The following is a 115,343-nucleotide window of genomic DNA, read 5'->3' as shown; positions in this document are numbered from 1 at the left end:
CGTGCCTCGCGCCGAGGGCGGCGTGTACGTGCTCACTCCGCTTTTGCTCGCCGCGGTTTCGCGGAATGGCGAGGTCACGCCGGTGTTCGAGGTCGGCGCGGTGAGCGGGGGCGCCGTCGCGAAATCGATGGCCGTGGACGGCGCGGGGAACGTGTGGATCGGCACGGCCAAGGGATTGCTCCTGCGCGAGCGTTCGGGCGAGGTGACACGGTTCGGGGCCAAGCAGGGGATCAAGAGCGCGGTCGGCGTTGCGATCACGCCGGATGGGCGGGTCTTGGCCGGAGGAAAGGACGGGCTTTTCGTCCGCACGGAGGCGGGAGGGTCGTGGTCGCTCGTCCATCCGGACCTCGAGGGCGAGGACATTCGATCCGTGCATGCCGGCGAGGACGGCACGATATGGGCGACGGGCCTCCGCTACGTGTGGAGGGTTCGTCCGGATGGAACCCTCGACAAGCTGGGCGGCCGGCAGGGCATCGGCAGCCTCCGGCATGTGATTCCGCTCCCGGACGGCTCTGCCTGGGTCATCCCCACCCTCGGGGCCGTCGTTCGCATCGCCGCGACCACCCCGAGCGCGACGCCTTGCCCGATCGCGCAAAACCTGGCCCCCGAGGGGGTTTGGGAGGGGAGCGTCACGAAAAACGGCGCTTCGGTTCTCGTCACGAGCGCAGCGCACGTCCTCCGGATCGAGGAGGGCGCTCCGCCGCGTTGCTTCGTTTTCGAGAATACCTGTGAGGCGCTCTGCGAGGAGAAGATATGGGTCCCCTACGTGTGTCTTTCCCACGAGGGGGATGTGTTCGTCGCGACGGCGATGGGGCTCTCGATCGCACGGGCCGAGGACCTCGCCGCGGCCACGCAGACGACGCCGCTCAATGCGGATCTGCCGCATTTCGCGCATATCGAGCCGATCGGGTTCCAGGCAGGGAGCCGGGAGGCGTCGGGCGGGGAGTTCGTTGATTTCAAGGGCAAGACCGTCGTGCTGACGGGCACGCTGGGGACGATGATGCGCGCCGAGGCCGAGAAGCTGCTCGTGGCGCACGGCGCGGTGCTCTCGGATTCGGTCGGGAAGAAGACCGATTACCTGATTGCCGGGGCCAAGGCCGGGAGCAAGCTGGCGAAGGCCGAGCAGCTCGGCGTGAAGGTGCTCGGGGAGGGCGCGCTCGTCGCCTTGAAAGAGGGGAAGACGGCGCCGGCCGCGAAGGCCGAGGCCAACGAAGCAAAGCCCGCGAAGGCGTCGCCGCGAAGGGATGCGGCCGATCTGGCGCGGCTGTTCCCGCTCTCCGATCAGCCTGGCGCGCCCGTGGAAAACCTCGAGCCTGGCCTCATGCGCAGCGTCGCGGCGTCGAGCGAGGCCATGACGAAGGAGCGGTGGAAGAAGATCCTCGCCAAACACAAAAAATTCCTGGATGCCGGCGGCGCGGGCGGCGTGTTCCATTCGCTGGAGGCGAGTGGCATGGTCCTGGCCGTGTATGCCGGCGCGTCTGGCGGCAAACAGGTCGATCAGGCCAGCTTGCAAAGACATCAGCTCCCGCCCGACTTCGACGCGAAAAAAGCGCACCTGCCCTGGGCGAGCGGTTGCAGCATGATCGCGGAGAAGGTGGACTTCTCCGGCGCGAACCTCTCCCACGGCAATTACACCGATGCGTTCATGGCCGGCGCGCGTTTCGACGGCGCGAACCTCGCGAGATCGGATTTTTCGCGCACGGACTTCACGGGCGCGAGCTTCCGCGACGCGGATCTCTCGGGCGCCGATTTCGAGTGCGCCGATTTGCGGGGCGCGGACTTCACGGGCGCGAAGCTCGTCGGCGCGCGTTTCCCGGGTGCGAAGCTCGACGGCGTGATCGTCTGATTCAGGGCTCGACGAAGAACTTGGGCGCTTCGATTCGCTCACCTTTGCAACGCGGGCAGCGGCTCGGGCGCCCGAGCGCACGCCGATCCTCGAAGACATACCCACAGCCGAGGCAGGTCGCGGGGCTCACGCCGAGGGCGCTGCCCTGCCCGGCGAGCGAGCGGGCGACGTGTTCAAGGTGGGCGAGCACGTCTTTCTCGCGCAGCCCGAGCGTGATGGCGAGCGCGCGCGCCGTGGACCGCCCGGATCGTAATGCTTCGAGCAACGCCTGCCGCGTGGTCTCGGCGTGCTCCTTGGGGACGGGCGGCTCCTTTTCCTTCATGATACGACAATTCTACAGGAAGAGCGCACGGAAGGCACGGACCTCCGGGGGAGGAGCGCCGAGGAAATGCTGAGACGCCGCGATTTCCTGATAGAGTAGGGCCGATGAAGCGCTCGCTCTCCTTCCTCGTCCGGGCTGTGATCGGCGTGGGCCTCGGGTTCGGCTCGGCCGCATGTTCCTCGAACGCCGAGGATCCGCTCGTTTGTGAAGCCGTCACACCGCCCGCGGGCGCGCCGAAGCTGCTCGGGGCCGATTGTGATCCGCTCGTCCCGACGCAATGCGGCTATCCGTTCCCCTCGAACGTGTGGCTCACGGACGACGCGAGCAAACCGACGGGGAAACGCGTGGCCTTCGGGGCGGCGACGCTCCCGGTCGCGGCGGGCCACGGGCCGATGGATCCAGAATGGTGGGCGTCGAGCGACGGGTTTTCCCCGGGGCAACCGGCGCTGACGCACCTGCCCGGCGCGACGATCACGGGATTGCCGACGCAGGACACGATCGATCTCTCGCTTTCGGACGCGTCGCCGACCGTGATCCTGGATGCGGAGACGGGCGAGCGGGTGCCGCATTTCTCGGAGCTCGATCGGAGCCTCGTGGCGGAGGCGGACGAGGAGCGAGCTTTCATGGTGCGGCCGGTCGTACGTCTCGCCGACGCGCGGCGGTACATCGTGGCGATCCGAAACGTGGTGGACGCGAGCGGCAAGCCGATCGCGGCGTCGCCGGCGTTTCAGGCGCTCCGGGACGGGGCGTCGTCGTGTGATCGCTCGGTCGAGGCGCGGCGCGCGCTTTACGACGATATCTTCACGCGGCTGGAGAAGGCGGGGATCTCGCGGAAGGATCTTCAGATCGCGTGGGATTTCACCACGTCGAGCCGCGAGAACAACACGGCCGCGCTCGTGGCGATGCGGGACGACGCGCTCATGAAGGTAGGCGCGGAGGGGCCGGAATATACGGTGACGAGCGAGGAGTTCACGGAGGCGGAAAACCCGCGGATCTGGAAGCGGCTCGTGGGCATGATGAAGGTGCCGCTTTATCTGGAGGCGCCGGGGCCGGGGTCGTCGCTCGTGCGGGGGGACGATGGTTTGCCGAAGCAGAACGGCTTTGCCGAATACGAGTTCGTGGTGCATGTGCCACACGCGGCGAAGCAGGGGCAGAAGCTCGCGCTGATCCAGAATGGTCACGGCCTGCTCGGCTCGAAGTTCGAGGGGGGCGACGGATACCTCGGGGAGCTCGCGAATCGGCACGGATACGTGGCCTTTTCGGTGGATCTCGTGGGTATGGCCAGCGAGGACGTGCCGAGCATCACGGACGCGCTGGTGACGGACGCGGGGGGCTTCCGGAAGAGCGTGGACCGGCAGCACCAGGGCATCCTGAACAGCCTGCTCGCCATGCGAATGATGTCGGGTCGTTTCGTGAACGAGCCGCTCCTGCAGGTGAACGGCGAGAGCGTGATCGACCCGACGCAGCGATTCTACCGGGGCGACAGCCAGGGCGGGATCTTTGGGACGACGTACATGGCGCTTTCGACGGACGTGACACGTGGTCTCGTGAGCGTGCCGGGAATGCCTTACACGATGCTTTTGGATCGGAGCACCGATTTCGCGCCGTTTTTCCTGTTCCTGAAGGGAGCCTACGGGACGGGCCGGAACATCCAGCTCGTGGAGGGGCTGATGCAGATGTTGTGGGATCGAACGGAGCCGAACGGATTCGCGCCGTACATTCGCGAGAACATGCTGCCGGGGACGCCCGCGCATGAACTCTTGATTCACGTGGCGATCGGGGACTACCAGGTGACGCCGCTCGGCGCGCACATCCTGGCGCGGGCGGTGGGCGCGAAGAACGTGACGCCGGTGAATCGAACGATCTGGGGTGTGGACGAGGCGCCCGCGCCGCTGTCAGGGGCGGCGATCGTGGAGTACGATTTCGGTTTGCCCGAGGCGCCGAAGACGAATACGCCGCCGAAGGGGGATGAGGACCCGCACGGGAAGGTGCGGGGGCTCGACGCGGCTTATTCGCAGAGCCATGAGTTTTTCCGGACGGGGGTGATCAAGGCGTTCTGCGAGGGAGCGTGTGATCCGGAGTGATCAGGGCGGACAAATTCCGCTGGCGCACATGTTATTGTAACATTCGACGGGTTGGATGCAGGGGTCGCCGGGACCTTTGACGCAGGTCTTCTGGCCGTTTTCGTCGGGATCCGCGCAGTGAATGCTCGCACAGTCGCCGTTGACGAGGCAAGGTGACCCCAGCGTGCTCTCACAACTTCCCAACCCCGTGCATGCAAGGTTGTTCGCGTGGAGGCAGGTTTCCCCGTTGCCGTAGGAGAGATCTTCCCCGTACTTCGGAATCGCGTCACACAAGCCCACGCTGCCAATCAGGTTGCATGCCTTGCAGGGCTCGGTGCAGGAGCTGTTGCAGCAGACGCCGTCGACGCAGAAGTTCGAGACGCAGTCGCCGCCTTTGGTGCAGGCTTTCCCTGGCGCGCACTTGGCGCAGTACTGCCCGCCGCAATCGGTGTCCGTCTCGTCGCCGTTCTTTTGGCTGTCGTTGCAGCGAAAGCACGTCTGTGATGGGACGTCGCAGAAACTGCCGGGCGCCGTGCAATCTGCATTCGACATACACTCGACGCATGAACCTGTCCCATCGCAGACTTTTCCGCCGTTCGTCGCGCACGCGGTGCCTTGAAGGTCGAACACCGTGGAAGTGTTGCCCTTGCCGTCACACTGCGAGGTCTGGCAGTCGTTGGGCTGCATCGAGAGAGGTGTCCCGGCAGCCGTGAACGTACGGGTGCAAATCCGAGCGCCGCAGATCCACTGCCCGCACTCGGTTGATTCGCCGCAGTCGTCGGCGTTGATGCAACCTACACACTCCCCTGCGCCATCACAGACGCCAAGCGGGCAGGGGCTCCGCGCCTCCGCTGGTCGTTGCTGGCAGACGTTCGCTTCACACGTCCAGACCGTGCACAGCGGAGGCTCTCCGCAATCGGTTGTCGTGATACATGCGCGACAACCAGCGTCTTCGCAGACCTTTTCGTAGTCGTCGAGGCTGAGGGCGACGCTACATCCGACGATCGTACCGGCGAGGAGAAGGGCCAGCGGGATCCGGATGGAGCGCATCGGGTCACCCTCCAGGGCGAAAGCTCACTGCTTCAGGGGGCGCACACGCCGTTCGTGCAAGTGTTGTTGAAGCATTCAACGGGCTGATTGCACGGGTCGCCAGGTCCCTTGACGCAAGTTTTTTGACCATTGTTGTCAGGATCAGCGCATCGGAGGCTAGCGCAATCCCCATTGCTGGCGCAGTTGGTATTGAGCGCCTGCAAACAGCTTGCCGCAGCGCTGCAAGCTAGTCCAGCAGCGTTCAAACAGGACATCCCGTTCCCGTAGGAGGAATCCTCGCCATATTTTTCGATGGGATTACACTCGCCAACGAAACCAGGCAGATCACACGCGAGGCAGGGACCACTGCAAGGGGAACTGCAACATGCCCCATCGGCGCAATTGGCCGTCGTGCAGTCCCCTCCCGTGTTGCACGACTTGCCTTGCGTGCACTTGGGGCACCTGTTGCCACCGCAATCGCTATCGCTTTCATCGCCGTTCCGGATGCCATCCGTGCACGAGAAGCACGTGTTTGACTTGGGATCGCAATGAATGCCGGCTACTCCACAATCCGCATCCGTATTGCACTCGACGCAGTTCCCCTCGCCGTCGCAGCTCTTCCCATTCCCCACGCTGCAAGGCGTCCCCTGCGCCGCGGGCATGCTCGTCGGCGTCCCGCCCACGCATGACGAGAGCTGACATGCCGTCGACGGCACGTCGCTGTCATCGTTCGCCGACATCTCCTCGCCGTTGCCGTCGCATTGGATCTGCTGGCAATCCCCAGGCACCTGCGCAGGTACCGGCGTGCCCGACGGCGTGAAGGTCAGGTTGCAGACGCCGCTGTTGCAAGCGTACGGCGCGCAATCCGCCGATTCTCCGCATTGGTCCGGGCTCGTGCACCCGCTGCATTGCCCGTTCGCGTTGCATTTCAGCGCGTTGTTCGTGCCGCAGGGGAGGCCCGCCACCTTCACGTGCGCGTTCGGTTGGCCCTCGCAGCCCTCCACCGTGCACGGGTCGCCGTCGTCCGCCGCCAGCTTGCACTCGCCCTTCAGCGCCGTGCTCTCGCCGTTGCGGTCGATGTCCTCCGCCTCGTTCGAGCAGCCAGGGCCGTGCAGCAGGCCAAGCACCGCCATGGGCACGAGCAAAATCCACGTCGCGCGATTCGTTCGCAGCATGTCCCGGTCCTCCATTCCCTCAGAACGAGCCGACCACCATGCCGCCCGTCTGGCCTGCGCCGAGGACCGGGACGACGTTCACACCCATCAGCTTCCGGCCGAGTGGCGTGCGCGGCAGCAAAAACAACCCCAGCGTGCCGATCGCCGCCACGCCGCCAATCACGTACCCCGCGAGCGCGCCGTTTGCGGCTGCGTCCTGCGACGAGAGCGTGTCCTTCAGCTTCGCGCACCCCGCCGCGTTCGGAACGAACCCGCCCGCGCCGCACAGGCCCGACGTCGTCGGCGTGGTCTGCCGCAGGATCATGAGCTGCTGATCCGCCTCGTCACTCTTGCTGTTCGCCATCATCGTCAGGCCCACGCCGAGCCCGAGCCCGATCACCGTCAGGCCCGCGCCGCCGATCATCCCGTACGTGCGCCACTTCGGCGAGGGCAACGGCGGCGGCTTCGGCTCCTCTTTTGGCTTCTTCTCCGGCTCCGGCTTTTCCGGCTCTGCGGCCAGCGGCGCCAGCGCGAACTCCATCTCGCTCTCGGTCGCAGGCGCCACTGCGAGCAGCTCCTTGCCCGGGTCGAAGCCGAACTTCTTCACCTCGATCTCGTGGCTGCCCGGATCGACGAAGACCGGCGCCACGAGCGGCGTGCGGCCCACCGCGCGCCCGTCGACGACCACGTCCGCGCCCTCGACGTTCGCGTGGATGACGAGCGTCCCGAGCTTGAGCTTCGCCTCGTCGAGCAGCTTCTGCGCCGCCTGCTTCTCGATCGCCGTCGCCGACTTCGCCTCGCGCACGAAGAGCTCGAGGTGCTCGGCCGCGTCCCGCGGTTTGCTCGTCTGCAGCTCCGACTGGCCGAGGATCAGGCCGTAAGCGGGATCGGGCTTCAGCTTGAACGCGGCGAGCGCCGCGTCACGCGCCTTGTCCCACTGGAAGGCCTTGTGCGCCTTCTTCGCGTCCTCGAACAGGCGCACCGATTCCTTGTCGGCGTCGGCCGGCGACGGGGCCGGCGTCGGGGTCGCGGGCGCCGCGGCGCCTTTGTCCGGCGTCGCCGGCTTGCCCGGAGCGCCCTGCGCCCACGCGGCCGGCGTGCTGGTCCAAATGCCCGTCACGAGCAGGCCTGCTGCCCACCATCGCCCTCGTCGCATCGTCATCGACCCTGCGCTCCTTGCTTCGGCGCGCATTGGACCAAACAAGAGGCCTTTCCCTCAAGCGTAAAGTTTCGATCCGGACGCGTCCCGTGGCGCCGGGGCAGGGCAGGGCCTGCGCTCATCGTGGTCGCCGAAGGTGGGTCACCCCGCGCGAAAAATCGAGAGGGTCGGAATCGGGTCGTACATCGTTTGGATACAAATGAAAATTGCGCCCCGGACCTGCGCTCGGGCTCGCCTTCGAGCGCGCTCGGCTTCGTCCTGCCGCCGGCCTGACGGGAAACTAGCTCCCGCTGCGGGACCATGTTCCAATGTCCGGATGCGCCGCTCGCTCCCGCTTGCGCTCGCCGGCCTTTTGATCGGCTCGTTCGCCTCGGCCGAGGAGTCGCCCCCGAAGCCCGCGCCTCCGGCCGTCGCGCCCGCCGCGGCCAAGGCGCCCGTGAAGAGGGCCAGGAAGGCGAAGAAAGCGAAGAAGCGTGATCCAAAGGCGCCTGTCGCGAACTCGCCGGGCTTCCAGCTCCTCGCGGGCGGCGTGAGCCGCGTGTCGGTCGAGATCAGCCAGAAAGTCGACATCACCGAGCACAAGGCTGAAGGGCGAATCGCGTACCGCATGAAAGGCGTCTCGGTGCCCACGCGGACGAACCGCTTGCCGCTGGAGACGATGTTTTTTCAGACGCCCGTCAGTCGCGTGCTGCTCGCCGAGCTCGACGACGGCGACGTGGATCTCGTGATCGAGCTCAAGCAACCGAGCACGCCGAGCTACAAGCTCGTCGAGACGGAAGGCGGCGTGACGTTGCAGGTCGATTTCCCGGCGCCCGCCGCGGGCGGCGCGCCGAAGCCGGCCGCGCCGAAGCAAGCACAGGCCGAAGGGGCGATGCGCTGAACCGACGGGCGGTCGCCGCGGCCATCGGGGTCGCCGCGTGGATCTCGAGCGCGCAGGCGCGCGGGCAGGACAACCCCGGCGTGGCGGGCGAGGTCCAGTTTCGCGCCGACGAGGCGCACGCGGATCCCGAGCACGGGAAGGTCGAGCTCCAAGGAGGCGTCGTCGTGACGTACGACCGCTTCCGGCTCACGAGCCAGAAGCTCGTGATCACGCTCGGCCCTTCCGCGGTCGAGATGCGCGGGACGGCGAAGATCACGCATTGTCCGTGCAAAGACTCGCCCGTTTCGCTGGAAGTCTCGGGCGCGCGAGCGACGGGACAGGGGGAGATCGAGCTGCGATGGCCGCGGCTCTACTTCGGGCCCTTGCCGGTCTTCGTGCTGCCGTGGCTCCTCGTTCGGCCTGCGGATCGCGTGGGGCTCTTGCCGCCGCGGTTCGCGATGCGCGGCGACGATGGCGCGCTCCTCGGCGCAGGGGCGCGGTTTCCCTGGCGCGGCGCGGACGGGCGGCTGCGCGCGGTCGAGCTGTTTGCGTCGGGGTACGTGCAGGGAGGCGTGGAGCTCGGCGCGCGGATCGAGGGGCCCACGATGACGGGGCGGTTCACGTGGGATCGGCTCCGGCAGGATCGGTTCGTCGCGGATACACACGGATTCGTCCGGACGGACGCGCGGCCGGACGTGCGGATCGCCTGGGATCTGGATGCGATCCGGGGCGCGCGGGGGCTCGTGGCGACGCCCTCGCTCACGGCGGCAGCACAGCCGTTCGACGTGGGCGCGGCCGGCGTGACGATGCAGGTCTCGCCGGGACGCGGCGTGGGCGCGATCCTCGGGACCGGGCTCGTCGCGCGGGCGCGGCGCGGGGAAGGGCCGATCGTTTGGGGCCCAACGGCGTTCGCCGGGGCCTCGGGCGCGGTGGGGCGACGCGGGAGCTGGGAGGCGAACGCGGCGCTGGCGATGCTTTCAGGGCAAACGAATACGCCGTATGCGCGCGCCGAGGCGGGGATCGAGGTCGCGCCGCGCCTCGGGCCGATCTTCACGCGGGCGCGGCTCGGGACGCGTGCGCGGTTCGCGGGGCCCGAGGGCGCGCCGGTCGCCTGGGACGCCGTGGCCGAGGCGCGGGCGGAGGCGTTTGTCACCCTGGAACAGTCGTTCGGCGGGGCCAAGGACACGGCCCCGCTCGTGCACCGCATCTCGCCGCGGCTCGAAGCGCGTGGCGCGGTCGCGCAGGGCGCGGGGTCGTTTTTCCAGGCGATACGGCCGGATCTCGGGCCCGCGCTCGGGCTCGCGGCGCTCGGCGTGTCGAGCTCGCTCGGGCGAGCGTTCGGCAGCTCCCTCGAAGCCGAGGTCAAGGGCGGGCTCGTCGCGACGAACACGGGGACGAGCGCGGTCGGATGGGCGAGCGCGGAGGGCACGAGCGGGCCCGTGAGCGCGCGGGTCGAGGCGATCGCGAGCAAGGGGAGCGTCGAGCTCCCGGACGAAGCGGGCGACGGCATTTCTGCCCTCGCGGAGCTACGCGTGGGTTTCGAGGACAAGACGACGGTCCTCCTCGACGTGTACGGGCGCGCGGCGGGAAAGGGCGCGCTCGCGCGTTCGCTCGGCGGCGGGCTCCTGCTCGGCGACACGATCGGGCTCGTGGCACCGCGTGGGCTGCTCCTCGGCCTGGGGTATTCGAGGCCGCTCTTTGGCGGCATCACGGGGAACATCCGCGCCGACACCGACCTGTGGACGAGGGCGATCGTCGGTTTGGGCGGCGCGCTTTCGTACCGGCATCCGGACGGGTGCGTGGCGCTCGAGGTCGGCGGGAGTCGCCGCGCGGGGCGGCCAGGCACGGATATCTGGGTGTCGGTCGACCTCGTCCCCCCGCTGCCCGCGCGAGCGGCGTCGCGCTGACTTGCACTCGGGGGATTCGGTTGCGACCATGGAAGCGACGTGCCGAGCGAGACGACGCAGGGGGCGACCAAGGCGCCGAAGGCGCACGTGATAGTGGTCGATGACGAGCCGGCGCTGCGTCGCAGCCTGGCGCGCGTGCTCCTCGCCGAGGGCTTCGACGTGATGACGGCCGAGGACGGCGCCGCCGCGCTCACGCTGCTCTCGACGGCGCGCGCGGTCGACGTGGTGCTGCTCGACGTGATGATGCCCGGCCCGAGCGGCATGGAAGTGCTCGCGCGCATCAAGGAGCAACACCCCGAGGTCGAGGTCGTCATGATGACGGCGTTCGGCGACATCGACACGGCCGTCGCGGCCGTGCGGCAAGGCGCCTACAACTTCCTGACGAAGCCGTTCGGGCCCACGGAGACCGTGGCGCTCGCGCTCATGCAGGCCGCCGAGCACAAGCGGCTCGTCGATCGGACGCGCCTGCTCGAGCAACGCCTCGTGGAGCACGAGCGGTTCGGCGAGCTGATCGGCCGTTCGTCGCGCATGCAGGACGTCTACCGGATCGCGCTCGGCGCGGCGCCGACGACGTCGACGGTGTTGATCCTCGGGGAGAACGGGACGGGCAAGGAGCTCGTCGCGCGCGCGATCCATCAGCACAGCCTGCGGAGCGACCGGCCGCTCCGCGCGATCAACTGCGGCGCGATCCCCGAGACGCTCGTGGAGACCGAGCTCTTCGGCAGCATGCGCGGCGCGTTCACCGGCGCGCAAGACAGGCCGGGGCTCTTCGAGCTCGCCGACAAGGGCACGGTGTTCCTCGACGAGATCGGCGATCTGCCGCTGAGCGCGCAGGCGAAGCTCTTGCGCGCGCTCGCCGAGGGCGAGATCAAGCGCGTGGGCGCGACGGAGCCAAAGACGGTCGACGTGCGCGTGATCGCCGCGACGAACGTGGACCTGAAGGAGCGGATCGCGTCGGGGCGCTTCCGGGAGGATCTTTATTATCGGCTCGCCGTGATCCCCGTCCATTTGCCGCCGCTCCGGCAACGAAAAGAGGACATCCCGCTGCTCGCGTACCACTTCTTGCACAAGTACGCGCGGCGCAGCGGCCGGGACATCAAGCGGATCGGGGTCGAGGCGCTCCGGCTCCTGCGCGAGCAGCCCTGGCCGGGGAACGTGCGGCAGCTCGAGAACGCGATCGAGCACGCGGTGGTGATGACGCGCGGAGACTCGATCCTGCCCTCGGATCTGCCGTTCGGTCGCGACGAGGCGCCCGCGGAGGAGGATGGGGCGCCCGGCGATACGCGGGCGTTCTGGGGCGATACGCTGTCGGAGCTGCCGTTCACGCAGGCGAAGGAGAAGGCGGCGTTCGCGTTCGAGCGCGCCTACGTGGAGCGGCTGCTCAAGCGAACGAGCAACAACGTGAGCGAGGCGGCGCGGCAGGCGGGGATGGATCGCTCGAATTTCCGGCGGCTCATGAAAAAGGTCCGCGCGACCTCGGACGACGGCGCCGGCGACGACGACGAAGGCTAACAACGGTTGCAGCGAGCGGCCCCCTGTGAAAAAGAGCGCGGACATGGCGCAGCGGTCGATCCGGCGATGGTTCCTCGGGGCGGCCCTTTCCCTGGGCCTTCTGGCCTTGCCGGCGCCCGCGGAGGCCGCGGACAAGGTCGTCTACGATCTCGGGAAGATCCTGGAGATCGCCGAGCGAAACCACCCGAACGTGCTCGCGGCCCGGGCGCGGCTCGCGCAGGTGCGCGCGCAACTCGACGAGGCCCACCGCGCGCCGTTCAGCCAGTTCCGCATGACCGGCGGCGTGGGTCTCGCGCCGACGGTGCTCGGCAACAACATGTTCAGCCCGAACACGGACGTGTCGCTGACGAGCAGCCTCGGGCTCGCATGGAGGGCCAGCGTCGACGGGGTCGTGCCGCTCTGGACCTTCGGCAAGATCACGAACCTGTGGGAGGCGGCCGAGGCGAACGTCGAGGTGAACAAGGCGAACGTCGAGAAGGAGCGCGACGCCGTGCGCCTCGACGTGCGCCGGGCCTATTTCGGCCTGCAGCTCGCGCGCGACGGTGCCCTGCTCCTCAAGGACGTGCGCGCGGCGATCGACAAGGCCATCGGCAAGATGAAGGCGTCGATCGAGGAGGACGAGGGCGATCCGATCGAGCTCTTCAAGCTGCAGACGTACACGGCCGAGCTCGAAGTGCGCGAGGCCGAGGTCACGCGGTACACGTCGGTGACGCTCGCGGGGCTCAGGTTTTTCACGGGCATCCCGGAGCTCGACATTCCCGACGTGCCGCTCAAGCCGCCGACCCACAAGCTCGGGCACGTGTCGCGGTACCTGACGGCGGCGCGGCTGCATCGGCCGGAGCTCGCGATGGCGCGGGCCGGCGTGCAAGCGCGGCGCGCGCAGGTCGAGGTGGCGCGGGCGCAGCTCTTCCCCGATATCGGGCTCGGCTTGAACGCGGGGTATGCGCGGGCGCCCGAGGTGGCGAACCAGATCAACCCGTTCGGCTCGGATACGGCGAACTTCTTCTGGTACGGCGCGGCCATCACGTTCCAGTGGAAGCTCGATTTCCTGCCGCAATCGGCCCGCATCAAGTACGCCGAGGCGCAGCTCGAAGAAATGCGCGCGACGGAAAAACTCGCGCTCGGCGGCGCGGGGGTCGAGGTGGAGACGGCCTACGCCGAGGTCGTCGACTGGCAAAGGCGCGTGGACGCGTATTCGAAGGCCGTGTCGTACGCCCGGAAGTGGCTGGTCACGGTGCAGCAAGGCATCGATGTTGGGACGCGCGAGGAGAAAGACGTCCTCGATGCCGCGAAGGCGTTCGCGACGAACCGGTTCAACTTGATGAACGCGACGATGGAGCTCGATCTCGCGATGAGCCGGCTCGCCAAAGCCACCGGCTGGGACGCGATCGCGCCCGACGGCCTTTGAGCAGGGGGCTGAGAAACGCAGCGAGCGCCTCGAAGCTAGGGAGGGCGACGCAGGAATACTTCAGTATTCCGAGGAGCCCGACCGACGATTCGGGGCGCGCAGCAAGTTTATCAGCCCCCTGCTAGCGGACGATGATCCAGAGCAGGATGAGCAGGAGCGCGACGAGGCCACTCGCGCTGCCCACCGCAATGGCGAGCTGCGTGCGCGGCGGGGCGTTTTGCCAGAAATTCACGAGCGCCGCGAGGCCGCCGCCCGCGGGCGGCGGAGGCGCCAGCGTGGGCTGACCGGCCCGCGCCATCCACGGGGGCGGCGCGCCGGGGCCCATGGGCAAGGGGCCCGTCGTGCCGGGGATGTTCACGGCCGGCAGGTTGCTCTGCGAGGTCATGAGCTGGCCCGGCATGGGCGGCGGGCGGAACATGCCCGGCGGCATCCCAGGCTGGCCCATCATGCCAGGAGGCGGCGCCGCGTAGACGCCGGAGCCCGTCGGCGTGGGCGCCCCGAAGCCGCCCGGATTTGGAGGACCAAACTGGCCGAGCGGCGGCAGGTTCTGGAGCTCGGGGAACTGGCTCGTGTCGATCGGCGCCGTCTTCGCGTACTTGTTGCCCGGGCCGAACGTGTTTTTCGCGGCCGCGAAGTCGCCCGGCTTGACAGGCGCCGTCGGCGGGTCGTCGATGTTCTCCGACGGGATCGCGTACTGGCGTTGCCCGCGGCTCGGCTCGACGAGCATGCGCGTCTTCTCGCTGTCGGGCGCGCGTTCAGGCAGTTCGGGTTTGACGTAGAACGTCGTGGGCGTGTCGCGCCGCTCGGCGGGCTCGTCGTCGTCGTCGTGTCCCGGGCTCGACGGCAAGGACGGCGTGAGCTCGTCGATCGGCGGCATGGGGCCGTCGGGCAGCGGGAAGGCTTGGGTCGCTTCGCTGGACGGGATCGACCGCAGGCCCGAGGGCGTCGGCGCACCGCCGAAAGGCCCTGCGTGCGAGGGGCGCGGCGGTTCGGGCGCGGCGGGGCGCGACGGCTCGTTCATCCACGCGGAGAGGGAACGATCGCCGAACGGCGCGAGCTCGCGGCAGAGGTCGAGCACGCTGCCTTGTCGATCGTCGCGGTCGGGCGCGAGCGCGCGCATGATCGCCTTGCCCACGGGCTGCGGCAGATCGGGGCGCAGCCGCGCGATGTCCGTGGGCGGGCCCGAGCAGAGCGCGAAGACGAGGTCGCCGATGGTGTCCGCGTCGTAGGGCTTGCGGCCGGTCAAGCACTCGTAAAGCACGACGCCGAGCGAGTAGAGATCGCTGCGGCCGTCGACGCCCGAGGGGTTCCGGAGCTGCTCCAGGCTCATGTAGTACGGCGTGCCGACCGTGGAGCCCGTGCGCGTGAGCGAGCCGCCGGGGACGGGCGCGTCGCTGGCGATCTTGACGATGCCGAAGTCGAGGAGCTTGACGTCGTAGACGCCGGGGCTCGGGCCCGGGCCGAGGTGAATGTTGTCGGGCTTGAGATCACGGTGGACGATGCCCTGCGTATGCGCCTCGGCGAGGCACTCGCCGACCTGCAGCGCGACGTTGACCGTGAGCTCGAGCGGGAGCTGCCCCGCCTCGTGCAAGAGCTCGCGCAGGCTCTGCCCGGCGAGCAGCTCCATCACGAGGTACGGGCCCTCGGTCGGGCTCATGCCCATGTCGACGATCTTCACCGCGCGCGGGCTCTTCAGCAGGCTCGTCGCGCGCGCCTCTTGTTCGAGGCGCTGGTACGTCGTCGGATCGAGCAGGGACTTGAGGGCCAGGCGCTGGCCGGTGCGGACGTGCTCGACCTCGTGCACGAGGCCGTTGCCGCCGCCTCCGATGAGCCGGAGGACGCGGTAGCGACCGTCGACGATGGTACCGGGACGGAACGCGGGGACGTCGGCCTGTACATCTGCCGGAGCTTGCTCGGGGCGAATGGGGGCCATGGGGATCGCGGCTCGGACGCGAGTCTAGATCAGCTCGTCGCCGAGGGATACTTTCCAGGAGGGGCCGTGCGACGCGGAGGTGTGGGTCCTTGAACACCCGCGACCTTGCCACTACCGTTGCCGCTCACCATGGCGACGACCGAAGCTCTGGCAGCCGGAACGAAAGTCGAAACGTCCGGCTCTCGCTCCCTGGGGGACGTTGGCTTCTACACGGTGCTCGCCCTCTGCGCGGCTGCGTTTCTGATCACGCTCCAGGTGATCTTCTTCAAGGCGCCCGTCGAGTCGACGATGGGCATCGTCCAGAAGATCTTCTACTTCCACGTGCCCATCGCGTACTCGATGTACGTCGGGGCCGCCGTGTGTTTCCTCGGTTCGGCGGGGTACCTCGCCCGCGGGACACGCGGCTGGGACGCACTCGCGCGTGCGGGCGCGGAGTGCGCCGTGGCGATGGGCGTGCTCGTGCTCGTGACCGGGGCGCTCTGGGGCGCGAAGGCCTGGGGCGTGTACTGGACCTGGGATCCGCGGCTCACGACGGCGCTGCTCTCGGTGCTGATTTACGTGGCGTACGTGGTCATGCGGGCGTTCGCGGGCGACGGTGATTCGGAGCGGAAGTTCGCGGCGGCGCTCGGGGTGCTCGGCGCGGCGAACCTGCCGATCATCCACTACTCGGTGCAGAAGTGGGGCGGCAACCACCCGAAGGTGATCACGTCGGGCGGCGGCGGGCTCAAGCATCCGGACATGAAGCTCGCGCTCATGCTCGGGTTCTTGACGTTCACGTTGCTCGCGGTGGTGTTGATCTGGACGCGCGTGCGGATCGAGCTCGCAGCGGCGCGGCTGAGTGAGGCCGAAGAAGAGGCGCTCGAGCTCGGCGTGGGTGAGGAGTAGACGATGTCGGCGGATCAAGCAGGACAACAAGCGCCGGGGACGGCGGGCCAGGGGACGGCCGACGATCGCTCGACGACGTTTCGCGCGGTCGAGGGCGGCAACCAGATGCAGAGCGGCGAGAAGCTGCTCGTCGAGGCGTACGCGGTCATCTGGATCGTGGTCCTCGTGTTCGTCGCGTCGATGTTCCGACGGCAGCGTCGGCTCGACCGGCGGATCGAGACGCTGGAAGCGGCCCTCCAGAAGGCGCGCGCGAAGAGCGGGGGCGACTGACGTGCCGGACTTCGGTCAGATCACGCCTCAGCACGTGATCTACATCCCGAGCGTTCTTCTCCTCGGGCTCGTCGTCGGTTACACCCTGGGCGCGCGCGCCGTGCGCGCGGAACTCGAGAAGCGCAAGCGCAGGATGAAGGAGTAGGAGCCCGTGGTGGATTTCTCGCTGTCCGAAGAGCACAAGGGTCTCATCGAGACCGCCCGCCGGTTCACGAAGGAGCGGATCACCCCGATCGCGGCCGCGTGTGATCACGAGTCGCGCTTCCCGATGGAGGTCTTCAAAGAGGCCTGGGAGATCGGCCTCGTCAACCCGACGGTGCCGGCCGAATACGGCGGGTCGGGCATGGGCGAGCTCGAGAACGCGATCATCACGGAGGAGCTCGCGTACGGGTGCACGGGCATCCAGACGAGCCTGCTCGCGAACGGCCTCGCACTGACGCCGATCAAGCTCGGCGGGAGCGAGGAGCAGAAGAAGAAGTACCTCGGCCTGCTGACGAGCGAGCCGGTGATGGCGAGCTACGCGACGAGCGAGCCCGACGCAGGCAGCGACGTGGCCGGCCTCCAGACGCGCTTCGCGCAGCACGGCGACGACTACGTGTTGAACGGGCAGAAGTGCTGGATCACGAACGCGAGTTACGCGCGGTTCTACGTGATCTTCGCGACGAGCAACACCGAGCTCCGGCACCGGGGCATCGCGGCGTTCATCGTGGATCGCGACACGCCCGGGCTCCGCGTGGGCAAGAAGGAGGACAAACTCGGGCAACGCGCGAGCGACACGGCGCAGATCTTCCTCGAGGACGTGGTCGTGCCGAAGGCAAACCTGCTCGCACCCGAGGGCAAGGGCTTCAAGCTCGCGATGGAGACGTTCAACCAGACACGTCCCGACATCGGCGCGGGCGCGACGGGCCTGATGCGCCGCTGCCTCGACGAGTGCGTGGCGTACGCGAAGGAGCGCAAGACCTTCGGCACGCCGATCGCGAACCACCAGCTCGTGCAGTGGATGATCGCAGAGATGGCCATCCGCGTAGAAGCGACGCGGCTGCTGTACCAGAAGGCCGCCTGGAACCTCGACCACGGCGTGCGAGATCCGATCGTGTCGAGCTTCGCGAAGGCCTACGGCGCCGACAGCGCGATGCAGACGGCCGTGGACGCCGTGCAGGTCTTCGGCGGCAACGGGTACGTGAAGGAGTACCCCGTGGAGAAGCTCATGCGCGACGCAAAGGTCCTCCAGATCTACGAAGGCACGAGCCAGATCCAGCGGATCGTGATCGCCAAGCAGCTCTTCGGAGGCTGAGCCTTCTTGGGCCGCCGCGCCGGGGCTCTGCCCCGGACCCCGCGGGGGCTGTCCGCCCCTCGACCCGGACCAGGCACGGCCTGGACCGGGGATGGAAGAACTGCGCGATGCGCAGTTCTTCCAGCGGGCCGGTGGCAAGACCCTGGAGGTGCGTCTCAAGCGGGCGACGGGCACGTTCCCCGCATCGACTGCGCTTCGCGCAGTCGATGCCCAGAGGTCCAGGGCTGGCCCTGGTCCGGGTCCCGGGGCGGACAGCCCCGGGCGGGGCATGGGGCAGCGCCCCAGCGCGGCGCCCCAACCTGAGATCCATCCTTGGCGCCCGGCCCCATGGGGTCAGCACCGGGCGCGGAATGCCCTGCATCCCCGCGAGATCGTGATCGCTCCCCGCGGATGGCCTCCTGCCGCGCTGCAACCCGGCCCCCGTCCGCGCGCCCGCCGACCTCGGGAGCCGTGAACCGCCGGTCTCCGGGCGCGTCCGCTGCCCTGCGGCGCTGCAGGCGGCCCTCCGCGCTCACCCGCACCTGAAAGGCGGCGCTGCAGCTCGCCAACCTCGCTCTGGAGACACCGACCTGCGGCGCTGCAAGTCTCCCTCCGTGAGGCCGTCTCCCGTTTGACGGCGCCGCAGGTCCCCGAGCGCGCTCTGCGCCCCCCATCTTGCGGCGCCAGAGGGCGCGCCGCGCCGGGGAGCCCGCCTTTTCCCGCTGCCCCCTCTACACGCGCGCGCCGACCGTTGATATCAACGGGGGCTGGCGAAATTTCCTTTTGCGGGAGAAATGGCTTCATGCGGACACGTCGCGCGCATCCTTTGAACCTCAGGGGGCCTTCGGGCGCCGGTAAGCTCCTCGGCACGGGCACCTTGCTGGCCTCCTTCGTCTGCGCGGGAGCCCTCGTGGCGCTCGCGTCCGCGTGTGGTGATGGGAGCAGCAACGGCTCGGGGGGCTCGGGCGCTGGCACGGGCGGCGCCGGCGCGACGGGCGGCGGCCAGGGCGGCGACGGGCTCCAGGACTTCGTGACGAGCGCGTCGAGCAGCTCGTCGAGCTCCTCCGGGACCGGCGGGCAGAATCCCGGGCCGATGTGCGACCCGCCGAACCCGAACGGCGGCACCACCGTGTTCGCCGCCGCGTACGGCGACGCGCAAACGCAGAGTGGCGCGTCCGTCTCGACCGACAAGATGGGCAACATCCTCCTCGCCGGCGCTCTCCAGGGCACGATGAACCTGGGCGGGACCATGCTCACGAGCGGCGGCAAGGAGGACGCGTTCGTCGCGAAGCTCTCCCCGAACGGCCAGGTGCTCTGGGCGAAGCGCTTTGGCGACGGGCAGAACCAGAGCGCGACGGGCATCGGCGCCGACGCCGAGGGCAACGTCTACGTCACGGGCATCTTCATCGGCACCGTCAACTTCGGCGGCACGAACCTCACGAGCGACACGAACTTCTTCCAGGACGTGTTCCTCGTGAAGTTCGCGCCCGACGGCAGCCATGTCTGGAGCAAGAAGTTCGGCGATTCGAACATCCAGTACGCGCGTGCGCTCGCGGTCGACGGCATCGGCAACGTCGTCATCTCGGGCTACTTCCAGCAGCAGGTCGACTTCGGCGGCGGCGTCCTCACCGCGGCGGGCCAGGCCTTCGACGTGTTCGTCGCCAAGTTCAACGCAGCCGGGCAACACCTCTGGAGCAAGAAGTACGGCAACGAGGCCGATCAGTCGGCGAAGAGCCTCGCGGTCGACGGCGCGGGCAACGTGTACGTCGCGGGCGAGGCGTCGGGCGTGATCGATTTCGGCGCCGGGGCGCTCATGGCCCAAGGCAACCCGAGCGCGTTCGTCGCGAAGCTCGATTCGCAGGGCGCGCCGATCTGGGCGAAGCTCAGCGCGGGCGCGGGCAAGGCCTCGGCGAACGCGATTGCCGTGTCGCCTTCGGGCTCGGTGGCCGTGGCCGGGCAGTTCCAGGGCACGTTTGACCTCGGCGGCAAGCCCATGACGAACATCGATGTCGACGATGCGTTCGTCTCGGTGCTCACCTCGTCCGGCGCGCAGACGTACACGCTGCGGTTTGGCGATCCGACCTTCCAGCGCGCCGACGGCGTGGCGTTCGCGCCGAACGGGGACGTGCTGCTCGCGGGCGCCTTCACCGGCTCGATCGATCTCGGCGGCGGGGCCATCCCGAGCGCGGATGGGTTCGACATGTTCCTCGGCCGGTTCGACGCGAAGGACGGCTGCCTCGTCTGGGGCCGCGGGTATGGCGGGCCCCTCGTGCAGTCGCCGCAGTCGCTCGTGTTTGATCCGGTGTCGGGCAACGTGGTGTTGACCGGCAGCTTCGGGGGCACGGTCGATTTTGGTCTCGGCCCGCTGTCCGCGGCCGGCGACGACGCTTTCCTCTTCGCTGTCAAGCCCTGAAACGAAGGCCGTAGGCGCCCCGCGGCCGATGTTCGCGGCGTATTCGTGCTCACGCGTCGCGGCGATGATCGCCGGCTCGACCGTCCGACACATTCGGCGCGCCTGATTCCCTGCGCAATGGGCGGGGAGGGGCGCGCCGGGGCCGTGTCCGGGGCTTGTGGCGCGGCGAGGGCTCTGAGATCCTGACGAACGATACTCGCCTACGTCGAGCCTTCGACGGGAAGGCGTGTGGAGCGGGTGCACCTCGGTGCGCCCTTCGGAGCTACCCATGGCTTTGTTCCGGCAGCCCTCAAAAGGGATCCTCACTTCGTTTGCCGCGCTCGCAGGGATCGCCGCGGCCGCTGCGTTCACCACGCCGGCCGACGCGCAGGAGGCCGCTGCGTGCCTCTCGCAAAACCCTGCGGATTGGCCCACGCCCTCGCGGCCGTACTTCATGATCATCGCGGACACGTCGGGCTCGATGACGACGTGTACGACGCCGCCGGGCAAAGACGTTCAGGATGAGTGCGACGCTAGCAGCCCCCTCTACAAGCTCAATTCCTGCGGCATGATTCCGAGCCGGCTGAACGACGCGAAATGCGCGCTCCGGCAGACGGTCCAGGCGTTCTCCGGCGAGGTGAACTTCGGGCTCGCGACGTACGCGGGCATCATGTCGGGCTGCCCGACCGGCGCCTGCGCGAGCACCTGTGGCCCGCCGAACGGGGCCCAATGCATCGTTGATAATTACGGGTGCACGATCAGCGACTTCACGGGAGCCACCAGCAGTCCTTCCTTGAGCTGCGGGAACCTTCCGAACTGCCCCAGCGGGCTCGGGCCCGTAAGCCCCAACTACCCGGAGGGCACTTGGCGGAACGCCGGCAACATCGTCGTGCCCTTGCCGCAGGATCCCTGGTGGGGGCCGGCCGCGCCCGCGTCGAACGTACCGGAGTTGCTCCAGTGGTTCGATGGCCTCTGTGGCGACAACAGAGAGCTGTTCGCCGACGGTGCGACGCCGATCGCCGGCTCGCTCCGCTCCGTGGCGCAGTACCTGCGCTCGGGCTGGAACCTCAACTGGAGCACCTCGAATTACTGCCAGAGCGGGTTTGGCTTCGGTGCGAATGGCGCCACGCCGCTGAACATCAACGATCGGCCGTGTCGCAGCGTCAACGTGATCCTTTTGACGGACGGTGACGAGACCTGTGAAAAGGTGGGCGCGAACGACGATACGAGCATACCCGTCTCCGTGGCGCAGGATCTCTACCAGACCGGCGTCACGCTCGGGACCGCCCCCAACCAGAAGAACTGGAAAGTCCCGGTCTACGTCATCAACTTCGCGGGCGGCTCGAAGGCCAAGACCGACCTCATCGCGGCGGCCGGCGGCACCGGGTCGTCGTACTCGGTGAACAACGAGGTCGAGCTGGCGAAGGCGCTGGCGACGATCGTCAGCACCGCAGCCAAGCCCGAGGTCTGCAACAACAGCGACGACAACTGCAACGGCTGCACCGACGAGGGCTACAAGCACTACTGCAACAAGGGGGCGGGCAAGACGTGCTGTGCGTGGGCGAACGCCGCGGCGCGCACGGCCTGCCTCAACAGCTACGTGGCATCGATCACGGGCGCGGATCCCGACGGCAACGAGGCGCTCCTGCCGTGTACGACCGACGCGCAGCAGGCCCAGCCGGCGAACTGGCTTTGCTACGACCCCAAAGAGATTTGCGACGAGGCGGACAACAACTGCGACGGCAACGGGGCGAACAAGACGAACCTCGTCGACGAGGGCTTCAACAAGTGCGGCAACCCCGCGCAGTGTCCCACGACCGAGACCTGCGACGGCCAGGACAACGACTGCGACGGCCAGACCGACGAGAACGTCTGCCCGAACTGCGTGCCCTCGCCCGAGGTCTGCGACGGCTGCGACAACGACTGTGACGGCATCGCGGACGACAACATCCCCGCGGTCCCGTGTGGCCTGTCGACCCCGACGAACTGCCAGGGCACGCAGGCGTGCAAGCCCGCGCAGCCCGTGCCGCAGCCGGGCCAATGCGTGGCCGGCGGCGGCCTCGCGGCCTGCCAGAACGACCCGCAGACCGAGACCTGCGACAACATCGACAACGACTGCGACGGCATCGTGGACGACTCCGTCGCGCCGACGGCATGCGTGCCGGTGGGGACGCCGGGCGGCCTCGTCTACGGTGGCACGAGCCAGTGCAAGCAGGGCTTGCGGCCGTGCAACAGCAGCACGTGCACGGGCTTCGTCGGGCCGTCCGCCGAGGTCTGCGACGGCATCGACAACGACTGCGACGGCCAGGTGGACGAGCAAGCGGCAGGCGTGGGCACCTCGTGCGGCGTGGCGCTCGCGCCCTGCACACCCGGCTCACTCGCCTGCGTGAACGGCGCGCTGGTTTGCCAGGGCGGGACGGGGCCGCAGGCCGAGATCTGCGACAACGTCGACAACAACTGCAACGGCATCGTGGACGAGGCGCCGCTCGCCGACGGCCCGGCAGCCGGGCAGAACGGCTGCTGGCAGAACCCCGGCAACTGCTGCGTGTTCAAGAACTTGCAGTGGTGCCCGCCCGCCGGCGGCACTTGCTACGCCAACGGCACGCTGACGTCGCCGTGCAACAAGGGCACGCTCGTCTGCACGAGCGGGGCCTGGGCCTGCCAGGGCCCCGTGGGTCCGCAGACCGAGCAGTGCGACAGCGCGGACAACGATTGCAACGGCCTGATCGACGACGTGCTCGGTACGGGCGATGCCTGCGGCTCCGACGAAGGCGAGTGCATCGCAGGTGTCCAGCAGTGCGGTCCGAACGGCGTGCTGTGCGTCGGCCAGGTCGGTCCCTCGACCGAGATCTGCGACGGCAAGGACAACGACTGCGATGGCGTCATCGACGACAACGTCGGCGGCCTCGGCAAGCCGTGCGGCATCAACCAGCCGCCCTGCTCGCTCGGCCAAACGGCGTGCGTGAACGGCGCGATCGTGTGCCAGGGCGGCATCCAGGCGCAGGCCGAGACCTGCGACGGCGTGGACAACGACTGCGACGGCAAGATCGACGACGCGCCGCTCTTCGACGCGCCCGTCGCCGGCGCGAACGGCTGCTGGGATCTGCCGGGCAACTGCTGCAAGCACGGGAACCTCGAGTGGTGCCCGCCGCCCAACGCGTCGTGCGCCGACAACGGCATGCTCGCGCCGCCTTGCAACAAGGGCTCGCTGGCTTGCCAGGGCGCGCTCGGCTGGGTCTGCGTGAACGCGAAGGGCCCGCAGGCCGAGGCGTGCGACGGCCTCGACAACAACTGCGACGGCACGATCGACGACGGCACGTTCCAGGGGGAAGGCGCGGCCTGCGGTACCGACACGGGCCAGTGCGCGCCTGGCGTCATCGACTGCACGGGCGGCATCCTCGACTGCGTGGGCGACGTGCCCCCGAGCCCCGAGGCGTGCAACGGCCTCGACGACGACTGCGACGGCACGGTCGACAACGGCATCGTCGTCGGCGGCTCGTGCACCCCGCCCTACGACACGACGCTCTACCCGGGCCCGCGCGACAAGGGCGCCTGCCAGCCGGGCACCCTGCAATGCGACGGCATGGGCGGCGAGACGTGCATCAACGGCACCGGCCCGCAGCCCGAGATCTGCGACGGCGTCGACAACGACTGCGACGGCTCGATCGACGAGGCGGGCCCCGCGCCGGATGGCATCGACGGCACGACGAACCCGCTCGACGCGACGCAGACGATCGGCGGCGCTTGTGGCATCGACACGGGCGCTTGCCAGCAGGGCCACTGGGCGTGCCTCAACGGCATCTTCGCTTGCCTCGGCGGCCAGGGTCAGACGGACGAGGCGTGCGACTGCGAGGACAACGACTGCGACGGCACGACCGACGAGCAGGACCCGAACATGCCGCAGATCTGCGCGCCCGGTAACTCGTGCGTGAAGAGCGGCAGCGCGTGCACCTGCGCGACGCCCTGCCAGGGCGGCGAGTTCCCGTGCCCGCCGGGCCAGGCTTGCGAGGAGGTCGTCTCCAGCCAGACCGGCCAGCCGCTCGGCAACTTCTGCATCGCGAACAACTGCGTCGACTGCCCGACGAAGACGGTGAAGGACGCGATGGGCAAGGTGCTCTGCGCGCCCGCGGGCACGCCTGCGGACGCGAACTGCGTCGTGCCTCCGGTCTGCGTCTGCAAGGGCATCGCCGGCTGCAAGGATCCTTGCGACGGCGTGACGTGCGGCGCGGGCGAGGTCTGCTCGAGCTACGGCGCGACCGCGGGCAAGTGCGTGCAGAACAACTGCTACAACGTGCCCTGCGTCGGCTGCGACAAGGCCTGCAACGGCGGCTCCTGCGTGGACAACCCGTGCAAGCCCGACAGCTGCCCGACGGGCCAGGTCTGCAAGCCGAACGAGACGTTCACCGGCGTCACGTGCATCGAGTCGTGCGCGGACAAGAGCTGCGGGACGGGTGAGGTGTGCAAGAACGGCCAGTGCGTCGCGGGCTGTGATCCGGCGTGCGTCGGGACGCAGGTCTGCGATCTGTCGCAATCGCCTCCGGCGTGCGTGGACAGCAAGTGCGCCACGCCGAACTGCCCCGACGGCGCGTACTGCGATCCGTTGACGGGCAACTGCGGCAACGATCCGTGCGAAGGCGTCCTCTGCCCGATGGGCCAGGTCTGCCAGAACGGAGACTGCTTGCAGGGCCAGGGCGGCAGCGGCGGCGCGGGTGGCAGCGGCGGCGCCGGTGGCGCGGGCGGCGCGGGCGGCGGCGGCAACCCGACGTCGACGACGGGCACGGGCGCGGGCGGCGCGCCTGGGGACGACAGCATCTGGGGCCTCGCGACGGGCGGCGGCGGATGCGCATGCGACGTCGGCGCACAGGATCGGAAGGGTGGCTTCGCGCTGGCGCTCGCTGCGCTCGCGCTCGGCATGGCACGCAGGCGGTCTTCCGGGCGCCGCGGCGGTACGGAGGTGTCGCGATGAGCTCGCTCGGCAAGCTCCTCTCGGCCCTCGTGGTCTCGGCGCTCGCGCTCGGGACCGCGGGGTGCACGACGGACGCGTTCTGCTTCGACAAGTGCGCCGGCGACACGCCGACGGGCTCGGGCTCCGGCTCGGGCTCCGGCGGCGCGGGTGGTCAGGGCGGCGAAGGCGGCGACAACTGCTTCCCGTTCTGCGGCACCGACGGCGGCCCGGGCTCGGGAGGCGCTGGCGGCAGCGGCCCATGCGTCCCGACGAACGGCGGCATCGAGAAGTGCGACGGCCTCGACAACGACTGCAACGGCGTGGTCGACGACGGTCCGAACATCAACCTCGAGGCCAAGACGACGTGCGGCACGTGTGACAACAACTGCTTCACGAAGCTGCTCAACAACGATCCCGCGACCATCACCTGCGTGCCGAGCCCGAACCCGGGCACGGTGCCGGGCGAGTGCACGGGCACGTGCGTGTCGGGCTACTACGACCTCGATGGCGACAAGGCCTGCGAGTACTACTGCATCAAGAACACGCAGGACGACGCGTCGTGCAACAACAAGGACGACGACTGCGACGGCGTGAAGGACGAGGACGTCAACCTCTGCACGAGCACGACGGACTGCGGCAAGTGCGGGAACAACTGCGTCGTCATCAACGGCACGTCCGAGTGCGCGACGACCGCGGGCGCCGGCGAGGCGTGCTCCCCGGCGAACACGCAGTGCACGATCAAGCAGTGTGACGTGGGCTGGTACGACCTCGACAACTCCGTCGCGACGGGCTGCGAGTACCAGTGCACCCCGTCGAACGGCGGCGTCGAGAAGTGCGGCGACAGCCTCGACAACGACTGCGACGGCAAGATCGACGAGGCCGACGACCTCTCGATGGATCCGCAGATCGGCAAGAACTGCTTCGGCGATCCGGACGGCATCTGCGGGCTGCTCGCCGCCGCTGGCAAGACGGCGTGTGTCGGAAACAAAGTCGTGTGCGCCGGGCCGAACGTCGTCGTCGAGGGGCAGATCCAGGAGATCTGCAACGGCCTCGACGACGACTGCGACGGCCAGGTCGACGACAGCCCCACGGACGCCGGCAACGCCTGCGGCCAGAGCAACATCTTCCCCTGCCAGTTCGGCAAGCAGCAGTGTCAGAACGGTCAGCTCGTCTGCATGGGCGCGGTGAACCCCTCCGCCGAGCTCTGCAATGGCCAGGACGACAACTGCAACGGGGCGATCGACGACATGCCCGTCGACGTGGGCGCGACGTGCGGTTTGACCGACGTCGGTCCGTGCCAGAAGGGCGTGGAGCAGTGCCAGCCCGGCGGCCAGAAGACCTGCGTCGGTGAGATCGCGCCGAAGACCGAGACGTGCAACGGCCAGGACGACGACTGCAACGGGCTCGTCGACGACGTCGCGGGCACGGGCTCGGCGTGCGGTCAGAGCAGCACGGCGCCTTGCAAGCTCGGCACGCTCCAGTGCGTGGGCATGACGCTCCAGTGCGTCGGGAACACCGACCCGACGGTCGAGACCTGCAACACGGTCGACGACGATTGTGACGGGCAGGTCGACGAAGGCATCCCGAGCCAGCCCTGCGTGCCCGTCGGCGCGCCGCCAAACCTCGTCTATGGCGGCCTGAGCAAGTGCGTGAGGGGCACGCAGGCCTGCGGCGGCGCGTGCACGGGGTACATCGGGCCGAGCACGGAGACGTGCAACAGCCTCGACGACAACTGCGACGGGATCGTCGACAACAACCTGAACCTCGGCGCTTGCAACGTGCCGCCTGCGCCCCCCGCGGGCGCGACGTCGCCTTGCAAGGCGGGCACGTTCGTCTGCGTGGGCGGCGTGCAGACGTGCCAGAACTCGACGGGACCGTCGAGCAGCGTCGACGCCTGCGGCGTGGACTCGAACTGCGACGGCGCGCTGACCGGCCAGCCGAACTTCCAGAACGACGTCGCGAACTGCGGCGCGTGCGGCAACAACTGCTACGCGAACGCAGTCCACGCGATCTGGTCGTGCACGACGGGCATGTGCGCCTTCCAGGGCTGCGAGAACGGCTACTACGATCTCGACGGCAACAAGACCTGCGAATACAGCTGCCAGTACAAGCAGGCGCAGGAGATCTGCAACGGCGAGGACGACGACTGCGACGGGCAGATCGACGAGGGCGTCGTGGCCCCGACGCCGGTGCAGGTCTGCGGTGTGAGCGTCACGGCCACGCGGCCGGAGTGCACGTCGCAGGTCACGGTCGCTTGCTCGCAGGGCGCGTGGAAGTGCACGTTCCCGGCGGGCGTGTGCAACGGGGCGGCCCCGAACTACTGCTCGGGCGCCACCGAGGTCTGCGACAACCTCGACAACGACTGCGACGGCATCCTCAACGAGAACGTGCCGAACTACGGCAAGGCGTGCGCGAGCGACGACGCCGCCCCGGTGCCCGGACACGGCGCCTGCCGCAAGCCCGGCACGTTCGTGTGCAGCGGCGCGAACGCCACGACGTGCAACGCGGTCAAGGCCGACTGCGCGACGTTGCCCGGCGGCTGCACCGAGCTGTGCGACGGCGTGGACAACGACTGCGACGGGCTCATCGACGAGACGTACGTGTCGAAGGGCTCGAATGCAGCGAACTACGTCAAACCCGCGGTCACGCGTATCGCGTCGAGCCTCTGGATGTACAGCTACGAGGCGAGCCGGCCGAACGCCGTGACCGATGTCGCGAACAACGTCATCACGCCCGGCAACGGCAACGGCTACCACACGACGGCGCCTGCGGGCACGACGCTCGACAAGACGCTCGCGTGCTCGGTGCCCAACAAGCTGCCGTGGTTCAACGTCACGCCGGCCGAGGTCGAGCAGACGTGCAGCGCGATGGGTGGGTTCATCTGCCCGACGGCCAACTGGACGACGGCGTGCCTGACGAACCTGACCTGCACCTACGGCTACTACCCGCGCGGCGCGGCGTGCAAATCGACGTACGACGCCACGAAGTTCTGCAACCTCGGCCCCGAGTTCGACTTCAACACGTCGATTCCTGGGGATCAGGACGGCCTGCTCTTCACAGGCTCGACCAGCCTGAAGAACTGCTGGGCGGACTGGTTGAACCTGGAGGGCAACACGGTCGCGACGAACAAGATCTTCGACATCACGGGCAACCTCCGTGAGATCACGAAGAGCGCGACGAACACGTACCCGCTCATGGGCGGCGCGTTCAACACCGGCGACCCCGGCGGCGCGACGTGCTCGTTCCAGTTCTACACGGTCGATCAGAACTTCAAGCTCTTCGACCTCGGCTTCCGCTGCTGCTTCTCGCAGAACCCCGGCTGACGAAACGAATCGAGCGGGCGCCTCTCGCGGCGCCCGCTCGATCCCGCGTTCCCCTCGCGAAGGCGTATCCCTCGCGCCCCCTCCGCGCCTCGTTCAATCCCTGCGATCGTGATTCGAGAGCGCGGCTCCGTCGGCCGCGGGCAGCGTGAAGTGGATTGTGCTCCCACGCCCCACCTCGCTCTGCGCGCCGATATGCCCGCCATGCGCCTCGACGATGCCCTTGGCGACGTAGACCCCGAGGCCCATGCCCTGGCACGCGCGGCGCCCTTCCGGCGGCCTGCGCGAGAACAACATCGGCCGGTCGATCTCGGCGATCCCAGGCCCCGTGTCCGTCACCGAGAAGCGCGCGCCGGAGGGCATGGGCTCGGCGCGGATCGTGATCGACCCGCCCTTCTGCATGAAGCGCGCGGCGTTGCTGACGAGCCGTGAGAGCACCTGCAGCACGCGGGCGCGATCCACGTAGAGCGCCGGCAGGTGCGGAGCGACCTCCTTCACGACCGCGATCGGCCGTTGCGCCGTGGCGAGCGCGGCGGCGAGCGTCGCGGCCTCCACGATCGACGCTGCGTCGTGCACCTCCTGCCCGATCGGCAGCCTGCCCGCGTCGATGTGCGCGGCGTCGACGAGGTCCTCGACGATCTGGTTCATCTCCAGCGCGGCGCGCTTGATCGTCTGGAGCTGACGATCATGCGCCGGATCTCCGCCGAGCTCGCGCGCGAGCAGCGTCGTCGTCACCATCACCACGCCGAGCGGGTTGCGCAGGTCGTGCGAGACGATGGTGAGCAGCTCCGCGCGCTGCGCTTCGGAAGCTTTGGCGCGACGCTCGAGCTCTCGGCATCGACGCTCGAGCTCGGCCACGTAACGCGCGTCTTTGGTTTGCACCGCCGGCATGCGAGCGCGCTTCGTCGCGGGGCGCGTCGTGCTCCGCGAAGGCCCATTTGCCGACTTGCTTGCTTGTTTGCGTTTCCTCGCTTCGGCCACGATCGCCTCTTTGATTGGCAGGGTAACGCGACCTCGTGTGACCGATGCAGTCGGAGATCGCCTCACTCCGCCATCCGTGCTGCGATGTCCGGAAGCATCGCGTCGGGTTTCTCCCGATATGCCGCTCAGGCCTGTCTCCACGGCCCAAGAAGGGCATGATTCCGTGTCGGAGGTTCCGCGCGTGCGGCTATCATCGACCCTTGCTCGCGACGCACGCCGCGCCGCGGGTGAGGGGTCGGCGGCGACGCGCTCCATCGAATGACCGGGGGTTTTACGTCGTGAAGACGACAGACGAAACTGGGCTCGGGCAACAACACGGCGGCCTCTCGCCGCTCGTCCTCGTAGTCGACGACTTCGATGACAACCGCGAGATGTTCACGGAGTTTCTTTCGTTCTCCGGGTTCCGCGTGGCGCAGGCTTCGACGGGGCGGGAGGCGCTGGATCAGGCGTTCTCTCTCTTGCCCGATCTGATCCTCATGGATCTGTCGTTGCCCGAGCTCGACGGACTCGAGGCGACGCGGTTCCTGAAGAACGACGAGCGCACCAAGGGCATCCCGATCGTGGCGCTCACGGGGCACGCGCTCGCGGGGCACTCGAAGGACGCCAAAGAAGCGGGCTGCGACTCGTTCTTGACGAAGCCATGCTTGCCCGACGCGCTGGTGAACGAGATCAAGCGCGTCCTCGGCAAGCGAGCTCGATAGCCGCACGAACCGGCGACGAGCAAAAGGGGGGGAACATGAGAGCGTCCGAGGGCTCACGGGTGGGCGTGCGCGCGGATGGCGTCACGCAAGAGGCGGGCAGCCTCGTCCCAGTCGACTGGCTTGACGAGCACGGCGTCGAACGCGCTGTTCGCGAGCTTGGCGCGCGCGGAGAGATCACGGCGCCCGGTGCACGCGAAGAGCGCCATGCGTTGGGTCGCGGGATCGGAGCGCAGCGCTTCGGCGACGACGAACCCGTCGATGCCGGGCATGCGCAAGTCACACAGGACGGCGTCCGGCACGTCCTGCGTGGCGAGGAAGACGCCGCGCAGGCCGCCTTTCGCCCGCTCGACCTGGAAGCCGTGTGCTTCGAGCGAGGCCTCGGCGATCGCGAGGAAGTCGGGATCGTCGTCGACGATGAGCACCCGCGGGCGAAACGCGCTCGTCTGCTCCATCTCGCTCGCCCCGCCCATCGTCTCCGCCATCCCGCCCCCTCCGACTGCGCGCAGCTCGACGTCCGCGCGACAACGCGCGCGACGAGACGCTTCGCTCCCCCATGTCTTGGACCGGCGCTCGCGATGCGCAATGCGGCGGCGCGGTCTCTGCGATCTTCGTCCTCGCGAGACGCGCGATCCGTCCGGCGGCTCTCTCCGCGATCTCCTCGTTCCTCGGCATCTCCTGCGTGCTACGCAGTGTGCGTCGTGTGCTCGGTCAACGCTTACCGCGCCCGTTCTCGGGCTCTAGAGTGTGCTTCATGAGTGTCGACGAGGTTTTCTTCGACCGCGTGGCCCACGACCTGCGTGGCGAGCTCTCGACGATGCTCGCCGGCGTCCACTACTTGCTCCGGTTCGGCCGTGATCTCGCGCCTCCGACGCGCGAGATGCTCGAGCGGGTGAGCGGCGCCGGCGAGCGGCTCACGCGGATGCTCGCGGAGTTCGACGACGCCGTCTGGTTGCTCGACACCCAGAAGCCGCTCGTGCTCGCGCCGATCCGCTTCGGCGAGCTCATCGACGAGGTGATGTCGCGCATCGAGCCGACCGTGAAGACGCGCGGCGTGAGGCTCGTCCTCGAATCGAACGACGCCGACGCCGCTTCCACGCTCGTCGGCGACGTGGATCTGCTCGCCACGGCGCTCACCTCGGTCGTCGATTTGGCGACCTTGCGCGCGCCTGCGGGCACGGTGCACGTCACGGTCGAGGTCCGGGACGGCGCGCCGATCATACGCGTGCGGGACGAGGGCGACGCCGTGCCCAAGGACGTGCTCGCGCGCCTCTTCGAGCCCTTCGTCGAGCGGGAGATCGTCGCACGCGAGACGCACGGCCGGCGCAAGCTGCGGCTCGGCATCGGCTTGCCGATCGCGCGAGCGATCCTCGAAGCGCACGGCGGCTCGCTCGTCGTGGAGCCGGGCGAGTCGGGGCTCACGCTCCGCGGCGTGGTTTCCTTGCGCAAGGCCTCCGAGATCCCGCCCGAGCCCGAGAAGGCGCGCGCCGGGTAGTCGCTTGCGACGACCAGACGGGCATGCTCCGCTCGCCCGCATGGCACGCGCTGCGGTCTTCTTCCTGGGTGTTGGACTCACGCTCCTCGCGGGCTGCTCCGAGCCTGCCGGGGCCGCACACACATGTAGCGGCGTCGCGCTCGACGGCGCCCTCGTGATGCTCGCGACGAACCTGCAAGCGAGCGGCCTCGGGCGCATCGACGAAGCCGGCTGCTTGACCGAGATCCCGGACATCGCGCTCGGCGTCGATCCGCTGCTCTCGTTCGGCTCCGGCGGGCCGTTCGTGTGCGTGCGTGATCAAGGGCTCGTCCGCCGCGTCGATCCGGATTCGCTCGCGCTCACGCGGACGTGGGTCGGGTTTGGCGAATCCGAGACGACGTTCGACCTCGCGACGGGCGGCAAGGCAGGCGGCCCGCACAACCCGCACGACGCCGACCTCGACGCCGAAGGGAGGTTGTGGGTCGCGCGGTATGAGCAGCCCGGCGTCGCGGTGATCGAGCCGGATGGGAGCTTTGGCGGGACGGTGGATCTCTCGATGTTCGCCGACATCGACGGCCTGCCCGAGGTCGAGGCGCTCCGTGTCGTCGGCGATCGCGTGTTCGTCACCGTGCAGCGCCTCGATCGCCGCACGTGGAAACCCGCGGAGAACGGCGCGCTCGTGGCGATCGACGTGGCCTCGCGCAGCGTCGTCGGCTCCGTCGACCTCGGCGGGAAAAACCCGTTCGGCCGCATGAGGCCGGTCGCATGGGATCCCGCGGGCAGGACCATGGTGCTGGCGATGCCGGGCGATTTTTACGCGATCGACGACGGGTACGCGGCTGCGATCGTGGATCTCGACACCCTCTCCGTGACGGGCATCGCCGAGGAGAGCGCGTTCGAGGGTTCCATCGCCGAAATCGAGCTCGCCGCGCCGGACGAGGCGTATGCGATCATCGCGGGCACAGGGCTCGAGAATGCGACGCGCCTCGTGCGCTTCGATCCGTCCGGAAAAACCGAACCGATCGTCCTGGCCGATACGCGGGAAGGTGGGCAGGGCGGTAACTACGACTACGGGGGCCTCGCGGTGGTGGGGCGCCACGTTTTCTTGGGCGATAAGGCCCACGGCGCGCCTGCGATTCACATCTTCGAGCGCGCGTCGAGCCGCGAGGTCGGCTCCCTCGTGCCGGAGCGCCTTCCGCCCGTGTCGCTCTTGCCCGTGCCCTGAACGTCGTCCCGCGCGTGGGGGCTTGGCGTGGGCGCGCCGCGCTCGACGCCCCGGGCCCCCTTTCGCCCTTGTGCCTCCCGGGCGAACTTCGTTTACCATCGCTCGAAACGCCTTGGCTGACCGAGCCCCTTCATCGATGTTGAGCTCCGCGCTCGCTGAGCGTGGCGTGCCGATGCGTTCCCTCGAAGAGGCGATCGCGCGGCAGGTCGTGCACGGCGGTGACCTCGTGACGAACCTGCTCGAGGTCGGCGGCGCCCGCGAGGAGATGCTCGTGCCGCTGCTCGCCGAGGTGCTCGGCCTCGAAGAGGCGCCCTCGGGCAAGCTCCCGCTGCCGACCGCGCCGGTATTACGCCTCGTGCCCGGGGATCTCGCGATCAGGCACGGCATCTTCCCGCTCGCGCTCACGCGACGTGTCCTCACGATCGCCACCGCCGAGCCCCTCTCGCCCGCCGTCGAAGGGGACCTCGCCTTCGCGCTCGCCGTCGAGATCCGGCAGAGCGTCGCGCCGCTCGTGCGGATCCGCCAGGCGATCGCCGAGGCCTACCAGATCCCGCTCGATCGTCGCTTCCTCCGGCTCGTCGCCAAGCTTGAAAGCCGGCCCGATCCGAGCCCGACGGTGGTGCCGCCGCCGCGGAGCACGGAGCCTCCCCGCGGCACCTTTCGCCCGCCGCCCGAGCGCATCGCGGAGCCTCCCGTCGCCACGCCGCAGCCGCCCACGCAGACGCCGGACACGCTCGTCGCGGGCGCGCCTCCGCCGCTCGCGCCGACGCGCACGAGGCTCTCGGCCACACCGCTGGCTGCGCGCGCCGCGCGCTCGGATCACCCGAAGCCCGTGCCGACCGTCGAGGTCATCGAGCCGAAGCCGGTCGCCGCGCCTGCGCCCGCACCGCGCCCGCTCACCAGCGACGAGATGCCCGAGACGATCGCCGCGCCGCCGGAGCCCGCGCCGATCGCGGACGCGGCCGACGAGGAAGAGGCGCCCGTCTCGCGCCGGCCCGAGCGGCTCGTGCGACGCGAGTCGAACCGCACCCGGACGAGCGCCAGCGTGCTCCGCCGCGCGGTCACCGGCGAGCGCAAGACACGCGTCGTCGAGGGGCCCGAGCGCCGCGCGGCGCGACCTCGCCGCAAGGGCCCGTTCACCGCGGCGATGGCGGAGGAGGAGCTCGGCGAGGCGACCACGACCGACGCGGTCCTCGACATCTTCTTCGCGTTCGCCCACCAGTTTTTCGAGTACACGTCGCTCTTCGTCGTGCACGGCGACGTCGCCGACGGGCGTGACGCCGCGGGCCCCGGCGCGGGCGCGGCGCGGCTCATGTCCCTCGCCGTGCCCCTCGGCCGCCCGAGCCTGCTCGCCCTCGCCCGCGAGCGAAGGGCGCCCGTGATCATGCCGCCCGCCGTCGGCGACCTCGACGTCGAGATCATCTCCGAGCTCGGTCGATCGGGCCGCACCGAAGCCGGCACGCGCGCCGCGGCCGTGCTGGTCCTGCCGATCGTCGTGCGAAACCGAACCGTCGCGTTGCTTTACGGCGACGACGGCGCCGTCGACGTCGAGCTCTCGGCGCTCGGGGACGTCATCGCCATCGCGGGGCTCACCGCCGAGGCAATCGAGCGCGCCATCCTGCGCAAGAAGCGCGGCGGCGGAGCCGTCGACGACGCCCCGGCGAAGCGCGCGCCCAGGCCCGCGCCTCCGCCGCAAGCCCAGGGCGCGGCGCGGCAGGGCGGCCTCGTTGCGCTCGCGCGCGCCTTCGAGCTGCCCGCGCGCCCCGCGGACGCCGCCGATCCTGCACAACTGCCCGCGGCCGAGCCGAAATCCCCGCCGGCGGCCATCTCCTCGATCGCCGTGACCTTGCCGTCCGCCTCGGCGATGGCGCCGGCCGTGCTCCACGCGAGCCCGCCGTCTGCGGCCTTGCCGCGCACGGACGAGACCTCCTTCGCGGGCATCGCTTCGAGCCAGCCGAGCGCCGCGCCCCGGCCCGCCCCCGCGCCCCCGCGCTCCGCGTCTGCGGCCCCTGCGCCCCCGGCCCCGGCTCCGTCGGCCCCGGCGCTCGTGGAGACGCTCCAGAGCCCCACGCCCGCGCCGGACGCCGTCGTCCCCCGCGCCGAGCCCCTCGCCCCGCGCCCGCCCGACTCCGACAGCACCTGGGACCTCTCCAACCGTCGCGGCGGCCCCGCGTCCCGTCGGCGGCGCACGCCCCTCGGCGTCGTCGCCACGGGCCGTCTGCGCCTCGGCCCCACCACACCACCGCCCCCGCCCATCACGGACGTCGCCCGGCTTCCGGAGGCCGGCCCTGCGCCCGCGGCGCCCCCCCCGCGCGCCGCCCGCCGCGCCGTCGCACCGAGCTTCGGCGGCCGCAGCAAGGCCTCCCTGGGCCTCGGCGCGCAGCCCTTGCCCCCGGAGCCGCCGCCGAACGCCATCGCCGCGCCGCCCACACCTCCCGTGCCCCCCGTGCGGCCCGTCGTGCCCACCGCGCCAGCGCCTCCGCCCGACGCCTTCGCGCCCCCGCCCGACGTCCCCCCGACCCCAGCCACGCCCGCGCCGCCCGTGCGCGTCCCGCCCCCAGGCGGCGACAAGTACACGCCGGGCCCGCCGGAGACGCTCCCGGGCCCGCCGCTCGATGGATGGGTCCACCGCTCGGCCACGAACGAGCCCAGCGCGGCTCCGTCCGCCGACTGGAACGTCGCTCCCGTGGGCAGCACGCTTCCGAGCCGCGCACGCGCAGCGGGCGCAGATCCCGTCACCCTCGTGCAGAGGTACCTCGAATCCGGCACGGAGGACGGCGAGGCGCAGAAGGAGATCGTCCGTCTCGGCGAGGCCGCGATGCAGGCCATCATGGCCCGCTTCCCTGGCCCTTTGCGCATCGACCCGCGTGTCCTCTCGCGCGGCGCAGAGCTCCCGCTCGCCTCGCGCAGCGGCCCTCTGCTCGCGCTGCTCGTCGCGATGGGCCGCCCCGCCGTGCCTTTCCTCGAGGTGCGCAGCACAGCCGGCGATCCCGACATCCGGTTCTGGGCGACGCACCTGCTCGGCGAACTCGTCTACCCCGAGAGCGCGCAACCCGTCTTCGTGCGCCTCTTCGACGACACCGCCCCCGTTCGTCGGGTCGCGCGTCGCGCAGCCGCAGCGCTCATCACCGCAGGCCCCGCAATGGAGGCGCTGCTCCTCCCGACACTCGAGCGTCTCGCGCGAAACGCAACCGAACGCGCCGGCCGGCGCCTGCTCGCGATCGAGACCCTCGGCGAGCTCGCGATACCGAGATCAGTCCCCGTGCTCATCGCGACGCTCGGCGAGACGACCGCAGAGCTCGTCGAAGCCGCACACCGCGCGCTCGTACACGTCACGCGGCACGACTTCCGCCGCGACGCCCGCGCGTGGAACGACTGGTGGACCCCAAACGCCACACGCAGCCGCGTCGAGTGGCTCATCGACGCACTCCTCTCCGAATCACCCACGATCCGTCGCGCCGCAGCAGAGGAACTCGCGCCCATCGTCGGCCGAGATCTCGGCTACTACGACGATCTCCCCGAAGACGAACGCGAAGCCACGCAAGTCCGCTACGTCCTCTGGTGGGAGCAAGAAGGCCGCCACAAGAAGCGCAGTTGAGCGCTGCGCCGGGGTTTCACCCCGGGCCCCGTCTGTTCAACGATGGGGCTACGCTCGGCAAGCCGAGCTACGCCCCAAACCCCGGGGTTGTCCACCCCTGGACCCGGACCAGCGCAAGCGCTGGACGCAGGGTCGATGAGCTGCGCGATGCGCAGTTCATCGAACAGCCAGGGTCAAGACCGGCGACGACCCTGCCAACCAACACCGCAACGCTGACGTCTCCACCAGCAACGTGCCGCTGCGTGCGACAACGTCCACGGTCTTGCCACCGGCCTGTGGGAAGAACTGCGCATCGCGCAGTTCTTCCCCAAATGGTCCAGGGCTGGCCCTGGTTCGGGTCGAGGGGCGAACAGCCCCCGCGGGGTCCGGGGCAGCGCCCCGGCGCAACCGCCTGCGGGTAGACAAAAAGCCACGAGGGGGCGGTGAGGCCCCCTCGTGGTGGTTCATCGATCGTCAGGAATGCGGACCGCTCACTTCTTTGCGGCGCCGCTCTCCTTGATGACGAGATCGATCAGCTTCTTGAACTTCGGGAACGGCTGGGCGCCGCTGATGAAGTAGCCCTCCGTCTTGCCTGCGGCTGCGATGTGGAAGCCGGGCGTACCGCTGATGCCGGCCTTGTCGGCCACGGCGCTCTCGCTCTCGATGAACTTCTTGTGCGCCTCGGAGTCGAGGGCGGACTTGAACTTCCCGAGATCGAGACCCTGCTCCTCGGCGTACTTCTCGAGCGTCGTGCGGGCGAAAGCGTCCGGCGTGCCGGCGCCCTTGAAGAGCGCGGTGTGCATCTTCCAGAAGCCCTCGTTGCCCTTCTGCTTCTTGGCCTCCTCGGCTGCGAGGGCGGCGGGCATCGCGCTCTTGTGGAACGGCAGCGGCTTGTGGCGCCACACGATCTTCACCTTGTCGCCGTAGGCCTTCTCGACCTGGGCGACCGTGTCCTCTGCGCGCTTGCAGAAGGGGCACTCGAAGTCGCTGAAGATCTGCATCACGACCTTCGCCTTGTCGCTGCCCTTCCAGGCGGAGTCGGCGGGGGCCACGTCGACCGTCTTCTTCTCGGGCGGCGGCGGCGTCTTGCCGTCCTTGATGATCTCGTTGTAGAGGTCCTTCGCGGCGACGCCCTTCGAGAGAAGGTCCTGCGCCTTCTTGATCTCCTCATCGATGACGGCCTTGAACTTCTCGATCGGCTGCGCGCCGACGAGACGACGGCCGTTGATGAAGAAGTGCGGCGTGCCGCTCGCCTGGAGCTCGTCGGCGAGGTCCTGGTCGGCCGTGATCTCGGCGCCGTACTTCTTGTCGAGGATCGCGGTCTTCACCTTGTCGACGTTCAGGCCGAGCTCCTTGGCGTAGCCGAGGAGATCGTCGTCGGTCAGCTTCTGCTGGTTCTTCCAGAGCAGATCGTAGGCGGCCCAGAAGCCTGCCTCGCCCTTCTGGGCGCGGGCTTCACGCGTGAGCTCCGCGGCCGGCTCGGCGCGCGGGTGCATCGGCAGCGGGTTGTCCTTCCAGACGAGGCGGACCTTGTCGCCGTAGGTCTTGACGACCTCGTCGAGCGTCGGGACCACGCGGCTGCAGAAGGGGCACTGGAAATCGGACCACTCGACGATCGTCACGAGCGCCGTCTCGGGGCCCTTCGCGGGCGACGTGCCGACGGGCACCTTCCAGACGGTCTTGTCCTCTTGCTGCGCCTGGTCGCGGTTTGCCGGCGGAGGCGCCTTCGCCTTGTTCTCCTGCGAGAGCTTGGCGTAGACCTTCTCCGGCTTCGTGCCGGCCTTGATCGCGGCGTCGGCGGCCTTGAGCTGCTCGTCGATGACGGACTTGAACTTGTCGATCGGCTGCGCGCCGCTGAGCAGGATGCCGTTGATGAACGCTGCCGGCGTGCCGGAGACGCCCGCGGCCTTGCCGGCGGCGAGGTCGGCGTCCACCTTCGCGGCGAACTCCTGCTTGTCGTAGGCGGCCTTGAACTTGGCCTTGTCCACGCCTGCTTGCACGGCCCACTGCTCGAAGTTCTCGGGCGTGAGGGCGCGCTGGTTCTGGAACGCCACCTCGTGGAACTTCCAGAAGGCCTCGGGGCCCTTGATGCGGAACACGGTCTCGGCCGCGACGGACGCGGGACGCGCGTTCTTGTGGAAGGGCAGCGGGTTCGACTTCCAGATGATGCGGAGCTTCTGCGGGCCGTACGCCTCGCGGAGCTGCGTCAACGTCGTCTCCACCTTGCTGCAGAAGGGGCACTCGAAGTCGCTGAAGAGCACCAGCGTGACGGGCGCGTTCGGGCTGCCCCACGTGGGATCCTTCGACGAGACGGGGACCGACGCGTCGCTGTGATCCCACGTCCCGCCGGCGACGTACTCCTGCGTCGCTTCGGCGCTGGCCGTGTGGCCACCGGCGCCGCGATCGATGCCCCACATCAGCGCCATCCCTGCCATGAAGCAGAGAAGGAAGCCGACGATGGCGGTTCCTTTGTTCATGTTTCTTCTCTTTCTTTCCAGGCACGGTGCTGCCCGCGTGGCGCTCCTTTCGCGCCGCGAGAGCCGACACCTTGATCGCCCCGACAGGGCGAAAATCCACGATCTCGCGCGTCGTCTTTCGATCGACGCTGCCGTGACACGTGCGGACCGACGGCGCCCCCCTGCCTTCAACCAGAAGGGGCGCAAAGCCGATTCGCGAGTTTTTCCTCTTCGCGTTCCGTCACGAAGGCCGTCGGAGCTCGCCACACGCACGCCATCTGCACGCGCGCGCGATCAAAACGGCCCGTCGTTGTCGCGCGATCCCGCGCGACAACGACCACAACTAGACGCGAGGAGGCCGATCGATCTCTCGGCGAACACCCCGAAGCGGGGCGCCCTCCACCGGCGGGTACGCCGGGAGCTCGACGGCGTATGCCGGTCGGAGATCGAAGGACGCCGAAAGCATGGCGTCCGGTACGGTCGCGAAGAACGACGCGAGGGGGCTCTGTTCGCCGTGGGAGGGACCGAGGGCCGGACCAAACGCCGTCCCGTCACACGAGACCCCCGCGTCGATGCGCGCGTCGGTCTCTGGGTGGATCCGCCCTGGCGCGACCGCCGTGGCGCCGCGCTCGTCACACATCGCCGCGATCTGAGGATCGACCTCGTCGTTTGGCGCTGTGGGCGCGGTGCAGTCCACCTCGTCCTCGCTCTCCGGTTGCGCCACACGCGGCGCATACCCCAGCGACGACGAAGCATCTTCTTCGCAAGCCGGCACGATCGCTGCGTGTGCGCGGAGCGGCACGAGCCACGCCACGGCGAATACCGCCGCGACGGCCAGCGCACGAAGAACCGCGAACCGCAACATCCGACCCATTCATAGCCGACCGGAGGGCCTGCGGCAATTGCCTGCGGTCCTCCACCCAAGTCGCGCCCTCCAGATGCCGAATTATTGGCCCACCTTGTCTTACATTCCTAGCGTGTGGGCATGGCGACTGCCCCCCTCGACATGGATCGCGCCGGCGCGGACGGCGCGGCGCAGGCGACGCGTGCTTCGGAGCTCGCTGCTGGGCACGACGACGAGCGCGCCGGCGCGGGGCCCGGCGAGGAGCTCCCGCGGGTCCTCGGCCGATATCTCTTGCTCCGTCGCATCGCGCGCGGCGGCATGGGCGAGGTCTACCTCGCGTCGACCATGGGCATCGAGGGCGCCGAGCGCCCCGTCGTCGTGAAGGTCATTCGCCGCGATCACGCGAGTGATCCGAGCTTCATCGCGCGCTTCCTCGACGAGGCCCGCGTCCAGGCGCAGCTCCAGCACTCCGGCGTCGCGCAGGTCCTCGAGGCCTCGCTCGACGACGAGACCGGCGAGCCGTACGCGGTCGTCGAGCACGTCGAGGGCAAGAGCCTCGGCGACGTGCGTGGACGCGCGCATGCGCTCGGGTATCGCGTCGGATGGGCCGAGGCCGTCGCGGTCGCCACGATGATCGCCGAGGCCCTCGCGCACGTGCACGAGCGCAAGGATCCTTCGGGCCGCGCGCTCGCGATCGTGCACCGCGACCTCTCCCCGCAGAACGTGATGGTCAGCTACGCGGGCGACGTGAAGATCATCGACTTCGGCACCGCGCGCGGCATGAACCGCCGCTGCCGCACCGTGAGCGGCGTCGTCTTCGCCAAACCCGGCTACGTCGCGCCCGAGGTCGCGAACGGCGACACCGGCGACGCGCGCGTCGACGTCTATGCGCTCGGCGTGATGCTCTGGGAGCTCTGCGCGGGCCGTCGCTTCTTGCAGGGCGACGCGGCCGTGCACATGGCGGCCGTCGCGCGGAACGCGCAGAACCTCCCGCCCATCGCCGCGCAGATCGGCGCGCCGCCCGAGCTCGACACGCTCCTCGCGAAGCTCACGGCCTTTGATCGCGAGGTGCGGTACGGCCTCGCGCGTGTCGCCGCGCGCGACCTCGCCAAGCTCCTCGGCGCGGCGCCTCCCTTGCCCGGCGGCGAGCGCGGCGTGCGCGCGCGGACGCAGTACCTCATGCACTCGCTCTTCCCGAGCGAGCCCGCGAAGAGCCGCCGCGAGTTCGCGCGCCTCGTCACCGCCGCGCGATCCACGTTCGAGGCCGCCCTCGAGGAGAAGGCCCGCCCCGCGGCGCCGCAGGCCCTCCCCGCCGAGGAAGAGGGCCTCTTGCCTGGCACGCGCCTCCGCCTCGTGCGTGAGATCGGCGGCGGCGCGACGAGCGTCGTGCACGAGGCCGAGCACGTCGATCTCGGCCGCCGCGTCGCCGTGAAGATCCTCGCCCCCGAGCACGGCGCCTCGCCCGAGTTCGCCGCGCGCTTCCGCCGCGAAGCCCGCGCCATGTCGCGCCTCTCGCACGAAGGCCTCGTCGACCTCCACGACTTCGGCCGCGCCGCCGACGGTCGCCTCTTCTGCGTCATGGAGCTGCTCGAAGGCGAGACACTCGAAGCGCTGATCGCTCGTGATCGCGAGGTCGACTGGCAACGCGCACTCCGCATCGTGATCCGCGCGCTCGGCGCGCTCGAGGTCGCGCACGCCGCGGGCATCGTTCATCGCGACGTCAAACCCGCGAACGTCTTCTTGACCCAGAACGGGACCGTGAAGGTCCTCGACTTCGGCCTCGCGCATACGCCCGACGACATCGGCGAGGCCGTCCTCGGCGCGCCGGGCGGCGACAACGCGGTCGCGGCCGGCTTCACGCTCTTCGGCACGCCCGAGTACATGGCGCCCGAGCAGGCCGCCGGCGGCCGCGTCGACGGCCGCGCCGACCTCTACGCGCTCGGCTGCGTGCTCTACGAGATGCTCACCGGCGCGCTCCCCTTCGCGGGCGCGAGCGCCGCCGTGATCGTCGACGCGAAGATGAAGGGCAGCCCCGAGCGCCTGCGGGATCGCGCGGCAGGCAAGCGCCTGCCCGAGGCCGTCGACGAGCTCGTCATGCGCGCCCTCTCGCGCCACCCCGGCCTGCGTTTCCAGAGCGCCGCGGAGATGCGCGAAGCCGCGATGCTGGCCCTCGGGGCCCCGGTGCGCGCGCGCCGGCGCCGCAGGACCGCGGGGTTTGCCGCCCTCGCCGCCGCGATGGCGTTCGCGACCGTGCTGCTCGCCGGCAAGGCGAGGGACATCGGCGCGATGATCCCCGTCGCCTGGAAGTCCGCGCCCGCGGCCGCGCCTGCCATCGTGGCCGAACCCGCGCCCGCGGCTGCACCTGCGGCTGATCCCGCGCCCGCCGTCGCTGCCGCGCCCGCGGCCGATCCCGCTTCCGCCCCCGCTTCCGCCGCCGCGCCCGCCGCCGCTCCCGACCCTGCGGCCGCACCCGAGCCCGCCGCCGCGCCCGAGCCGCTTCAGCTCGCCGAGGTGCCGATCTCGGCCGACCCGGAGCCGCCGCCGCCCGCGCGGGCCCGTCCTCGCCCGTCGAACCGCGCCTCCAAGAAGGAGGCCGCGGCGAGCAGCCAGATGGTCGCGGCGGTCGCCCAGACGGACAAGCCGAGCGTCACGCCTGCCTCGGGCGACAAGGCCTCTGCCGGGGCGAACAAGGTCGTCCACGCCGACGACGTCGCGCACGCCGAGCCGACCGAGCCTTCCCACGCCGAGCCAGGCTCCAAGGACAAAGACGAGCAAGCTCGTTTGAGGCGCAAAAAGAAGACCCGCATGGCGTCCAAGGCGGGAGAAGGCGGACAGGGCTCGAAGCCGGCGAACAAGACGAAGTAGCCGCCCGGCTCCCCCGGCTCCGCTCATTTTGCTCGATCGAGCGCCGCCACGTTGTATACCGCGCACACTCGATGGCCCAGATTGCTCCGCCCGCCGTGGGCGAAAACGTGGTCACCTCCGGCCCACCGCACCGGGCCATTCTCAAGCTGGCCCTCCCCACGGTCGGCGCGATGCTCACACAGAGCGTCGTCAACGAGATCGACATCGTCTTCTTCGCCCGGCTGCCCTGTCCGGAGTCGTCGAACGCGCAAGCCGCACTCCTGCCCTCGCTGATCGTCCTCTGGCTCTTCGGCGGCTCGTTGTCCTCCATCTCGGTCGGGACGCAGGCCTTCGTCGGCCGCCGTTTCGCCGAAAAGAACCACGAGGACGCAGGCGCCGTCCTGTTCAACGCGGCGCTCTTCGCGCTCGTCGCAGGCGTCCTCTTCTCCGCGATCGGCTACCTCGCGACGCCGCACATCCTCGGCGCGATCATCAAGGTCGAGGGCGCTCGCACGGCCGCAGACGAGTACCTGCGCTGGCGTCTGCTCGGCGTGACCTCGATGGCGACGACGTTCGCCTTCAAGGCCTTCTTCGACGGCATCGGCAAGACGCACATCCACCTCGTTTCAGCCGTCGTGATGAACGCGCTGAACATCGTGCTCTGCTTCCTGCTCATCTTCGGCAACACCACGCTCGGCATCCAGAAGATGGGCATCGCCGGCGCAGGCATCGCAGGGTTCGTCTCCACGTACGTAGGCCTGGCGATCATGGTCGGCTACGCGCTGCTGCCGCAGTTCCGGAAGCTCTACGCCCCGTTCCGCTTTCAGAACCTCGACCGCGGTCTCACCTGGTCGATCCTGAAGCTGTCGATCCCGAGCGGCGTGGCCACCATCGCCGTCATGACGGGCTTCGCGCTCTTCGCGATGATCGCAGGCAAGCTCGACGAGGTGCACCCGATGGGCGTGGTCTCGGCGATGTGCCCCGGCGGCAAAGCCGAGCCAGTCAACGGAGCCGCAACAACGGTGATCGTCGGCGTCCTCAAGCTGACATTCACCGCCTGTCTCGCCTTCGGCACGTCCACGGCGACGCTCGTCGCGCAGTCACTCGGCGAGCGCAACGGCGACAAAGCCGAGACGTTCGGCTGGACGTCGGTGCGTCTCGGTCTCCTGATCTTTGGCGTGGTGGGTCTCTGCGAGGCGGTCTTCGCCCCGCAAATCCTGGCCTTCGTCTCGCACAGCGACGTGGTGCGCGACGTCGCCCTCGGGCCGATGCGGCTCATGGGCATCTGCACGCCGATCATCGCGATCGGAATGATCCTGACGCAAGCCCTCTTCGGCGCAGGCAACACACGATTCGTGATGCTCGTGGAGCTCGTGCTCCACTTCCTCTGTCTCGTCCCCCTCGCCTGGCTGCTCGGCATCACGCTCGACTTCGGCCTGATGGGAATCTGGACCGCCGGCGTGGTCTACGCCCTGCTCCTCGCAGGCGTGATGGTCTTCAAATTCCGAAGCGGTGACTGGAAGAAGATCGCTCTGTAAGAGGGGCGTTTCGCCGGGGTTTCACCCCGGGCCCGACCAGGGGCTATCCGCCCCTGGACCCGGACCAGCCAGGGGCTGGACCCAGGGTCGATGAACTGCGCGATGCGCAGTTCATCGAACAGGCCAGGTCAAGACCAGCCACGACCCTGCCCACCAAGACGGCAGCGCTCAGCTCAGCGGCCGAACGCGGAGCCGGTCCAGCGGTATCGCACCGGGCTGAGGTTGCTCCAGGGGAGGAGCAGTGGCTCGATGCCACTGTTGGCGGTTGTGTCTTGCGTGAAGGGGTAGGTTGCGGCGGTCCACTCGGTGGCTTTGCCGGAGGCGAGCTCGATCTCCACGCCTTTGCCGGCTTTTACGAAGCGGTGGGCGCCGCTCACCTTTTTCTTGCCGATGGCGCGGCCGATTTCGGCGGCGAACACGCGCTTCAGGCCTTCGCCTTCGATCTTGTAGACGAGCAGCACGTCGCGATCGACGGTGCCGCCGCCTGCCTCGGGGGAGGCATTTGCGTGCAGCGTGCCTTGCACGATGATCTCGGCCTTGCCGTCGCCCGTCAGATCCATCGCGCTGATCTCGGTGATGTCCGTGCCCTTCGTGAACTGCGAGAGCGCGAGGAACGAGTAGCCCGTTCCTCCTTTGAAGCCCTTGCCGAAGATCACGAGGTCCCGATCGTGCAGCAGGATCGTCTCGGCTTGTTTGTCGCCTGAAACATCTGCGGACACGTTGAAGCGCGCCTTGCCTGTCACGCTCCGCTCCTTCTTGTAGAGCGCGTAGACCTGCTCCAGCAGCTCGCCGGCGCTTGGACCCTTGGGCGCCTCGGGCTTCACCGTCTCGCCGGACGGCTTGGACGCGGAGACCGGCGCAGGCGTCGCGGCTTGTGTCGTCTCGCCGGCCTTCGTGAAGGCCTTCCCGTTCCACTTGTACGTTTGGGAGGCGATCGTCTCCCAGGGCAGGAGCACGGGATCCATCGTGTTCTCGCGCGGCTCGTTGTAGGTGCCCGCGTGGAACTCCTTCGCCTTGCCGGGCAGGATCGTGATCGCGACCTTCGCGCCGTCGTTGTCGAAGCGGACCTCGTTCTCCACGGCGCCCTTCTCCGTCACGACCGCGATCTCGTGCTGGAAGAGCGTCGTGGGCACGTCCGACTTGCCGAACTGCAAGACCTGCAGGTACTCGCGGTACTTCTTCGGCGTCCCGAGACGCTTGCGCAGGAGGATCTCCGCTTGCCCGTCGCCCGTCAGATCGCGCGCCTCGAACGAGGGCAACATGCCTGCGGAGACGTCGACGCTGAGATCGTTCCAGTAATACTCGGTGCCTTTGCGGAACGTCGGCCCGAGGACCACGAGGTACCGATCCCACACGAGCACGCGCTCCTTCAGCGTGTCGCCCGCGACGTCTGCGATCAGATTGAACTTGGGCGCGCCGCGGACGTTTTTCTCCTTCAGCAGCCCCTCGGCGAGCGCTTGCTCGCTCTCGATCGACACCGGCGGCAGCGACTCGTACTTCGTCGAGGGTGCGGTGCCGACCGACGACTCGATGGCATTGCCTGCGTCGGCGTCGTGCACGTGGATTGCGCCGCGCAGGCCGACGCGGGTCGTCGCGGCGGGGGGGAAGGCGGTCCAGGGGATCGTCGCTTCGAGCGTCCAGCCGCCGCTGCGCGGGGCCTCGATGACCTTTGCGCCCGTGATGGCCTTGCCGTCCTTGGTCTTGGCCGCGCCGGGGGATTTTCCGGGGTCGCCGGGGTAGAGGAGCACCTCGTGGACGACGCCGCCCGGGAAGCCGAGCGTGAGGGCGACGTGGTCGCCGCCGCCGCCGCGCAGGGCGTCGTCGGTGACGTCGACGGCGACGAAGAGGGTGGTGCCGTCGTAGGAGAGGGCGGCCTTGGCTTCGAGGTCCGTCTTCGACGGCTGGCCCTTCGTGGCGTACGAGAGCGCCATCAGGGAGGGCCACTCCTTGGGGACGCCGTCGAGCTTGATGGACTTGGTCTCGACGAGCGAGGCGCGCACGGCCGACCCATCGGCGGCCGCGGGCGAGGTGGCGAAGAGGGCCCCCGCGAGGACGGCGAGGGCGGTGAGGGCGGAGCCAAGGCGAGCGCGGTGGGGCGTCATGAGCAGGGTATGGACGGGGGCAGGGGACCTTTGTTCACCGGGGTGTGAGGCCCCGCGAAGCCGGTTGTTCCCGCGAAGATACCCGGCCGATGTCCCCCCGGGGAGGCGGTCAATCGTGTGCCCAGGGGGTCGGAACGTTCCGACCGGCGCAGGTCATCGTGACGCGAGGGTGTTTGAACGTTTCGAGACGCGCGCGTCCTCGTGACGCGAGGGTGTTTGAACGTTTCGAGACGCGCGCGTCACCGTGACGCGAGGGTGTTCGAAGGCTTGGAGACCCCCACGTCAGCGTGACGCGAGGGTGTTTGAACGTTTCGAGACGCGCGCGTCACCGTGACGCGAGGGTGTTTGAACGTTTGGAGACCCTCGCGTCAGCGTGGACCGAGGGGGTTTGAAGCTTTGGAGACGCACGAGAGAGCGTGCGGGCGTGGTCGGCGCCGGCTCCGAGGCGAAAAGGGCGGATTCCTCACGGCGTCCCGAAGGCCACGAGCTTCTCGGGGTTCATCATCCAGTAGAGGCGTTCGATGCCCTCGGCGGACGCGTCGATGGACGCGAGCGCGAACGGGACGCCGTCCCGGCGGAGGAGGACGGACGGCTGACCGTTCGTCTCCAGCCACGTGAGGGTGGTGCCCGACCAGAAGCGGGCCGCGCCGCCGGCGATGAGCTTCACGACGCGCTCGCGGCCGTGCACCGGGGCGCGGGCGGCCATCCGCGCCTGTCCGTTGCTGTCCGTGTACGACGCGACGTCGGCCACGAAGAGGCGCTCGAGCGCGGAGAGGTCTCCCGTCTGCGCGGCGGTGAGGAAGTTCTCGAGGAGGCGCCGCTGCTGCTCGACGCCCACCGAGGCCCGACGCTCGCCCGCGAGGTGCTTGCGCGCGCGGGTGACGAGCTGGCGAACGTTCGCCTCGCTGAGCTGGAGGATCCCGGCGATCGCCTCGTGCGGGTAATCGAACACCTCGCGGAGCACGTACGCCGCGCGCTCCGTGGGCGAGAGCTTTTCGAGGAGCACGAGGACGGCCAAGGCGAGGCCTTCCTGCGTCTCGGCGCCGAGCTCCGCGCTCGGGCTCGTGTCGATCGGCTCGGGGAGCCAGGGCCCGACGTACACCTCGCGGCGCACACGGGCAGACTGGGCCACGTTGATCGCCAGGCGCGTGGTGGCCGTCACCAAGAATCCCGTCGGCTCCTGCACGGTCGCCCGGTCGGTCGCCTGCCAGCGGACCCAGGTGTCTTGCACGACGTCCTCTGCCTCGGCCCGGCTGCCGAGGATCCGATACGCAATGCCGAGGAGCCGCGGCCGCAACGCGACGAACGGGTCGGCGGCAGGCTGCGGAGGTTCGGGGATCCGGGGCGCTGTCACTTTTTTTGCGTTGACCTGTCACAGGGCGACGGGCTGTCCGGTCCTCCCCGCAACGGAGCATCCGATCGGGATGCAGGAACCAGGAGGGTCGTCATGAAGGTCGTCGTGTTCGGGGGGAGCGGGCTTATCGGGAAGAAGCTTTGCGGGATCCTTCGCGCGAAGGGGCACGAGGTTACACCCGCGTCGCCGTCGACGGGCGTCGACATCCTGAGCGGCGCCGGCGTCGCGGAGGCCCTGCGCGGCGCCGAGGTCGTCGTCGACGTCGTGAACTCGCCCTCGTTCGAGGCCGAAGCCGTGATGAGCTTCTTCCAGCAGGCGGCCAGCGTGTGCCTGCCCGCCGAGGTTGCCGCGGGCGTTCGCCATCACGTCGCGCTCTCCGTCGTGGGCGCCGACCGCCTGCCGACGAGCGGGTACATGCTCGCGAAGGTGGCGCAGGAGGAGGCGATCCGCGCGGCCGGCGTGCCGTACACGATCGTGCGCGCGACCCAGTTCTTCGAGTTCGTGCCCGCGATCGTCGACGCTGGGACGAAGGGCGATGCGGTCATGCTGACGCCGGCTCTGCTCCAGCCGATCGCGGCCGATGATGTGGCGGCCGCACTGGCGGCCGTCGTGGAAGAGGCACCGAAGAATGGGATGGTCGAGATCGCCGGCCCGGAGGCGGTGGGCTGCGACGAGATCGGCCGCCTTTGGCTCGCGGCGAAGAAGGACCCGCGCAAGGTCGTGACGGACGCCGCAGCTGGGTACTTCGGTGCAGAGCTGGACGATCGTTCGCTGACGCCCGGTCCGGGGGCGCGGCTTGGTGGCCTTCGCTTTGATACGTGGCTTGCGCGGGGGTGAGGGGACGGCAGGGCCAAGGCCGCATACTCCTGAAAACCCACCAAGGTCCTCGCCTCGCGCTAGAAGATCCCCATGAGCCGCCCCGTGTTCGCGGATCCCAAGACCGACTTCGTCTTCCAGCGGATCTTCGGCTCCGAGGAGCACAAGTCCGCTCTGATCGGCTTCCTGAACGACGTGCTCGGCCTTGATCATGCCCACCGCATCACGGACGTCTCGTTCTTGCCGGCCGAGCATCGTCCCAAGGTGAGCGAGCTCAAGTACTCGATCGTCGACGTGAAGTGTGTCGATGCGCGCGGGACGACCTACGTCGTCGAGATGCAGGTGCTCAACGTCGAAGCCTTCGAGAAGCGCGTCGTTTACAACGTCGCGAAGGCCTACACGAACCAGCTCGAAGTGGGGGACGACTACCCCGAGCTCGACGACGTCATCGGCATCAGCATCTGCGACTTCGAGCTGTGGCCGCGCCAGGACGGCGCGTCGGTCCCGATGCTCAGCCGGTGGCGTATGCAGGAGCAGACGAGCGGCGTGCGTGGGCTGCCCGAGCTCCAGTTCGTCTTCCTGGAACTGCCCAAGTACGACACGTCGCGCGAGCCCGAGTCGCTCGTCGAGAAGTGGGCGTACTTCTTCCGCGAGGCGCGCAACCTGACGATGATCCCGCCCTCGCTCCAGCACCCGCCGCTCGTCGCGGCGCTGGAGGCCGCGCGTACGGCGAGCTTCACGCGCGAGGAGTGGGACGCGTACATCGCCTCGGGCATGGCGATCCAGAACGAGCGCGGCGCGCTCACGCTGGCGCGCAGAGAGGGGCTTGAAGAGGGGATTCGTCAGGGCATCATGGCCACGTGCGACGTGCTCGGCATCGAAATGGACGACGAGCGCCGAGCCCGGCTCGCCGCGCTCGACGCAGCCGGGCTCGAAGCGTTGCTCGCGCACCTGCGGCGCGAGCGTCGCTTTCCTTGAATCAGCGGGCGGTCTGCTTGCGGATCGCCCGGTCGATGACCTTGGCGATCTCCACGGCCGGCACCACCAGCGCCGACAGGACGAGCAGGATCATCCACTCGTTCGGCGACATCGCGTAGGTCCGGAACACCGGGCGCAGGCTCGGCACCAGGATCGCGACGAGGTGGATCGCCGCGCTCGCGGCGCACGCGAGCAGGAGCGGGAGGCTCACGAGCGGCTTCGAGGAGAAGGCCGAGAGGACCGGGCTCCGGCAGCTCCACGCGTGGAAGAGCGGCGAGAGCGCGAGCAGCGAGAAGGCGAGGGCCCGCGTCTGGAGGAGCCCCTGCTCGTCCTGCGGCGAGAGCACGTAGAGCGCGACCGCGGCGGCGCCCATGATCCCGCCGACGTAGAGGATCCCGAGGTAGTCGCGGCGGTTCAGCAGGCCCTCGCTCGTGTCGCGCGGCGGCTCGCGCATGAGGTGCGGATCCGGCGGATCGATGCCCAGCGCCAGGGCCGGCAGGCCGTTCGTGACGAGGTTGATCCACAGGATCATGAGCGGCGTCAGCGGCGGCCACTTGCCGAAGAACGACACCACGAACACGGCCACGAGCAGGCCCATGTTCGACGAGAGCAAGAAGAAGATGAACTTCTGGATGTTGCGGTAGATCGCGCGGCCTTCGCGTACCGCCTCGACGATCGTGGCGAAGTTGTCGTCCGCGAGCACGAGGTCGGCGGCCTGCCGCGCGACGTCCGTGCCGCCGAGGCCCATCGCCACGCCGATGTGCGACTCGCGCAGCGCCGGCGCGTCGTTCACGCCGTCGCCCGTCATCGCCACGACGTGCCCCTTCGCCTTGAAGGCCCGCACGATGCGGAGCTTCTGCTCGGCCGTGGTCCGCGCGAAGACGCGCAGGTGCTCCACGCGCTTCGTCAGCTCCTCGTCCGTCATCTTCGCGAGCTCGGAGCCCGTGATCGCCTCGTCACCCTCGTCCCAGAGGCCGATCTCCTTGGCAATCGCGGTCGCCGTGAGCTTGTGATCGCCGGTGATCATCACCGCGCGGATGCCGGCGCGCTTGCAGGTCGCGACGGCTTCCTTCACGCCCGCGCGCGGCGGATCCATCATGCCCACGAGGCCGAGGAACGTGAGCTCTCGCTCGACGTCGCCGTCCGCCACGCCGTCCTTGCGCACGCGGCGGCAGATCGCGAGCACGCGGAGCGCCTGCCCGCTCATCTCCTCGGCGACGTGGGTGATCGTGCGTCGATCCTCTTCGGTCAGGCCACGCACGCCGTCGTCGCTCGCGTACTTCACGCAGAGCGGGAGGAGCACGTCGACGCTGCCCTTCACGTGCGCGATCTCGCGGCCGTTCTTGTCGCGCGTGATCACGGTCATGCGCTTGCGGTCGCTGTCGAAGGGCAACTCGTGGACGAACTGGTGCGAGGGGGCGACGGACTCGCGGGCGAGGTTGCCCTTGGCCGCGAGCGCGAGCAGCGCGCCTTCCGTCGGATCCCCGACGATGCGCCACTTCTTCGTCTCCTTGTCCTGCTCGAGGTGCGCGTTGTTGCAGAGCGCGGCCGTGGCGAGCGTGTACGTGAGCGGCGCGGGGAGCTTGTCGAGGTCGAGGTCGATCTCGCCCTCGTGCCGGAAGGCGCCGTGCGGATCGTACCCCTCGCCCGTGACCTGGTAGCGCGTGCCGCCGGCGTAGACGAACCGCACGGTCATCTCGTTCTGCGTGAGCGTGCCGGTCTTGTCCGAGGCGATGACCGTCGCCGCGCCGAGCGTCTCGACCGCCGGCAGCTTGCGCACGATGGCCCCGCGCTTCGCCATGCGCTGCATGCCGAGCGCGAGCGTGATCGTGGTGATCGCCGGCAGACCCTCGGGGATCGCGGCGACCGCGAGGCTCACGGCTTCGAGCAAGAGCTCGTGCCACGGCCTTCCGCCGCGCAAAAAGCCCCAGCCGAGGAGCACCGCCGAGAGCACGAGGCAGGCGCGCAGGATCGTCGTACCGAACGACTCCAGGCGCTCTTCGAGCGGCGTTTTCGTCTCGCCGACGGACCGGATCATCTCGCCGATCTTGCCGAGCTCGGTGCCGCTGCCCGTCGTGGTGATGACGGCGCGCGCCTTGCCGCGCACGACCGTCGTCCCCGTGAAGACCATGTTCACGCGGTCGCCGAGCGGCGCGTCCGCCGCGACCGGCGCGAGCGCGTCCTTCATCGAGGCGGTGCTCTCGCCCGTCAGCGCCGCTTCTTCGGTCGCGAGGTCGATCGTCTGCACGAGCCGCGCGTCGGCCGCAATCGCGTCGCCCGCTTCGAGCTCCAGGAGATCGCCCGGGACCACCTCCTCGGCCGCGATGACCTTCACCTTGCCGCCGCGACGCACGCGCGCGGAGGGCGCGCTGAGCTTCTGCAGCGCGTCGAGCGCGGCCTCGGCGCGGCGCTCCTGGTAGTAGCCGAGGAACGCGTTGAGGATGACGATCAGGAGGATCGCAATCGCGTCGCCGAAGCGATGCAAAATGCCGCCCTCGTGATCCGTGAAGCCAACGACGACCGCGATCGCGGCCGCCGCGAGCAGCGTGAGCACGAGCGGGTTCGCGAACTGCTCGAGCAGCCTCCGGAGCGCGCTCTTCTGCGGCGGATCCGGGAGCCTGTTCTTGCCGTACTTCGCGAGCCGCGCCTCGGCCTCGGCTTCGTCGAGCCCGCCGCTCGAACTCGCGTCGAGTCGACCCAGGAGGGCGTCGATGTCCTCTGCGTAAACGGGCCCGTCCTTCCCTCCGAGGGCTGGCGGCTGCGCCTTGCTTGCAGGCGCGCGCTGCTCGGAGGGGCGGACGGATCCCGTGCCCGTCGTCCCAGCTTCACTCATGGCAGGTACTACTCGACTAGCGCTTCATGCGGGCTTGCTCGCGTTGCTCTTCGGCTTCGAGCTCGGCGAGCGCGGCGGCGAGCTCGTCTTGCTCGGCCTGCGTCGGCGGGGCAGGGGCCGGGCCCGCGACGCGCACCTGCGCGGGGGCAGCCTCCTTCGGCGGCTCGGGCGGCACGACGCCCATCTTGCGCTTCAGCGCCATGAGGTCGTCCTCGGCGCCTTGCGTGGCTTCGAGCTGACCGAAGCGGTGCGCGAGCGTGTCGCCCGAGTACTGCTCCTGGATCTCGCCCGCGGCCTCGGCCTCGGCCTCGATCTGGTCGATCTTGGCCGACATGCGATCGAACGTCTCGAAAGCGGAGGCGTTGTTCAGGCCGGAGAGCGTCTCCTGGATGGCCTTCTGCGCCTCTGCGCGCTTCTTGCGCGCGATGAGCACGTTCTTCTTGCGCTTGGCCTCTTCGATCTTGTTGTTGAGCAGCCGGAGCGCGGTTTTGAGCTGCTCGACGGCTTGCTTCTGCTTCTGCCACTGGTCCTTGTAGGACGCGGCGAGCTGGTCGTGCTCCTTCTTGCGGGCCAGCGCTTCCTTCGCGAGGTTGTCGTCGCCGGCCTTGATCGCGAGCATCGCGCGCCGCTCCCACTCGGCGGCGTTCGCGGCCTCCTGCTCGGCCTGCTTGGCGAGACGCTTCTCGTCGGCGATCGAGACGGCCACCTGCTTCTTCGCCTCGATGAGCTGGTTGGACATGTCGATGACGACCTGGTTCAGCATCTTCTCGGGGTCCTCCGAGCGGCTGATGAGGTCGTTCAGGTTCGACTTGATGAGCGTGGCGAGTCGCGCGAAAATTCCCATCTCGATTGGCCTCTCGTCCGAGAACTGGTCTCCCGAGCTACGGCTACGTGACCTAGGTGGTGGCGAGATCGTGGAGCGTCGGCACGTGTCGCGCCAACGCGAGATCGAGGTCGCTCAGCGTGGCCTCGAGCTCGTTGAGGTCGAGGTTGTCGAGGGGCAACGCGGCCGACAGCACGACGGTGTGATCGTCGATGCCGTAGGCGGCGTGCATCAGGTCCGTCGCGTTGTACTCGAGCAACCGGCGAAACAGCTTGTTCTGGTGCTCGGGATCCTTCGGCAGCGGGCCGATCGCCACGCGCACGGCGAGGATCGGCGGCGCCACGCGGATCGCGATCGGCGGCATCTCCGCGCCTGCGGAGACGAGGTAAGTGCCGCCGTCGATCTCGAAGTGGCGGCTCAGTTGCAGGAGGAAGCTCTCTACGTCCTCGGCGGTTCGCGGCATGGCCGGCCGGAGCGTACTGGCAGTGCAAGGCAGGGTCGAGGGGATCCGAACACTTTTCCGCGCCCGCGCGGGCATCGTTCCCCGAGGCACACACGCCGCGTTTCTTCCTTCCACTGCCCGGGCCATCGCTGGTACGGTCGTTGATACCTGGTCCGTGGCGATCCACCCTGGCGACATCCTCGCGGGCTACCGAGTGACCCGCCTCCTCGGCCGCGGCGGTATGGGGGAGGTGTGGGCTGCCCGGAGCGATACGACCGGGCGTGACGTGGCCATCAAGGTGCTGCTCGCCCGCGCCGCCGTGAAGCCCGATCTCGTGCAGCGCTTCCAGCGCGAAGCCAAGATCGCCTCGGCCATCCAGAGCCCCTACGTTTGCAGCCTGCTCGACGTGGGCCTGACCCCCGACGGGGCGCACTTGCTGGTCTTCGAGAAGCTCGACGGCGAGAGCCTGGCCGACCGGCTGAAGCGCGAGCAATACCTGCCGTTCGCCGAGGTCTTCCCGATCATCGAGGACGTGCTCTGCGGGCTCTGCGCCGCCCACGCGGCGGACGTGATCCATCGGGATCTGAAGCCCGGAAACATCTTCATCGAGCGCACGGCGTCCCCCGAGCGGCCCGAGCGCGCGAAGATCCTGGACTTCGGGATCTCGAAGCTCAAGCGCGGCGACGGCGAGCAACACGAGCCGACGCTGACGGCCTTCGACGCGACGCTCGGCTCGTTCGCGTACATGGCGCCCGAGCAGGTGCGCGGCGCCGCGCGGGCGGACGAGCGGGCCGACATCTATGCGGTCGGCGCGGTCGCGTTTCGCTCGCTCTCGGGGCGGCTGCCCTTCGAGGGGACGACGGCGGCGCTGCTCGTGGCGATGAAGCTCGAACGGCAAGCGCCGAGCCTGGCCGAGGCGACGGGCGACCGCTGGCCCGCGGGGATCGAGCGGTTCCTCGAGCGCGCGCTCGAGCGCAAGCGCGAGAACCGGTTCGCCACGGCGCGCGAGGCGCTCGACGGCTGGCGCACGCTCGCGCCGGGCGGGCGCGTGATCCAGCCGCCGCCGCCGGTGCGGGCGCCGGCGCCCTCGACGCTGAACGTCGCGCCGCCCGATCCACCGACGGTCGCGGACGAGGCAGACGCGGGGGTGAGCCAGGACGATCAGCCCACGTGGATCGACCATCCGCCCACGGAGACGGTGGATACGCCGTTGATCGGGCAAGCGCTCGACGTCTCCATGGAGCCGGGGCGAGGACGCAGGACCGGCAGGTGACGAATCGGGTGACGCCGTGAACGACGCGACCGTCCTTTCACGAAACAAGGTCGAAGTCCGCGGAGGCCGCATCAAGGTCGGCAAGGCGGGCTGGGTGGAAGTGGGCACGGAGCCGGTGATCGTGGGCCGCAACGCCCAGTGCAGCATCGTGCTCGACGACGCGAAGATCAGCGCGGTGCACGCCGAGCTCGTGGCCACCGAGCAGGGCGTGCGCGTGCGGGATCTCGGCAGCCGCAATGGCACGTTCGCGGGCGGCGTGCGCGTGGGCGAGGTCTTTCTGCTCGCGGCGTGCAAGCTCCGGCTCGGCGAGACCGAGCTCACCTTCGAGCCGGCGCGGCCCGAGCGGATCACGGTGCCCTCGCTCCCGGCCTTTGGCCCGCTCGTCGCGCAGAGCGCCGGGATGCGCGGCATCTTCGAAAAGCTCTCCAAGGTCGCGCCGACGGATCTCACGGTGCTGATCACGGGCGAGACGGGCACGGGCAAGGAGGTCGTGGCGCAGGCGATCCACCAGGCGAGCGCGCGCGCGAAAAAGCCGTTCGTCGTGGTCGACTGCGGCTCGATCCCGTCGAGCCTCGCGGAGGCGACGCTCTTCGGCCACGAGCGGGGCGCGTTCACGGGCGCGGTCGACAAGCGCCTCTCGCCGTTCGTGGAGGCCGAGGGGGGGACGATCTTCCTCGACGAGCTCGGCGAGCTGCCGATCGAGGTGCAGCCGAAGCTGCTCCGCGCGCTGGCGGAGCGGCGCATCAAGAGCGTCGGCGGCTCCTCGTACCGCGAGGTCGACGTGCGCGTGCTCGCAGCGACACGGCGGGATCTCGTGCGGGCCGTGAATACCGGCGCGTTCCGCAGCGACCTTTACTTCCGCGTGGCGCAGGTGCGTGTGGAGCTGCCCGCGCTGCGGCAGCGGCTCGAAGACATCCCGGTGCTCGTGCGCCGCATGCTGCGGGATCTCGGCGGCGACGAGGGCGCGTTCGATCGTGTCTCGAACTCGACGCTCGAGCGGCTGATGCGGCACGACTGGCCGGGCAACGTGCGCGAGCTGAAGAACGCGGTCGCGGTGGCGTATGCGCTGGCGGGCGAGGGCGAGGAGCTCGACGTGGCGGCGCACCTCGGGGCGCTGACGGAGATCCACGAGCCGCACGTCGCGGGCCCGCCGCCTTCGAGCAGCGCGGGCGGCCCGGTCTCGACGGGCGCGGGCGCGTCGTTCAAGGGCAAGGCGTTCCAGGAGGCCAAGCACGACGTGCTCGCGCGGTTCGAGCGCGAGTACTTCGCGGGGCTCTTCGACGAGGCGAAGGGCAACATCTCGGAGATCGCGCGCCGCGCCGGCATGGAGCGCGCCCACGTCCGCACGTACCTCAAGCGGCACGGCATCCACGGCAAGACCGAGGGCGGCGACGCTTGAGCGTCGAAGGCGACGGAAGCGCACAGGAATCGAACCTGCCCAGGACAGCGGAACTGCCCCGCACCGATTTTGAAGACCGGGGGTGGCACCAGCCGACCGCGCGCTTCCACCCGCCCTTCTAGCGGGTTTCTCCGCGCAGGGCTACCCTCGCGCCCGTGCGCCGCTTCGTCCTCGGCACTGCGGGTCACGTCGATCACGGCAAGACCACCCTGGTCCGCGCCCTGACGGGCATCGACACCGATCGTCTGCCCGAGGAAAAACGCCGCGGCATCACGATTGAGCTCGGTTTCGCGCCCTGGAACCTGGGCGACGGCATCGAGGTCAGCATCATCGACGTGCCGGGCCATCGTCGCCTCGTGCACACCATGATCGCCGGCGCGATCGGCATGGAGGTCGTGATGCTCGTCGTCGCTGCGGACGAGGGCGTCATGCCGCAGACCCGCGAGCACGTCGCCGCTTGCGAGCTGCTCGGGATTCGTCGCGCCGTCGTGGTCGTGACGAAGACGGATCGCGTGGGCGAGGAACTCGCGGGCCTCGCCGGCGACGAGGCCGTGGAGCTCGTCGCCGGCCGCATGCAGGCCGAGGTCGTGCTCTGCTCCGCGCGCACGGGCGAGGGCCTCGATGCGGTCCGTGACGCCGTCCGGCGCGCCTTGATCGCGCTCCCGCCGCCCGCCGCCGCGCCGCGCGCGCGCCTCGGCGTCGACCGCGTCTTCTCCGTGCGGGGCGCGGGCACCGTCGTCACGGGCACGCTCGTCGAGGGAAAGATCCCGCTCGGCGCGCCTCTTTTCGTCGTCGGCACCGGCCGCGCCGGCGAGCGCAGCGCCGAGGGCGAGGTCCACAAGACGAGCGCGCGCGGCCTGCACATCCACGATCGCGCCGTCGACCTCGCCGAGGCGCCGACCCGCCTCGCCTTGAACCTCGCGGGGGTGCCGCTCGAATCCGTGCACCGCGGCGACCTCGTCACCGACGATCCCAGCGTCGTCCCCACGCGCCGCATCGATGTCTCGCTCCGCGCCACGGCCCCCGTGCGCAGCGGCATGAGCGTCTCCGTGTACATCGGCACCGCGCGCTCCGCGGGCAAGCTCGACCTGCTCGGCGAGCCCCTCGAAGACGGCCGCCGCCTCGCCCGGCTGCGCATCGCCGACGCGCTCGCCGTCGTCGGCGGGGATCGGCTCGTCCTCCGCGGCTCGGACGTCGACGGCCCCGCGGGCGCCGTCCTTGGCGGCGGTGAGGTCCTCGACGCGCGCCCGCCGCAGAGCCTACGCAAACGCGGCCGCGCCGCGCGCCTCGCCGTCCTCGAAGCGCTCTTCGTCTCGCGCGACTCCCAGGCGGTCATGCGCGCGCTCGCCCTCGAATCCTCGCCGCGCCCGCTCCCGCGCGACGTCTTGCCCTCGCGGTTCTCCTTGCCCGCGGCCGAGCTCGAACGCGCGGCCGACAAGCTCGGCGACAAGGGTGAGCTCGCGCGCATCAAACGCCTCGGCTGGGTGCCTCGGGCTGCGCTCGTCGAGCTCGCCGTGGAGGCGCGTGGGCTCGTCGCCGCGCATCAAAAGAAGAACCCGCTCGATCGTGGCATGGTCCTCGAAACCTTGCGCGCGCGCCTCGCCGCGCGGACCGGGGCCGAGGCGGCCGACGAGATCATCAAGCTCGCGGCTTCGAAGAGCGGCAGCGTCGCCGGCGAGCCCATCGTCGTCGAGGGCGACGTCGTGCGCGCCCCGCAGATCACGGCCGCGTCGGCCTCGGGCGCGGTCGGCGCGGTCGGCGCGGCGCTCACGGCGCTGGAGAAGGCGCAGCTCAAGGGGATCACCGAGTTCGGCGTCAAGGAGGCCTCGGGCGCTTCGCCCAAGGAAGTGAAGGCGATCCTGGCGAAGCTCGTGCGCGAGGGCCACGCGACGCACGCTGGCGAACTCTGGTTTTACCGGGCCGACATCGACGCGCTCCGGGCCAAGGTGAAGGCGCACCTCGAAAAGCACGGCCGCATGTCGATCGCCGATTTCAAGGATCTATCGGGCCTCGGGCGGCGGCAGGCGATTCCGCTGCTCGAATTGTTCGACCGAGAGGGCGTCACGCGGCGCGAGGCCGATGACAGCCGGGTGAGGGGGAAATGACGTTCCAACGTCCGAAGATGCGGTCCATCGTTTTCTTGTGCGTACGAAACTCCGCGCGCAGCCAGATGGCCGAGGGGCTCGGGCGGACCATTCTCGGCGGCGACATCCGCGTCCAGAGCGCGGGCAGCGAGCCTTCGCACGTGAACCCGTGGGCGATCGAGGTGTGCCGGGAGATCGGCATCGACCTTACCGGACAAACGTCGAAATACGTGGGCACGATCGACCCCGACTCGGTGGACACGGTGATCCGCCTCTGCGACGAGGAGGTTTGTCCCGTGAGCCTGAGCGACAAGCAGCACTATTACGTGCCCATCGAGGATCCCGCGAGCGACGATCCGAGCTTCGGGCGCGAGCAGATGCTCGCTCGTTTCCGCCGCGCGCGGGACGCGATCAAGGAGCAGTTCGAATCCCTCGCGGCGATCCTCGATCGGACCTGACGCGCCGCCGGAGCGTGGCGGCGAAGAGCGGCAGGAAAAACCAGCCGGCGCGATCGCCGGTGCCGCGGCTCGTGTGGCAAGCGCCGCCGGAAAGGCGAACACCTTCCTCCGCGTCCGCCTCGGCATCCGCGCCAGCATCCATTTCCGCGTCCACCGCTGCGTCCGGGCCCGCATCCGCCTCGGCATCCGCGTCCGGGCCCGCGTCTGCTTCCGTCATGCATTGGCCGTCCATGCACGTCCCCGCGTCGCAATCCTTGGGCGCTCCGCTCGTGCATACGCCTTCCGCGCAGGTATCGCTGACCGTGCAGGCGTCCCCGTCGTCACACGCGGTCCCCGTGAGCAGCGTGCACGCCCCGTCCATGCTGGCGCCCGCGGCCATCGCGCAGGCGTCGCATACGCCGAGATCACACGCGCTGTCGCAGCATACGCCATCCACGCAGAACCCACTCGCGCACGACGCGGCCGTCGCGCAGGGATCCCCATTTTCGCTTTTCAGGACGAACACGTACGCCGACCCGGCATTCGTCCCGGCATCGTCCTCCAGATAGGCGCCGACGATCGCCGTCTCCCCGTCCATCGCCACCGAGAATCCAAAGGCGTCGCCCGCGGTCCCGTCGCCCGCCACGAGCAGGAGATCCTCGGACCAGCCGGGCCCGCTCTCCGTGAACACGTAGGCCGCGCCCGCATTCGAGCCTTTCGTATCGTCGAGCAACGCGCCGAGGATCACCCGGCCTTTCGTGAGCGCCACGCTGGTCCCCAGCCGATCGTCCGATCCGAGCCCCACCGGCACGAGCTTGCCCGCCTCCGCCCACACGAGCCCAGCGCGCGCGAACACATACCCCGCCCCCGCGTCGGTCCCAGCAGCATTCGCGAGCGGCGCGCCGACGATCGCCGTGTCCCCTTCGATCGCCACCGCCGCACCGAACGTATCCCCCGTCTGTCCGTCCGCCGCGACGAGCTTCTTTTGCTGGCTCCACACCGGCCCCGCGCCCACGAACACATACGCCGCGCCCGCGTCCGCCCCCGCGTCGTCATCCCCCGGCGCGCCCGCGATCACGGTCTGCCCGGAAAAACCGACCGACGCGCCCAATCGATCCCCCGCCTGCCCGTCCGCCGCGAGGAGCTTCTTTTGCTGCGCGAACACGCCCGCATTCTCACCGAAAACGTACGCCGCGCCGGCCTCCGCGCCTTTCGTGTCCTCGGAAGGCGCCCCCGCGACGATCGTCCCGCCCGCGACAGCGACCGCCTGGCCCATCTTGTCGCCCGGCTTCCCGTCGCTCCCGAACACCTTTTGCTGCTGCGTCCACACCCCATTCGTCCGGACGAACACGTAGACGGCGCCCGACGCGAGCGTCACGCCATCACTCCTCGGCGAACCAACGACGGCCACGTCCCCGTCGACATCCACCGCGTGCCCGAACCATTTCCCCGGCCCCCCATCACTCGCCACGAGCTTCTGCTCGAACGCCCAAGCCCCGTTCGTCCGAACGAACACATACGCCGCACCCGCGTCCGTGCCTTTCGTGTCCTCGTCGGGCGCGCCGAGGATCGCAGTGTCCCCCGAGAGCGCCACGGAGTAGCCGCAGAAGTCGCTCGGATCGCCATCAGGTGCCACGAGCTCGATCGCCTCGGTCACGACGAGCGCCGCGGCCGTTCGAGCGACGGGCTCCGGCGCAGCGGTGCCGAGATCACAGGCCGCGAGAGGCAGGAGCGCGGCGAGCCAAGCGGAGGCCTTCGAGCGGTACGCCTTGGACATGGGGGCCAGGTATCGTATCGCCCCCGCGCCGGAAGGGCGTGGACAATGCCGCCGCCGGCATGCGAAGGTCCCTGCCAGAAAGAAAGGGTGGTCGTCATGGCGGAAGTGAAGCGGCTGCAGGGCCTGGGGAATGTCGCAGCAGTGCAAGAGGCCCTCGCGCAAGCGAACGCATACAAGGAAATGCTCGAGCGCGAGGCCGCCGCGAAGGCCGAGGCCGAGGCCCAACACGCCGCCGAGGAGGCCCACGTGGGCGCCCAGATCGGCGCACTCGTCGAAGCCGCGTACCTGGTCGCATCCGCAGACGGGCGCTACACGAGCAGCGAATCCGAGCGGCTGGTCGAGCGCGTCGGCGCCCTGACGGAGGACAAGTTCGCCTCGCACCAGCTCGCCGCGATGGCCGACGAAGCCCAAAGCCGCGCCTCCGAAGGCATCGACGCCCGCGCCCGCGCCATCGCAGAAATCCTGCCCGATCCGGAGCTCCGCCGCGCAACCTTGCTCGTCGCCTCCGCCGTCGCATGGCTCGACGGCGGCGTCGGTCAGAAGGAAGGCCTCGCCCTCCAGTCCCTCGCCCGCGCATTCGGCTTCTCGATCGACGAACTGCACAAGATCATGAGCAAGGCCCACGGCTGAGGCGCCGCGCCGCGCCGGGGTTTCACCCCGGGCCCCGACCAGGGGTTGTCCACCCCTGGACCCGGACCAGCGCAAGCGCTGGACGCGGGGTCGATGAACTGCGCGGTGCGCAGTTCATCGAACAGCCAGGTCAAGACTGCCGACCAAGACCGCAGCGCTGACGGTGCAACCGGCAACGTGCCGCTGCGTGCGACGACCTTCGTGGTCTTGCCACCGGCCTGTGGGAAGAACTGCGCATTGCGCAGTTCTTCCCCAAAAGGTCCAGGGCTGGCCCTGGTTCGGGTCGAGGGGCGAACAGCCCCCGCGGGGTCCGGGGCAGCGCCCCGGCGCGACGGCCTCCGCGGAGACCGGGGTCGTCAACCGAACGCTGGCTCGAATGCGGCTGTGCGCTCGCGTCCCCAGGCTTCGCGCTCGACTCTGCGGGTTTCGTAGAGGCCGAGGGAGGCGACCGGGAAGTAACTTCGGTACAGCGTGTAATGCAAGAGCGCTGTGCGGAAGAAGAGACCGGCCGGCTCTTCTGCGGGCCAGGTGCCGTCGTCGCGTTGGGCGGCGGCGAGGAAGCGCGCGCCGCGATCGATGGCGTCCCAGTCCGGATCTTTGGCTTCGAGCAGCGCTGTGATGGCCCAGGCTGTCTGGATGACCTGGCTCCGATCGTTTTCGCGGTATTGCCCGCCGATGGCGCTCTCGTGATGCTCGCCCCAGCCGCCGTCCGGGCGTTGCCGTGCCTTGAGCCACGCGCATGCTTTGCGAATGGCGTGGTCGTGCGGCGGGGCGCCCGCGGCGAGCAGGCCCCGTACGCCGAACATCGTGCCATAGATGAAGCATACGCCCCAGGCTGCCGGGAACGACCCGTCCGCGTGCTGGAGCGCACGCAGGCTCGCTGCGGCGCGGCGGATGGCGGTGTCGACCTCGCTCCGCAGGATCTCCGGGTGATGCGTCTGGAACGCCGCGAGCGCTGCGATGCACGAGGCCGTGCATTCGACGTACGCTGCTTCGCTCATCGAATCGCCGAACATCTCCGCGGGGTTCAGCCATTCGAGGGGCACGCGCGTGCGTCGCGCCTCGTAGCTGCCGAACGAGCCGTCTGGATTCTGGCACCGGAGCACGAACCGCGCCGCTGCTGCCATGTCCTCGGCCGAGGCGCGCGCATGCGGTGATTCCAGCCGCGCGAGCATTGCCTCGGCCGTGCAATCGCTCACCGGCCAGCCGTGCCAGACCCCGGCGAAGCAATATCCGCCGCGCGGATCGAGCCTATCGTGCGCCGCCGCGTCTCCGATGGCCTCGCGGATCTGCTGGTCCTCCAGGAATCGATCCGCGCGCGTGAGCGGCTCGGCGACGTCCACGTGCTTCGATGCGGCCACGAGCGCCTGCGCTGCGAAGGACGTATCCCACGACGCGCTGCGCGCCCCGGCGATCCGCACGCCGTCCGTGTCGTCTTCCCAGATCCAGCCCTCGAACCGATCCAGCGCGAGCAGCGCGTCCGGGTCCTTCGGATCGTTCATCCACAGCGCCAGGATCCCGAGCAGCCCGCTCACCGGCGACAAAGCGGTGTGCCCGCTCGCGCGCAGATCGTAACGCACCTCTTCCCGGAGCGCCGAAAGCAGACCTGCCCGTGATTTCGGCGTCCGCACCCGATCGACGACCTCGAACGCCTGGTAAGCGAATTCGAGCGCCAGGCTCGGCGGCGTTTGCAGCTCCGCCGCGCGCCGCTGCCGCCGCGCCGCCGCGAAATCGACCGCGCCAAACCCGCCCGGATAAAGCTCGTTCCGCAGCGCCTGCGTGATCGCCGTCTCGGGCGCGCTCCGCCGCGCGGACACGAGCAGCGACATGCCGAGGTAGATGTACCGCGTGTGGCAATAATACTTCGACGGGTGCAGCGCCCACGATCGCGGGAGGAGCCACGCCTCGGGCAATACCTTCGGCACGCCCTCCCAGCCATACAGGCCACAGAGCGCAAGCCAGAGTTTGCCCCAGCTCGGGATCGCCGCCGCGCCGCCCTCCTTTCGGAGGAACGCGAGACCCTTGGCGACGAGCGGATCCTCCGCAGGCACGCCGAGCAGGCGCGCTGCCACGTACACGAGCGTCGTGACGAACAGGTAGGGCTGCGAGAGCTCGTGCATGCCCCACGTTCCATCCGGCAAACGCGTCCGCGCGAACTGGAGCAAGAGCCGCTCCCGACGCACCGGATCGATCGGCAAGCCCATCACGTGGCACGCCATGACGTACTGGGCCGCGAGCATCGGGTTCCAGATGACCTCGCCCTCCCACGACCCGTCTTCGGCCTGCTCGGCCACGAGCGCGCGCACGCCCCGCGCGAGCGCCGTCCGCGGCTCGAGCCGCGCCTTGCCGAGCCGCGTCGCGCGTTCGGCCGCCGGGTGCTCCAGCACCTCCGCGCGCCCGGCCGCCGCCTTCAGCGCTGCGCCATATCGATCCTCGGCCGAGCGAGGAAAATTCTGCGTGGGCTCGGCCGGCGTGAGGTGCAGTGTCGCCCGCATGAGCCAGCGGATGCGCATGCCGAGCTCACTCGCGACCTCGGCCGCGTGCCGCGGATCCCGCCGCACCACGCCGTCGCGCACGATCGCGCTCGACGCGCGGAGCAGCGCTTTCAGGAACGATCCGCCGAAATGCAGCGGGTTCGTATCCTCGCACGAGAGGAAGCCCATCGTGCGCATCCGCTCCGCGGGTTGCTCGCGCCAGAGGTCGTAGATCCCGCTGCGGATCGCCGCCGTCTCGTCCGACGTGTCGGCGAAGACCTCGTAGAGCGCGACCGCGAGCATCTCCGGCGCGCGGCTCTGGATCGTGCGCCCGCGGCTGTAGGCGCGGAAGTTTTTCGCCTCGGAGAGCGCGATCGCGTCCTGGAAGCCGAGCGTCATGCCGAGCGCCGTGAGCGGGTGGTGGTGGCCCACCGCGTCGCCGACGAGCGCGAGCCCCTCGCGGCCGTAATCGACGCGCGGGCGGATCTGGTTCGTCGCCCATGCGATTTCGCCGCTCTCGAGCGCCTTGCGGAGCGCGCCCCGCAGCGCCTCGGGCAGGACGGGCGAGAACGCGTCCCAGAGCGTCGCGGCCTTGCTGCGCTGCACGCGCATCGAGAGAGGCACGTCGAGGCAAAGCCGCACGTGCCGATCGTCGAGCCGATACGCGAGCGCCGGCCCAGGGCCGCCGAGGAACACGTGGCCGTGCCCTTCGAGCGGCATGCGCACGCCTTCGAGCAAGAGCCCCGCCATGCGCGAATACGTCGCCGCGCTCCGATCGATCGAGAGCGCCGCGTGCGCCACGCCGCTCCGGCCGCTCGCGCCCACGACGAGCCCGGCGCGCACCATGCGCTCCCCGAAGCCCTTTTGCTGGTACGAGAGCGTTTGATCGACGATGCTCGTCGCGCGGGATCCGGGCTGGTAATCGATGAGCGCTTCGCCCATCACGCGCTCGCGCAGCCGCTCGACGAGCCGGACGTGCTCGATTGCGTGGCCGACGTTGCCGGCGCGATACGGGAGCGCGATCGGGTTCGTGCCGTCGTCGGGGTACAGGACGAATCCGCGCCCCGTCTCGTGCGTCGCGCCGGCCGCCAGATCCACACCGAGCCCGCGGAGGATGTCCACGGCGGGCGGATGCAGCCACTCGCCGGCGAGCCGCTCGACCGCGCGCGGGTTCGACTCCAGCAAGAGCACCCTCGCGCCTCGCTTGGCGAACGCGAGCGCCGACACGCATCCGACCGGACCTGCGCCGATCACGGCGATGTCGTAGTCGATCCTCTCTGCCTTCCCATTCATGCAGGACCTCGTTCGTCATCCACGGCCGCGGCGTTCGCCGGCGGCACCCCTGAACTGGTCCCCCCCTGTCGAATCGAGGGCGGCCCGGACGCCCGGACAAACCGTGCGTCAGGACCACCCCGGGTCTCACGCGTTCACGGCCGCGTGATGTGGGCCCCGCGCGACGCGGGGCCCTCGGGCACGAGCGCCCGACGGAAGAAATCGGCGTATGCGTCGTAAATCGCGCTCCGCACGCACGTGGGCACGAAGCCGAGCTCGCGCTCCGCCTTCGAGGTATCCGCGCGCCGCGGCGAGGACGCGGGCGCGGGCGCGCCGGGCGGGCGTTCGCCTCCGAGCATCCGCGCGGCTGCGAGCTTCTGCGCGAGGGACGTCCGCGCGAGCAAGGCCGGCACGGCGAACGGCGGGCGGCGACGCGCGCTCGCCTCCTCGAAGAACGAGAGCAGATCGTCGATCGACACGAGCTCGGTCGTGATCACGTATTTCTGCCCTTTGCGCCCGCTCCGCATCGCCGCGAGGTGGGCCTCCACCGCGTCGCGCGTCGACGTGAGCAGGAGCGCGCCGCGCGCGAAGGCGCGGAGCTTGCCGTTCGCGTGATCCACGAGCGCCCGCCCGATCGCGCTCGGCCGCTCGTCGAAGGGCCCGACCAGCGTCGTCGGCGCGACCACGACCACGTCGAGCCCGTCGGCCACGGCCTTCAAGCATTCGTGCTCCGCGAGCGCCTTCGTCCGCGCGTGCGGCGAATGCGCGGAGAACGGGTCGAGCGGCGTCGCCTCGTCGATCGGCGCGCCGCGGGCGTCGTCGTACCGCACGGCGTCGAGCGAGCTCGTCACGACGACCCGCCGCACGCCCGCCTCGCGGCACGCGCCGAGGAGCGCGCGTGTCCCGAGCACGTTCGTCTCGAAAAACGCCTGCTCGTCGCCCTCGGCCACCATGGCCGCCGCGTGATACACCTCCGTCACGCCGCGCGTCGCCGCGCCGAGCGCGTCCGCGTCACGCACGTCGCAGGTCACGACCTCGACGGGCAAACCCGCGAGCGCCGAAGCGCCTCGCGCGCCCCGCACGAGCACGCGGACCTCCTTGCCCTCGGCGACGAGGCGCCGCACGAGGTTTTGCCCGAGGTGCCCCGCGCCGCCCGTGACGAGCACGCGCCCCTCGCGGGTCCGCGCGTCGCTCCGAGATGCCTCGCCCGAGGTCTTTTTCGTGTCCGCGCCGCCGCGGATCACCGTCATCGACGCGCGCCGCTCGGGTGGCACCGGCGGCCTCCGGGCGCGGAGCAGCGGCATCGCCCCGCGCCCGGACACGCCCGCGGGCGCGCTCGGCCCGGCCTCCGCCGCGCGGGTGAACAGGGCGTTGAGCGCCGCGTCGCTCTCGGCCGCGCGCCGCGCGCCGGCGAGAACCTCGGCCACGAGGCGTTTGTCGATCTTGGGCTCGCGCCCGCGGACGAGCGTGTTATCGCCCCGCTCCACCTCGCGCAGCGTGGCGATCGCCAGCGCGAGCGGCACCGCGCAGAACGCGCGCACCTCCGCGCCCTCGCGGCCGGGCCAGCAAAGCGTGTACTCGACCGCGGCGTCGAGGTGCCCCCGCGCGATCGCGCACACCTCGGACACGGCCGCGAGGCCACCCGCGCGCGCCTCGGGCGCGAGCAGGACGTCCCGACGAACCCCGTGCCGGGCGAGCACGTCTTCCGGCAAGAAACACGCGCCGCGATCGAGATCCTCGGCGACGTCTTTCAGCACGTTCACCATCTGCAGGCCGAGCCCGAACCGCGTCGCGCGGCTCCGGGCCGCCTTGCGAACCTCCTCGCTCGCCCCGGGCACCGTGCGCTCGAAGAGCGAGGTGAGCAGCTCGCCCACCGTGCCGGCCACGAAATAACAATATCGCTCGAGGTCGCGCACGTCGCGGATGCGCGTCTTTCCTTCGGCGTCCGCGCGCCCCGCGTACTCGCGCATCCCCTGGCTCATCTCCAGCACCCACGGCCGGATCGCCTCCTGATCGGCGGCGGGCAGGCCGCGGAACACGCGAAACACCGCGCCCGCCCCCTTGCAGAGCGCGCGATCGGCCTCGGCCATGCCGAGGGCCTCGTCCGCGAACCGAGCCTCGAATTCGGACAAAGACCGCGCCTCGCCCCGCATGAGCGCGTCGAACGCGTCGAAGAGCGATACGCGGGTCTCGGGCGGGATCGGATTCGCGTCCTCGATGCTGTCGACGACCCTGCACAGGAGATACGCGGCGCAGAGGGATTCGGAGAGCGCCTCGGGCAACGACAGGATCGAGAGCGCGAACGTCCGCGAGACGCGCGGCAGCGTCTGCACGCAGAAATCGCGATCGGCGACCCTCTGCGCGGCGAGCGCCTCCAGCGCGGCGGCCATGGCCCCGCCCCCCTCATCGGACAAACCAATCCGCAGCCCCACGTCGCGGAGCCCAGAAACGTCATGCCTGGCCATTCCGTGCCGCTCCCTGTAATGCCGGCGCCTCGTGGTCTCGGCTGTCAACGAAGTAATCGAAGAATCAGTGTCTAGCGTTTGTGTACTGCATTGCCGTCTTCACGGATCGGTCCGATCGTCCGACTTTGCAGAGAGGCCGTACATGGCGCATGGAGGGCAATCGTGTCAAGGGGACGTTGCCTACGTTCGCGCGCTTTTTTTTGCTCAGGCGGTACGAGCGCGAAGTCTTTTTCGCATCGGCCTGCCTTTCCGGCGCGGCCGATACGCGCTCGCCTGACCATTGCATACGTGGACGGACATGAGCACGAGGAGCGCCTTGTCGTGGGCTGCGCTCGTCGCCTCGCTCGCTGCCTGTGAGCGCGACGCGCCCACCATTTCCAAGGAACCCCGCGGCGCGCGCCCGCAAGCCGCGGCGCTCGTCCCGGTCCAGACGGAGGAGGAGTTCCCCGCGCTCGGCTGCTACGAGCGCGCGCGGGATCGCACGCTGCTCGCGCAGAACGACGCCTATCTCCTGTGCCTCGGCGCGACGTCGGACGCGCCGATCGCCTGCTACGAGCGGGCCTCGGCCGGGCTCCTGCTCTCCGCGCAGGCGATAGAGCTCTGCCGCTGCGCCGAGTCGCTCGCGCCGATCGACTGTTATGAGCGCGCCGCGCGGCAGACCGCGCTCATGCAGGCCGACATCCTCGCGCTCTGCAGCGCGACCGCGATGCAGCGGCTCTACCCGAATTGCACCCCCATCCGCTGAGGCTCACATGCCACAACGCTCGGAGTGCGCGATCGTCGTCATCGCGCCCGCGCCGCCGGCGCCGACGCGCGTGTATTGCACGACGATCGGGACGTCCGACTCGATCACGCTCGCGAAATCCGTTCCGATCGGCAGCGGCTCCGGGCCTTCGAGGTCCTGCCAGCGGACACGCCGGCTCCGTTCGGGAAGCAGCGTCAGCAGGTAGGGCCCGGCCGGCACGCGGTGCTCGAAGTACACCATGATCTCCACGTGCGCCTCGTGCATGGAGGCATTGAGCAGCCAGAGCACGTCGTTCGCGCCGTCGAGCTCGATGCTGCCCGCCCGCTTCGCCACGTGCCCCTCTGCGACCGACCACCGTTTGCACCCCGCCGGCTTGCTCATCCAGGTCCCCCTCGTCCGGGCGCTCCCGCCCGAGAAAGGCCGCCTGCAGCGCCTGTGCCCGCGCGCCGCGTTCCCTTCCCCCGCGCTTGCTTGTATGCTGTGTCGAAATGTTCGTCCGCGTCGGGCTCCTCGTCCTCTCGTTCGCCCTTGGCGTCGGTTGTCGGGACGAAAGCGCGTCCCCGACGAAGGACCCGGAGACCAGGCCGTCCGCATCACCCCCCGCGAGCGTGGCCCTCGCGCCGCCGAGCGCCGCGCCGCCGCCGCCCGCCGCGCCGCCGCTCCCCGCGCTTGCGTCCCGCAAAGTGGCGAGCAAGACGCTCGTGGACGGGAGCCTCCTCGGGGAGTTTTCCTTCGAGCGCGCCGCGGGCGACGAGGGCATGGCCTGGCTCGCCGCCGAGGACGCCTGCGTCGCCGCGGGAAAACACCTTTGCACGGCCACGCAATGGCAAGCCGCTTGCGAGGCCGATCCGGCCGTCGCCGCGGTCGAGACCTGGACCCTCACGCCCGAGCGCGACGCGGGGTTCGTCGTGCGCGGCGGCGCCGCGGGTTGCGCCCGAAAAACCGTCGCTCCCGGGGCCCAGGCGAGTCCCTTCCGCGCCGGGGCCTGCTGCACGCCCGCGCTCGCCGCGGCTGGCCGCGACATCCAGCCGGCCATGCTTCGGGCGATGGCGAAAAACGTCCTCGACCTCGAACGGACGTTGAATGCGCGTCGCGCCTCCGCGCTCGCGGGCTTCTTCGATGAGCGCGTGCGCGTCTTCCTCAAGGAAAAATCACGCGCCGAGGCGGTCGCCGTCTTCGAGCACGAGTTTGGCAAATACGAAGATTACGCGACCGTGCACGAGCTCTGCGATTTCTCGGCCGGCGCGGACGACACGACGTATACCGCCGATTGCCGCAAGATCACGCGGTTCGGCGGCAAGATCGGCCTCGTGCTCACGCGGTACGTCTTCGTGGGCGGCTCGGGCAAACTGCGCTCGATCACCGATCCGGCCGTGTACCGCGCATTCGCCGAGCCGTAGCCGGCTTTCTCATCCATCCGGCCAGCGCACGTCCGGAAACCGCTTTTCCGAGAGGTCGATCACCGACACGATTTCCACGGCCGCGCCGCTCGCGTCGATCCCCCAGTACGTCGGGACCACCTGATCCCCGCCGAGCCCGAACGCGACGATGTTTCCGACGGTCCCTTTCCATTCGGCATGACCGAGGCTCCCGCCTTCCGCGCCGCGCGTCGCCCCGAGCGCCCGAATGAGCTCGCCGCTGTTTCGCTCGGCGCGACCGTCAGGGATGTAGTCCTCGTGGACGACGCCGTTACGCACGGACGTTCGTACCTGGCCCGGCGGCATGTATTCGGCGAACACACTCGCATCCATGAAGCAGCCCGTCGCGGCGTCGGACGGATACCCCGTGCGCGCGCCGGGGCGGGACGACTTGGCATTGTCTCCCGCGACCGCCGCCGTCTCCCATCGCGCCGGGCGGCCGGCACCAAAGACGACACGCGCGAGCAATAGCTCATGGGCACGGCCTCGCTCGTCGTCCTGGAGGAGCAGCTCGACGGGGTAACGCCCCGGCGGGACGGCGCGCGAAAGCACGTGGTTTGCCGAGAGGTTCGCGAGCGGATCCCCCGCCATGAGTTTTCCCGTCGGCACCACGAGCATTCCGATGCCCAACCGACGCGTGCGCACGGCAACGAGCTCGTCGGTCTCCGCATCGCGCTCGCGCAGCGGCGCGCCCGTGAAGAGGTCGTGAAAATCGATCTGCGACGGCGCAGGTACGCTCGCCTTCGGGCGCTCCTGCGACGCCGAGGGATTGCCCGGAGACGTGGGCGTGGACGAGGCGCTGCACCCGGAGAGCGAGATCAACACCAAACCTGTCGCGAGCGATAACGTCGGCGGGAGGGCGCGTCGGAAGGGAGGCACGGTGGGCGAGGGTAGCTCGAAACGTCGTGACATCAACCGGCGGCGCGCGCGGCCCGTACGAACCTCCGCACGCGCTCTGGATCGACGGGCTCCTCGATGCGCCCGTTCTCCTTGATGCTCGACCCCACGATCACGCCGTCGGCCGCGCCGAGGAAGGCAGTCACGTTCTCCTCGGTCGCGCCGCTGCCGATGAGCACCGGCGAATCCCCGGCGAGCGCCTTGGCCTCCCGCACCTTCGCGAGATCCGGCGCGTCCCCGGTCATTTTCCCCGACACGATGAGCGCGTCGGCCCCGGAAAAACGCGTCCATTCGATGTGCGTCGCGAGATCGATGCCGGGGAACCTGACCGAATGCTTCTTGTCGACGTCGGCGAACAGCTTGATGTGCTCGGCGCCGAGCTCCTTGCGCCGCCGCAAAAGCTCCGCCGCGCACCCCTCGTCCCACGAGCCCGCCTCCCACACGCCCGCGCCCGCGAGCATGCAGACCCGGACGAACTTCGCGCCTGCGGCAATCGCGATTCCGAGCAGCGCGACCCCGCCGTTGTGCACGAGGTTGATGCCGAGCGGCAAGGGCACGGCTTGCCCCACGGCCCGCGCCACGACTGCGTGCGCCGCAATGCTCTCGGGCGCGATGTGGGATCCGGCGCGGAACGGGACGTCCCACATGTTCTCCACGATGATCCCGTCCACGCCGCCCTCCGCGAGCGCGCGGGCGTCGCGGATCGCGTTCTCCAGGAGCACCTCCATCCCGTAGCCCGCATACCCCGGCGCGCCGGGCAGCGGCCAGCAATGCACCATTCCGAGGACGGGCTTTTTCGTGCCGAAGAGGTCCCCGAGGTCCCGGAGCTTGAGCGCGTCGAGGCGCGCCTTCCACGGAGGCGTCATGTGTCTCTCCCGATCGATGGTTTGTCGTCCGTGAACAAGATTCGCAAAGATGAAAGCTCGCCGCCGTGCGTGGAGATCACTTGCAAGAGCTCCTCCCGCCCCGGCAGCGACGCCGCCGCGCCGAGGCGGCTCACGACGTGCGCGCCCGCGGCGTTGCCCAGCCTGCCCGCATGGTCGTGGGAGGCGCCGCGGCGCCAGGCGTAAAGGAATGCCGCGACGAACCCATCTCCTGCGCCCGTCGTGTCGCGCACGTCGGCGGGGAATGCAGGCAGGAACGTTCGTGTGGACCCTTCGGCCACGACGGCGCCGTTCGCCCCGAGCTTGCCCACGACGAGCGGCACGCCCGCCGCGAGGAGCGCCGCCATGGCGGCTTCGTGGGAAGCATGATGATCCGGCGGGGCGAGCGCGCCGAGCTCGCTCGTATTGCCGAAGAGCACGGAAAACCGCGGGGCGAGCGCGAGGAGCTCCGTGGCGCGGGTCCGGACGAGCGGCAGGCAAACATCGAGCGAAATGGGGATGTCGCGGCAGCGCGCTTCTTCCATCAATGCGAGCGTCGTCGTCCCCTGCTCACCTTCGAGGAGCGCGTGCCCCGCCACGTGCAGGTGCATGACGTCCTGAAACACCGCCGCAAAATCGGGGCACGCGACCGCGGCGTTCGCGCCGCGGAAGCTCAAAAACGTCCGCTCGCCGCCAGGGGAAATGGCCACGATGCAGTGCCCGGTGGCCTGCGTGGCGTGTGTCTCGACGAACGAAAGATCTACGCCGGCTTGCCTGGCCGCCTGGAGCGCGATGTCGGCTCCCGGATCCCGCCCGACCGCCGTGACGAGCCGGGCGCGCGCGCCGAGCTTGGCGAGCGCCGTCGCCACGTTCGCGCCCGAGCCGCCGCTGCTGTACCCGAGCGCCGTCATCGCCACGTCGTCGCCCTCGTCCGGGAAACGCGCGAGCGTGCTGCTGAGGTCTGCGTTGGCGTCGCCGACGACGAGAAAAACCATGGGGCCGGCGAGCCTAGCGCGGAACCCATCCCCCGACCATCCCGTTCAAAAGAGCGAGCATCCGCGTGGTTTTGGCGCGCCCCTTCCCAACGGCCCCCCATCCGGTCCATCCTGCGCCCCCGGCATTCCTCACCTGCCGAACGAAAAGGGGATTTCGACGCATGAAGCTCTGCGGCTTTCGCATCAGCAACTACCACAACAAGGTCCGCCTCGTCCTCCTGGAGAAGGGCATCCCCCACGAGGAGGATCCGAGCTGTTGGCCCTCCCAGGATCCCGCATTTCTCGCGCGTTCCCCCATGGGCCGGGCGCCCTTCCTGGAGACGCCGCACGGGGTGCTCTGCGAGTCGCAGGTGATCTGCGAGTACCTGGAGGACGCATACCCGGACAACCCCCTCTATCCGCGCGATCCGTTTGCCCGCGCCAAGGTCCGCGAGCTCGTCCAGGTCTTCGAGCTCAACGTCGAGCTCGTCGCGCGCCGCACCTATCCCGCCGCGTTCATGGGCAGCACGCTCACCGACGAGGCCAAGGCCGCGATCCAGGCCGATCTCGCCAAGGGCGTCCGCGCCTTCTTGCAGCTCGCGAAGTTCGATCCGTTCCTCGCCGGCGCCGAGCTCACCGTGGCCGACTGCGCCGCGGCCATGCACTTCCCGCTCATCTCGCTGGCCACCTCGCGTGTGTTCGGCGCGGACGCCTTCGCCGACGTGCCCGAAGTCGCGGCGTATGTCGAGCGGATCCGCCAGCGCCCCCACTTCGCGCGGGTCCTCGAAGACAGCCGCGAGGCGTTCGCGCGGGCCATGGCGAACGCGCGCCGCGGCTGAGCCCTTCGCGACGAACCGCCTTTCCAATCGACGACGGTGGGGGCGTTCGTGTTATAAGCCCCTCGCCATGCCCCTCGTGCCGCCGAAGAGCGCCCGCCCTCCGCGTGAAGCCCACCGCATCGACGAAGCCTCGCTCACGCGCTGGCTCGTGGCGAACGTGGACGCTTGTCGCGGCGGCGGCTCCGCCACCGCGCTCCAGTTCCAGGGCGGCCAGTCAAACCCCACGTACTGGATCGGTTTTTCGGGCCCGGACGGCGACCAGGAGCTCGTCCTGCGCAAGAAGCCGCCGGGGGAGCTCTTGCCTTCGGCGCACGCCGTCGAGCGCGAATACCGCGTCATGCGCGCGCTCGCCGGCTCGGACGTGCCCGTGCCCGAGGCCTTGGCGCTCTGCGAGGATCCGGCCGTGATCGGCACACCGTTTTTCGTCATGCGCCACGTCCCGGGCAGGATCTTTTGGGATCCGCAGCTCCCCGGGACGAGCGGCCCGGACGAACGCCGGGCGATCTACGACGACCTCGTCCGGGCCCTCGCCGCGCTCCACCGCGTGGAGTACGCCGCCGTCGGCCTCGGCGATTATGGCAAGATCGGCGGATTCGTCCCGCGCCAGGTGCAGCGCTGGTCGCGCCAGTACGAGGCGTCGCGCACCGGCGACGTGCCCGCGATGGAGGCGCTCATGGCCTTCCTCGGCAAGAGCGCGCCGAAGCACGACGAGACCACGCTCGTCCACGGCGATTACCGCATCGACAACGTGATTTTTGCGGGCAGCGAGCCCCGGGCGCTCGCGATCATCGACTGGGAGCTCTCGACGCTGGGGCATCCGGTGAGTGATCTCGCGTATCTCTGCATGGGGTATCACCTCGCGCTCCCGGGGCGCGGCAGCCTCGTCGGCGCGGATTTCGGGGCGCTCGGCATTCCGGACGAACCGGGGATCGTCGAGGCGTATTGCAAGCTCACGGGCCGGGGCGCGATCGAGGACTGGCCTTATTTCATGGCGTTCGGCATCTTTCGGCTGGCGGCGATCGCGCAGGGCGTCTACAAGCGGAGCCTGCAAGGCAACGCGAGCTCCGAGAGCGCGGGCGCGTTCGGGGCCGCGGTTTTCGCGCTGGCCGATCTCGGATGCAACATCGCCGGGGTTCGCCCGGGTTGATCACCATGGGAGCACGGAGGAACATCATGCGGGGGTTTTTGGCGGCAATGCTCGGGCTCGGTCTCCTCGGATGCGGGGCCTCGTCCGAGGCCACGCTGGACGGTCCGGAGGCGCCCACGCAGGCGTCAATGCAATGCGAGGGCCCGCAGCCGCCCGTCGTGCAGAACGTGCGCTGGCTCGGTCCCGCGTCGGCCCCGGGCAACGCGCCGCTCGCGGGCGTGGGCGTCGAGGTGAACAAGGCGCTCGCCTTCGAACAAGGCGTCGAGGTCACGGTGCGGGAAGTGAAATACACGCCCGTCGCCGCGGACCGGAACCTCGCCATGGCCCGGATCACGATTCGCCGCGGGAGCGAGACGAAAGACGTGAGCATCGGGCGCGAATTGCCGGGCGGGAAGGTGTGTTATCAGCAGGCGACGGGGGTATGGATCGGCCTCGTGGAGACGGTGCCGAACAAGGCCATGCTCCGCGTGGGTTTGCCCCCGGCGGAGCCGCCTCCCTGACGAGTGGCCGCTAAAAAGAAACGCGCAACCCTGCGCCGGTCGTGATGCCCCGCGCAGGGAGCGCGGCCATCGTCGCGCGCGGGGTCGTGGGACCCCCGCGCGCCTCTTCGAGCGGCGTGATCTCGAATTTCACGTCGTCGCGTCGCATCATGAGCAGCATGCCGCCGAAGGTCCCGCCGAGCAGCAGGACGCCTCCGATGACGAGCGGAGCGGAGCTGAACTCCTCTCCGGGGTCACGCGTCATGATGGGCACCAGCATGACCACCCCCCCGACGACGATGCCGCCGACGAGCACGCCGAGCCCCGCCATTCGCGTGCCCGCGTTCGACGTGTACGACCCGACGATGCGCGAGGGACCGTCAAGGCGCACCGGATCCGCGCTGAGGACCGGCACGCCCCCCTGCTTGGACAGGGCGAGGTAATGGGTCCCCACCGGCAAGCTCGCCTCACACGGGGCCGTGCAGATCTCCGTGAACGACTGCCCGACCGCAGATCCTCGCGACCCGACGACGTACGCCGAGCCCGAGCGGACGTGGTACGTCGCATTGGGCTCGTCCGATTCGAGCTTGAGCGAGGCTTCGCCGGCTTTGACGGTGATGAAGGGCTTGGTCTTGCTGCGGCGACCCTTGCGCGCCGGAGCCTCGTCCTCGTCCTCGTCCTCGTCGTCTTCGTCCGGCTTCGCCTTCGGCCTCGCGGACTCCGCGCCGGCATAGGTGACATCATCCATGTCCACCGTGCGACTTTTCCCGGACGGTAGCAGGATGGTGACGGACCCTTCCGGGTCTTTCTCGACGATGGTCCCGCGCAACATCCCGCCGTCCTTCAGGAGCACGATGTCGGGAACCGATGCTTGGCCGCCGTCCGCCGACGCCTCGGGAATCGCTCCGAGGAGGAGCGCGGCGCCGGCGACGAACCCTAATACACTGGATCGCATGACAGCGGCCATACCACGAGGCCGCACCGAGTTCCAAAAATCAGTGGGAGCGTTCGCGGAGGGGGATCGCCTGGGCCCGTATCAGAGCCGCCCGTCGACGACGCTCCAGTTCACGTTCGCGAAGAAGTCCTCGAGGTATTTCGCGCGCTCGGTGGGCTTGAGGTACGCGCTCCACGCGTGCTCCCAGAGGTCGAGCACCACGATCGGGCGGTGCCCGGCGGGGTGGCCGACGTCGTGGCGGTCGATCCAGTAATTGTCGAACTGGCCGCGCGTGGGGTCGAAATACGTGATGGCCCAGCCGACGCCCGGCATCTTGGCGACGCCGAGGAAGTCCTTTTTCCAGTCGTCGAAGCTGCCGTACTGGCGCGCGATGGCCTCCGCGAACCGCGTGTCCTTGCCGTCCGTGGCCTTGGATGTGAGGTTGTCGAAGTAATACTCGTGGAGCAGGATGCCGTTGATCTCCCAGCCCGCGCGGCGCTTCAGCTCGTTGTATTCGAACGTGCTCGCCTTGTTCTCGGCGACCATCGACGCGAGCGTCTCGTTCAGCTTGTTCGAGCGCGTGACGTACCCATTGTAAAGCGTCAGGTGGACGGCGACCTGATCGTCGGTGATGCCTTGCAGACCCTTGAGCGCCGAATAGTCCTTCGCCGTGTACTTCGCCGGGATGATGGCCATGTTCGCCTCCTCTTTCGCTTCTTCTCGTAGGTGCGAAAGCAATGCGGCGCAAGGCAGCCTCCAATGCGTGGGCAGACCTCCAACCGCTTGGCACGCTCGCCGATGCGCTGGATGCGCTTGCGCTTCTGTCCCGAGGGAAGAGCGCTTCGCGATCGTCCGAGCATCGAACCGGCCGATGCTCTAGGCTCGGCAAGATCGGCCATGTCCCCGCACACCTCGGCTGACCGTGATCCCGGCGTAGGTTTTCAACCGCGGCCCGCCGCCCGGATCGCCGATCGTTACGAGCTGCTCCGCGAGCTCGGGCGCGGCGGGCACGGCGAGGTGTGGGAGGCGCGGGACACGCTCGCGGGGGAGCTCGTGGCGGTGAAGCTCCTGCGCGCAGGGGCCGCGGATCCGGCCCGCGCGCGCAGGGAAATCTCCACGCTGCGGCTCTTGCGCTTGCCCGGCGTGGTGCGCCTCTTCGACGAGGGGACGGAAGAGGGGTGCCCGTTCCTCGTGATGGAGCGCGTCGCGGGGTTGCCCTTCCCCGGAGCCGATCGCCCCGTTCCGTGGCCCGCGATCGCCCGCACCACGGTCGCCGTGCTGGAGACGCTCGCGCGGATCCACGCCGCGGCGATCGTTCACCGCGACCTCAAGCCCGATAACGTGCTCGTCGGCGCAGACGGGAGGCCCACGATCCTCGATTTCGGCCTCTCCTCGGGGCGTTTGTCGAATGAGGACGATACACCCGCCGGCTACATCGAGGGCACGTTCCCGTACCTCGCGCCCGAGCAGCTCCGCGGCGAGGCGGCCTCGCCGGAGACCGATCTTTATGCGCTCGGCGTGCTCCTCTATGAGGCGCTCGCGGGGCGACTGCCGCACCGCGCAGGGAGCCTCCAGGAGCTCATGGTCGCGCGTCTCACCGAGCGCCCGGAGCCGCTCGTGCGGATCTCCCCCGGCGTCCCCGAGGAGGTCTCCGCGCTCGTCGAGCGAATGCTCGCGATCGAGCCCGAGGATCGGCCGCGCGGAGCGGCGGAGGCGCTCGGGAGCCTCGGGGGGCAAAAAGCCGCGCAGAGGACGGCCCTGCCTCGCCTCGGGGGCCACGGTCCCGTGCGTGCGCTCGTCGAGGCTGCCCGGACAAACCAATTCCTGTACCTCGTGGGAGAGCCGGGCACGGGTCGCACCCGCGCCCTCGCCGAGGCGGCCGAGGCGCTCTCCCGCGAGGGACGTGTGGTGCTTCGCGCCCCGCCCTCGCCCTGGCCTTACGAGAGCCTCACGCCCGTGATCGGGCCGCTCCCGCGCGAGGGTGCGCTCCGCGCCGTCGCGTCGTGGGTGGACGAGCGACTGCGCTCCTTGCTCCGAGAGGGCGTGGTCCTCGCCGTCGACGACGTGGAAGAGCTCGATCGCTGGTCCCGCGAGGCGCTCGAGCGCGCACGCGGATCGGGCGCGATCCTGGCCACGGGTCGAGGGCATTGGCGCGATTTCGAGGAGATCCCGCTCCGGCCGCTCGACGCGGCCGACCTCCGCCCGCTGTTCGCCGGACCGGATCGGCTCTTTCACCTGCAAACCGACGCGGCGCGCGTGCTCGACGCCCGGACGGGGGGCGTGGCCGCGCGTGTCGTGAACGAGCTCGAAGCCTGGACACGCGCAGGGCTCGCGCGCTGGGATGGCGCGGTGTTCGTGATCGATCGGGACGCGCTCGATCAACTCGAAGCCATGCCGCCCGCGCCTTCGCCGCCGTCCGCAGACAAACCCCCGGCGATTCCTTCCCACCTGGAGGAGCTCGTGGCCTCGATCGAGCTTGGATTGCCCGAGTATCCTCCGCTGGAGGTCGCCATGGCGATGGGCAAACCCCCCTGGGCCGCGGAGGCGCTCGTCGCCGAGCTCAGGGGCCTCGGGGTAGGGCCGCATCGACGGGGAGAAGGTCCTTCCGAAATGCACTTGGGCCTCGCGCCGCGCCTGCCGACGGCGCGCGTGCGGGCGATCCACCGCGCCCTCGCCGCGCGCCGCGCGCGTGGCACCGAGGGACGGCTCTTGCGCCTGCTCCGCGGGGCCGAGGGCGGCTCGATCGACGAGTGCCTCGAAATCACCTTCGAGGCCGAGGCCAGCGGGCGCCGGTCTGCCGAGGAGGGGCGGCTCGGCCACGCGGTGACGGCCATCCGCGAGGGGTTGCTTTTCGTCCGGCAAAGCCCCTTCGCGCAGGATCCACGCGCCGTCGCGCGCGAGCATTCCTTGCTTTCCTCGTGGACCGAAATCGCGCTCTCCGAGGGGACGCCTGTTGCGCTCGATCGGATCCTCTACGAACTCTGCCGCACGCGCCCGCCTACCTTCGACGTGGCGCACCTCGAGGCGCTCGTGCGCGCGGCGCTCGCCCTCGCGGCGGGCGCCGATCGCGCCTTTGCCATGGCCGACGCCGTCGCTCCGTTCGCCGAGGTTCGCCTGGAGGCATGGCGGCAGCGCCTGCGCATCGCGAGCGCGCGGCGCGGGCCGGATTCACCGGAGCGACTCGCGGCCGTGCTCCGGGAGGTCGAGGCGTGGGCCGCTTCGTCCGGGGAGCGCGCGGCGCGCGTGGTGCTCGACGCGGGGCTCGCGCGAAAGGCGTACCAGGACGGCCATTTCGAGGACGCGGCGCGGCTGCACCTCCGTGTCGCTGCGGCGGAACCTTTCCTCGCCGCGCGTATCGCCGCGCTCGACAATGCGGCCTCGGCGCGCATGGAGACCTTTCGATTCGACGAGGCCGCGGCGTACGCGGCGGAGGCGCGTGCGCTCGCGCAGAGGTGCCGGCACGCGCATCTCGAGGCGCGAGCGGAGTGGCTCCTGCGCGCGGTCGGTTATCGCGCGTGCCGGGTCGAGCGGCCCGATCGGGAGTTGATCGACGCCGTCGAGCGGCTCGGTGTCCCGGATCTCGAGGGGCTCGTTTGCATGAACGAGGCCGCGGTCGCTTTCCGTGGCGGCGATCGGGACCTCGCGCGGGCGCTCGCCGAGCGAGCGGATCGCATCTGGACGGGGATGGGCAAACGCTGGGCGTCGCTCCTCGCGCGTTGCCTTTCCGTGACCTGTGGCCGGCGCGTGGGCGAGGGGGAGGGCCTGGAGCTTGCAATGCAGGTCGCCGCGTGCCCGGTGCCGGGCCTCGGGATCCAGATGCTCGGCATGCTGGCCCTCGTGTTCCAGGACGTACGTGATCGCTATCGTGGGGCCCTGGCCGAGCTCTGCGCGGGGGTCCCGCCGGCGTATGGGTCGATGCGGATGGAGGTGCTCTCGGTGGACGAGGCGCGCGCGGCCATCGAGGGGGATCAGGGGTCGGCGGGCGGCGCGTCGAGATAAGCGCACGTGGCGATTACATAGGTCGAGCCTTCCTTCCAGACCGCGCTGGAGAACTGCTGGAAGGTCCCCAGGCTGTTCACCGTCGTGGGCAAGATCTGGCCGGGATTGGTGACGACCCCGACGAGCCCTGACTCGTCTCGCGCCACCTTCTCGAGCGGCATCTGGCTCGCGCCGCTCCGGCTCCCCGGGGGGGCATATCCAGGCAGGAGCGTCCAGCATTCCATGTTGGTTCGGTAGCCGCTCGTCGCGGGGATGGCCGTGCCGAAGACGTATCCACGGATTTGCCCATAGGTCGTGGCGTCGTACGTCGCGATGGGTACGCCCGACTGGAAGCGATAATCGATCTGGTCGCGCTTGTCGCCATCCGTCTGCTCTCCGCCTTCGGCTCCCCATTCCGTCCTTTCTCCCGTTCCGCCGTCGAGCGCCTTCGAGGTCCGCTTCGTCGGTAGGGACACGCCGGTCGTCATGCCGGCCGACCGCGCGTCGGACAGGGGCGGCGCCGGAGGGGGCACCGCCGTGCGGATGGAGTCGTAACTCGCGCTGTACACCTTCACGTAATGGGCCCCTTTGCGCCAGAGCCCCGGCCAGGTCGCATTCCAGTCCGCGAGGGTCGTGACGGGCTCTCGCAGCGTGATCGGCGTGCGAAGCACGATCCCCGTGGGAGGCAAGGGCAGGGCGCCCTCGTAGAGCACCCAGCGCTGCTCCTGGTGCACGCGCTCATCGCGAAGGCTCGGTGGGCATGCGAATACATACCCCACGACGTTGCCCTGGAGGACGACCTCGAGGGTGGTGTTGTCGGCAAACGGTCCGTTGAGCAAGAAATCCTCCGTCCGGGTGATGATCTGCGGCGATGAGGGTTCGATTGGCTGTTTACTTCGAGCCGCGGGCGGCGTCCATCGATGGCCGCCGCCCGCCCTCGACGGTCACGGGGAGACCTGCACGCACCAGGACTTGTTGCTGCTCTGGTACGGCGAGAGCTCGATGATCTCGGTGCCGGGGAAATGCTGCACCGTGATGTTCGTGAGGTCGTTGTTCCCCTCCAGCACGAGCCCGTGGCCGGAGGCGACGGTGCCGTCGATCGTCGTGCGCCCCCCCGAGCAAACGCCTTGCGCATAGGGCGAATTTCCGACCATACGCACGCCCCATTTCATGGGCGGGAGGTTGCACCTGGTATGCATGGTCGTGTTGCCATTCGTGTCGCGCGGCACGGCGAAGCGCACCCATTGCCCGGGGAGCGCGTGCTTCATCGCCCAGGTGAGCGTGCCGGGCACGTTCGGGTCACAGGTGAAATCGTTCAGCACCGTCACCTCGGGCCAGATGTATTGCGTGGCCTTCAGGAACTCGAGCACCCCGCGCCCGAGGAGGCTCGCCCCCGGCGCCCCGCCCCCCGGGCCACGCCAGCCGTCGAGGAGCGAGCTGTAATAGCCGCATCGCAAGGCCGGCGTATCGGGGAAGAACCACGACCAGGCCGCCCACCCGAACTGCCTGTTCGGGCGCGTCGCATACAGCAGCACCGAATGCAGGAAATCGACCTCCTCGTCATTCGTGCAGCTCGTCGCCTCGCCCGAAGCGAACTCCGTGATCACCACCGGGAACAGGCGCGCCTGCGTCGCCAGGTAGCCGAAGTACTGATCGAAGAGGGCTTCGAACGTGGCCAGGTTCTCGACGCCCGCGACGCCGTTGTCCTTCGCGAACCAGAAGTACGGCTTTGCCGCGTAGGCGAGGTTCGTCGCGCCCGTGATCTGGTATTGCGGCTGCCACACGCGCCGCAGGTCGACCCCGTCGATCGCGGGCACGAGCACCACGTTCTGCGCGCCGAACTCGCGCACGCGCTCGTACAGCACCCGCATCCCGGCGTACGTAAAGCTCTTCGTGACGCTCCCGCTCCCGTCCGCCTTGGGCAACGTGCAGTTCTTGGTCCCGTAGGACCCGTCCGGGTTCTTCGTGCCGTCGAGCCAGATCCGCCAGATCTCGTCCTCGGACCAATCCGCCGTGTTCGTGCAAGGCACGTGCGGCGTGTCGAAGATCTCGAAGACCACGCGGGATCGATCGATCCCGTCGTTCGGCTGCCCTGGCTTGTGCCCGAGCTCGTGCCCGAGCCGCCGCAAAAAGTTCCCGACCCCGGCGTTGCCGTAGAGGTTTTGACCTTGCAGGTTCCGGCCGATGAAGACGTTTTGCGCCGTCCCGTCCTCGGCCGTCCAGACGTGCGGCATGTGATTCCAGTCGTTTTCTTTGACCCCATTCGAGCCCCGCACGCTCGCGTCGGAGCGGACGTCGAGGATCACGTCCATCCCCTGGGCCTGGATCTTCCTCACGTTGTCCTTGATGATCTGCCAGTAGATCTCCCACACCGCGGGGTTGTTGCAGGGCAGATCGGCGTCGGGATCCGCGCTGAGGGCGTCCGCGAGGCGGTCGCCATAACAGCGGTAATCCCAGGACACGGGCAGCCGGACCGTATCGAAGCCCCATTGCTTCATGTGGGCATATTCGTCCGGGTGGATGCCCGGCGTGAGGCGCGCGCCGCCGGGGATCTGCGGATCCGGGACGGGGATGTAGAGGCTCGGCTGGCTCGGCCCCTCGCCGTGCCACGTCGATTCGAGGCCAGGCCGCGAGACCCCGTGGAAGACCACACGATTGCCATTCCCATCGACGATCGCCGGCGTCCCATCGGCGAGCTTCGCCACCCCGTAAGGCCCGACGCGGCTCGGCGCGCTGATGACCGCCGCAGGGGCCTCCGCCGTCTCCCCCTCGGCCATCTCCGCCTCGGCCATCTCCTCCGTCCCCACCTCTTCCACCTCGGCGCACCCCGGCCCGACGGCCAGCGTCCCCGCCACGAGCAGCAGCGCCGCCCCGCCCCACGTCGCACGCGCACGACCCATCGAAGAAGAATGATTCCTCATGACAAACGTATCTCCCTGTGCGCGTCGCCCGATTTCCTTGGCGTCGACGCGCTTCGACAGGGCCCTATCGCAAGGGTCGGGCCAGCCCCGCCCGGCGGGCATTCCTGCCGCCCGCCCGCATGTTTCCACCGTTTACGTGAGGCTCCCGCCACCTGCGGCGTTCGCGGCGACGCGCCCCGCGTTCCCGCCGACGCGCCGCCGTTGCCCGCGACGCTACGTCTCGTCCTTCTCGACGAGATCGTCGAAGGGCCCCTCTCCGTTCTGCCCGAGCGCGCGGAAGAGTGTGTTCACCTTCTCGATTTCACGCCGGAACGCCTTCTGGTGGTTCCGGTTCTGCACCACGCCCGCCTTGCCGAGCAGCCGGAAGGCCGCCTCCTTGCTGTTCTTGCGGCGCGCCGCCGTCCCGAGCACCACCCCGCGGAACGCCTCGGCCAGATCGAGATCCAGCGCCTCCCCTGCGGCCTCGCGCCTCTCCGCCTCGTCGACGACCGCCTCCGCGGCCCGTCGGATCGACGCGAACGCCGGATCCTTCGCCCCGCCGCCCCCCTCGTATCCGAGCGCGCGCTCGACGTGCCGCGCCTCCAGCGTGATTTCGCGCGTGGCTCCCCCGTGCTCCACCAGGGCGAGCGCGTACGCTCGACGGATGATGTTGTCGAGTTGTCGCAGGTTGCCAGGCCAGCGCGCCGCGACGAGCGCCCGCTCCGCCTCCGGCGCGACGTGGGCTCGCCCTTCGGCCGTGCTCTCCGCGTGCCGTCGCTGGAGCATGTAATGCGCCCATGGCGGGATCTCGTCCGCGCGCTCGTCGAGCGGGAGGAGCTTCACCGGCAGCACGTTGATTCGATAATAAAGATCCTCTCGGAACCTTCCCGCGGCGACGGCGGCGCCGAGATCCGCGTTCGTCCCGACGAGGAACCGCACGTCCGCGCGCCGCTCGCCCGAGCCGTCGCCGAGCGCGCGATACCGGCGCTCCTCGAGCACCTGCAAGAGCCCCGCTTGGGCCTTCAACGAGAGTTTGTCGATCTCGTCGATGAAGAGCGTCCCGCCGTCGGCGCGCGCCACGGCGCCTGGGTTGTCGGTGACGGCGCCGCTGAAGGCGCCCTTTTTCCACCCGAAGAGCTCGCCCATTTGCAGCTCGTCGGGCACCGTCATCAGATCGAGCGCCTCGAAGCGCTTGCTCTTGCGGCGCGATTGCGCGTGGCACCAGCGCGCGATGCGTGATTTCCCAGCGCCCGTCGGGCCGCCGAGCAGGATCGTCTCCTCCTGCTCGGCGAAAACACGCGCCATCTGCACGAGCCCGGCCATCTTCGTCCCGAGCACGGGCAAAAGCTCGTCCGCAGGCGCGGCGGGCGGGGGTGCCATGGGCAGCGACGCGAGGTGCGGCGCCGCGACGTCCGCGAGGAGCTGCAGCGCCCCGAGCACTTCGGGCCCCCAGAAGAGCCGGCCAATTGCCGCCTGACAGTCGGCCTCGAGGGAGATCATCCCGATCACCGAGCCTGGCAATCGCAGCGGCACGACGGCGAGGTGGGTCGCCGCTCGTTCGAGCAACCGCGCCGCGCTCTCGCGCCCGAAGGCCACGTCCGGCCCGGCGAGCTTCTCGCGCACCACGACGCCGCCCCCGCCGAGGTGCGGCTCCACCTTGCCGAGCGTCACGTCAATCGTCACCGCGCACCCGTACGTCGCGACCCATCGCCACGCCGACGCCGAGGGCAGGTGCGCCGGCGTGCCCGCCTCGATGAGCCGCGCCGCGGCCGCGCCGAGCTCCATCACCACGAGGCCTCGATACCCGTCGCCGGGGCGCAGGTGCACCATTCCGCGCAGCATGCGCCCGCGGCCCGCGTGACGGCCCGCGCCGAGGGCCTCGGACGCGCGGCCGAGCATGGGCGCGAGCGTGGCGCCCGCGGCCCCCTCGAACGTTCGTGCCGCGAGGAGCGAGGCGCAGAGCGTCGCGAGGAGCTCTTGCATGTTATTCGGCCGTCTTCGCGCAGCGCACGCCCGTGCTGACGTGGCCCGTGGCGCGGTCGAATGCGTAACGTGTCGTCGACTTGGCGGCGCTCGACGCGAAATCCCAGGAGCCGCCCCGGATCACGCCCTTCGCGCCCGTGGCGACGAGCGGATCCTTGCGCTCGCTTTTCGTGTAGGCGCCCGGCTCGAAGCCGTCCGCGACCCATTCCCAGACGTTGCCGGCCATGTCGAGCGCGCCGAAGGGACTGCCGTGATCGGGGAACGAGCCCACGGGCATCGTGCCTTTGGCGCGCCCCGGGCACTGGCCCGCCGCGCGCGCGAAATTGCCGAACGTGCAGGCGATGGGCTCCTCGCCCCAGGGAAAGCGCCGCTCGTCCTTGCCACGCGCGGCGTACTCCCATTCGGCCTCCGTCGGCAATCGTTTGCCGAGGAAGGCGCAGAGCTTCGCCGCCTGCCCGTGGTCGATGCAATTGATGGGGTGGCGCGCCTTCGCCGGATCGGGCTCCGTGCAGAACGGCGCGAACTTCGTCGACTCGGCCTCGTCCACGCCCGGCCCGTGCACGCCGCTCCGCGTGCACTTCCCCGCGGCCACGCAGCGCGTATAGTCCTCTGCCGTGACCTCGGTCCGGTCGAGGTAAAATGGCTTCGAGATCGTCACGGTGTGCGCCGGTTTTTCGGTCTTCCCTTCCTTCGCGTGCCCCATCGTGAAGCTGCCCGCGGGCACGAGGACCATGTCCGGCGTCGAGCTCGGCAGCTCCACGTGGCCAAACTCGGGGCCCATGCGGGCGAGCGACGGAATGGGCTCGACCTCGCCGCGATGCTTGATCACGACGGACGCGGCGAGGGCGGCCGCGACGAACGTGCAGGCGCCGATCGCCGCGAACAGCGTGCGCCGCGAGGAAGGGGCGGGTTTGCTCGGGCGCATTTCGGCGATCTGCGGGGCGGTCGTCAGCGGATCGCGGATATCGGCGCCGAGCGGGGGCGCGGTGACGCCGGGCGCGTCGGTTTCGATGGGCGAGGGGAGCGCCTCGCGCAGCGCGTCCCAGAAGAGGCGCGCCGAGGTGTATCGGCCGCGCGGCTCGATCGCGAGCGCCTTCTGAAAGACGGCCTCGACAGCGTGGCTCGTGCGTACGCCGTGGGTGCGGGGCGTGGGCCGGAGCGAGACGTCGGTCGTGGCGATGTAGAGCTGCGTGACGTCGTCGCCGACGAGCGCGCTTTTGCCCGTGCAGAGCTCGACGAGCACGAGCGCCAGGGCATACACGTCGGTCCAGGGCCCGGTCGCGCCGAACCTTCGATTGAACTGCTCTGGCGCGCCATAAAACGGCGTGAAGATCGAGGGCGCGTGCCCGGTCTGCTCCATCGCGCGGGTGATCGAGGCATTGTCGGCGATGACCTTGGCGATGCCGAAATCGAGCACCTTCATCGTGGGCGCGCCGGCGGGGGTGTGCGGGGCTGCGCCCCCCACGATGGGGGAGTGGGGGGCGGTGCCCTCCACGAGGGAAGCCAGGAAGAGGTTCGCGGGCTTGATGTCCCGATGCGCGACGCCCTCGTCGTGCGCCGCGGCGAGCGCGAGCGCGGCCGGTTCGAGGAGCGCGAAGGCGTCGGCGAGGGGCATGCCGCCCTGTTTGTCCTCGTTCCGGCGCGCGAGGAATGCTTCGAGTGTCTGTCCGTGCAGCCATTCGAGCACGAGATACGGTGCCCATACGCCGCTCGGGGCGACGGCCGCGCCGACGTCGAGGGCCTGAACGACCGCGGGCGTGGCGCGCGAGAGCTTGCGGAGCAGGCGCCCTTCTTCGAGGAAGCTGTGCTGGAAACGCTCGCGTTCGTCCGGGGCGAGGGAAGCTGGGATCTTCAGGCACTTGACGGCGACCGGCTCGCCGAGCCCGAGGTGCAGGGCGCGGTACACGATGCCGAACCCGCCCTCGCCGACGACCGCCTCGACGCGGAACTTGCCGTCGATGGTTTGGCCCACCCAGGCGAAGGGATCGGCGAGAGCAGCGGACGCCATGCGGGCGCCGAGCATAACGCGAAGGCGAGCGGAGGGGGAAGGGGGTTCGCGGACCTTTCCGCGGCGGCGGGCGACCGGCTTGTCGCGGAATCGCTACCCTCGTGGAGGTCGTAGCTCGGCCATCGCGCCGCGCAGGAACGCGGTGACGTTCTCGACGCTCCACGTATCCCCGGGCAAAAGCCCCGGCGTCTTCGTCGTCAACGTTCCCTGCGCATCGACCTTTGCGCGGCGCCCCGCGTCGAAGGCCTCGCCCTTCACGCGGGCGACCGCGATCTCGCCGGGCCACGCGCCCTGCAAGAACGCCATCACCTGGGCAACCATTTCGTCCTGGCTCTCGATCCGCGCGACGAGCGCCCGATCCGCCGTGAGCACGATCTCGGTGATCTCGTCGCCGGCCAGGTAAAACACGATCGATTTCGCCTGCGCCTCCGAGCGCGCGAGCACGGCGAGCTCGGGCGCGACGGCGACCGCCAGGGATTGCATCAGGTCTTCCTTGAAGTGATACGTGCTCGGTCGTTCCGCCGGCGTGAGCCAGCCGTGCTCGTTCAGCTTGGCCACGAGGCGCGGGAGGTTCTCCTCGGTGAACACGTGAAAGATCGCCTCGTCGAGGCCCACGAGCTTCTTCGCGTTCAAAAAGCCGCAGAGGGCCGCGAGCTCCTCGATTTCGAGTGTATGAGCTTTCATCGTTTGCCCTAATCCCACAGGCTGTTCCAGGTGTCGGAGGCCCAATCCTTGGCGCCCTCGTAGGCATCGGAGACGGCGTCCTTGGTGGCCTCCCAGGCGTTCGAGACCCCGTCGATCCCCCCGACGACCCCATCCATGATCACGTCGCCCGCGCCGTCGGTGAACTTCTGCCCCCCGCTGCGATCGGGCAGCTGGTCACGCCAGTACGAGATCCCGGACCGCTGACCGGAGAGCGGGCTCGCCGTGTCGCGCCCTTCTTGCCCGAGGTAATCGTATCCGGGGCCCTGGTTGTGATAATTGTACAGATACCCTCCGGCGTCGTGCACGGCGCCGTGATACCCGATCGCGGAGTCGTTGCCGTCGACCGCCGCATTGCCTGGACCGACGAGCCCCCCGGTCGGATTGAGCAGCGCGCCGAACACGGGATCCATCCCCAGCGCATCCCCGGCGACCTGGCCATACCGGAGCTGCGAGGTGCTCCCCATGTGATCGCCGTGGAGCCAGTTGACCCCGGGAGGCGGATCGATGCCCTTCTCCGCGGCGATCCGCTCCTGCTCGGCGAGCGCGGCCTGATACCGCTGCCAATCCTGCTGGATCTGCTCGAGCGGCTTGCCGCGCGCCTCCGCGATTTGCCGGAGCGCCTCCTGGACATCGGGATGGTTCGGGTCGTGGCGATGCTCCCAGAGCGTCTCCATCGCCTTCTTCAATTGCTCGGAGTTTGCCCCTTGCCATTCCTTGCCGACGAGCGTGGACAGATATTCGTCGGTGAAGAGCGAGGCCACGGCGTCGCCCGGCGCGAGGGGCCCGATGAGGACCGTGGGAAACCCCATGGCGACGACGCCGTCGTGCCGCGTGAGATCACCCTTGCGCGCCGCGGGTTTGCCGCCGATGAGCACGGTGGGCGCGCCCGTCTTGATCACGTCGGTCGGGCCCTGGCATTGGCACAGATCATCGATCCGCGCGGCGGCCTGTCCCCCAATGACGACGGTCGTACACCCCGGCGGGAGAATCGGCCCCCCGACATGCGCCGGACAGGTGTGCGCATCACCAACACGCGCGGCAAGCTGGGTCATGGCTCGGCCGGGAGGATATCAGAGGAGGGGGCGCGCGCGCAGCAAAAAGGAGGTGAATGGTTTCGAGGGGTTGGGGGCGCGGGGGGTCAGGCTGCGTAGCGGAGGATGGCGAGCGACGCGCGAACGGCCGATGGGGAAGGGCGTGGAGAAGGGGTAAATCGCGCCCAAGAGGGGTCGGGACGTCCGGAGAGGTCTCCGCAGCCGCGCCAAAGGGAGGTCGGGCCGTCTGGAGGGGCCTCCGCACCCACGCCAAGCCATGGTCGGGACGTCCGGAGGTGTCTTTGCACCTGCGCCAAGCCATGGTCGGGACGTCCGGAGGTGTCTTTGCACCTGCGCCAAGCCATGGTCGGGACGTCCGGAGTGCTCTCTGCACCCGCGCCAAGCCATGGTCGGGTCGTCAGGAGAGGTCTTCGCACCCGCGCCAAAGAGGGGTCGGGACGTTCGGAGGGGTCTTCGCACCTCCGCCAACGCGTGCTCCGGTCCACCGGAGTGCTCCTTGCACCCGCGCCAAGCTCTTCCCGGCGTTCCCGGAGGTGTCGTAACACCGCTTCATACGCCGCCTCCGGAGGCGCTCGTCGATACCCCCGTCCCGCTTTCTGTCGAGCTGCCCGAGGGAGAAGAGGCGCAGGCCGCTGTCGTCTTGTACAAACCCTTTGGAGACACGCGCGACCATCGGATCGACATGAGGAGGATGGGGCGGGGCTTCGGCGCGTTGATACCATGTGTATACGTCAATGTCACCGGGCCCATTTTCTATCGCTTCGAGTTTCTGGACGAGAAAAAGGAAATCATCAAGAGGCTCGGGACACCAAAGGAGCCTTTTCGTGTGACGGTCACCCGCGAAATCCAAGGCGAACCGCCAAGCCTCCCCAACGAGAGCCCGCCAGCGAGCTGCCCTGTTGTGTACGCCGACCCTCCGTGTGTGTTCGACAAGACGCAATGCTCAGAGCAGCCCAAGCCGAGCTGGCGGTGGCCCCTGCCGAAGGAGCACGCAAAGGGATGTGCCGGGTGCAATGTGGCGACGAGTTGCCCGGAAGGCTTCCCATTGATTCTATTCGCCGTGTTCATGACGATGGCACGTCGGGCGCGGCGAAGAGCGCGCGTAAACGAGTAACGACATGCCGACCAGGGGATTCGCGCGGCCGCGGCCATGGCGCTCGCGACGGGCGGGTTCGACGTGTCGGGGTTGTCGACCTATTCGACGCTGTCGCGCGGGCTCGTCGAGGCCATTCGGAGAATGGGTGCGGGGGCCACGGCGCGGCGTTGCGTCAACGCTTCCGCGCAATGGCAAGCCCGAGCGCATCGAGCGCATCCCGGAGCCCGCTCGCAAGATCCGCGCGGGATCGGAGCCTGCCGAGGTCAACCCCGGCTTCGACCATCGCGCGCGCCATGTGCGGCCGTACGCCCACGAGGATCGGTGTCGCGCCGAGCAATTCGACGCCCCGCGCCGCGCCCATCAAATGCTCGGCCGCCTCTGCCCCGACCGAGGGCAATCCCGTCACGTCGAGCAGCACGACGCGGGATTGGTTCTCCACGACCGCCTGGAGCAAGAGCGGCGTCAGGTGCGCCGCGCGCGCGGCGTCGAGCGCGCCGACGAGCGGCAAGACGAGGATCCCCGGGTAGAGCGGGAGCACCCGCGCGGAGAGCTGCAAGATCTCCTCGGCCTGCGCGCGTACGAGTTTTTCGCGCGCGCCGAGATACGCGTCCGCGAGCGTGGCCGCGCCCATGTAACTCACGCGGGCGCGCATCCGCTCCCAGTGAAGGCGCGCCTCGGGATCGCCTGCAAAAAAGGTCGCGAAGTCCTCGGTGACGACGTCGAAGCCCATCGCCATCCCGCGCAGGATGTCCACGATCCTGACCCCGAGCCCCGATCGTTGTTCGCCGATCACCGCGAGCAGGGTCGGGAACGCCTGCGAATCCTCCGCGACGAGGTCGTGGCCCATCGCCTCGAACGCACGCTTGAAGGCCCCGCGTCGCACCTCCGCGGGCAAGCTCCGATAAAACGGGACTTCCGCCGCTTCGACGCGCACGCACGACTTCGCGACGTTGTCCTCGAGACGTTCCCAGAAGGCATCGATCACGCGCTGCATGTACCTGCTCCGCCCGCCATGTTGCACGAGGGGGGGCGAAGAAGGAAAGGTCGCGTTCGGAGTCCCGTTACGTCAGGCCGACACATCGACCGGCGCCACCCGCGAGGTGAGGAGGGAGATCAGCCGGTCGTGATCGACCGGCTTCGTGAGGTGGTGATCAAAGCCGGCCCGCCGCGCCTGTTTTCGGTCCTCTTCTTGCCCGTACCCCGTGAGCGCGACGAGGATCGCCGCCCGTGTCTCGCGTTGCGCGCGCAGGCGGCGCGCGACCTCGTATCCGTCGAACCCTGGCAGGCCGATGTCGAGCAGGACGACCTCGGGCTGGAACACCCTGGCGATGTCAATCGTGCTCGGCCCGTCGTGCGCGACGCGGGTGTCGTGCCCGAGGTATCCGAGCATGAGGGCCAGGCTCTCCGCAGCGTCGCAGTTGTCGTCCACGATCAGGACGCGCCGTCGCTCGCTCCTCGACGGGAGCTCGCGCGCCTCGCTCGTCGGCGCGGCGAGCTCCTCCGCCGGCGCGGCGTGGCATATCGGCAGGCACACGGTGAATTCGGCGCCCTGGCCCGTGCCGCCGCTCCCCGCGGAGACCTTGCCGCCGTGCATTTCCACGAGCGTGCGCACCAGCGTGAGGCCGATGCCGAGGCCACCCTGCGCGCGGTCGAGGGTGCGGCTCGCTTGCGTGAAGAGGTCGAAGACATGCGGCAGGACGTCGGGCGCAATGCCGATTCCATTGTCCTCCACCCGGATCTGGACCTCGGCGCCCCCGACCTCGGCGGAGAGCCGGATCAGGCCCCGGTTCTCCGTGTATTTCGCCGCGTTGTTGAGCAGATTCGAGAGGACCTGCGAGAGCCGGCCGAGGTCGCCTTCGAGCACCACGGAGCCCGCCGGTAGCTTGATCGAGAGCGTATGCCCGGCCGCGTCGATGAGCGGGCGGCTCGTCTCCACCGCGCGGCTCACGATCGTGCCGAGGTCGATTCGCTCCTTGCGCAGGATCAGCTTGCCCTGCGTGATGCGACCGACGTCGAGCAGGTCGTCGACCATGCGCGAGAGTTGCTCGGATTGGCGGTCGATCATGGCGTGCAGCCGCTCGACGCGCGGGCTCTCCGAGCGCGTGCTGCGGAGCACGCTCACCGCATTGCGGATCGTCGCCAGGGGGTTTCGGAGCTCGTGCGAGAGCATGGCGAGAAACTCGTCTTTGCGTCGGTCCGCGACGCGGAGCGCCTCCTCGGTCCGCTGCCGTTCGTTCTGCAGCGCGGACTCCGCCTGCTTGAACGCCGTGATGTCGACGAACGCGCCAATCGAGCCGCGTGGCTCGCCGTTCGGGCCGCGCAGCGGTACGGCGCTGCCGAAGATGGTGATGCGGTCTCCGTCGGCGAAGACGATCTCCTCCTCCCAATCACGCGCCGGCTCTCCACGCGCGGCGCGCTGGATGGGCAGCTCCTCGGGGCGGAGCTCCTTGCCGTCCCGGAAGATGCGCACGTGCGGCACGGTGTCGCCTTCCGCCGCCGTCTTCGAGATGTTCGTTTGCTCGGGCGGCACGCGCATCATCTCGTACGCGGTGCGGCTGCCGGTGATGAGGTGGCAATGCGGGTCGTGCGCGATCCAGATCGCGGCCGGCGTCGCATCCATCAGCGCCTCGATCTCCTGGGCCCGCGCCCTGGCGCGCTCCTCGCTGTCCCGGAGGCCGTCTTCGAGCTGCTTGCGATCCGTGATGTCCGTCGCGACGCCGCAGACGGCGTAGGGTTTGCCGTGGCGATCCCGCAGGGGAAACTTGAGCGAGAGGAAGGTGTGGAGCTTGCCGTCGATGACCATTTCCTCCTCGCGCTCAATCACGCGCTCGGAGCGGAGCACGTCGAGGTCATTCTGGCGGAAGGCGTCGGCGATGGCGGGGGGGACGAGCTCGTGGTCGGTTTTTCCGAGGATCTGGTCGAGAGGCAGGCCGAAGTTCGCCTGCACGCGCGGGTTCGCGAGGAGGAAACGCCCGCTCGTGTCCTTGACGAAGATGGAGGCCGCGGTGTTGTCGATGAGCGCCTCGAGCATCTCCTTGGTTTCGCGGACCTCTTGCTCGCTGCGCACGCGATCGGTGATGTCGCGCCACGTGGCCATGATTCCGTCGCCCATCCGGATCACGCGCACGTCATAAGCCCTCTGCAGGCGCGTGTCGGGGTCGTCGCGCTCGTCCTCGTAATGGAAGGCTTCCCTGAAGAGGGGCTCGCCCGTCTCGACGACCCGCGCATAATGCTCGATGCCCCGCGCGGCACGGGGGGCAGGGTAGAGATCGCGCAGCGTCCGGCCGATCTGCGCCGCGCGGGACATCCGGACGAGCTCGCAGGCGGCGGCGTTCACGTAATCGGTGCGAAAGTCGACGAGGGTGCCGGACCCGTCACGGACGGCCGAATAAATGCCCACGGCGTCGAGCGAGCTCTCGACGGCCGCCTGGAAGCGCTCCTCGCTCGCGCGGAGCCGGGCTTTCTGGGTTTTTTCCGCCGTCACGTCGAGCGATACGCCGACCATGCGCGCCCGCCCGGCGTCGTCCGTGAGGACGCGGCCGCGCGAGCGGATCCACCGGATGGCGCCGTCGGTTCGACGAATGCGGTATTCGGAGACGAAGTCACTCCTTTCCGCGAATGCAGCCGCGAACCGCGCCTGCGTGGGCGCGAGATCCTCGGGATGGACGGCCTTGCGAAAGGTCTCGCCGTGCACCGGGCCCCCGTCCGGGGCGGGGCGCTCCCCGAACATGCGGTAGACTTCGTCGGACCAGTAGCCCTCGTGCGCCCCCAGGTCCCAGGACCAATGCCCCGCGCCGGACGCTCGGAGCGCGAGGTCGAGGAGCGCCCCGCTCTCGTCGTGCGGTCGGCAAGACGATCCTAACCCCGTGCCCATCCTGTCCTCCCGTGTTCTCCACGGCGTCGGCGACTCGACTTCGTGCGCCGACATTACGTGACATAACGACGGCATGTCAACCAGCCGATGCAATAGGTCTTACCTCTTCGTCGCTTCGGTTTCTTCGACGGGTCGGGTTTCTCCTGAAGTGATGGCTCCGGTTCTCCCGAACGACCGTTTTGCGTTCTTCTCGGGTTGAAAATTCGCATTTTCGTCCCCGCGCCACGGGTTGGCGGCCCGCTGCGTGCATCGGCTCGCGGCGATTCGCAGGAGGCGACGCTCATGAAAAAGGTTCGCTCTTCTCTCCTCGCCGGACTTTCCCTCTGCGCCGCGCTGGCGATTCCAGCGCTCGTCGTGGCGCCGATGGGCTGCAAAAAAGACCCGACCTCCCAGCAGGAGCAAAGCGCGCCCGAGAAGCCCACGACAGAGCTGATGCAGCGCACGTGGGACGCGTGGAGCTCCCTCGATCCGCAGAATTCCGCCCCATTTTACGCGAAAGACGAGGGCCTGGTCTTCTTCGATTTCGCGCCCCTCGAGCACCGAGGCTGGAAGGCCTACGAGAAGGGTGTGAAGGATCTTCTCGCGCAGTTCAGCAGCCTGAAAGCAAAGGTCCGCGACGATGCCCGGATCGAGTCCCATGGAAACACCGCATTGGCCGCGGGGATCGTGCATTTCGACATCACGTTCCGGGACGGCATGACGGAGTCGTTCGACGCGCGCTGGTCCGTCGTGTGGGCGTGGCGCGACGGGCAATGGCTCATCGTGCACGAGCACGTCTCGGTGCCGATCCACGACGGGCCGGCCGAAGCGGGGGGGCCGCAGGACGAGACGAACCTGGGCGGTTAGTCAATCGTCGGCGCGGCCGGCGCGAGAGCGTTTGCGCTCCCCGGCGCGTTTCTTTTCGTCGAGGCGGCGCTCGACCGCGCCGCGGCTCGGGCGCGTGGGCTTGCGCGGCCGGGGCGCGACGAGCGCCGCCGCGACGAGCGCGCGGATCTTGTCGTGGGCGTCCGCCAGGTTTCTCCCCTGATCCCGCGTTCTCTGGCTCGTGACGCGCAGCTTGCCCTCGGCATCGAGGCGGGTGCGCACCGCCGCGAGGAGCCGCGCCCGCGCGCCTTCGTCGAGGCCCACGATCACGTCGAGATCGACCCGGACGTCGACCTTGGACTCGACCTTGTTGACGTTTTGTCCGCCGGGGCCGGAGGCGCGCGCCGTCGTCACGGTGAGGGCCGACGCCGGGACGTGAACGCGGTCGTTCACCACGATGGCGCCTTCGGGGGTGGCTCGACTTTCTCTCGGATCCACGGCTCGTCTCCTCGTCGTTTCCTGGTTCCTCGCCGCGCGGAGGAAAGCACCACGGGGGCGGCTCGTCGAGATACCGATGCCGGAAGCACGAACCATTGCTTGGAAGAGCGCTCACCAAAACGGGGCGTCTATTGCCAGGCGATACCCCGGTCCGGTAGAGTCCGTGCCCCGTCGGATTCCCGGGCGCGGGGACGGGACGGGACGAGGGCGGCGTGAGCGATCGGCATGGGATCATCGTCGGGCTCGCTTCGGCACGCGGAGGCGTCGGGCGCGCGATGGCCGTGGCCAATGTCGGCGCGCTCCTGGCGCAAAAAGGCAAGCGCGTCCTCGTCGTGGATCTGGCCGTCGACGAGCCCGCGCTGGAGCGTTATTTCCAGGGGCGAGGCGAGGGCCGAAGGGGCGCGGGCGTCGTCGATTTCTTCGAGGGCGTGCGCGCGGCCGTGTCGCCGCTCGTGTCGGGGCGCGCGCGGGAAGCCCCACCCGAGGCCGCCGTGCGCGCATGGGTGACGCAGCTCCTCGACGGCGGCGCGGGGATCCGCGTGGTGCCGCTGCGGCTCGGCGGAGCGCCCGCGGAGATGTTTTACTGGCCCGCCGAAGGAGCACGATCCGCCGTGACGCGGGCGCGGGTGATCGAGGAGTGCCCGTGGTTGCTCGCGCCGCTCGCCCGCGCGCTCCGCGCCCGGTACGACGAGGTGCTCGTGAACGTGCCCTCGGGCCGGACGGAGGCGACCGCGCTGCTCGCCGCGCACCTCGTGGACAAGCTCGTGCTGCTCGTGGACGACGCGTCGCTGGAGGAGGCGATCGAGCTCGGGAGGTTCGCCCACGCGCGGCGCGTGATCGTGGACGCGAGCCGGCCGCTCGCGCTGTTTCCGCTGCTCGTGCGCGTGGAGGAGGGCGCGAGCGGGCGCGCGTTCGTGCAGGAGGCGAAGGAGCAGCTCGAAGGGCTGATCTACGAGACGACGAACGTGATGGGGCGGGATCTCGGGCCCTACCTCGGGCTCGCGACGATCCCCTGGAACGAGCGCGCCGCGCGGGGCGCGATGATCGCGGCGGAGGTCGAGCCGGCCGCGGATCCGAAGAGCCTCGCGCACGCCTATCTGCGCTTCGTGCAATGCCTGCGGCGCCAGAGCCCGCTCGACGTGGGCGAGGCGACGCGGCCGAGCTCGCGGGATCTATGGGCGGCGATCGAGGCGCGGCGCGGGCGCGGCGGGCCGGATTCGTCGCCGCCGACTTCGTCGCGGCTCGTCGTGGAGGACCGGGGCTCGTCGCCGCCATCCGCGCACACGCCGCAGAGTGTACGGCTCCTCGAGGGAGATCCATTCGTCCGCGCGGCGGTGCTGCGCGCCGAGGGGAATTTTCGCGCGGCGCGCAAGGCGTACCTGGAGATCGCGCGCGGCGAGATCCGCGACGAGGGAGGCGCACGGGACGCGGCGCGGGCGTTGCTCGCGCTCGGGGATCTCGCGATCGAGTCCGGCGAGGCGGGCGGAGCCGATTACGGCGAGGTGATCCGGCGGTTTTTCCCGCGACGATTCGAGGATCGCGAGTTCCTCACGTGTGTGCTCCTTTCGTCGTATCGACAAGGAAAGCTGCACGCGGGCCGCGAGGAGTGGGCCGACGCGTGCAAGCACCTCGGGATGGCGCTCGAGCTCGCCGAGGAGATGCGCCTCACGGGGGAGCCGCCGTGGTTGCGGGCAGTGCTCGCCGATGCGGCGCACGCGGCCGGCGTTTGTTGTCAGGAGCTCGGCTGGGACGATACCGCGGCGAACCATTTTGCGATGGCCCGCGCCGCCTGCGCGGGCGCAGAGGGGCACGGCTCTCGCGCCGTGGAAGCGGCGTCGCTTTGCGGGGCGGTGTTTTCGGTCGGGCGCATGGGCGCGTACGATCGGGCACTCGACGCGGCGATGGAGCTCGCGCGCCGGGCGGAGGCGCCCGCGGCGGCGCCGATCCCCGCGCTGGTCGCGCTCGGGGCCGCGAATGCGGCGGCGACGCTTTCGCTGTCGGGATACGGGACGCAGGCCGCGGCGGCGCTCGCGGCGCTGCGGGAGCGGCTCGCGGGGGTGACGGAGTCGCCGTTGTTCGAGATTGCCGCGGCCGTCGCGTGCAATGAGGTGACGGCGCTCGACGTGCTCGGCCGGCACGAGGAGGCGGAGGCGCGGATGGCCGAGGTGCGGGCGCGTTTTGCGGGGACGCTCCACCTGCCGATTCTCGAGGCGCTCTGCGCGGCCGAGTGCTCGTACGCGATCACGCGGGCCGAGCGTGGCCTTGCGCGGGAGGCGAGCGAGGCGCTTTTCGCGCTGCGGGAGCGGCTCGGCCGGGTATGGCTGCGGCTCGACGCGGGGCCGGGGCTGCTCGCGCTCGTGGCGGGCGTGTCGTATTCGCTCGCGCGTGTGCTCGAACGGGAAGGTCGGGTGGACGAGGCGCGGGCGGCGCTCGCGGAGGCGTCGCAACGCGCGCGCTGGGACGATCCACGGAGGCCGCGGATCCTGGGCCGCGCGGGGCTCGCGCTCCTGCGGGTCGCGGCGATGCTGCAAGGGTTTGGCGTGGCGGCAGGCGAGGCCTCGTTCGAGGTGGCCCGGAGAAACCTGCGGGAGGCCGCGGAGCACGGCGGGTCGGATCCATTTCTGCTCGGCTGCGCGGGCATTCTCGCATTGATCCGCGCGGACGAGGAGGAGGCGCGGGGTTTTCTGGAAAAGGCGTTCGCGCGGGGCGGGGAGGCGGCGATCGCGCGGGCGTGGGGTGCGGTGCGGGAAGCCATGAAGCCTCACGAAGGGTGGGTCCTCCGGGAGATCGGGGCGCGCATGGAGTCGATGCCGGCGGAGATGCGGGACGCGCTCCAGGCGCTCGATCCAACAGGTTTGGCATGGCTCCACGCTCTGGCGGGGGCCCCGGTGTCTCCGCGGAGAGAGGCTGCGCCGGCGGGCGTGGCTTTGGCGGCGGGCGCACCCGGCGTGGTGCTCGGGCGGGCGAACACGCGGGCGATCCGGCCGCACGCGGCGCCGGTGTGTCGGCCTGATACATCTCTCGCCACGGAGCCCCCGGTGCCGTGGGTCTCATGCCCGCTGCTGCTTTTGGAGCGGCAGGACGAGGGGGGCATGACGAAGGCAGGCGGCGTCGTGGATCGGCTGCGGGCCGAGGTGCCGGCGCTCTCGTCGACGCTTTCGTTTCCAGGGTTGAGCGCGGCCCTTTCGGGGGACCTCGTCGGCGAGCTCGCGGCGCTCTACAAGGGCACGCTGGCGCTTCGCGCGGCCTTGCGCACGACCCGCGAGCGCGCGGGGCGCGTGGAGGAGGCGGCGGAGCTGGTGGATGCGTGGCGGGGCGAGGATGGCGCGCCGGTGTTACGTATCTTCGCGGATGATCCGGCGGAGGAGATTCTGCTCGCGAATGGGAGCGAGGCCTCGCTCGTGCGCCGCGGCTACGTGATTGCGAGGTCGACGATCGAGGATACGCCGTACGTCGCGCTTGTCTCGATTCTCGCGGAGGGCCTCGCCGCAGGGTTCGACGTCGTGGTGCGGGCGGACGAGGCGCGCGCGTGGATGGCGGTGATCGAGGCGACCCCGCGAAAGCCGCGGCCCGGCTGCGCGCGGGTGCGCATCGAGGTCGATCGTGTCCTCGTCGCGCGAGGCGATCTCGCGGCCCTTCGGCGTGTCGTGGTGTGGGACGGGCAGGGGAGCGAGCACCAATTCGTGGTGGAAGGGATCGCCCGGGTGGAGCTTTCGCCTCGCGATTGCCGTCCTCCCTCGCGCTCGCTCGACGAGACGCTCGGCGGTCCCGCGACGAAGCGGTGAGAAGCAGAGCGCCGACGTGTTCGGCGCTGCGAGATCGCGAAGCGAACTCGCCTCGGGGGGTGAATCGTCCGGGCTTTGCCCGGACGAGAGGGGGACGCGAGGCGTCCCCCTCAGGAAGACGGCCAGCGATACGCCTTGAGCCGCCATTTCGTTTTGGGGAAGCTCGACTCCTTGACGGAGTTCGACTGGTTGCCGCCGAGGAGCACGTAATGGGTGCTCGTTTCGCGGACCAGGAATCCGACGTGATTGCCGGAGGTCGAGAGGGACGAGTTCGCCGCGCGGGCATTGTAGATGACGCAGACGGCGCCCTGGCGCGCGGTCGTGGACGCGCCCCATTTCACCCAGCTCGCCGCGGCGGCGGAGTTCGTGCCCTTGATGCCAGCCTTTTTGAGGACCCAGTTCACGAACGAGGCGCACCACGCGATTTCGTCCGACTGCGCGCGGAGCGTGGTCGTCGCGTGGTACTCGATGATGCGCGGATTGGCCGCGCGCCCCGAGGTCTCGCGGATGCCCTCCTCCTTGCGCGCGATGGTCATCCACGAGGCCCCGCCCGCGCCGGGGTTCACCGGGGCCGGGTCGGGCGCGGGCGTGGAGGGTTTTGGGGCGGCGGGCTTGGAGGGGGTGGGATCTGCGGCGCCGGCAGGTTGATACTGGAAGCTCGCGCCAATGGCCTTCGCGTCGGGATCGAGGACGGCGTCCCAGGTCCGCGGTCCGACGATGCCGTCGTCCTTGAGGCCACGCTTGCGCTGGAAATGGCGCACGGCGGCATCGGTACGCGGGCCGAACTGGCCGTCGGGGCTCATGGAATACACCCAACGCTTGAGCTCGCGCTGCAGGACGCGGACCTCGTCGCGGAGATGCGGCGCCGCGTCGGGATATCCGGACGGCATTCGCAAGGTGGGGCGGAGCATGCAGCCAAGTGTATGCGAGGCCGGAAGGGCTGCGAAGAGGGAAGATGCGCCTTTCAGGGCACGCGGGCGAACCAGCCGACGATGGCTTCGAGGCGGCGCCGGTCCACGTCATCGAAGGTGGCGGGCCGGTCGGAGTCGATGTCGAGCACGGCGAGGAGCGCGCCCGAGGCATCGAGGACCGGGACGACGATTTCGGAGCGAGAGCGGGCGTCGCAGGTGATGTGGCCGGGGAAGGCGTGGACATCGGGGACGACCACGGTGCGAAGGTCGCGGGCCGCCGCGCCGCAGACGCCCTTGCCGAAGGGGATTTCGAGGCAGCCGAGTGTGCCTTGATAAGGACCGACGCGAAGGAGGTCGGGGGCGACGACGCGGTAGAAGCCGGTCCAGAGATGGCCGAAGCCGTGATGCAAGAGCGCGCTCATCGTGGCCATGACGGCGATGGGATCCGCGAGGCCCGCGAGGACGGCTTCGAGCGTGCGGTCCAATTCGTCGTAGGCGTGGTCCTTGGGCAGGTCGCGTAGATCGGGGGTGGATTCGGCCATGGGGCGCGAACGATACTACGACGCACGAAGGGCGGTAGCGGCGAGCGTGAAAGAGTGGATCTTCCGCGCGACGTCGTTTATACGCGAAATGGTAGCCGCCGATCCGTACCGGCATGGGACGCGGAGGGGGCCGGCCGGCTCGCCATGGAGGCGCTTGTCATGTCGAAGAAGGTTTCCGCGATTCTTTCCGGGGCCGCGCGTATCGCGACGCTCGGTCTCCTCGCCGCGGCGTCCACGGGTTGCATCGTGGTGAAGATCCCGCCGCCGAAGAAGGGCGACGCGTTCCAGCCCCCGACCTCCGCGGCCCTGCCCATCAAGCGCGGAGAGACGCACCGCTTCCGCATGGACTGCGGCGCCAAGGCGACGTTCCGCTCCGACATCGCCAACGCCGAGCGTCTGGTCATCGAGTTCAAAGGGGAGAATCTGAGCCCCGCCGATCAGCAGACGACGGCAACGCTGCGCCTGAACTGGAAAGGCGCGGGCGCGGCCCTCGACCTGCCGATCAGCGTCGGCGACAAGGGCGACCGCAGCACGGGCGGCAGCATCACGGTGACGGGCGACCCCGGCCGGCACGAGGCGACGCTGTCGATGGACGACGCGCCCGACTGCGGTCCGGTCAACTTCCGCATCGGCTTCAATTGAGCCTCGCGCGGCACGAGCTGCCGCGCGCTTCTTCCCACCCCCAGACAAACGGACCCTGAAGGCACGACGCGCCGAGGCGCGAACGGCCTTCGTCCGCGCTTTGTTCGGCACGAGGTACAAAAAACCGAAAGGTCCGGAGGACGTTCATCCTCCGGACCTTGTCGGGGCGAGTGGATTTGAACCACCGACCCCTTGACCCCCAGTCAAGTGCGCTAACCAGGCTGCGCTACGCCCCGAGCCGCTCTGCGTGGTGTTTGCCCCGCAGCGCGAGGCGGCACCCTAGTCGAATTGTCGAGGATTGCAAGAGCCTCGTTCGTCGCTTTGTACGTCTCGCACGAGCTCGGGGGGGCGCACTACGAACGCGCAGCCACGGCAGCCTGGAGCGCGGCCGAAAGGGCCGGGATGTCGGGCGCTGCGACGACGAGGCCAGGGTCGCGGCGCGCCCACACGGAGACGTCCCCGGCCGCGCACGCGACGACGGGCACGCCGAGCGCGCGCGCCTCGCGCACGACGGTGGGCGCAGCCTCTTCCGCCGAGGCATGCACGAGCACGTCGGCCGCAGCGATCCACGCGAGCGCCTCGTCCCGCGGCACGAGGCCGACGAACCGCGCATGCGCAGGGCGGGCACGCGCGAGGGCTTCGAGCTCGGCGCGCAGAGGGCCGTCGCCCACGACGACGATCGACATCGACGCGGAGGTCGCAGCCTCGATCGCGAGGTCGACGCGCTTCGAAGGGACGAGGCGGCCCGCCGCGACGACGAGTTTGTCCGCGGACGGGCGTGGATCGAGCGAGGCGCGGAGCACACGGGCGCGCGTCGTGACGTCGGGGAGGTCGAGGAGAACGGGCTCGACGCGGGATGCGCGTTCGAGGCGCGCGGCGAGCGGCGCAGGCAGGGCGCGGGCGAGGGCGTCGAGGGAGGCGGCCGCGGCGAAGCGGAAGGATGCGTCGCGATCGAGGAGGGCGCGCACGATGAAGAGGCGCGCCGCGGCGGGCATGGCGCAGAGCATGCGCACGTCGGCGCCGTGGCCGACGACCTCGAGCGGCGCAGGCAAACCGAGGAGGAGCGGGACGGCCGAGGGGACGATCCAGTGCGCGATGGCGCGATCGACGGGGCCGATCGCGGAGGCACGCGCGCGCGCGGCGACGGCGAACGGGAGCGCATGGAGCAGGCGCGCGGGATCCCGGCGCACGCGCGCGAGCGCGCCGGGCCAGCCGAAGAGCGCGCCGCCGCCCGCGGGGTGCACGTGGAGCGAGGCGGCGGCGGGATCCCGCGTGGGTTCGTCGAACGGCGATCCCCCGGGCGCGACGACGTGTACCTCGTGGCCTTGCCGTGCGAGCGCGCGGGCCTCGGCGCGGACGAAGTGTCCCGAGGGATCGGCGTCGCTTGCGGGATAGGAAGTGCTGAGGACGAGGATCTTGAGAGGATGTTCGCCAGGCTGCTGCGCGGCTCGATGCGTCGGTCGGCCTCGCTCGACGTACGCGTGTACGCCTCGCTCGGCCTCCCTGGCCTCGAACCGCTCGCGACGCCTGGCGAACATCCTCATCGGTCGAACAAAACGACGAAACGCCGGACTCCGCGGAGCGGCCGGCGTCATCGTCGGTGTCCTCGGTGGCGCGCGGACGCGCCGCCGGGCTATTGCATCACGTCCATCTTCGACCGCTTGCGGCGGCGGCGGGCAGCCTCGGACGCCTTCTTGCGGCGCTTGACCGAGGGCTTCATGTAGTGCCGGCGCCTCTTGAGCTCACGAAGGATGCCCTCCGCGGCCATCTTCCGCTTGAGGTGCTTGATCGCGCGCTCGATTCCCTTGTCGCCCACGGCGACCTCGAGCGGTTTGCACTGAATGGCGTCGGTAGGCATCTCTGAACGCGTCCTCTCGTTTCCATCGTGCGGGCCCTGTTCCCCCGGGCCGCGCGGGGCGTTGTCGTCCTTCGTTTCCTCGTGATCCGTAGGTACACGTATACGTGGTCCCGGATCGCGAGGGGGCGACAGTATGTCAGTGGGTTTTTTGTCTGGCAAGGCCGTCCACGCGTGTTCGAGATGCCGGTGGATCGTGCGCCCGGCAAAACCCGTGAGGTTCTCCACGATTTCTCGGGGTCCACCGCCCGAAGAAAGCCGCTGCGTAGGCCGCTGTAGGGATTTTCCTCAACTCGGGAAGACTTGCAGCTGAGAAAAATTCTACGTATCCAGCGGACGTGCCGAACGCGTGCCCCGAGGCCGAAGCACGTCTCGCCGAGATGCTGGCGCGCGTCCGGGCCTCCGGCCTCAAGCTGACGCCGCAACGCCTGGCCATCGCGCGTGAGCTCGCCGGTGACCCGACGCACCCGACGGCCCAGGAGCTCTTCGAACGGCTGCGCCCCGCGATGCCGACGATGAGCTTCGCGACCGTGTACAACACGCTCGATGCGCTCGCCGCGGCCGGGCTTTGCGTGCCCTTGAGCCTGTCGCCGGGCGCGGCGCGCTTCGACGCGAACATGGCGCCGCACAACCACGCGGTGTGTGATCGCTGCGGCCTGGTGCGCGACGTGCCGTCGTGCACGAACGGCGAGCCGCTCGCGGAGCTCGCGCCTTGCGTGAGCGCGGCCGCGCCGGGGTTTTCCCTGCGCGCCATGGAGCGCATCTACCGCGGGTTGTGTGAGGCCTGCGCCGCGGACGTGCCCATGTCTGGCCGTTCGCGCGCGGGCAAACCACGCTAGTTTCAACACGCAGTTGTTCCTCCCCATCGTGGCAGTACGAAGGAGACGAGATAAGCCATGCAGAAGCTCTCAGGAACCAGGACGCACCAGAACTTGAAGGACGCGTTTGCCGGCGAGTCGCAGGCGAATCGCCGCTACCTCTACTTCGCCAAGGTCGCGGACGTGGAAGGGCGCCCGGAGGTCGCGGGGCTCTTCAAGGACACGGCGGACGGCGAGACGGGCCACGCGCACGGGCACCTCGACTACCTGAAGTCCGCGGGCGATCCGGCGACGGGCCTGCCGATCGGCAACACGGAGAAGAACCTCAAGGCCGCCGTCGCCGGCGAGACGCACGAGTACGAGACGATGTACCCGGGCATGGCGAAGACGGCCCGCGAGGAGGGCTTCGACGACATCGCCGAGTGGTTCGAGACGCTCGCGAAGGCCGAGAAGTCGCACGCGGGTCGCTTCTCGAAGGCCCTCGAGTCGCTCGACTTCTGATCGAGCGCGGCGCGCGGCGCGCGGGCGAGCGGCACACGCTGCTCTCCCGCGCGCCTGCCGCGTCCGAGGCGCGCCCTCCCTTTTTCCCGGACGAACCGGAGACGAGAGCAAGCCGTGAGCGTCATCCCCCGCAAGCCCAAGGCCCCGCCGGCGACGAGCCCGCACGATCCGCGCTACTACGACGCGCGGGATCTCGAAGCGGAGCTGCGCCGCGCGTTCCAGATCTGCCACGAGTGCCGCATGTGCGTGAACTACTGCGGCTCGTTCCCGGAGCTGTTCAACCGGGTCGACAAGGCGATCGATTCGGGCCGCGCGGAGGGCGCGGAGCTCATCGATGACGCGGACATCAAGGCCGTCAGCGACGCCTGCTGGCAGTGCAAGCTTTGTTATATCAAGTGTCCGTACACGCCCGATGAGGGCTCGTCGGAGTTGCTCGACTTCCCGCGGCTCATGGCCCGCGAGCGAGCGAACCGCGCCGCGCGCGACGGCATCCCGCTCGTCGACAGGATCCTCGGCGAGCCGCAGGCGATCGGCGCCGTGGGCGGGGGCGTGATGGCGCCGCTTTCGAACTTCGTGCTCGCGTCGAGCCTCGTGCGCAAGGTGCAGGAGAAGGTGACGGGCATCTCGGCGGAGTTCCCGCTGCCGCCGATGGCAGGGGAGACGTTCAGCGCGTGGCTCACGGACCACGCACCAGCCGAGAACGCGGGGAAACACGGCGAGGTCGTGCTCTTCGCGACCTGCTACGGCGAGTACAACGTGCCGAGCGTGGTGCGCGCGACGGTGCGCGTGCTCGAGCACAACGGCGTGCGCGTGCGGTTCCCGGGTGTGGGCGAGGATCACGGCGCGAGCCTGACCTGCTGCGGGATGCCGAACCTCGACGGCGGCGACGTGAAGGCCGCGACCGAGAAGATCCGCCACAACGTGGAGCTGCTCCTGCCGCACGTGCGCGCGGGTCGATCGATCGTCGTGCCGGGGCCGACGTGCGGCTACACGATGAAGAAGGAGTGGGCGGAGTACTTGCCGACGCCCGAGGCGAAGGAGGTCGCGGCGGCGACGGTCGACCTCATGGAGTTCTTGGTGAAGCTCGGTCGCGAGAAGAAGCTCGTGCGCGAGTTCCCGGAGAAGCTCGGCACGATCGCCTATCACGCGGCCTGTCACCTGCGCGCGCAGAAGGTCGGTTTTCCCGGCGCGCGTGTGCTCGGCGTCGTGCCCGACACGGACGTGCGCGTGATCGAGCAGTGCTCGGCCGTCGACGGGACGTGGGGCATGAAGGCGGCGAACTACGAGACGGGGCGTCGTTACGCGCAGAAGCTCGTGCGTGGCGTGTCGGACGTGGAGCCGGACATGGTCGTGAGCGACTGTTCGCTGGCAGCGCTCCGCGTGGAAAAGGAGACGGGCAAGCACGTTCTCCACCCGATCGAGGCCCTCGCGCGTGCCTACGGGCTCTTGCCAGCCGAGGGCGCCGAACCCACGACGAAGGGCGAACGAGCCTGATCCTGGAGAAGGAAAGAAGAGCGATGCGACCGATCGATCGGAGCGAGATCCTGCCCATCGGCGACTACGAGCAGATCCGGGCGAGGTTCCGGGCGCGCGTCATCGAAGAGAAGCGGCCGCGCCGGGTGAAGCTCGGCGAGCAGATGTCCGCGGTGTTCGAGAACCGAGACTCGGTGCTCCTGCAGATCCAGGAGATGCTGCGCACCGAGCGCATCATGAACGAGAGCGGGATCGCGCACGAGATCGGGACGTACAACGAGCTGATCCCAGCCCCGGGCGAGCTCAGCCTGACGATGTTCGTGGAGATCCCGGACGCCGTGATCCGCGACCGCATGCTGATCGAGCTCAAGGGCCTCGAAGGCTGCGTGAGCGTGGAGGTCGACGGCGTGCGCGCGGCCGCGAAGAGTGATCCGAAGGGCGTGATGCCGGACCGGACGACGGCCGTGCACTACTTCAAGATCAAGCTCTCCGAGGCAGCGATCGCGGCGATTCGCAGCAAGACGGCAAAGGTCGCGGTGCGCGTGGATCACCCGCGGTACATCGCGCGGACCGAGCTCGGACCGGTGTCGATCACGAAGCTCGCCGAGGATCTCGCGTGAAGCCATGATCGCCTTCGTGCGGCCGATCAAGTTCGAGGAGGTCGACGCCGCGGGGATCGTCTTCTTCGGGCACTACCTCGGCTTCGCGCACGAGGCGATGGAGCACTTTTTCGCGGGGCTCGAGCGGGGATATCCGCACCTCATCGTGAAGCGCCGCGTGGGTTTGCCCGCGGTGAAGGTGAACATGTCGTTCAGCGCGCCGGCGCGGTACGGCGATGTGTTGCGCATCGAGACGAGCACGGCGCACCTCGGCAACCGGAGCGCGACGCTCAGGTACCAGATGATGCGCGACGAGGGCTCCGTGCTCGTCGCGACGGTGGAGCACACGATCGTCACGACGAACCTCGACGTGATGGCGTCGTGCCCGATGCCGGACGACGTGCGGTCGATCCTCGCGGCGCACCTCTCGGTCGAGGCCACGTCGTCTTGAGCCTGGGCGGCCGGCGCGTCGAGCTGCGGCTGCTCCGGGATCGCGCGCACTACGATGTGCTCGTGCAGGGCGTGCTCGCGAAGGCGCGCGTGAGCGTGTGGATCGCGACGGCGAACGTGAAGGAGCTGCGCGTGGAGGCGCCCGTGGGATCACGGGCGCGCGCGCGGGGCCGGTACGTGTCGCTGCTGGAGGTGCTCCGTGGGCTCGCGCGGAGCGGGGTGGAGCTGCGATTGCTGCATGCGGGTGTGCCGTCACGCGCGTTTCGCGAGGAGCTCGCGCGGCACGAGGAGCTTCGCGCGGGCGGGCTCGCGATGCGTCGATGTCCGCGCGTGCACCTCAAGATGATCGCGGTCGACGGCGCTGCGCTTTACCTGGGATCCGCGAACCTGACGGGCGCCGGGCTCGGCGCGAAGGGCGAGGGGCGCCGCAACTTCGAGGCGGGGATCCTGACGGACGACGACGTGCTGCTCGACGAGATGCAGGAGACGTTCGATCGGATCTGGTCCGGGAGAGAGTGCAAAGGCTGCAGACTGCGCGACGTTTGCCCGTCGCCGCTCGACGGTTCGGGAGGCAGCGCGAAGCCGAGCGCAAAGGCGCCGGCGAAGAAGGCCGCGGGGAAAGGTCGTTCGCGGTTGCCGCGCGGGCCACGATCGAGCAAGGGCGGGGCATGACGATGTCTCAGGGGCCGGATCCGGCCGCGCTCGATCGGGTGGCACAGGCCGCGCTCGCGCACGTGGCCGATGGCATGACGCTTGGCCTCGGCACGGGACGTGCCGCAGAAGCGTTCATCGAGCGCCTGGGCGAGCGGGTGCGCCGAGGGCTGCGCGTGCGGGGCGTGCCGACCTCGAAGCGCTCGGACGAGCTTGCGAAGAAGCTTCAGATCGAGTGCGTCGGGCTCGACGAGATCCACGGGATCGACGTGGCGTTCGACGGCGCGGACGAGGTGACGCCGGAGCTCGCGCTGACGAAGGGCCTCGGCGGCGCGCTCTTGCGCGAGCGCGTGGTCGCGTACGAGGCCGAGCGGCTCGTGATTTTGGTGACGCCGGAGAAGCTCGTGAACAAGCTCGGATCGAGGACAGCGATCCCGATCGAGGTGGTGCCGTTCGCGGTGGCGACAGCGTCGCGGCACCTCAAGAACCTCGGCGGCGAGCCCGTCGTGCGCAAGAAGGCGGACGGGTTCCCCTTTGTGACGGACAACATGAACTGGATCGTCGACACGCGTTTCGCGCCGCTCGACGACCCGGCGCGCACGCACGCGGAGGCGCGGCGTATCCCCGGCGTCGTGGACACGGGGCTCTTCATCGAGATGGCGGACGTGGTGCTGGTGGGCGGCGCGGACGCGGTTACCGAGATGCGTTGAGCGGGGGTTCGGGGGCGTAGCTCGGCTCGTCCGAGCGCAGCCCCCGAGCGTGGAACGACGCGAGGCGCGCTTCGAGCAGGTCGAGGCGCAGATCGCCCGGCGCCCCTGGCGAGACGCGCGCGGCGAGGCTCGCCGGCGCGTCGCCCTGGGCGAGCGCTTTGATCTCGTCGGCGACGCGGCGGTAGGCCTCGCGAAAGGGGACGCCGGAGGCGGCGAGCTCGACGGCTCGGTCGGTGGCGAAGCACTCGGGCGTGATCGCGGCGAGCATTCGTTCGTGATCAAAACGAAGGCCCTCGACGAGGCGCGGCAGGAGGCGGACCGTGGCGAGCGTCTCGTCGAGGCCGCGCAGCACGGGCGACTTCGTGAGCTGCAGATCGCGGTGATATCCGGACGGAAGCGCGACGAGGGTCTGCACCTCGGCAAGCGCGCCCTGCACGATCGAGCAGGCAGCGCGCATGAGCTCGACGACGTCGGGGTTGCGCTTCTGCGGCATGATCGACGAGCCCGTGGTGAACGCGTCGGGGAGGCGCACGAAGCCGAACTCGCTCGTCGTGAAGAGGGAGAGGTCCCAGGCGAGCCTGCGGACGATCGCCATGACCTGCCACGCGGCGGCGAGGAGCGTGGCCTCGACGATGCCCCGCGAGGTCTGCGAGCCGAGCGGATTCCACGCGACATCGGAGAAGCCGAGCTCGCGCGCGACGCCCTCGCGATCGAGCGGGAGGTTCACGCCGTAGCCGGCGGCGGCGCCGAGCGGGGAGCGATCGGTGAGCGCACGCGCGGCGCGGACGATGGTGACCGCGTCGAGCAGGCCCTCCGCAAAGGAGCCCGCCCACAGGCCCACCGAGCTCGGCACGGCGCGCTGGAGGTGCGTGTAGCCGGGGAGCGGCGTCTTTTCGTCGCGACGCGCGAGCGCGACGAGCGCGGAGGCCGCGGCGAGCACGAGCGCTTCGAGCTCGTCCATCGCGTCGCGCTCGTAGAGGCGCATCGCCACGAGGACCTGATCGTTGCGGCTGCGGCCCGTGTGCACCTTCTTGCCGGTGTCGCCGAGCATGGAGACGAGCGCGGATTCGATCGCGGTGTGGCCGTCCTCGTCGGCTTCGGTGAGCACGAGCTCGCCGGCGTCGTTCCTGCGGACGAGCTCGGCGAGCGCGCGTTCCATGGCGTCGAGCTCGCCTTCCGAGAGGACGCCGACGCGACGGAGCCCGCGCACGTGCGCGCGCGTCGCCACGAGGTCGTAGGCGAGCAGGCGTTGATCGAGCTTCCAGTCGTCGCGGGAGGTGTAACGGAGCATGGCGGCGTCGGTGGCGCCGCCCTTGTCCCAGAGTCGTCCGCTCATCGTCCTTCCAGGGTCTCGTCCACGAGCGCGCGGAGCTCGGCGAGCTTCTTGGCGCGCTCGGGATCAACGGTCTTCTTCGGCGTGGTGGCGCGCATCGATCGTTCGAGCTCGGAGAGCGTCTCCTCGGCGGTGGGCGCGCGCTTGCCGCGGCCGAAGCCGAAGAGGCGCGACATCCATCCCTCGGCCTGATCGAGGACGAACGCGTCGCTGCGGATGCCGTCCGGATCTTCGCGCAACCTGCGCACGACGGCCGCGTTCGCGCGGGCCCACGTCTCGGACTCCGCGAAGCGCTCGCGCGGGACCGGATCGAGGTGGCGCGCGGCGACCCTGCCGTCCGTGCCGAAGAGCTTGCAGAACATCGCGAGCGCGAGCGTGAGCTCGTTCGTGGTGAGGCGCGTCGCGGAGTGGATCTTTGCGCCGCCACAGCCTTTCACCACGACGTGGGATCCGTTCGCGAGCAGGACGCCGAAGCCGAGCAGCACGCCCGCGAGATCCGTGACGGGCTCGCGCTCGGTCGCCGAGAGCCCGTCGTACGCGTCGGCCTCGGTCATGAACATGCAGGCCACGGAGCGGACGAGGGCCGTCGTGAGGACCACGGGATCACGCACTTCGCCCGTGCCCACGGCCACGACGTACGAGCCATCGGGGCGGCGACCGACGCGATCGAGGCGCGTCTCGATCTTGCCGCCGGGGCCACAAGCGCCGCTGCCGCAGCCCGTGCTCATCGCCTCGCCTTCGGGCGTGACGAGCGTGAGTTCGACCGTGAGGTCCGAGAGTCCCGCGAGGGCTTGCACGCGCTCGAGGAGCTTCGCCACCGCGTTCGGCGATCCGTCGAACGGATCGGGAAAGGAGTCGGCCGTGGGGAGCACGAGGCCACGCACGGGCTCGGCGCCTTGCTCGATCAGGGCCGCGGCGCGATGGAGGATCCAGCGGACTCTCGGTTCAGCAGGGAGATCCATGCGATCAGTCTAGTGCGGGAGCGGCGCGGCGTCGAAAGCGATGGGGCTTCTTTCCCTTGATTCGTGGACCGCCAAGCCTCATGGAGGGGGCGGACGGATCGAATGACCGAACTCCAGACACTCCCGCACCAGGCCTCGCCGATTTCCTCACGCAAGGCCGACCACATCGACCTGTGCGCCACGGGCGACGTGGGGTTCCGCGCGAAGACGACGCTGTTCGAGGGCGTCGAGCTCGTGCACGACGCGCTGCCTGAGATCGTGATCGACGACATCGACACGTCGATCGAGCTGCTCGGCAAGAAGCTCCGCGTGCCGCTCGTGATCGCGGCGATGACGGGAGGCACCGAGCGCGCGCGGGGCATCAACCGGGAGCTCGCGCGGATCGCCGAGGAGCGCGGCTACGGCTTCGGCCTCGGCAGCCAGCGCGCGATCCTGAAGGGCGAGCCGCGCGAGACGTACATGGTGCGCGACGTGGCGCCGACGACGCTTGTGCTCGGCAACATCGGCGGCGTGCAGGCCAAGAGCCTCGAGACGGCGAAGGTCATGGAGCTCGTCGAGGCCGTGGGCGCCGACGCGCTCTGCGTGCACCTGAACCCGGCGCAGGAGGTCGTGCAGCCGGGCGGGGATCGAGATTTCGTGGGCGTGGTCGGGGCGCTCGAGCGGCTCGTCGCGGAGCTCTCGGTGCCGGTCGTCGCGAAGGAGACGGGCTGTGGGATCGGGCCGCGCACCGCGAAGAAGCTCGCGAAGGCGGGCGTGCGGCACGTGGACGTGTCGGGCGCGGGTGGCACGAGCTGGGTCGCGGTGGAGACGGCGCGCGCCACGGGGCAGGAGCGCTCGCTCGGCATGACGCTGCGGGAATGGGGCGTGCCGACGGCGGCCTCGGTGCTGATCACCCGCGAGGCGCGGCCGCGGTTCAAGAGCATCATCGCGACGGGCGGCGTGGCGAGCGGCGTCGACGTGGCGAAGGCCCTCGCCCTCGGAGCGCACGCGGCGGGCATCGCTCGTCCGGTGTTGCAGGCGCTTCATTCGGGGGGCCGGGATGGTGCGCTCGCCTTCCTCGACCAGGTAGAGTCCGAGCTCCGTGCCGTCATGTTGCTCGTGGGCGCGAGGGACGTACGGGCCCTTCGGCGCACGCCGACCCTTCTTTCTCCGGATCTCGAGCGCTGGGCGGCCCTCGCCTCCGGCGCCCGGAAGAAATGAGCTTGGCCCGGCCATATGAAGGGGCCTTCCTGCCGGCGAGGCGGGCGTGCTACCGTCCGGGTCGCTGGAGATCCCAGGGAGACGATGAGCGACAACGAAGGGCGATCCAAAGCGCCCAGCGAACAGCCTCCGGAAGACCTGAAAAGGGAGCGGGATTTGTTCATCCAGCAGTTCTTCCGCAAAGGCGCTCAGTTGACCGAAGAGGTCCTGAAGGAGAACGAGCGTCTCCGTGATCGGCTCTCGGAGCTCGAGAACGAGAACGGCAAGCTCCGCGCGCACCTCGCCAGCGATACGGCGATGCGGGATCTCGTGCGGAAGATCGAGGCGCTCGAGGGGGAGAAGAACGCGCTGCTCCAGCGCTCGGTGGCGATGGAGGCGGTGAGCGATCGCTACACCTCGCGCCATCAGGAGGTGGAGTCGGAGCTCGCGAGCCTCGCGAATCTCTACGTCGCGACCTCGCAGCTTCACTCCTCGACGAACGTTCGCCACGTGCTCCGCAACATCAAGGAGCTCCTGGCGCAGCTGCTCGGCGCGGCTCGGTTCGGTGTCTACATCGCCTCGGACGACAAGAAAGAGCTCGTGGCGGTGGCGACGGAAGGCCAGAGCTTCGCCGACATCGCGACCCTACCGGTGGACGACGGCCCGATCGGGCGGGCTTTTTCCACCGGCAAGCTGTACTACGACGCCGAGAATGACGTCTCGAAGGGCACGGTCGAGCGCCCCGCGGCGGTGGTACCGCTGCTCATCGATGGCCAGCCCATCGGCGTCATCGCCATCTTCGGGACGCTTTCCCAAAAGACGGCCTTCGACGACCAGGACGGTGAGCTGTTCCGGCTCCTGGGCGCGCAGGCCGCCCTCGCGCTCGTCAGCGCGCGGCTGTTCACCGATGCAGGTCGCAAGGTGCCTGGTGTACAGGCGTTCCTCGACCTGGAGGACTGATCGATGGCCGAGTACTCCTGCCTGATTGTCGAAGATTCGCCCATGATGCGGCAGCTCTTGGTCTTCGCGCTCGCGCGGCTCAAGAACCTGCGCGTCACGGAGGCGGACGACGGCGTCGACGGCCTGCGCAAGCTCGCGTCGACGAAGTACGACGTCATCATCACCGACATCAACATGCCGATCATGGACGGGCTGAAGCTCGTCAAGCGTGTCCGGTCGGATCCGGTACACAAGGACACGCCGATCATCATCATCACGACCGAGGGCTCGCAGGAAGACCGGCAACGCGCGCTCCAGCTCGGCGCGAACGCGTACATCACCAAGCCCATCCAGGCGCCTCAGGTGATCGCCAAGGTCAAAGAGCTCCTCGGCATCGAGTGAACCGGCCGCCCCCGGCCCTCCACGTCAAGATCTGCGGTTTTACGCGGATCGACGACGTGGAGGCCGCCGTCTCCGCGGGCGCCGACATGATCGGCCTCAACTTCGTTTCTGGATCGCCGCGTCGTATCGACGTGCCGCTCGCGCGTGCGCTCGTGGGCGCGGCGCGTGGGCGCGTGGAGATCGTCGGCGTCGTGGCCGATCTCGATCCGGCGCGCGTCGCGGAGCTCGTCGTGGAGGTCGGCCTCGATCGCGTGCAGCTCCATGGCGACGAGCCGCCCGAGGTGATCGACGCGCTCGGGCCGCGCGCGTTCAAGGCGCTGCGCATCGGCGGCGCGGAGGACGTCGCGCTCGCGGCGCGGTACGGCGGGGATCTCCTGCTCGTCGACGCGCGTGTCCCGGGGCAGCAGGGGGGCACGGGCGTGCGTGTTGATCCCGCGCTCGTCGTCGAACTCGCGCGCGCGCGGCGCCTTCTACTCGCCGGCGGGCTTGGGCCCGACAACGTCGCCGAGGCGGTGCGCGTCGTGCGGCCGTGGGGCGTCGACGTCGCGAGCGGCGTCGAATCCGCGCCAGGGCTCAAGGACGAGCGCAAGATGCGCGCGTTCGTGAGTGAAGCTCGGCGCGCGGCGCAGGAAGCCGCGCGAACGGCGAACGGCGCAGACGAAGCGTGAGGAGGTCTTGGTGATGACGATGCGGAGAATTTCGAGGGGGCTCGTGGCAGTTCTCGTCGCGGCGCCGTGCGCGCTCGCGGCGTCGACGGCGTCGGCGGGGACGCTGAGCGTGGGGCCGGGGAAGACGTACGAGACGCCTTGCCAGGCGATCGCAGCGGCGGAGGACGGCGACTGGATCCACATCGACGCGGCCGGGGACTACAGCGGCGATGTTTGCTCCTGGTCGAAGAATGGGCTCTTGATCCGCGGCGTGGGTGGGGTCGCGAAGATCGACGCGGCGGGGAAAAACGCGGGCGGCAAGGCGACCTGGGTCATCGCGGGGAACGACACGGTGATCGAGTACATCGAGTTCACCGGCGCCGCGGTCCCGGACAAGAACGGCGCGGGCATCCGTCAGGAAGGCGCGAACCTCACGGTCCGCAACAGCTACTTCCACGACAACGAGAACGGCATCCTCGCGGGCGACAACCCGAACAGCACGATCCTGATCGAGTTCAGCGAGTTCGCGAACAACGGCGCGGGCGATGGCCAGTCGCACAACCTCTACATCAACCACGTCAAGAAGTTCGTCTTCCAGCACAACTACTCGCACGGCTCGAAGATCGGCCACCTCCTGAAGAGCCGCGCGCTCGAGAACCACGTGCTCTACAACCGCCTCACGCAGGAGGACGGGACGGGCAGCTACGAGATCGACATTCCGAGCGGCGGCCTGACGTTCCTCATCGGCAACCTCGTCCAGCAGGGGCCGAACACGGACAACAGCTCGCTCGTCGCTTATGGCCTCGAGTCGAACGGGGCGAACCCGATCACCGAGCTCTTCGTCGTGAACAACACGTTCGTCAACGAGCGCCCGAACGGCGGCACGTTCCTCAATATCGGCGGAAGCGCCGTCCCGGCGGTCGTCCGGAACAACATCTTCGTCGGGCCGGGGACGCTCACGAACCAGGGCAACGCGAACCTCGGGAAGAACTTCCAGGGCGACCCGATGTTCGTCGACCAGGCCGGGTTCAACTACCGGCTGAAGGAAGGCTCGCCCTGCGTGGACGCGGGCGAGGCGCCGGGGATGGGCGGCGGGATCGATTTGACCCCCAAGATTAGTTACGTGCACCCGTACGACGGCGCGATACGCACGACGGTCGGCACGATCGACATCGGCGCCTACGAGCTCGGCGGGGAAGGAGGCGCGGGCGGGAGCGGAGGCGGCGGCGGAAACGGAGGCGGCGGCGGAAGCGGCGGCGCGGGCGGCAGCGGAGGCGACGGCGGAAGCGGAGGCGCGGGCGGAAGTGATGGCGGCGGCACGGGCGGCGGCGAGGACGAGGGCTGCGGCTGCCGGGTCGTCGGCGGCTCCGAGGGCCCCTTCGGCTGGGTCGCTTGCCTCGTGATCGGCGCGGCCGTCGCGGCGCGCAGGGGCCGGCGCGTAGAAATCTCGCGTCGCTGATCGCGGTCTCGAACACCACCCTCCACATCCTCTCCGGTTCACGCGCGCTCGCGGGGTCACACGGGCTTCGGAGCAACGTCCATCGTTGCGACCTCGGCGGTTCGTCCTAGGATGCCGCTCCCCCGACCGGAGACTCGTATGCGCACGCTTTCCCTCGCCTTCGCCTCCGTGGCGATGTCCCTCCTCGCTGGGTGTGGCTCGGCCAAGCCCGAGCCCATCACCAACACCGCGGGCCCCGTGCCCACCGTCGCTCCGCCCGTCGACAAGGGACCGCCGCCCGTCGAGGTCTCGCTGGAGAGCGTCGGCCTCGACGGCGCCGCGCTCGACAAGTCCGTCGACGCTTGCACGGACTTCTACCAGTTCGCTTGCGGCGGCTGGCTCAAGGCCACGGAGATCCCCTCCGACGAGGCGAACTGGGTGCGGAGCTTCAGCGAGATCGACAAGCGCAACGAGCTCGCGCTGAAGACGATCCTCGAGGACGCGGGCAAGGCGAAGAACCCCGATCCGACGACGAAGAAGATCGGCGACTACTACGCCGCGTGCATGGATGAGGCGGCCGTGGATGCCGCGGGCATCACGCCGATCAAGCCGCTCGTGGATCGCGCGCGGAAGGTCTCCTCGGCGAAGGACGTGACCACGCTCGTCAACGACCTGCACGCCAAGGGCATCTTCCCGCTGTTCTGGATCTCGGGCGAGCAGGATCCCGGGGACGCGACGCGCGTCATCGCCACGCTCGATCAAGGCGGGCTCGGCCTGCCAGACCGCGACTACTACACGAAGGACGACGACGACTCGAAGAAGCTCCGCGCCGACTACGTGGCCCACGTCGAGCGCATGCTGAAGCTCGCCGGGCTCGCCGAGGCCGACGCGAAGAAGGCCGCGGCGAACGTGCTCGCGCTCGAGACCGACATCGCCAAGGTCTCGAAGACGCGCGTGGAGCGCCGCGATCCGAAGGGCATCTACAACATGGTGAGCCGCGCGGATCTCGCCAAGAAGGCGCCGGCGTTCCCTTGGGACGCGTACTTCAAGGCGCTCGGGATCTCGGACGTGAAGCAGGCGAACCTGACGTCGATCCCTTTCTTCGAGGGCATCGACAAGCTGCTCGGGTCCGTGAAGGCCGACGTCTGGCAGAGCTACCTGACGTGGACGATCGTGCGCGCGTCGGCCGACGAGCTGTCGAAGCCGTTCGTCGACGAGGCGTTCGCCTTCCGCGCCCGC

General features: G+C 69.5%; 86 protein-coding genes and 2 tRNA genes (2 of these 88 running past the window's edge). 48 read left to right on the top strand and 40 right to left on the bottom strand.

What is annotated here, in order from left to right; all coding sequences use genetic code 11:
- Positions 1–1,846, top strand: the 3' portion of a protein-coding gene (locus tag POL67_RS53865; protein ID WP_271925263.1) for a pentapeptide repeat-containing protein. Its footprint begins 593 nt before the window's first position; only the last 1,846 of its 2,439 coding nucleotides appear in the window; its start codon lies beyond the left edge, outside the window; the stop codon is at positions 1,844–1,846.
- A 1-nt stretch (position 1,847) separates the two neighbouring features.
- Here the strand turns inward: POL67_RS53865 and POL67_RS36550 are convergent, their stop codons facing one another.
- A complete protein-coding gene (locus POL67_RS36550; RefSeq protein WP_271925262.1) occupies positions 1,848–2,168 on the bottom strand; it encodes a transcriptional regulator in 321 nt (106 codons plus the stop codon).
- 104 nt (positions 2,169–2,272) lie between these two features.
- On the opposite strand from POL67_RS36550, the gene POL67_RS36545 reads away from it, so the two are divergent.
- A complete protein-coding gene (locus POL67_RS36545) occupies positions 2,273–4,252 on the top strand; it encodes a tautomerase family protein (RefSeq protein ID WP_271925261.1) in 1,980 nt (659 codons plus the stop codon).
- Here the strand turns inward: POL67_RS36545 and POL67_RS36540 are convergent, their stop codons facing one another.
- The 3 genes from POL67_RS36540 to POL67_RS36530 are packed head-to-tail and all read right to left on the bottom strand — an operon-like array spanning position 4,253 to position 7,576.
- Positions 4,253–5,281 carry a hypothetical protein gene (locus POL67_RS36540; protein ID WP_271925260.1) on the bottom strand — a complete coding sequence of 343 codons (1,029 nt, stop codon included), beginning with the start codon at positions 5,279–5,281 and terminating at the stop codon, positions 4,253–4,255.
- Positions 5,282–5,313: 32 nt separating this feature from the next.
- Positions 5,314–6,435 carry a hypothetical protein gene (locus POL67_RS36535; protein WP_271925259.1) on the bottom strand — a complete coding sequence of 374 codons (1,122 nt, stop codon included), beginning with the start codon at positions 6,433–6,435 and terminating at the stop codon, positions 5,314–5,316.
- A gap of 19 nt (positions 6,436–6,454) precedes the next feature.
- Positions 6,455–7,576 carry a PEGA domain-containing protein gene (locus POL67_RS36530; RefSeq protein ID WP_271925258.1) on the bottom strand — a complete coding sequence of 374 codons (1,122 nt, stop codon included), beginning with the start codon at positions 7,574–7,576 and terminating at the stop codon, positions 6,455–6,457.
- A 313-nt stretch (positions 7,577–7,889) separates the two neighbouring features.
- On the opposite strand from POL67_RS36530, the gene POL67_RS36525 reads away from it, so the two are divergent.
- The 4 genes from POL67_RS36525 to POL67_RS36510 all read left to right on the top strand — a co-directional run bounded on the left by POL67_RS36525 (position 7,890) and on the right by POL67_RS36510 (position 13,259).
- Positions 7,890–8,453, top strand: a complete 564-nt coding sequence (locus POL67_RS36525; protein ID WP_271925257.1) for a hypothetical protein — start codon at positions 7,890–7,892, stop codon at positions 8,451–8,453.
- A gap of 80 nt (positions 8,454–8,533) precedes the next feature.
- Complete coding sequence (locus tag POL67_RS36520; RefSeq protein ID WP_271925256.1) at positions 8,534–10,339, top strand: hypothetical protein; 1,806 nt, start codon at positions 8,534–8,536, stop codon at positions 10,337–10,339.
- Positions 10,340–10,378: 39 nt separating this feature from the next.
- Positions 10,379–11,851: a sigma-54-dependent transcriptional regulator gene (locus tag POL67_RS36515; RefSeq protein WP_271925255.1), complete on the top strand. Its 1,473-nt coding sequence runs from the start codon at positions 10,379–10,381 to the stop codon at positions 11,849–11,851.
- A gap of 43 nt (positions 11,852–11,894) precedes the next feature.
- Positions 11,895–13,259 (top strand): TolC family protein, encoded by a 1,365-nt coding sequence (locus tag POL67_RS36510; protein ID WP_271925254.1) that lies wholly within the window; start codon positions 11,895–11,897, stop codon positions 13,257–13,259.
- Positions 13,260–13,380: 121 nt separating this feature from the next.
- Here POL67_RS36510 and POL67_RS36505 read toward each other — a convergent pair whose 3' ends face one another.
- Complete coding sequence (locus tag POL67_RS36505) at positions 13,381–15,192, bottom strand: serine/threonine-protein kinase (protein ID WP_271925253.1); 1,812 nt, start codon at positions 15,190–15,192, stop codon at positions 13,381–13,383.
- A 213-nt stretch (positions 15,193–15,405) separates the two neighbouring features.
- Here POL67_RS36505 and POL67_RS36500 point away from each other — a divergent pair, with 213 nt between their 5' ends.
- The 7 genes from POL67_RS36500 (at position 15,406) to POL67_RS36470 (ending at position 28,280) form a co-directional block, all read left to right on the top strand.
- Positions 15,406–16,077, top strand: a complete 672-nt coding sequence (locus POL67_RS36500) for a cytochrome c biogenesis protein (protein WP_271925252.1) — start codon at positions 15,406–15,408, stop codon at positions 16,075–16,077.
- Positions 16,078–16,080: 3 nt separating this feature from the next.
- Complete coding sequence (locus POL67_RS36495) at positions 16,081–16,347, top strand: CcmD family protein (RefSeq protein WP_271925251.1); 267 nt, start codon at positions 16,081–16,083, stop codon at positions 16,345–16,347.
- A gap of 1 nt (position 16,348) precedes the next feature.
- A complete protein-coding gene (locus POL67_RS36490) occupies positions 16,349–16,492 on the top strand; it encodes a hypothetical protein (protein WP_170228964.1) in 144 nt (47 codons plus the stop codon).
- Between the two features lie 9 nt (positions 16,493–16,501).
- On the top strand, positions 16,502–17,641 hold the full coding sequence (locus POL67_RS36485) for an acyl-CoA dehydrogenase family protein (RefSeq protein ID WP_271925250.1): 1,140 nt from the start codon (positions 16,502–16,504) through the stop codon (positions 17,639–17,641).
- A 781-nt stretch (positions 17,642–18,422) separates the two neighbouring features.
- A complete protein-coding gene (locus tag POL67_RS36480) occupies positions 18,423–20,033 on the top strand; it encodes an SBBP repeat-containing protein (protein WP_271925249.1) in 1,611 nt (536 codons plus the stop codon).
- A gap of 268 nt (positions 20,034–20,301) precedes the next feature.
- Complete coding sequence (locus tag POL67_RS36475) at positions 20,302–24,978, top strand: MopE-related protein (protein WP_271925248.1); 4,677 nt, start codon at positions 20,302–20,304, stop codon at positions 24,976–24,978.
- Positions 24,975–28,280 carry a MopE-related protein gene (locus tag POL67_RS36470; protein WP_271925247.1) on the top strand — a complete coding sequence of 1,102 codons (3,306 nt, stop codon included), beginning with the start codon at positions 24,975–24,977 and terminating at the stop codon, positions 28,278–28,280. The genes POL67_RS36475 and POL67_RS36470 overlap by 4 nt, the downstream gene beginning before the upstream one ends.
- 93 nt (positions 28,281–28,373) lie before the next feature.
- On the opposite strand, the gene POL67_RS36465 is transcribed toward POL67_RS36470, so the two are convergent.
- A complete protein-coding gene (locus tag POL67_RS36465) occupies positions 28,374–29,159 on the bottom strand; it encodes a sensor histidine kinase (RefSeq protein ID WP_271925246.1) in 786 nt (261 codons plus the stop codon).
- Between the two features lie 377 nt (positions 29,160–29,536).
- Here POL67_RS36465 and POL67_RS36460 point away from each other — a divergent pair, with 377 nt between their 5' ends.
- The gene (locus tag POL67_RS36460; RefSeq protein ID WP_271925245.1) at positions 29,537–29,959 is read left to right on the top strand and encodes a response regulator; all 423 of its coding nucleotides are present in this window, start codon (positions 29,537–29,539) and stop codon (positions 29,957–29,959) included.
- A 53-nt stretch (positions 29,960–30,012) separates the two neighbouring features.
- Here the strand turns inward: POL67_RS36460 and POL67_RS36455 are convergent, their stop codons facing one another.
- Positions 30,013–30,441, bottom strand: a complete 429-nt coding sequence (locus POL67_RS36455) for a response regulator (protein ID WP_271925244.1) — start codon at positions 30,439–30,441, stop codon at positions 30,013–30,015.
- 269 nt (positions 30,442–30,710) lie between these two features.
- Between POL67_RS36455 and POL67_RS36450 the strand changes: the two genes are divergently transcribed.
- The 3 genes from POL67_RS36450 to POL67_RS36440 all read left to right on the top strand — a co-directional run bounded on the left by POL67_RS36450 (position 30,711) and on the right by POL67_RS36440 (position 36,253).
- Positions 30,711–31,451 (top strand): sensor histidine kinase, encoded by a 741-nt coding sequence (locus tag POL67_RS36450; protein WP_271925243.1) that lies wholly within the window; start codon positions 30,711–30,713, stop codon positions 31,449–31,451.
- A gap of 40 nt (positions 31,452–31,491) precedes the next feature.
- Entirely contained in the window at positions 31,492–32,655 is a 1,164-nt protein-coding gene (locus POL67_RS36445) for a hypothetical protein (RefSeq protein WP_271925242.1), read from the top strand.
- A 172-nt stretch (positions 32,656–32,827) separates the two neighbouring features.
- Entirely contained in the window at positions 32,828–36,253 is a 3,426-nt protein-coding gene (locus POL67_RS36440) for a GspE/PulE/PilB domain-containing protein (protein WP_271930954.1), read from the top strand.
- Positions 36,254–36,723: 470 nt separating this feature from the next.
- On the opposite strand, the gene POL67_RS36435 is transcribed toward POL67_RS36440, so the two are convergent.
- Together POL67_RS36435 and POL67_RS36430 are read right to left on the bottom strand one after the other, a co-directional pair.
- Positions 36,724–38,709, bottom strand: coding sequence for a DsbA family protein (locus POL67_RS36435; protein WP_271925241.1), 1,986 nt, complete (start codon positions 38,707–38,709; stop codon positions 36,724–36,726).
- Between the two features lie 322 nt (positions 38,710–39,031).
- The gene (locus POL67_RS36430; RefSeq protein WP_271925240.1) at positions 39,032–39,553 is read right to left on the bottom strand and encodes a hypothetical protein; all 522 of its coding nucleotides are present in this window, start codon (positions 39,551–39,553) and stop codon (positions 39,032–39,034) included.
- 120 nt (positions 39,554–39,673) lie between these two features.
- Between POL67_RS36430 and POL67_RS36425 the strand changes: the two genes are divergently transcribed.
- Both POL67_RS36425 and POL67_RS36420 read left to right on the top strand, forming a co-directional pair.
- Positions 39,674–42,397 (top strand): serine/threonine-protein kinase, encoded by a 2,724-nt coding sequence (locus POL67_RS36425; protein ID WP_271925239.1) that lies wholly within the window; start codon positions 39,674–39,676, stop codon positions 42,395–42,397.
- A 71-nt stretch (positions 42,398–42,468) separates the two neighbouring features.
- Positions 42,469–43,914 (top strand): MATE family efflux transporter, encoded by a 1,446-nt coding sequence (locus POL67_RS36420; RefSeq protein ID WP_271925237.1) that lies wholly within the window; start codon positions 42,469–42,471, stop codon positions 43,912–43,914.
- Positions 43,915–44,087: 173 nt separating this feature from the next.
- Here the strand turns inward: POL67_RS36420 and POL67_RS36415 are convergent, their stop codons facing one another.
- Entirely contained in the window at positions 44,088–46,016 is a 1,929-nt protein-coding gene (locus POL67_RS36415) for a DOMON domain-containing protein (RefSeq protein WP_271925236.1), read from the bottom strand.
- 463 nt (positions 46,017–46,479) lie between these two features.
- On the bottom strand, positions 46,480–47,370 hold the full coding sequence (gene sigJ, locus POL67_RS36410) for an RNA polymerase sigma factor SigJ (RefSeq protein ID WP_271925235.1): 891 nt from the start codon (positions 47,368–47,370) through the stop codon (positions 46,480–46,482).
- A 93-nt stretch (positions 47,371–47,463) separates the two neighbouring features.
- Between sigJ and POL67_RS36405 the strand changes: the two genes are divergently transcribed.
- Both POL67_RS36405 and POL67_RS36400 read left to right on the top strand, forming a co-directional pair.
- Entirely contained in the window at positions 47,464–48,207 is a 744-nt protein-coding gene (locus POL67_RS36405) for an SDR family oxidoreductase (RefSeq protein ID WP_271925234.1), read from the top strand.
- A gap of 72 nt (positions 48,208–48,279) precedes the next feature.
- Entirely contained in the window at positions 48,280–49,164 is an 885-nt protein-coding gene (locus tag POL67_RS36400; RefSeq protein ID WP_271925233.1) for an Rpn family recombination-promoting nuclease/putative transposase, read from the top strand.
- Position 49,165: 1 nt separating this feature from the next.
- On the opposite strand, the gene POL67_RS36395 is transcribed toward POL67_RS36400, so the two are convergent.
- Genes POL67_RS36395 through POL67_RS36385 form a run of 3 tightly spaced genes read right to left on the bottom strand, consistent with a single transcriptional unit; the run spans position 49,166 to position 53,283 of the window.
- Positions 49,166–51,997 carry a cation-translocating P-type ATPase gene (locus POL67_RS36395; RefSeq protein WP_271925232.1) on the bottom strand — a complete coding sequence of 944 codons (2,832 nt, stop codon included), beginning with the start codon at positions 51,995–51,997 and terminating at the stop codon, positions 49,166–49,168.
- Between the two features lie 16 nt (positions 51,998–52,013).
- Positions 52,014–52,841 (bottom strand): PspA/IM30 family protein, encoded by an 828-nt coding sequence (locus tag POL67_RS36390; RefSeq protein ID WP_271925231.1) that lies wholly within the window; start codon positions 52,839–52,841, stop codon positions 52,014–52,016.
- Positions 52,842–52,893: 52 nt separating this feature from the next.
- Complete coding sequence (locus POL67_RS36385) at positions 52,894–53,283, bottom strand: CesT family type III secretion system chaperone (protein WP_136928400.1); 390 nt, start codon at positions 53,281–53,283, stop codon at positions 52,894–52,896.
- A 154-nt stretch (positions 53,284–53,437) separates the two neighbouring features.
- On the opposite strand from POL67_RS36385, the gene POL67_RS36380 reads away from it, so the two are divergent.
- Both POL67_RS36380 and POL67_RS36375 read left to right on the top strand, forming a co-directional pair.
- Positions 53,438–54,535, top strand: coding sequence for a serine/threonine-protein kinase (locus tag POL67_RS36380; RefSeq protein ID WP_271925230.1), 1,098 nt, complete (start codon positions 53,438–53,440; stop codon positions 54,533–54,535).
- A 16-nt stretch (positions 54,536–54,551) separates the two neighbouring features.
- On the top strand, positions 54,552–55,934 hold the full coding sequence (locus POL67_RS36375; protein ID WP_271925229.1) for an FHA and sigma-54 interaction domain-containing protein: 1,383 nt from the start codon (positions 54,552–54,554) through the stop codon (positions 55,932–55,934).
- 13 nt (positions 55,935–55,947) lie between these two features.
- Here the strand turns inward: POL67_RS36375 and POL67_RS36370 are convergent.
- A tRNA-Sec gene (locus POL67_RS36370) sits at positions 55,948–56,042 on the bottom strand.
- Positions 56,043–56,089: 47 nt separating this feature from the next.
- Between POL67_RS36370 and selB the strand changes: the two genes are divergently transcribed.
- Positions 56,090–58,039, top strand: a complete 1,950-nt coding sequence (selB, locus tag POL67_RS53860) for a selenocysteine-specific translation elongation factor (RefSeq protein ID WP_271925228.1) — start codon at positions 56,090–56,092, stop codon at positions 58,037–58,039.
- Positions 58,036–58,476, top strand: a complete 441-nt coding sequence (locus POL67_RS36360; protein ID WP_271925227.1) for an arsenate reductase ArsC — start codon at positions 58,036–58,038, stop codon at positions 58,474–58,476. Before selB ends, POL67_RS36360 begins: the two co-directional genes overlap by 4 nt.
- Here the strand turns inward: POL67_RS36360 and POL67_RS36355 are convergent.
- The gene (locus POL67_RS36355) at positions 58,430–60,232 is read right to left on the bottom strand and encodes a hypothetical protein (RefSeq protein WP_271925226.1); all 1,803 of its coding nucleotides are present in this window, start codon (positions 60,230–60,232) and stop codon (positions 58,430–58,432) included. The genes POL67_RS36360 and POL67_RS36355 overlap by 47 nt on opposite strands.
- 96 nt (positions 60,233–60,328) lie before the next feature.
- Here POL67_RS36355 and POL67_RS36350 point away from each other — a divergent pair, with 96 nt between their 5' ends.
- On the top strand, positions 60,329–60,862 hold the full coding sequence (locus POL67_RS36350) for a tellurite resistance TerB family protein (protein ID WP_271925225.1): 534 nt from the start codon (positions 60,329–60,331) through the stop codon (positions 60,860–60,862).
- A 356-nt stretch (positions 60,863–61,218) separates the two neighbouring features.
- On the opposite strand, the gene POL67_RS36345 is transcribed toward POL67_RS36350, so the two are convergent.
- Positions 61,219–64,629, bottom strand: coding sequence for a squalene/oxidosqualene cyclase (locus tag POL67_RS36345; protein WP_271925224.1), 3,411 nt, complete (start codon positions 64,627–64,629; stop codon positions 61,219–61,221).
- A gap of 134 nt (positions 64,630–64,763) precedes the next feature.
- Positions 64,764–67,073, bottom strand: a complete 2,310-nt coding sequence (locus POL67_RS36340; protein WP_271925223.1) for a squalene/phytoene synthase family protein — start codon at positions 67,071–67,073, stop codon at positions 64,764–64,766.
- Positions 67,074–67,371: 298 nt separating this feature from the next.
- Here POL67_RS36340 and POL67_RS36335 point away from each other — a divergent pair, with 298 nt between their 5' ends.
- On the top strand, positions 67,372–67,818 hold the full coding sequence (locus POL67_RS36335) for a hypothetical protein (RefSeq protein WP_271925222.1): 447 nt from the start codon (positions 67,372–67,374) through the stop codon (positions 67,816–67,818).
- 3 nt (positions 67,819–67,821) lie between these two features.
- Here the strand turns inward: POL67_RS36335 and POL67_RS36330 are convergent, their stop codons facing one another.
- Positions 67,822–68,199, bottom strand: coding sequence for a sensory rhodopsin transducer (locus POL67_RS36330; protein WP_271925221.1), 378 nt, complete (start codon positions 68,197–68,199; stop codon positions 67,822–67,824).
- A gap of 107 nt (positions 68,200–68,306) precedes the next feature.
- On the opposite strand from POL67_RS36330, the gene POL67_RS36325 reads away from it, so the two are divergent.
- Positions 68,307–69,218, top strand: coding sequence for a hypothetical protein (locus tag POL67_RS36325; protein ID WP_271925220.1), 912 nt, complete (start codon positions 68,307–68,309; stop codon positions 69,216–69,218).
- Between the two features lie 9 nt (positions 69,219–69,227).
- On the opposite strand, the gene POL67_RS36320 is transcribed toward POL67_RS36325, so the two are convergent.
- The 3 genes from POL67_RS36320 to POL67_RS36310 are packed head-to-tail and all read right to left on the bottom strand — an operon-like array spanning position 69,228 to position 71,991.
- Positions 69,228–70,115, bottom strand: coding sequence for a DUF4241 domain-containing protein (locus tag POL67_RS36320; protein WP_271925219.1), 888 nt, complete (start codon positions 70,113–70,115; stop codon positions 69,228–69,230).
- Between the two features lie 32 nt (positions 70,116–70,147).
- Positions 70,148–70,999 (bottom strand): BtpA/SgcQ family protein, encoded by an 852-nt coding sequence (locus POL67_RS36315; RefSeq protein ID WP_271925218.1) that lies wholly within the window; start codon positions 70,997–70,999, stop codon positions 70,148–70,150.
- The gene (locus tag POL67_RS36310) at positions 70,996–71,991 is read right to left on the bottom strand and encodes a carbohydrate kinase family protein (RefSeq protein WP_271925217.1); all 996 of its coding nucleotides are present in this window, start codon (positions 71,989–71,991) and stop codon (positions 70,996–70,998) included. The genes POL67_RS36315 and POL67_RS36310 overlap by 4 nt, the downstream gene beginning before the upstream one ends.
- Before the next feature lie 161 nt (positions 71,992–72,152).
- On the opposite strand from POL67_RS36310, the gene POL67_RS36305 reads away from it, so the two are divergent.
- The 3 genes from POL67_RS36305 to POL67_RS36295 all read left to right on the top strand — a co-directional run bounded on the left by POL67_RS36305 (position 72,153) and on the right by POL67_RS36295 (position 74,456).
- On the top strand, positions 72,153–72,809 hold the full coding sequence (locus POL67_RS36305; protein WP_271925216.1) for a glutathione S-transferase family protein: 657 nt from the start codon (positions 72,153–72,155) through the stop codon (positions 72,807–72,809).
- Between the two features lie 67 nt (positions 72,810–72,876).
- The gene (locus POL67_RS36300; protein WP_271925215.1) at positions 72,877–73,956 is read left to right on the top strand and encodes a phosphotransferase family protein; all 1,080 of its coding nucleotides are present in this window, start codon (positions 72,877–72,879) and stop codon (positions 73,954–73,956) included.
- Positions 73,957–73,982: 26 nt separating this feature from the next.
- On the top strand, positions 73,983–74,456 hold the full coding sequence (locus POL67_RS36295; RefSeq protein ID WP_271925214.1) for a hypothetical protein: 474 nt from the start codon (positions 73,983–73,985) through the stop codon (positions 74,454–74,456).
- A 10-nt stretch (positions 74,457–74,466) separates the two neighbouring features.
- Here the strand turns inward: POL67_RS36295 and POL67_RS36290 are convergent, their stop codons facing one another.
- Both POL67_RS36290 and POL67_RS36285 read right to left on the bottom strand, forming a co-directional pair.
- Positions 74,467–75,390 carry a hypothetical protein gene (locus POL67_RS36290; protein WP_271925213.1) on the bottom strand — a complete coding sequence of 308 codons (924 nt, stop codon included), beginning with the start codon at positions 75,388–75,390 and terminating at the stop codon, positions 74,467–74,469.
- An 81-nt stretch (positions 75,391–75,471) separates the two neighbouring features.
- On the bottom strand, positions 75,472–76,065 hold the full coding sequence (locus tag POL67_RS36285) for a superoxide dismutase (RefSeq protein ID WP_271925212.1): 594 nt from the start codon (positions 76,063–76,065) through the stop codon (positions 75,472–75,474).
- A 201-nt stretch (positions 76,066–76,266) separates the two neighbouring features.
- Between POL67_RS36285 and POL67_RS36280 the strand changes: the two genes are divergently transcribed.
- Positions 76,267–79,368, top strand: coding sequence for a serine/threonine-protein kinase (locus tag POL67_RS36280; RefSeq protein ID WP_271925211.1), 3,102 nt, complete (start codon positions 76,267–76,269; stop codon positions 79,366–79,368).
- Here the strand turns inward: POL67_RS36280 and POL67_RS36275 are convergent.
- From POL67_RS36275 to POL67_RS36240, 8 genes are all read right to left on the bottom strand, one after another.
- Positions 79,338–80,186, bottom strand: a complete 849-nt coding sequence (locus POL67_RS36275) for a hypothetical protein (protein WP_271925210.1) — start codon at positions 80,184–80,186, stop codon at positions 79,338–79,340. The two genes, POL67_RS36280 and POL67_RS36275, sit on opposite strands and share 31 nt — an antisense overlap.
- Positions 80,187–80,291: 105 nt before the next feature.
- Positions 80,292–82,247 carry a cellulase family glycosylhydrolase gene (locus POL67_RS36270; RefSeq protein WP_271925209.1) on the bottom strand — a complete coding sequence of 652 codons (1,956 nt, stop codon included), beginning with the start codon at positions 82,245–82,247 and terminating at the stop codon, positions 80,292–80,294.
- 234 nt (positions 82,248–82,481) lie between these two features.
- The gene (locus tag POL67_RS36265; protein WP_271925208.1) at positions 82,482–84,230 is read right to left on the bottom strand and encodes a sigma-54-dependent transcriptional regulator; all 1,749 of its coding nucleotides are present in this window, start codon (positions 84,228–84,230) and stop codon (positions 82,482–82,484) included.
- 1 nt (position 84,231) lies between these two features.
- On the bottom strand, positions 84,232–86,238 hold the full coding sequence (locus POL67_RS36260; RefSeq protein ID WP_271925207.1) for a bifunctional serine/threonine-protein kinase/formylglycine-generating enzyme family protein: 2,007 nt from the start codon (positions 86,236–86,238) through the stop codon (positions 84,232–84,234).
- A 93-nt stretch (positions 86,239–86,331) separates the two neighbouring features.
- Positions 86,332–86,922 (bottom strand): hypothetical protein, encoded by a 591-nt coding sequence (locus tag POL67_RS36255; RefSeq protein WP_271925206.1) that lies wholly within the window; start codon positions 86,920–86,922, stop codon positions 86,332–86,334.
- Between the two features lie 8 nt (positions 86,923–86,930).
- Positions 86,931–87,995: a PAAR domain-containing protein gene (locus tag POL67_RS36250; RefSeq protein WP_271925205.1), complete on the bottom strand. Its 1,065-nt coding sequence runs from the start codon at positions 87,993–87,995 to the stop codon at positions 86,931–86,933.
- A gap of 1,268 nt (positions 87,996–89,263) precedes the next feature.
- Positions 89,264–90,076 (bottom strand): STAS domain-containing protein, encoded by an 813-nt coding sequence (locus POL67_RS53855; RefSeq protein WP_271925204.1) that lies wholly within the window; start codon positions 90,074–90,076, stop codon positions 89,264–89,266.
- Between the two features lie 81 nt (positions 90,077–90,157).
- On the bottom strand, positions 90,158–92,965 hold the full coding sequence (locus tag POL67_RS36240; RefSeq protein WP_271925203.1) for a PAS domain-containing protein: 2,808 nt from the start codon (positions 92,963–92,965) through the stop codon (positions 90,158–90,160).
- A 282-nt stretch (positions 92,966–93,247) separates the two neighbouring features.
- On the opposite strand from POL67_RS36240, the gene POL67_RS36235 reads away from it, so the two are divergent.
- Positions 93,248–93,811 (top strand): YybH family protein, encoded by a 564-nt coding sequence (locus tag POL67_RS36235; RefSeq protein WP_271925202.1) that lies wholly within the window; start codon positions 93,248–93,250, stop codon positions 93,809–93,811.
- On the opposite strand, the gene arfB is transcribed toward POL67_RS36235, so the two are convergent.
- On the bottom strand, positions 93,812–94,267 hold the full coding sequence (arfB, locus tag POL67_RS36230; RefSeq protein ID WP_271925201.1) for an alternative ribosome rescue aminoacyl-tRNA hydrolase ArfB: 456 nt from the start codon (positions 94,265–94,267) through the stop codon (positions 93,812–93,814).
- A 212-nt stretch (positions 94,268–94,479) separates the two neighbouring features.
- On the opposite strand from arfB, the gene POL67_RS36225 reads away from it, so the two are divergent.
- Entirely contained in the window at positions 94,480–98,052 is a 3,573-nt protein-coding gene (locus POL67_RS36225; RefSeq protein WP_271925200.1) for a nucleotide-binding protein, read from the top strand.
- A gap of 110 nt (positions 98,053–98,162) precedes the next feature.
- Here the strand turns inward: POL67_RS36225 and POL67_RS36220 are convergent, their stop codons facing one another.
- Both POL67_RS36220 and msrC read right to left on the bottom strand, forming a co-directional pair.
- The gene (locus tag POL67_RS36220) at positions 98,163–98,963 is read right to left on the bottom strand and encodes an NlpC/P60 family protein (RefSeq protein WP_271925199.1); all 801 of its coding nucleotides are present in this window, start codon (positions 98,961–98,963) and stop codon (positions 98,163–98,165) included.
- 53 nt (positions 98,964–99,016) lie between these two features.
- Positions 99,017–99,505: a free L-methionine (R)-S-oxide reductase MsrC gene (gene msrC, locus POL67_RS36215; protein WP_271925198.1), complete on the bottom strand. Its 489-nt coding sequence runs from the start codon at positions 99,503–99,505 to the stop codon at positions 99,017–99,019.
- Positions 99,506–99,664: 159 nt separating this feature from the next.
- Between msrC and POL67_RS36210 the strand changes: the two genes are divergently transcribed.
- The gene (locus tag POL67_RS36210; protein WP_271925197.1) at positions 99,665–100,147 is read left to right on the top strand and encodes a hypothetical protein; all 483 of its coding nucleotides are present in this window, start codon (positions 99,665–99,667) and stop codon (positions 100,145–100,147) included.
- Between the two features lie 161 nt (positions 100,148–100,308).
- On the opposite strand, the gene POL67_RS36205 is transcribed toward POL67_RS36210, so the two are convergent.
- The 3 genes from POL67_RS36205 to rpsU all read right to left on the bottom strand — a co-directional run bounded on the left by POL67_RS36205 (position 100,309) and on the right by rpsU (position 102,005).
- Positions 100,309–100,383, bottom strand: a tRNA-Pro gene (locus tag POL67_RS36205).
- Between the two features lie 117 nt (positions 100,384–100,500).
- Entirely contained in the window at positions 100,501–101,685 is a 1,185-nt protein-coding gene (locus POL67_RS36200) for a glycosyltransferase family 4 protein (protein WP_271925196.1), read from the bottom strand.
- Positions 101,686–101,780: 95 nt separating this feature from the next.
- Positions 101,781–102,005, bottom strand: a complete 225-nt coding sequence (gene rpsU / locus POL67_RS36195) for a 30S ribosomal protein S21 (protein ID WP_136928365.1) — start codon at positions 102,003–102,005, stop codon at positions 101,781–101,783.
- A 335-nt stretch (positions 102,006–102,340) separates the two neighbouring features.
- Here rpsU and POL67_RS36190 point away from each other — a divergent pair, with 335 nt between their 5' ends.
- From POL67_RS36190 to rpiA, 7 genes are all read left to right on the top strand, one after another.
- Positions 102,341–102,841, top strand: a complete 501-nt coding sequence (locus POL67_RS36190; protein WP_271925195.1) for a Fur family transcriptional regulator — start codon at positions 102,341–102,343, stop codon at positions 102,839–102,841.
- Between the two features lie 57 nt (positions 102,842–102,898).
- Positions 102,899–103,321: a rubrerythrin family protein gene (locus POL67_RS36185; RefSeq protein ID WP_271925194.1), complete on the top strand. Its 423-nt coding sequence runs from the start codon at positions 102,899–102,901 to the stop codon at positions 103,319–103,321.
- A 114-nt stretch (positions 103,322–103,435) separates the two neighbouring features.
- Positions 103,436–104,815, top strand: coding sequence for a heterodisulfide reductase-related iron-sulfur binding cluster (locus POL67_RS36180; RefSeq protein ID WP_271925193.1), 1,380 nt, complete (start codon positions 103,436–103,438; stop codon positions 104,813–104,815).
- Between the two features lie 23 nt (positions 104,816–104,838).
- A complete protein-coding gene (locus tag POL67_RS36175) occupies positions 104,839–105,414 on the top strand; it encodes a DUF3501 family protein (protein WP_271925192.1) in 576 nt (191 codons plus the stop codon).
- Positions 105,415–105,418: 4 nt separating this feature from the next.
- Entirely contained in the window at positions 105,419–105,844 is a 426-nt protein-coding gene (locus tag POL67_RS36170; RefSeq protein WP_271925191.1) for an acyl-CoA thioesterase, read from the top strand.
- Positions 105,841–106,515 carry a phospholipase D family protein gene (locus POL67_RS36165; RefSeq protein WP_271925189.1) on the top strand — a complete coding sequence of 225 codons (675 nt, stop codon included), beginning with the start codon at positions 105,841–105,843 and terminating at the stop codon, positions 106,513–106,515. Before POL67_RS36170 ends, POL67_RS36165 begins: the two co-directional genes overlap by 4 nt.
- Positions 106,512–107,204 (top strand): ribose-5-phosphate isomerase RpiA, encoded by a 693-nt coding sequence (gene rpiA, locus POL67_RS36160; protein ID WP_271925188.1) that lies wholly within the window; start codon positions 106,512–106,514, stop codon positions 107,202–107,204. The genes POL67_RS36165 and rpiA overlap by 4 nt, the downstream gene beginning before the upstream one ends.
- On the opposite strand, the gene argH is transcribed toward rpiA, so the two are convergent.
- Complete coding sequence (argH, locus tag POL67_RS36155) at positions 107,188–108,540, bottom strand: argininosuccinate lyase (protein ID WP_271925187.1); 1,353 nt, start codon at positions 108,538–108,540, stop codon at positions 107,188–107,190. The two genes, rpiA and argH, sit on opposite strands and share 17 nt — an antisense overlap.
- Positions 108,537–109,499, bottom strand: a complete 963-nt coding sequence (locus POL67_RS36150) for a hypothetical protein (RefSeq protein ID WP_271925186.1) — start codon at positions 109,497–109,499, stop codon at positions 108,537–108,539. The genes argH and POL67_RS36150 overlap by 4 nt, the downstream gene beginning before the upstream one ends.
- A 102-nt stretch (positions 109,500–109,601) precedes the next feature.
- Here POL67_RS36150 and fni point away from each other — a divergent pair, with 102 nt between their 5' ends.
- From fni to POL67_RS36120, 6 genes are all read left to right on the top strand, one after another.
- A complete protein-coding gene (gene fni / locus POL67_RS36145; protein WP_271925185.1) occupies positions 109,602–110,699 on the top strand; it encodes a type 2 isopentenyl-diphosphate Delta-isomerase in 1,098 nt (365 codons plus the stop codon).
- A gap of 84 nt (positions 110,700–110,783) precedes the next feature.
- Positions 110,784–111,638, top strand: coding sequence for a GAF domain-containing protein (locus tag POL67_RS36140; RefSeq protein ID WP_271925184.1), 855 nt, complete (start codon positions 110,784–110,786; stop codon positions 111,636–111,638).
- Positions 111,639–111,641: 3 nt separating this feature from the next.
- Positions 111,642–112,019 carry a response regulator gene (locus POL67_RS36135; RefSeq protein WP_136928355.1) on the top strand — a complete coding sequence of 126 codons (378 nt, stop codon included), beginning with the start codon at positions 111,642–111,644 and terminating at the stop codon, positions 112,017–112,019.
- Positions 112,016–112,687 (top strand): phosphoribosylanthranilate isomerase, encoded by a 672-nt coding sequence (locus POL67_RS36130; protein ID WP_271925183.1) that lies wholly within the window; start codon positions 112,016–112,018, stop codon positions 112,685–112,687. Before POL67_RS36135 ends, POL67_RS36130 begins: the two co-directional genes overlap by 4 nt.
- 13 nt (positions 112,688–112,700) lie before the next feature.
- Positions 112,701–114,125, top strand: a complete 1,425-nt coding sequence (locus POL67_RS36125) for a right-handed parallel beta-helix repeat-containing protein (protein ID WP_271925182.1) — start codon at positions 112,701–112,703, stop codon at positions 114,123–114,125.
- A gap of 138 nt (positions 114,126–114,263) precedes the next feature.
- On the top strand, positions 114,264–115,343 hold the 5' portion of the coding sequence (locus tag POL67_RS36120) for a M13 family metallopeptidase (protein WP_271925181.1). It continues 1,023 nt past the right edge of the window; 1,080 of the gene's 2,103 nt are visible here — the first part of the coding sequence; the start codon lies at positions 114,264–114,266; its stop codon lies beyond the right edge, outside the window.

Origin of the sequence: Polyangium mundeleinium, assembly GCF_028369105.1 — a bacterium.
GTDB lineage: Bacteria > Myxococcota_A > Polyangia > Polyangiales > Polyangiaceae > Polyangium > Polyangium mundeleinium.
This window is presented reverse-complemented; position numbering and strand designations above follow the sequence as displayed.

Bases quoted from the DNA above. Each gene is read 5' to 3' on its own strand.
- POL67_RS36550 (WP_271925262.1), bottom strand. From the start codon at position 2,168: ATGAAGGAAAAGGAGCCGCCCGTCCCCAAGGAGCACGCCGAGACCACG.
- POL67_RS36545 (WP_271925261.1), top strand. From the start codon at position 2,273: ATGAAGCGCTCGCTCTCCTTCCTCGTCCGGGCTGTGATCGGCGTGGGC.
- POL67_RS36540 (WP_271925260.1), bottom strand. From the start codon at position 5,281: ATGCGCTCCATCCGGATCCCGCTGGCCCTTCTCCTCGCCGGTACGATC.
- POL67_RS36535 (WP_271925259.1), bottom strand. From the start codon at position 6,435: ATGCTGCGAACGAATCGCGCGACGTGGATTTTGCTCGTGCCCATGGCG.
- POL67_RS36530 (WP_271925258.1), bottom strand. From the start codon at position 7,576: ATGACGATGCGACGAGGGCGATGGTGGGCAGCAGGCCTGCTCGTGACG.
- POL67_RS36525 (WP_271925257.1), top strand. From the start codon at position 7,890: ATGCGCCGCTCGCTCCCGCTTGCGCTCGCCGGCCTTTTGATCGGCTCG.
- POL67_RS36510 (WP_271925254.1), top strand. From the start codon at position 11,895: ATGGCGCAGCGGTCGATCCGGCGATGGTTCCTCGGGGCGGCCCTTTCC.
- POL67_RS36505 (WP_271925253.1), bottom strand. From the start codon at position 15,192: ATGGCCCCCATTCGCCCCGAGCAAGCTCCGGCAGATGTACAGGCCGAC.
- POL67_RS36495 (WP_271925251.1), top strand. From the start codon at position 16,081: ATGTCGGCGGATCAAGCAGGACAACAAGCGCCGGGGACGGCGGGCCAG.
- POL67_RS36480 (WP_271925249.1), top strand. From the start codon at position 18,423: ATGCGGACACGTCGCGCGCATCCTTTGAACCTCAGGGGGCCTTCGGGC.
- POL67_RS36475 (WP_271925248.1), top strand. From the start codon at position 20,302: ATGGCTTTGTTCCGGCAGCCCTCAAAAGGGATCCTCACTTCGTTTGCC.
- POL67_RS36470 (WP_271925247.1), top strand. From the start codon at position 24,975: ATGAGCTCGCTCGGCAAGCTCCTCTCGGCCCTCGTGGTCTCGGCGCTC.
- POL67_RS36455 (WP_271925244.1), bottom strand. From the start codon at position 30,441: ATGGCGGAGACGATGGGCGGGGCGAGCGAGATGGAGCAGACGAGCGCG.
- POL67_RS36450 (WP_271925243.1), top strand. From the start codon at position 30,711: ATGAGTGTCGACGAGGTTTTCTTCGACCGCGTGGCCCACGACCTGCGT.
- POL67_RS36445 (WP_271925242.1), top strand. From the start codon at position 31,492: ATGGCACGCGCTGCGGTCTTCTTCCTGGGTGTTGGACTCACGCTCCTC.
- POL67_RS36440 (WP_271930954.1), top strand. From the start codon at position 32,828: ATGCGTTCCCTCGAAGAGGCGATCGCGCGGCAGGTCGTGCACGGCGGT.
- POL67_RS36435 (WP_271925241.1), bottom strand. From the start codon at position 38,709: ATGAACAAAGGAACCGCCATCGTCGGCTTCCTTCTCTGCTTCATGGCA.
- POL67_RS36430 (WP_271925240.1), bottom strand. From the start codon at position 39,553: ATGTTGCGGTTCGCGGTTCTTCGTGCGCTGGCCGTCGCGGCGGTATTC.
- POL67_RS36425 (WP_271925239.1), top strand. From the start codon at position 39,674: ATGGCGACTGCCCCCCTCGACATGGATCGCGCCGGCGCGGACGGCGCG.
- POL67_RS36420 (WP_271925237.1), top strand. From the start codon at position 42,469: ATGGCCCAGATTGCTCCGCCCGCCGTGGGCGAAAACGTGGTCACCTCC.
- POL67_RS36415 (WP_271925236.1), bottom strand. From the start codon at position 46,016: ATGACGCCCCACCGCGCTCGCCTTGGCTCCGCCCTCACCGCCCTCGCC.
- POL67_RS36405 (WP_271925234.1), top strand. From the start codon at position 47,464: ATGAAGGTCGTCGTGTTCGGGGGGAGCGGGCTTATCGGGAAGAAGCTT.
- POL67_RS36400 (WP_271925233.1), top strand. From the start codon at position 48,280: ATGAGCCGCCCCGTGTTCGCGGATCCCAAGACCGACTTCGTCTTCCAG.
- POL67_RS36395 (WP_271925232.1), bottom strand. From the start codon at position 51,997: ATGAGTGAAGCTGGGACGACGGGCACGGGATCCGTCCGCCCCTCCGAG.
- POL67_RS36390 (WP_271925231.1), bottom strand. From the start codon at position 52,841: ATGGGAATTTTCGCGCGACTCGCCACGCTCATCAAGTCGAACCTGAAC.
- POL67_RS36385 (WP_136928400.1), bottom strand. From the start codon at position 53,283: ATGCCGCGAACCGCCGAGGACGTAGAGAGCTTCCTCCTGCAACTGAGC.
- POL67_RS36360 (WP_271925227.1), top strand. From the start codon at position 58,036: ATGACGTTCCAACGTCCGAAGATGCGGTCCATCGTTTTCTTGTGCGTA.
- POL67_RS36355 (WP_271925226.1), bottom strand. From the start codon at position 60,232: ATGTCCAAGGCGTACCGCTCGAAGGCCTCCGCTTGGCTCGCCGCGCTC.
- POL67_RS36350 (WP_271925225.1), top strand. From the start codon at position 60,329: ATGGCGGAAGTGAAGCGGCTGCAGGGCCTGGGGAATGTCGCAGCAGTG.
- POL67_RS36345 (WP_271925224.1), bottom strand. From the start codon at position 64,629: ATGAATGGGAAGGCAGAGAGGATCGACTACGACATCGCCGTGATCGGC.
- POL67_RS36340 (WP_271925223.1), bottom strand. From the start codon at position 67,073: ATGGCCAGGCATGACGTTTCTGGGCTCCGCGACGTGGGGCTGCGGATT.
- POL67_RS36335 (WP_271925222.1), top strand. From the start codon at position 67,372: ATGAGCACGAGGAGCGCCTTGTCGTGGGCTGCGCTCGTCGCCTCGCTC.
- POL67_RS36330 (WP_271925221.1), bottom strand. From the start codon at position 68,199: ATGAGCAAGCCGGCGGGGTGCAAACGGTGGTCGGTCGCAGAGGGGCAC.
- POL67_RS36325 (WP_271925220.1), top strand. From the start codon at position 68,307: ATGTTCGTCCGCGTCGGGCTCCTCGTCCTCTCGTTCGCCCTTGGCGTC.
- POL67_RS36315 (WP_271925218.1), bottom strand. From the start codon at position 70,999: ATGACGCCTCCGTGGAAGGCGCGCCTCGACGCGCTCAAGCTCCGGGAC.
- POL67_RS36310 (WP_271925217.1), bottom strand. From the start codon at position 71,991: ATGGTTTTTCTCGTCGTCGGCGACGCCAACGCAGACCTCAGCAGCACG.
- POL67_RS36305 (WP_271925216.1), top strand. From the start codon at position 72,153: ATGAAGCTCTGCGGCTTTCGCATCAGCAACTACCACAACAAGGTCCGC.
- POL67_RS36300 (WP_271925215.1), top strand. From the start codon at position 72,877: ATGCCCCTCGTGCCGCCGAAGAGCGCCCGCCCTCCGCGTGAAGCCCAC.
- POL67_RS36295 (WP_271925214.1), top strand. From the start codon at position 73,983: ATGCGGGGGTTTTTGGCGGCAATGCTCGGGCTCGGTCTCCTCGGATGC.
- POL67_RS36290 (WP_271925213.1), bottom strand. From the start codon at position 75,390: ATGCGATCCAGTGTATTAGGGTTCGTCGCCGGCGCCGCGCTCCTCCTC.
- POL67_RS36285 (WP_271925212.1), bottom strand. From the start codon at position 76,065: ATGGCCATCATCCCGGCGAAGTACACGGCGAAGGACTATTCGGCGCTC.
- POL67_RS36280 (WP_271925211.1), top strand. From the start codon at position 76,267: ATGTCCCCGCACACCTCGGCTGACCGTGATCCCGGCGTAGGTTTTCAA.
- POL67_RS36270 (WP_271925209.1), bottom strand. From the start codon at position 82,247: ATGGGTCGTGCGCGTGCGACGTGGGGCGGGGCGGCGCTGCTGCTCGTG.
- POL67_RS36265 (WP_271925208.1), bottom strand. From the start codon at position 84,230: ATGCAAGAGCTCCTCGCGACGCTCTGCGCCTCGCTCCTCGCGGCACGA.
- POL67_RS36260 (WP_271925207.1), bottom strand. From the start codon at position 86,238: ATGGCGTCCGCTGCTCTCGCCGATCCCTTCGCCTGGGTGGGCCAAACC.
- POL67_RS36255 (WP_271925206.1), bottom strand. From the start codon at position 86,922: ATGAAAGCTCATACACTCGAAATCGAGGAGCTCGCGGCCCTCTGCGGC.
- POL67_RS36250 (WP_271925205.1), bottom strand. From the start codon at position 87,995: ATGACCCAGCTTGCCGCGCGTGTTGGTGATGCGCACACCTGTCCGGCG.
- POL67_RS36240 (WP_271925203.1), bottom strand. From the start codon at position 92,965: ATGGGCACGGGGTTAGGATCGTCTTGCCGACCGCACGACGAGAGCGGG.
- POL67_RS36235 (WP_271925202.1), top strand. From the start codon at position 93,248: ATGAAAAAGGTTCGCTCTTCTCTCCTCGCCGGACTTTCCCTCTGCGCC.
- POL67_RS36220 (WP_271925199.1), bottom strand. From the start codon at position 98,963: ATGCTCCGCCCCACCTTGCGAATGCCGTCCGGATATCCCGACGCGGCG.
- msrC (WP_271925198.1), bottom strand. From the start codon at position 99,505: ATGGCCGAATCCACCCCCGATCTACGCGACCTGCCCAAGGACCACGCC.
- POL67_RS36210 (WP_271925197.1), top strand. From the start codon at position 99,665: ATGTCGAAGAAGGTTTCCGCGATTCTTTCCGGGGCCGCGCGTATCGCG.
- POL67_RS36200 (WP_271925196.1), bottom strand. From the start codon at position 101,685: ATGTTCGCCAGGCGTCGCGAGCGGTTCGAGGCCAGGGAGGCCGAGCGA.
- rpsU (WP_136928365.1), bottom strand. From the start codon at position 102,005: ATGCCTACCGACGCCATTCAGTGCAAACCGCTCGAGGTCGCCGTGGGC.
- POL67_RS36185 (WP_271925194.1), top strand. From the start codon at position 102,899: ATGCAGAAGCTCTCAGGAACCAGGACGCACCAGAACTTGAAGGACGCG.
- POL67_RS36175 (WP_271925192.1), top strand. From the start codon at position 104,839: ATGCGACCGATCGATCGGAGCGAGATCCTGCCCATCGGCGACTACGAG.
- POL67_RS36170 (WP_271925191.1), top strand. From the start codon at position 105,419: ATGATCGCCTTCGTGCGGCCGATCAAGTTCGAGGAGGTCGACGCCGCG.
- rpiA (WP_271925188.1), top strand. From the start codon at position 106,512: ATGACGATGTCTCAGGGGCCGGATCCGGCCGCGCTCGATCGGGTGGCA.
- argH (WP_271925187.1), bottom strand. From the start codon at position 108,540: ATGAGCGGACGACTCTGGGACAAGGGCGGCGCCACCGACGCCGCCATG.
- POL67_RS36150 (WP_271925186.1), bottom strand. From the start codon at position 109,499: ATGGATCTCCCTGCTGAACCGAGAGTCCGCTGGATCCTCCATCGCGCC.
- fni (WP_271925185.1), top strand. From the start codon at position 109,602: ATGACCGAACTCCAGACACTCCCGCACCAGGCCTCGCCGATTTCCTCA.
- POL67_RS36140 (WP_271925184.1), top strand. From the start codon at position 110,784: ATGAGCGACAACGAAGGGCGATCCAAAGCGCCCAGCGAACAGCCTCCG.
- POL67_RS36135 (WP_136928355.1), top strand. From the start codon at position 111,642: ATGGCCGAGTACTCCTGCCTGATTGTCGAAGATTCGCCCATGATGCGG.
- POL67_RS36125 (WP_271925182.1), top strand. From the start codon at position 112,701: ATGACGATGCGGAGAATTTCGAGGGGGCTCGTGGCAGTTCTCGTCGCG.